This is a genomic window from Rhodococcus sp. ACPA1, assembly GCF_002300195.1.
Taxonomy (GTDB): Bacteria; Actinomycetota; Actinomycetes; order Mycobacteriales; family Mycobacteriaceae; genus Rhodococcus_F; species Rhodococcus_F opacus.
Genome location: NZ_NSDX01000001.1, coordinates 399911 through 515253 on the forward strand (window position 1 = coordinate 399911; position 115343 = coordinate 515253).

The 115343-nt window shown below is 67.2% G+C and carries 99 protein-coding genes and 2 tRNA genes (2 of these 101 running past the window's edge); 63 read left to right on the top strand and 38 right to left on the bottom strand.

Features of this window, described 5'->3' with window-relative positions; translation table 11 throughout:
• The 3 genes from egtC to CJ177_RS01770 all read left to right on the top strand — a co-directional run.
• A protein-coding gene (egtC, locus tag CJ177_RS01760) for an ergothioneine biosynthesis protein EgtC (RefSeq protein WP_005238780.1) crosses the window boundary here: on the top strand, window positions 1-159 show its 3' portion. 588 nt of this gene lie to the left of the window's left edge; only the last 159 of its 747 coding nucleotides appear in the window; its start codon lies beyond the left edge, outside the window; the stop codon is at window positions 157-159.
• Window positions 156-1130 carry an L-histidine N(alpha)-methyltransferase gene (egtD, locus tag CJ177_RS01765; RefSeq protein WP_095867160.1) on the top strand — a complete coding sequence of 325 codons (975 nt, stop codon included), beginning with the start codon at window positions 156-158 and terminating at the stop codon, window positions 1128-1130. The genes egtC and egtD overlap by 4 nt, the downstream gene beginning before the upstream one ends.
• Before the next feature lie 71 nt (window positions 1131-1201).
• Window positions 1202-1687 carry a hypothetical protein gene (locus CJ177_RS01770; protein ID WP_005238784.1) on the top strand — a complete coding sequence of 162 codons (486 nt, stop codon included), beginning with the start codon at window positions 1202-1204 and terminating at the stop codon, window positions 1685-1687.
• An 85-nt stretch (window positions 1688-1772) separates the two neighbouring features.
• Here the strand turns inward: CJ177_RS01770 and CJ177_RS01775 are convergent, their stop codons facing one another.
• Window positions 1773-3173: a flavin monoamine oxidase family protein gene (locus tag CJ177_RS01775; protein ID WP_095867161.1), complete on the bottom strand. Its 1401-nt coding sequence runs from the start codon at window positions 3171-3173 to the stop codon at window positions 1773-1775.
• Window positions 3174-3302: 129 nt separating this feature from the next.
• Between CJ177_RS01775 and CJ177_RS47250 the strand changes: the two genes are divergently transcribed.
• From CJ177_RS47250 to CJ177_RS01785, 3 genes are read left to right on the top strand one after another with little or no spacing between them, the layout of a single operon-like run.
• Entirely contained in the window at window positions 3303-3464 is a 162-nt protein-coding gene (locus CJ177_RS47250; RefSeq protein ID WP_005255533.1) for a hypothetical protein, read from the top strand.
• Window positions 3464-4948 (top strand): cytosine permease, encoded by a 1485-nt coding sequence (locus CJ177_RS01780; protein ID WP_061041548.1) that lies wholly within the window; start codon window positions 3464-3466, stop codon window positions 4946-4948. Before CJ177_RS47250 ends, CJ177_RS01780 begins: the two co-directional genes overlap by 1 nt.
• Before the next feature lie 5 nt (window positions 4949-4953).
• A complete protein-coding gene (locus CJ177_RS01785; RefSeq protein WP_095867162.1) occupies window positions 4954-6918 on the top strand; it encodes an FAD-dependent oxidoreductase in 1965 nt (654 codons plus the stop codon).
• Window positions 6919-6921: 3 nt separating this feature from the next.
• Here the strand turns inward: CJ177_RS01785 and CJ177_RS01790 are convergent, their stop codons facing one another.
• From CJ177_RS01790 to CJ177_RS01815, 6 genes are all read right to left on the bottom strand, one after another.
• On the bottom strand, window positions 6922-7557 hold the full coding sequence (locus tag CJ177_RS01790) for a TetR/AcrR family transcriptional regulator (RefSeq protein ID WP_095867163.1): 636 nt from the start codon (window positions 7555-7557) through the stop codon (window positions 6922-6924).
• Window positions 7558-7634: 77 nt separating this feature from the next.
• On the bottom strand, window positions 7635-9236 hold the full coding sequence (locus tag CJ177_RS01795) for a thiamine pyrophosphate-binding protein (RefSeq protein ID WP_095867164.1): 1602 nt from the start codon (window positions 9234-9236) through the stop codon (window positions 7635-7637).
• Between the two features lie 102 nt (window positions 9237-9338).
• Complete coding sequence (locus CJ177_RS01800) at window positions 9339-10502, bottom strand: acyl-CoA dehydrogenase family protein (protein WP_095867165.1); 1164 nt, start codon at window positions 10500-10502, stop codon at window positions 9339-9341.
• A 71-nt stretch (window positions 10503-10573) separates the two neighbouring features.
• On the bottom strand, window positions 10574-12007 hold the full coding sequence (locus CJ177_RS01805; protein ID WP_095867166.1) for an aldehyde dehydrogenase family protein: 1434 nt from the start codon (window positions 12005-12007) through the stop codon (window positions 10574-10576).
• On the bottom strand, window positions 12004-12834 hold the full coding sequence (locus tag CJ177_RS01810) for an SDR family oxidoreductase (protein WP_095867167.1): 831 nt from the start codon (window positions 12832-12834) through the stop codon (window positions 12004-12006). The genes CJ177_RS01805 and CJ177_RS01810 overlap by 4 nt, the downstream gene beginning before the upstream one ends.
• 35 nt (window positions 12835-12869) lie before the next feature.
• Complete coding sequence (locus CJ177_RS01815; protein WP_095867168.1) at window positions 12870-14933, bottom strand: acetate--CoA ligase family protein; 2064 nt, start codon at window positions 14931-14933, stop codon at window positions 12870-12872.
• 240 nt (window positions 14934-15173) lie between these two features.
• Between CJ177_RS01815 and CJ177_RS01820 the strand changes: the two genes are divergently transcribed.
• On the top strand, window positions 15174-16664 hold the full coding sequence (locus CJ177_RS01820) for an APC family permease (protein WP_095867169.1): 1491 nt from the start codon (window positions 15174-15176) through the stop codon (window positions 16662-16664).
• Window positions 16665-16686: 22 nt separating this feature from the next.
• Here CJ177_RS01820 and CJ177_RS01825 read toward each other — a convergent pair whose 3' ends face one another.
• The 8 genes from CJ177_RS01825 to CJ177_RS01860 form a co-directional block, all read right to left on the bottom strand.
• A complete protein-coding gene (locus tag CJ177_RS01825; protein WP_061700331.1) occupies window positions 16687-17265 on the bottom strand; it encodes a TetR/AcrR family transcriptional regulator in 579 nt (192 codons plus the stop codon).
• The gene (locus CJ177_RS01830; protein WP_061700330.1) at window positions 17262-18482 is read right to left on the bottom strand and encodes a cytochrome P450; all 1221 of its coding nucleotides are present in this window, start codon (window positions 18480-18482) and stop codon (window positions 17262-17264) included. The genes CJ177_RS01825 and CJ177_RS01830 overlap by 4 nt, the downstream gene beginning before the upstream one ends.
• Before the next feature lie 53 nt (window positions 18483-18535).
• A complete protein-coding gene (locus CJ177_RS01835) occupies window positions 18536-18922 on the bottom strand; it encodes a hypothetical protein (protein ID WP_005238797.1) in 387 nt (128 codons plus the stop codon).
• A 43-nt stretch (window positions 18923-18965) separates the two neighbouring features.
• On the bottom strand, window positions 18966-19529 hold the full coding sequence (locus CJ177_RS01840) for a hypothetical protein (RefSeq protein ID WP_037179295.1): 564 nt from the start codon (window positions 19527-19529) through the stop codon (window positions 18966-18968).
• Between the two features lie 264 nt (window positions 19530-19793).
• Window positions 19794-20429 (bottom strand): DUF2461 domain-containing protein, encoded by a 636-nt coding sequence (locus tag CJ177_RS01845; protein ID WP_005238799.1) that lies wholly within the window; start codon window positions 20427-20429, stop codon window positions 19794-19796.
• A gap of 70 nt (window positions 20430-20499) precedes the next feature.
• On the bottom strand, window positions 20500-21480 hold the full coding sequence (locus tag CJ177_RS01850; protein WP_005238800.1) for a ribose-phosphate diphosphokinase: 981 nt from the start codon (window positions 21478-21480) through the stop codon (window positions 20500-20502).
• Window positions 21477-22979, bottom strand: a complete 1503-nt coding sequence (gene glmU / locus CJ177_RS01855) for a bifunctional UDP-N-acetylglucosamine diphosphorylase/glucosamine-1-phosphate N-acetyltransferase GlmU (RefSeq protein ID WP_095867170.1) — start codon at window positions 22977-22979, stop codon at window positions 21477-21479. Before glmU ends, CJ177_RS01850 begins: the two co-directional genes overlap by 4 nt.
• 76 nt (window positions 22980-23055) lie before the next feature.
• Window positions 23056-23126: transfer RNA gene (locus tag CJ177_RS01860), tRNA-Gln, on the bottom strand.
• A gap of 238 nt (window positions 23127-23364) precedes the next feature.
• Between CJ177_RS01860 and CJ177_RS01865 the strand changes: the two genes are divergently transcribed.
• The 3 genes from CJ177_RS01865 (at window position 23365) to CJ177_RS01875 (ending at window position 25878) form a co-directional block, all read left to right on the top strand.
• On the top strand, window positions 23365-23979 hold the full coding sequence (locus CJ177_RS01865; RefSeq protein ID WP_206031502.1) for a TetR/AcrR family transcriptional regulator: 615 nt from the start codon (window positions 23365-23367) through the stop codon (window positions 23977-23979).
• A gap of 114 nt (window positions 23980-24093) precedes the next feature.
• Window positions 24094-24735, top strand: coding sequence for a ScbR family autoregulator-binding transcription factor (locus CJ177_RS01870; protein ID WP_005238803.1), 642 nt, complete (start codon window positions 24094-24096; stop codon window positions 24733-24735).
• 297 nt (window positions 24736-25032) lie between these two features.
• Window positions 25033-25878, top strand: a complete 846-nt coding sequence (locus tag CJ177_RS01875; RefSeq protein ID WP_082764448.1) for a polysaccharide lyase — start codon at window positions 25033-25035, stop codon at window positions 25876-25878.
• Between the two features lie 76 nt (window positions 25879-25954).
• On the opposite strand, the gene CJ177_RS01880 is transcribed toward CJ177_RS01875, so the two are convergent.
• Both CJ177_RS01880 and CJ177_RS01885 read right to left on the bottom strand, forming a co-directional pair.
• Complete coding sequence (locus CJ177_RS01880) at window positions 25955-26830, bottom strand: class I SAM-dependent methyltransferase (RefSeq protein ID WP_082764447.1); 876 nt, start codon at window positions 26828-26830, stop codon at window positions 25955-25957.
• 751 nt (window positions 26831-27581) lie between these two features.
• Complete coding sequence (locus tag CJ177_RS01885) at window positions 27582-28952, bottom strand: glutamate-1-semialdehyde 2,1-aminomutase (RefSeq protein WP_095867171.1); 1371 nt, start codon at window positions 28950-28952, stop codon at window positions 27582-27584.
• Between the two features lie 205 nt (window positions 28953-29157).
• Between CJ177_RS01885 and CJ177_RS01890 the strand changes: the two genes are divergently transcribed.
• Window positions 29158-30501 (top strand): polysaccharide pyruvyl transferase family protein, encoded by a 1344-nt coding sequence (locus tag CJ177_RS01890; protein WP_061041520.1) that lies wholly within the window; start codon window positions 29158-29160, stop codon window positions 30499-30501.
• 58 nt (window positions 30502-30559) lie between these two features.
• Here the strand turns inward: CJ177_RS01890 and CJ177_RS01895 are convergent, their stop codons facing one another.
• Window positions 30560-31270, bottom strand: coding sequence for a GNAT family N-acetyltransferase (locus CJ177_RS01895; RefSeq protein ID WP_257014339.1), 711 nt, complete (start codon window positions 31268-31270; stop codon window positions 30560-30562).
• A 228-nt stretch (window positions 31271-31498) separates the two neighbouring features.
• Between CJ177_RS01895 and CJ177_RS01900 the strand changes: the two genes are divergently transcribed.
• From CJ177_RS01900 to CJ177_RS01920, 5 genes are all read left to right on the top strand, one after another.
• Window positions 31499-32995 (top strand): hypothetical protein, encoded by a 1497-nt coding sequence (locus CJ177_RS01900; RefSeq protein ID WP_095867172.1) that lies wholly within the window; start codon window positions 31499-31501, stop codon window positions 32993-32995.
• Window positions 32996-33095: 100 nt separating this feature from the next.
• Window positions 33096-34529, top strand: a complete 1434-nt coding sequence (locus CJ177_RS01905; protein ID WP_156681886.1) for an O-antigen ligase — start codon at window positions 33096-33098, stop codon at window positions 34527-34529.
• Window positions 34526-35590 (top strand): glycosyltransferase family 4 protein, encoded by a 1065-nt coding sequence (locus CJ177_RS01910; protein ID WP_061041517.1) that lies wholly within the window; start codon window positions 34526-34528, stop codon window positions 35588-35590. Before CJ177_RS01905 ends, CJ177_RS01910 begins: the two co-directional genes overlap by 4 nt.
• Window positions 35587-37869, top strand: coding sequence for a glycosyltransferase (locus tag CJ177_RS01915; protein ID WP_061700326.1), 2283 nt, complete (start codon window positions 35587-35589; stop codon window positions 37867-37869). The genes CJ177_RS01910 and CJ177_RS01915 overlap by 4 nt, the downstream gene beginning before the upstream one ends.
• The gene (locus CJ177_RS01920; protein WP_095867173.1) at window positions 37866-39071 is read left to right on the top strand and encodes a glycosyltransferase family 4 protein; all 1206 of its coding nucleotides are present in this window, start codon (window positions 37866-37868) and stop codon (window positions 39069-39071) included. Before CJ177_RS01915 ends, CJ177_RS01920 begins: the two co-directional genes overlap by 4 nt.
• A gap of 14 nt (window positions 39072-39085) precedes the next feature.
• On the opposite strand, the gene CJ177_RS01925 is transcribed toward CJ177_RS01920, so the two are convergent.
• Window positions 39086-40459 carry a putative glycoside hydrolase gene (locus CJ177_RS01925; RefSeq protein ID WP_061041514.1) on the bottom strand — a complete coding sequence of 458 codons (1374 nt, stop codon included), beginning with the start codon at window positions 40457-40459 and terminating at the stop codon, window positions 39086-39088.
• A gap of 74 nt (window positions 40460-40533) precedes the next feature.
• On the opposite strand from CJ177_RS01925, the gene CJ177_RS01930 reads away from it, so the two are divergent.
• From CJ177_RS01930 to CJ177_RS01950, 5 genes are read left to right on the top strand one after another with little or no spacing between them, the layout of a single operon-like run.
• Complete coding sequence (locus CJ177_RS01930; RefSeq protein WP_257014340.1) at window positions 40534-42690, top strand: alginate lyase family protein; 2157 nt, start codon at window positions 40534-40536, stop codon at window positions 42688-42690.
• Window positions 42691-42726: 36 nt separating this feature from the next.
• Window positions 42727-44088, top strand: a complete 1362-nt coding sequence (locus tag CJ177_RS01935; RefSeq protein ID WP_231914293.1) for a nucleotide sugar dehydrogenase — start codon at window positions 42727-42729, stop codon at window positions 44086-44088.
• Between the two features lie 2 nt (window positions 44089-44090).
• Window positions 44091-45119 (top strand): glycosyltransferase family A protein, encoded by a 1029-nt coding sequence (locus tag CJ177_RS01940; protein ID WP_061041544.1) that lies wholly within the window; start codon window positions 44091-44093, stop codon window positions 45117-45119.
• Window positions 45120-45133: 14 nt separating this feature from the next.
• Window positions 45134-46693: an oligosaccharide flippase family protein gene (locus tag CJ177_RS01945; RefSeq protein WP_231914292.1), complete on the top strand. Its 1560-nt coding sequence runs from the start codon at window positions 45134-45136 to the stop codon at window positions 46691-46693.
• On the top strand, window positions 46694-47242 hold the full coding sequence (locus tag CJ177_RS01950) for a YdcF family protein (RefSeq protein WP_231914291.1): 549 nt from the start codon (window positions 46694-46696) through the stop codon (window positions 47240-47242).
• On the opposite strand, the gene CJ177_RS01955 is transcribed toward CJ177_RS01950, so the two are convergent.
• Entirely contained in the window at window positions 47197-48333 is a 1137-nt protein-coding gene (locus tag CJ177_RS01955) for a class I SAM-dependent methyltransferase (RefSeq protein WP_061041542.1), read from the bottom strand. The two genes, CJ177_RS01950 and CJ177_RS01955, sit on opposite strands and share 46 nt — an antisense overlap.
• A gap of 62 nt (window positions 48334-48395) precedes the next feature.
• On the opposite strand from CJ177_RS01955, the gene CJ177_RS01960 reads away from it, so the two are divergent.
• Entirely contained in the window at window positions 48396-48953 is a 558-nt protein-coding gene (locus tag CJ177_RS01960) for a dTDP-4-dehydrorhamnose 3,5-epimerase family protein (RefSeq protein ID WP_061041511.1), read from the top strand.
• 19 nt (window positions 48954-48972) lie between these two features.
• Here CJ177_RS01960 and CJ177_RS01965 read toward each other — a convergent pair whose 3' ends face one another.
• Genes CJ177_RS01965 through CJ177_RS01980 form a run of 4 tightly spaced genes read right to left on the bottom strand, consistent with a single transcriptional unit; the run spans window position 48973 to window position 52712 of the window.
• Window positions 48973-50013: an NAD(P)-dependent oxidoreductase gene (locus tag CJ177_RS01965; protein WP_061041510.1), complete on the bottom strand. Its 1041-nt coding sequence runs from the start codon at window positions 50011-50013 to the stop codon at window positions 48973-48975.
• 1 nt (window position 50014) lies between these two features.
• A complete protein-coding gene (locus tag CJ177_RS01970; RefSeq protein ID WP_061700324.1) occupies window positions 50015-50665 on the bottom strand; it encodes a PIG-L deacetylase family protein in 651 nt (216 codons plus the stop codon).
• A 2-nt stretch (window positions 50666-50667) separates the two neighbouring features.
• Window positions 50668-51456, bottom strand: a complete 789-nt coding sequence (locus CJ177_RS01975) for a hypothetical protein (protein WP_061041508.1) — start codon at window positions 51454-51456, stop codon at window positions 50668-50670.
• Window positions 51453-52712 (bottom strand): class I SAM-dependent methyltransferase, encoded by a 1260-nt coding sequence (locus CJ177_RS01980; RefSeq protein ID WP_061041507.1) that lies wholly within the window; start codon window positions 52710-52712, stop codon window positions 51453-51455. Before CJ177_RS01980 ends, CJ177_RS01975 begins: the two co-directional genes overlap by 4 nt.
• 347 nt (window positions 52713-53059) lie before the next feature.
• Here CJ177_RS01980 and CJ177_RS01985 point away from each other — a divergent pair, with 347 nt between their 5' ends.
• From CJ177_RS01985 to CJ177_RS02105, 25 genes are all read left to right on the top strand, one after another.
• Window positions 53060-53524 carry a GyrI-like domain-containing protein gene (locus CJ177_RS01985; RefSeq protein WP_054246065.1) on the top strand — a complete coding sequence of 155 codons (465 nt, stop codon included), beginning with the start codon at window positions 53060-53062 and terminating at the stop codon, window positions 53522-53524.
• Window positions 53521-53946, top strand: a complete 426-nt coding sequence (locus CJ177_RS01990; RefSeq protein ID WP_054246042.1) for a hypothetical protein — start codon at window positions 53521-53523, stop codon at window positions 53944-53946. Before CJ177_RS01985 ends, CJ177_RS01990 begins: the two co-directional genes overlap by 4 nt.
• Before the next feature lie 302 nt (window positions 53947-54248).
• Window positions 54249-54917, top strand: coding sequence for a hypothetical protein (locus CJ177_RS01995; protein ID WP_231914290.1), 669 nt, complete (start codon window positions 54249-54251; stop codon window positions 54915-54917).
• Window positions 54914-57040: an Rv1355c family protein gene (locus tag CJ177_RS02000; RefSeq protein ID WP_095867174.1), complete on the top strand. Its 2127-nt coding sequence runs from the start codon at window positions 54914-54916 to the stop codon at window positions 57038-57040. The genes CJ177_RS01995 and CJ177_RS02000 overlap by 4 nt, the downstream gene beginning before the upstream one ends.
• A 14-nt stretch (window positions 57041-57054) precedes the next feature.
• Window positions 57055-58899 carry a bifunctional diguanylate cyclase/phosphodiesterase gene (locus CJ177_RS02005; protein WP_061041504.1) on the top strand — a complete coding sequence of 615 codons (1845 nt, stop codon included), beginning with the start codon at window positions 57055-57057 and terminating at the stop codon, window positions 58897-58899.
• A gap of 374 nt (window positions 58900-59273) precedes the next feature.
• Window positions 59274-60632, top strand: coding sequence for a sugar transferase (locus CJ177_RS02010; RefSeq protein ID WP_231914289.1), 1359 nt, complete (start codon window positions 59274-59276; stop codon window positions 60630-60632).
• Between the two features lie 249 nt (window positions 60633-60881).
• A complete protein-coding gene (gene acpS / locus CJ177_RS02015; RefSeq protein WP_095867175.1) occupies window positions 60882-61319 on the top strand; it encodes a holo-ACP synthase in 438 nt (145 codons plus the stop codon).
• Window positions 61316-61558, top strand: a complete 243-nt coding sequence (locus tag CJ177_RS02020; protein WP_005238830.1) for an acyl carrier protein — start codon at window positions 61316-61318, stop codon at window positions 61556-61558. Before acpS ends, CJ177_RS02020 begins: the two co-directional genes overlap by 4 nt.
• On the top strand, window positions 61555-62763 hold the full coding sequence (locus CJ177_RS02025; RefSeq protein WP_005238831.1) for an acyl-CoA dehydrogenase family protein: 1209 nt from the start codon (window positions 61555-61557) through the stop codon (window positions 62761-62763). The genes CJ177_RS02020 and CJ177_RS02025 overlap by 4 nt, the downstream gene beginning before the upstream one ends.
• Complete coding sequence (locus CJ177_RS02030) at window positions 62760-63710, top strand: amino acid--[acyl-carrier-protein] ligase (RefSeq protein ID WP_025432139.1); 951 nt, start codon at window positions 62760-62762, stop codon at window positions 63708-63710. Before CJ177_RS02025 ends, CJ177_RS02030 begins: the two co-directional genes overlap by 4 nt.
• On the top strand, window positions 63707-64672 hold the full coding sequence (locus CJ177_RS02035; protein WP_095867176.1) for a DUF1839 family protein: 966 nt from the start codon (window positions 63707-63709) through the stop codon (window positions 64670-64672). The genes CJ177_RS02030 and CJ177_RS02035 overlap by 4 nt, the downstream gene beginning before the upstream one ends.
• Before the next feature lie 32 nt (window positions 64673-64704).
• Entirely contained in the window at window positions 64705-67140 is a 2436-nt protein-coding gene (locus CJ177_RS02040; protein WP_257014344.1) for a glycosyl hydrolase, read from the top strand.
• A 119-nt stretch (window positions 67141-67259) separates the two neighbouring features.
• Window positions 67260-70907 (top strand): transcription-repair coupling factor, encoded by a 3648-nt coding sequence (mfd, locus tag CJ177_RS02045; RefSeq protein ID WP_095867178.1) that lies wholly within the window; start codon window positions 67260-67262, stop codon window positions 70905-70907.
• A gap of 3 nt (window positions 70908-70910) precedes the next feature.
• On the top strand, window positions 70911-71777 hold the full coding sequence (locus CJ177_RS02050) for a MazG family protein (protein ID WP_061700321.1): 867 nt from the start codon (window positions 70911-70913) through the stop codon (window positions 71775-71777).
• Between the two features lie 289 nt (window positions 71778-72066).
• Window positions 72067-72912, top strand: coding sequence for a glycosyltransferase family 2 protein (locus CJ177_RS02055; RefSeq protein WP_005238836.1), 846 nt, complete (start codon window positions 72067-72069; stop codon window positions 72910-72912).
• A gap of 6 nt (window positions 72913-72918) precedes the next feature.
• Window positions 72919-73869, top strand: a complete 951-nt coding sequence (locus CJ177_RS02060; protein WP_061041497.1) for a glycosyltransferase family 2 protein — start codon at window positions 72919-72921, stop codon at window positions 73867-73869.
• Complete coding sequence (locus tag CJ177_RS02065) at window positions 73866-75176, top strand: glycosyltransferase family 2 protein (RefSeq protein ID WP_095867179.1); 1311 nt, start codon at window positions 73866-73868, stop codon at window positions 75174-75176. Before CJ177_RS02060 ends, CJ177_RS02065 begins: the two co-directional genes overlap by 4 nt.
• A complete protein-coding gene (locus CJ177_RS02070) occupies window positions 75160-76935 on the top strand; it encodes an alpha/beta fold hydrolase (RefSeq protein WP_095867180.1) in 1776 nt (591 codons plus the stop codon). The genes CJ177_RS02065 and CJ177_RS02070 overlap by 17 nt, the downstream gene beginning before the upstream one ends.
• Window positions 76936-76937: 2 nt before the next feature.
• Complete coding sequence (locus CJ177_RS02075; RefSeq protein ID WP_005238840.1) at window positions 76938-78311, top strand: lipopolysaccharide biosynthesis protein; 1374 nt, start codon at window positions 76938-76940, stop codon at window positions 78309-78311.
• A complete protein-coding gene (locus CJ177_RS02080; RefSeq protein WP_179443147.1) occupies window positions 78298-79542 on the top strand; it encodes a hypothetical protein in 1245 nt (414 codons plus the stop codon). Before CJ177_RS02075 ends, CJ177_RS02080 begins: the two co-directional genes overlap by 14 nt.
• Before the next feature lie 2 nt (window positions 79543-79544).
• A complete protein-coding gene (locus tag CJ177_RS02085; RefSeq protein WP_095867181.1) occupies window positions 79545-80216 on the top strand; it encodes a DUF998 domain-containing protein in 672 nt (223 codons plus the stop codon).
• A gap of 31 nt (window positions 80217-80247) precedes the next feature.
• Window positions 80248-81045, top strand: a complete 798-nt coding sequence (locus CJ177_RS02090; protein WP_095867182.1) for a glycoside hydrolase family 16 protein — start codon at window positions 80248-80250, stop codon at window positions 81043-81045.
• Window positions 81038-83146 carry a hypothetical protein gene (locus CJ177_RS02095; RefSeq protein WP_095867183.1) on the top strand — a complete coding sequence of 703 codons (2109 nt, stop codon included), beginning with the start codon at window positions 81038-81040 and terminating at the stop codon, window positions 83144-83146. Before CJ177_RS02090 ends, CJ177_RS02095 begins: the two co-directional genes overlap by 8 nt.
• Window positions 83147-83201: 55 nt before the next feature.
• Entirely contained in the window at window positions 83202-84041 is an 840-nt protein-coding gene (locus CJ177_RS02100; RefSeq protein ID WP_095867184.1) for a glycoside hydrolase family 16 protein, read from the top strand.
• A 393-nt stretch (window positions 84042-84434) separates the two neighbouring features.
• A complete protein-coding gene (locus tag CJ177_RS02105; protein WP_095867440.1) occupies window positions 84435-88409 on the top strand; it encodes a bifunctional diguanylate cyclase/phosphodiesterase in 3975 nt (1324 codons plus the stop codon).
• A 36-nt stretch (window positions 88410-88445) separates the two neighbouring features.
• Here the strand turns inward: CJ177_RS02105 and efeB are convergent, their stop codons facing one another.
• From efeB to efeU, 3 genes are read right to left on the bottom strand one after another with little or no spacing between them, the layout of a single operon-like run.
• A complete protein-coding gene (efeB, locus tag CJ177_RS02110) occupies window positions 88446-89726 on the bottom strand; it encodes an iron uptake transporter deferrochelatase/peroxidase subunit (RefSeq protein ID WP_061041488.1) in 1281 nt (426 codons plus the stop codon).
• A gap of 2 nt (window positions 89727-89728) precedes the next feature.
• Window positions 89729-90868 (bottom strand): iron uptake system protein EfeO, encoded by a 1140-nt coding sequence (gene efeO / locus CJ177_RS02115; protein WP_061041487.1) that lies wholly within the window; start codon window positions 90866-90868, stop codon window positions 89729-89731.
• Window positions 90869-90884: 16 nt separating this feature from the next.
• Entirely contained in the window at window positions 90885-91793 is a 909-nt protein-coding gene (gene efeU, locus CJ177_RS02120; RefSeq protein WP_061041486.1) for an iron uptake transporter permease EfeU, read from the bottom strand.
• A 245-nt stretch (window positions 91794-92038) separates the two neighbouring features.
• Here efeU and CJ177_RS02125 point away from each other — a divergent pair, with 245 nt between their 5' ends.
• The 6 genes from CJ177_RS02125 to CJ177_RS02150 all read left to right on the top strand — a co-directional run bounded on the left by CJ177_RS02125 (window position 92039) and on the right by CJ177_RS02150 (window position 96670).
• A complete protein-coding gene (locus CJ177_RS02125) occupies window positions 92039-92809 on the top strand; it encodes a lytic transglycosylase domain-containing protein (RefSeq protein WP_037179302.1) in 771 nt (256 codons plus the stop codon).
• Between the two features lie 196 nt (window positions 92810-93005).
• Window positions 93006-94292: a phosphopyruvate hydratase gene (eno, locus tag CJ177_RS02130; RefSeq protein ID WP_005238851.1), complete on the top strand. Its 1287-nt coding sequence runs from the start codon at window positions 93006-93008 to the stop codon at window positions 94290-94292.
• 33 nt (window positions 94293-94325) lie between these two features.
• Window positions 94326-95051 carry a septum formation initiator family protein gene (locus tag CJ177_RS02135; RefSeq protein ID WP_095867185.1) on the top strand — a complete coding sequence of 242 codons (726 nt, stop codon included), beginning with the start codon at window positions 94326-94328 and terminating at the stop codon, window positions 95049-95051.
• Entirely contained in the window at window positions 95048-95602 is a 555-nt protein-coding gene (locus tag CJ177_RS02140; protein WP_005238853.1) for a DUF501 domain-containing protein, read from the top strand. Before CJ177_RS02135 ends, CJ177_RS02140 begins: the two co-directional genes overlap by 4 nt.
• A complete protein-coding gene (locus CJ177_RS02145; protein ID WP_005238854.1) occupies window positions 95599-96543 on the top strand; it encodes a Ppx/GppA phosphatase family protein in 945 nt (314 codons plus the stop codon). The genes CJ177_RS02140 and CJ177_RS02145 overlap by 4 nt, the downstream gene beginning before the upstream one ends.
• A gap of 50 nt (window positions 96544-96593) precedes the next feature.
• Window positions 96594-96670: transfer RNA gene (locus CJ177_RS02150), tRNA-Leu, on the top strand.
• Window positions 96671-96696: 26 nt separating this feature from the next.
• Here the strand turns inward: CJ177_RS02150 and CJ177_RS02155 are convergent.
• The 3 genes from CJ177_RS02155 to CJ177_RS02165 form a co-directional block, all read right to left on the bottom strand.
• Entirely contained in the window at window positions 96697-97473 is a 777-nt protein-coding gene (locus CJ177_RS02155; RefSeq protein ID WP_095867186.1) for a trans-aconitate 2-methyltransferase, read from the bottom strand.
• A 21-nt stretch (window positions 97474-97494) separates the two neighbouring features.
• Window positions 97495-97866, bottom strand: a complete 372-nt coding sequence (locus tag CJ177_RS02160; RefSeq protein ID WP_061041482.1) for a hypothetical protein — start codon at window positions 97864-97866, stop codon at window positions 97495-97497.
• Between the two features lie 154 nt (window positions 97867-98020).
• Complete coding sequence (locus tag CJ177_RS02165; protein WP_005238858.1) at window positions 98021-98464, bottom strand: hypothetical protein; 444 nt, start codon at window positions 98462-98464, stop codon at window positions 98021-98023.
• Between the two features lie 168 nt (window positions 98465-98632).
• Here CJ177_RS02165 and CJ177_RS02170 point away from each other — a divergent pair, with 168 nt between their 5' ends.
• Window positions 98633-99067: a hypothetical protein gene (locus tag CJ177_RS02170; protein WP_061041481.1), complete on the top strand. Its 435-nt coding sequence runs from the start codon at window positions 98633-98635 to the stop codon at window positions 99065-99067.
• A complete protein-coding gene (locus CJ177_RS02175; protein WP_061700312.1) occupies window positions 99064-99666 on the top strand; it encodes a metallophosphoesterase in 603 nt (200 codons plus the stop codon). The genes CJ177_RS02170 and CJ177_RS02175 overlap by 4 nt, the downstream gene beginning before the upstream one ends.
• Here CJ177_RS02175 and CJ177_RS02180 read toward each other — a convergent pair.
• The 5 genes from CJ177_RS02180 to CJ177_RS02200 all read right to left on the bottom strand — a co-directional run bounded on the left by CJ177_RS02180 (window position 99638) and on the right by CJ177_RS02200 (window position 103818).
• Window positions 99638-100621 carry a helix-turn-helix domain-containing protein gene (locus tag CJ177_RS02180; RefSeq protein ID WP_061700311.1) on the bottom strand — a complete coding sequence of 328 codons (984 nt, stop codon included), beginning with the start codon at window positions 100619-100621 and terminating at the stop codon, window positions 99638-99640. The two genes, CJ177_RS02175 and CJ177_RS02180, sit on opposite strands and share 29 nt — an antisense overlap.
• Window positions 100622-100626: 5 nt before the next feature.
• Complete coding sequence (locus CJ177_RS02185) at window positions 100627-101166, bottom strand: MarR family winged helix-turn-helix transcriptional regulator (RefSeq protein ID WP_061700339.1); 540 nt, start codon at window positions 101164-101166, stop codon at window positions 100627-100629.
• Between the two features lie 90 nt (window positions 101167-101256).
• Window positions 101257-102090 (bottom strand): mycofactocin-coupled SDR family oxidoreductase, encoded by an 834-nt coding sequence (locus tag CJ177_RS02190; protein ID WP_095867188.1) that lies wholly within the window; start codon window positions 102088-102090, stop codon window positions 101257-101259.
• Window positions 102091-102113: 23 nt separating this feature from the next.
• The gene (locus tag CJ177_RS02195) at window positions 102114-102857 is read right to left on the bottom strand and encodes an SDR family NAD(P)-dependent oxidoreductase (protein WP_005238864.1); all 744 of its coding nucleotides are present in this window, start codon (window positions 102855-102857) and stop codon (window positions 102114-102116) included.
• 25 nt (window positions 102858-102882) lie between these two features.
• Window positions 102883-103818 (bottom strand): 3-oxoacyl-ACP reductase, encoded by a 936-nt coding sequence (locus CJ177_RS02200; RefSeq protein WP_061700309.1) that lies wholly within the window; start codon window positions 103816-103818, stop codon window positions 102883-102885.
• 244 nt (window positions 103819-104062) lie between these two features.
• Between CJ177_RS02200 and CJ177_RS02205 the strand changes: the two genes are divergently transcribed.
• Window positions 104063-105526: an MFS transporter gene (locus tag CJ177_RS02205; RefSeq protein ID WP_025432145.1), complete on the top strand. Its 1464-nt coding sequence runs from the start codon at window positions 104063-104065 to the stop codon at window positions 105524-105526.
• A gap of 90 nt (window positions 105527-105616) precedes the next feature.
• Here the strand turns inward: CJ177_RS02205 and CJ177_RS02210 are convergent, their stop codons facing one another.
• Both CJ177_RS02210 and CJ177_RS02215 read right to left on the bottom strand, forming a co-directional pair.
• The gene (locus tag CJ177_RS02210) at window positions 105617-106099 is read right to left on the bottom strand and encodes a nuclear transport factor 2 family protein (protein ID WP_005238867.1); all 483 of its coding nucleotides are present in this window, start codon (window positions 106097-106099) and stop codon (window positions 105617-105619) included.
• Window positions 106096-106992 (bottom strand): LLM class F420-dependent oxidoreductase, encoded by an 897-nt coding sequence (locus CJ177_RS02215; protein ID WP_005238868.1) that lies wholly within the window; start codon window positions 106990-106992, stop codon window positions 106096-106098. Before CJ177_RS02215 ends, CJ177_RS02210 begins: the two co-directional genes overlap by 4 nt.
• Before the next feature lie 203 nt (window positions 106993-107195).
• On the opposite strand from CJ177_RS02215, the gene CJ177_RS02220 reads away from it, so the two are divergent.
• Entirely contained in the window at window positions 107196-108089 is an 894-nt protein-coding gene (locus tag CJ177_RS02220; protein WP_061041474.1) for an IclR family transcriptional regulator, read from the top strand.
• 33 nt (window positions 108090-108122) lie between these two features.
• On the opposite strand, the gene CJ177_RS02225 is transcribed toward CJ177_RS02220, so the two are convergent.
• The gene (locus tag CJ177_RS02225) at window positions 108123-108659 is read right to left on the bottom strand and encodes a flavin reductase family protein (protein WP_095867189.1); all 537 of its coding nucleotides are present in this window, start codon (window positions 108657-108659) and stop codon (window positions 108123-108125) included.
• A gap of 197 nt (window positions 108660-108856) precedes the next feature.
• Between CJ177_RS02225 and CJ177_RS02230 the strand changes: the two genes are divergently transcribed.
• The 6 genes in view from CJ177_RS02230 to CJ177_RS02255 are tightly spaced (at most 40 nt apart) and all read left to right on the top strand, a layout consistent with a single transcriptional unit that may run on beyond the window.
• Entirely contained in the window at window positions 108857-109732 is an 876-nt protein-coding gene (locus CJ177_RS02230) for an alpha/beta fold hydrolase (RefSeq protein WP_061700307.1), read from the top strand.
• Window positions 109729-111441, top strand: coding sequence for an FAD-binding protein (locus tag CJ177_RS02235; RefSeq protein ID WP_095867190.1), 1713 nt, complete (start codon window positions 109729-109731; stop codon window positions 111439-111441). Before CJ177_RS02230 ends, CJ177_RS02235 begins: the two co-directional genes overlap by 4 nt.
• Window positions 111441-112226, top strand: a complete 786-nt coding sequence (locus CJ177_RS02240) for a 2-keto-4-pentenoate hydratase (RefSeq protein WP_061700305.1) — start codon at window positions 111441-111443, stop codon at window positions 112224-112226. Before CJ177_RS02235 ends, CJ177_RS02240 begins: the two co-directional genes overlap by 1 nt.
• A gap of 11 nt (window positions 112227-112237) precedes the next feature.
• Window positions 112238-113140: an acetaldehyde dehydrogenase (acetylating) gene (locus tag CJ177_RS02245; RefSeq protein WP_061700304.1), complete on the top strand. Its 903-nt coding sequence runs from the start codon at window positions 112238-112240 to the stop codon at window positions 113138-113140.
• A gap of 36 nt (window positions 113141-113176) precedes the next feature.
• Complete coding sequence (dmpG, locus tag CJ177_RS02250) at window positions 113177-114235, top strand: 4-hydroxy-2-oxovalerate aldolase (protein WP_061700303.1); 1059 nt, start codon at window positions 113177-113179, stop codon at window positions 114233-114235.
• Between the two features lie 40 nt (window positions 114236-114275).
• Window positions 114276-115343, top strand: the 5' portion of a protein-coding gene (locus CJ177_RS02255; RefSeq protein ID WP_061700302.1) for an acyl-CoA dehydrogenase family protein. The gene runs 111 nt beyond the window's last position; the window shows 1068 of its 1179 coding nt (coding positions 1-1068); the start codon lies at window positions 114276-114278; the stop codon falls past the right edge of the window.

Here is a 115343-nt window from a genome sequence, read left to right on the forward strand (position 1 = left end):
CATCACTCGCTGTCGGCGCTCGTCGACGACGAGCGGGCCATCGTGATGTCCGAACCCTACGACGACAACCCCGCATGGCAATCGATTCCGGATCGGCACTTCGTCAGCGCACGCCCCGGACACCTGATCGTCACCCCGCTCGAGATGGGAGCACGATGACCACCACACCGACACTCGAGGTGTACCTGCAGCCCGAGCAGCTGAAGGCCGCTCTGCGCAAGGACGCCACCGTCGGGCTCACGTCGAACCCGAAATGGCTGCCTCCCAAATACTTCTACGACGCCCGCGGGAGCGAGCTGTTCGAGCAGATCACGGCGTTGCCCGAATACTTCCCGACGCGTACCGAACGGGAACTGCTCAGGCGGTATTCGGGGGAGATCGCCGATGTCGCGGCGCCGGAGATCCTCGTCGAACTCGGATCCGGGTCGTCGGAGAAGACACGGCTCCTGCTGGGCGCCGGCACGCGGCACGGAAGCCTCCATACGTACGTACCTCAGGACGTGTCGGTGTCCGCGCTCGAGGGTGCGGCGGAGCAGATCGGCGTGGAGTTCCCGAATCTGACCGTGCGCGGCGTCGTCAGTGACTTCACCGAGTCGCTGCACCACCTCCCACGCGGTGGCCGCCGCACGATCGCGTTCCTCGGTGGCACCCTCGGAAACATGGTGCCCGCCGAGCGGGCCGAGTTCCTCTCCGGAATCGCCGACGTCCTCGAGCCGGGGGAGCACCTCCTCCTCGGGGTCGGACTGGTGATCGATCCCGCCGTCCTCGTGCCCGCATACGACGACGCCGCCGGGGTGACCGCCCAGTTCAACCGCAACGTGTTGCGGGTCCTCAACACCCAGCTCGACGCCGATTTCCCGGTGGACGAGTTCCGGCACGTCGCGCTGTGGGACCCCGACAACGAGTGGATCGAGATGCGCCTCGAGGCCGAGTGTGCGATGTCGGTACGCGTGGGCGAGCTGGATCTGGACGTCGAGTTCGCCGCAGGCGAGCAGCTACGGACGGAGATCTCGGCCAAGTTCACCCTCGACGGCATCCGAGGAGAGTTGGCGGAAGCGGGATTCGGCGTCGACCGTACCTGGAGCGATCCCGACGCGCGTTTCGCGCTGGTGTGCGCCGCGCGGAGCTGACCCCATGTGAGTGGCATTGTGTGCCCGCACACGCGGTGCCACTCACGTGCAGTGACCAGGAAAGGGTAAGTATGGCAACGAGGAACAGACGTCTCGGCACGATCGTCGGCACCTGCGCCGCAGCGGTGGCGCTCACCACCGCGTCCGCCGGCGTCGCCGCCGCCGTACCGGATCCCGTGTCGGTGACCACGACGGCATTCCAGGTCCCATTCACCGGGGTCATCGGTGACCCGTTCCCCTTCGCGACGGTGTCGCTCGCCGCATCCACCGGCGCGAGTCCGGGACCGGGCGTCGCGCGGTTGTCGGCGACGAGTATGTGCCCGGCGTTCACCCCGGGAGCGAACTGCACGACGTACACCTCCGCCACGACAGTGCGGTGGCTCAATCTCAGCACAGGGGCGACCGGAACGGTGACCGTTCCGTCGGGCAGATTCGGTGTGCCCGGGAAGGAACCGGTGGTCGACGTGCTCACGGGATCGGGGCACGTGACGGCGACCGTCCTCGGCGAATCCTCGGCGACGATCGTTCCGGGCCTGGGGTACTTCTTCGTCCCGTGAGCGTGTTCTCCCAGCTCCCCGCGCTGCTCCGCACCAGCATGAACGGGACGCTCGTTGCGTCAGATCGAGCGAGCGTCCCGTTCGTTCAGCGGGACAGACGCTTCCGGATCTCCTCGGCCGCACGCGCTCCGGAGGAGATTGCTCCGTCGATGTAGCCGTTCCAGATGCTCGCGGTCTCCGAACCGGCCCAATGGATGCGGTCCGCGGGAGCACGCCAGCCGTTGCGGCCGTGCGCGAACCAGGTTCCGGGGGTGGGGCTGGCCGCGTATCCTCCTCGCACCCAGGGGTCCTGGGGCCAGATCTTCTCGGTGTAGTCGATCGGGGACGCGGCGCGTTCGCCGAACAATTCGACCAGGGTGTCGACGATCGCCGCCCGGCGGTCGCTCTCGGCGAGCGCCGACCAGGACCGCTGGCGGTCACCGTAGACGAAGCACACGAGCACACCTGTTCCGGCGTCTTCGGGCGAGTTGTCGAACACGACTCCGACGTGGCGGTCACCGTAGATCGTGGCCTGGCCGGACAGTCCGTCGGCGCGCCAGAACGGGGTGTCGAAGACGGCGTGCACCTTTGCCACGTCGCCCATCGGGCTGCGTTCGACCCATCGTGTGCGCGAGACGGGCACCGGGGGAGTGAACGTGACGCGTTGGGTGGCCGACGGCGGTAGCGCCATGACGACGGAGTCGGCGAGCACCGTCCCCCGGGTGGTCTCGATCCGAACGCGGTCGGGCGTCTGCTCGACGTGGCGCACGGCGGTATCCAGGTGTACCCGATCGCCGAGATGGTCGGCGACGGCCAGCGCCGTCGACTGCGCGCCGTCCCGGAATCGGCGCTCCTGCGCGCAACCCTCGGTTTCCATCAGCTGATCGAATCCGCCGGCCGATGCGACGTAGAACAGCAGATGGAACAGCGACAGATCGCGCGGCTCGATCGACCACACCCCCTCGACGGCGAGCGCGAGTCGCCGACGGGCGTCTTCGTTTGCGACGGTCCGCTCGAAGTAGGAGTGGACGGTCTCGCTGTCCCACTTCTCGATGTCCGGAGTGGCCGTGGGGTCGTCGAGGTCGACGGTCCTCGCGAGTTCGTCGATGCGATCGGCGGCCGCCAGGTATTCGGCCATGCCGGGGCCGTCGTCGGGACCGGCGCCGGTGTAACGCCGCTGCGCACCGTCGGGCCACCGTTCGATGTGCTCGCCCGTGTTGTACGTGGGGAAGGTCGGGCAGTCGAAGCGTTCGGCGAGGGCGAGCAGATACTTCTGGGTGGGGCCGACCCATTGCCCGCCGTGGTCGACGACGACACCGTCCCTTCTCCGTTCGGAGCACACCCTCCCGCCGACTCGGTCGGATCCCTCGAGGATCACGGTGTCGATGCCGTCGTCGTGCAGCGAGAGTGCGGCGGACAGTCCTGCGTACCCCGCGCCGACCACGACGGTCCGAACGCGGGCCGGTAGGGCAGTCGGGTGATCCTTCGTGTTCGTCATGACCAGCATCCTGTTCTTGATTGGCTCGCCAGTCAATACTCAATTCTGGTTTCCTGCGCGAGGATTCGAGGGTTGACACGTTGTGACCCGTGCCACAGACTATTGATAACTGGCCCGCCAATCAGAAATGGGGATCGCGTGGACGACGCATTCGAACAGGAACTCGAGAGGCGACTGCTCCTCCTGGAATCCCCCGGCGGAGGCGGGATGATCCTGCCCGACCTTCCGTGGCGGGACGTCGCGGCGGCGATCGTCGGGATCGTCGCCACGATCACCGTCATGTTGTGGTGGGCGTACTGATGCTGGACGGGCAGCGGCAGGACCGCGCCACGGAACTGGGAAGTGCAGGCGGTACCGGTGACGACGGCACGGACGCCACGATGAACGAACTGCCGTTGTTGCCGGCGGAGCGGATCTGGGGCTTCTGGGACTACTCCGCGGTCAACATCGGCTTGGCCGTGGCCACCTGGGCGTTTCTGCAGGGCGCCGCCGTCGCGTACTACGTCGGCGCGGTACAGGCGATCGCGAGCATCGTCATCGGCTACGCGATCAGCGTCTTCCTCGTGTCGCTCGCGCCGTGCCTGCCGTCGGCGAAGTACGGCATCGAGCAGTTCGTCGGACTGCGCAGTGTGTTCGGCAGCAACGGCGCCCGAATCGTGATGGTCGTGATGTCCACGCTCTTCGCGGCGGCGTGGTCGGCAGTACTGGCCATCATGTTCGGGCACGGCCTGGTGACCGTCATCGACAACGTCTTCGGGGTCGAAATCTCCCAGACCGGTGCGGCAGTGAGTCTGTTGGGGCTGGTGGCGGTCGTACTGTCCTGGCTCGTCCTCGCCCGGGGACCGGTCTCGGTCGAGTCGGTGTGCCGGGTGATCGCACCCGTCCTCGTGCTCATCATCGTCGGGGTCCTGGTCATGGTGTTCACCAAGCGATCCTGGTCCGAACTGGCCAGTCTGCCCCCGCTCGACCCGGAGAGCGACCCGCACACCAGCTTCATGGTCGCGATCGAACTGAATATCGCCGGCGGGTTCGCGTGGTGGCCGAACGTCGGAAACCTCGCCCGGCTCACCCGTGGTCCGCGTGCGGCGTTCTGGCCGAACTGGCTCGGACTCTTCGCCGCGTCGGTTGCCGCGGCCGTCGTGGGTGTCTTCGCGGCGCTGGCGCTGAACCTCGAGGATCCCACGGAGTGGATGATCCCCCTCGCGGGAGTCGTGCTGGGCGTCCTGGCCCTGATCGTCATCGGTTTCGCCAACGTCACGGCCATCCTCTCCCAGGGATACGCCTCCATGGTGGCGCTCAAAGGCGGTGGCGGGAAGCTGCTCCGCGGCACGGCCTGGCCGGTGCTGGTGGCATTCATCCTCGGACCGGCCGCGATCCTCGTCTTCTTCCCCTCGGCCGTCTACGACAACTACGGTCGATTCCTGTCCTGGGGTGCGATCCTCGTGGCACCGCTGTGCGCCGTGCAGATCGTCGACTTCTTCCTGCTGCGCAGGGGTGTCCTGCGGATTCGCGACCTGTACCTGCCCAGTGCGCGCTCCTGCTACGGGTATTGGGGCGGTGTGAACGTCTTCGCGTTCGCCTCCGTGGCCGGCGGCGCGGCGACGTACGCTCTGCTGCTCAATCCGGTCACCTACATTCCGTCCCCGCTCTTTCCATACACCACCGCCTCGATTCCGGCATTCCTCGTCGCCGGCACGCTCCACGCCGTGTTGACCAAGACGTTCGTGCAGCCGCTCGGACTCGGCGGCTACGACCGCCGGTCCGCCGCCGACGCCGAAAGGTGAAAGATATGACGTCACAGCTCTTTCCCCACCTGTTCTCCCCGCTCCGCATCGGGAACGTGACGCTCGCGAACCGTATCGTGTCTTCCGGACACGACACCGTTCTCGTGCAGCAGGGGAAGGTGACCGACGAACTGGTCGCCTACCACGACGCCCGCGCCGCCGGTGGTGTCGGCATGATCGTGGTCCAGGTCGCAGGTGTTCACGAGACCGCCCGCTACACATCCCACGTGCTGATGGCGACGGACGACGACTGCATCGCGGGGTACCGGCGCATCGCCGACGTCTGTCACCGCCACGACTGCGTCGTCGTCGGGCAGATCTTCCATCCCGGCCGGGAGATCCTGGAGTCGCAGGACGGGTCCACTCCGGTCGCGCTGGCACCGTCCGCCGTGCCGAGCGAACGCTTCCACGTGATGCCGAGAGCGATGACGGCCGGAGAGGTAGACGCGGTCGTGCAGGGGTACGGCGACGCTGCACGGAGACTGCAGCGCGCCGGACTCGACGGCGTCGAGATCGTCGCGAGCCACGGCTATCTACCCGCGCAGTTCCTCAACCCCCGCACCAACTTCCGCACGGACGAGTACGGCGGGTCGGCGGAGAATCGCCAGCGGTTTCTCCGTGCCGCACTCGCGGCCGTCCGTGCGGCGGTCGGCCGCGACTTCGTGGTCGGGATGAGGATTTCCGGCGACGAGATGGGCAGCGACGGACTGCGGCCGGACGAATCACAGGCGGTGTGCGCGTCCCTGGACGCGGACGGACTGCTCGATTACATCAGTGTGTGCGCCGGGAGTTCGTCGAGTCTCTCGGGCGCGGTACACATCGCCGCCCCGATGACCGAGTCCGCCGCCTACACCGCTCCGCTGGCCGCAGCCGTCAAATCGGTGGTTCGGGTTCCGGTGATCGTGGCGGGCAGGATCAATCAACCGCACGAGGGAGACACGGTGATCGCGCAGGGGCACGCCGACGCGTGTGCGATGACCCGCGCCCTCATCTGCGACCCCGCGATGCCCGCGAAAGCCGAACGCAGCGAAGTCGATTCGATCCGCGCGTGCATCGGCTGCAATCAGGCGTGCATGGGGCATTTCCAGCGAGGGTGCGCGATCTCGTGCATCCAGCATCCGGAGACCGGCCGCGAAGTTCGGTTCGGAACTCTGCAGATCACGCGCCGGCCGAAGAGCGTCATGGTGATCGGCGGCGGACCGGGTGGGCTGAAAGCGGCCGCGGTAGCCGCGGAACGTGGGCACCGGGTGACCCTGTACGAGGCGGCGTCCCGGGTGGGAGGCCAGGTGCTGCTGGCCGAACTGCTGCCGGGCCGGAGCGAGTTCGGTGGCGCCGTCACCAACCTGGAGGGTGAGGCGCGCCGGGCCGGAGTCCGGTTCGTGACCGGGACGACGGTCGATCCCGGACTGGTCAGGTCGGAGCAACCCGACGAGTTGATCGTCGCGACCGGTGCGAGGCCGTTCCGTCCCGAGATCGAGATCCTCGACGAGCCGCACGTGGTGGAGGCGTGGGACGTGATCCGCGGGCGCACACTCCCCGCAGGCAGGGTTCTCGTCGCCGATTGGCGCGGCGACTGGATCGGGCTCGGTGTCGCGAACCACCTCGCCCGGCTCGGCCACCGCGTCACGCTCGCCGTCACCGGATACGCTGCGGGCGAACATCTCCAGCAGTACGTGCGGAACGCCATGGTGGCCGCGGCGGTGGAGGCGAAGGTCGAGATCCTTCCCAACGTCCGCTTGCGCGGCGCGGACGACGGCACGGCCTATCTGCAGCACACGCTCACCGAACAGCCCGTGCTGGTCGACGGTGTCAGCGCAGTCGTTCTCGCCCAGGGGCATGCGTCGGTCACCGACCTGCTGGAGGTCGACGGGTTTCCGCGGGACCGGATCCATGCCGTCGGCGACTGCTTGTCGCCGCGCACCGTGGAAGAAGCTGTGCTGGAAGGGCTCACCGTCGCATCGGCGCTCTGACGGCTACTTCGTGGTGCGTGTGCGGGCGGTCGACGCGACCCGGTGCTTGTCGACGGTGATGGCGTCGATGAAGTCGTCGCACACGGACCGCATCCGCGTCGGAGTCATCAGGGTGGAGCCGGTGAGCACCTGGATCGCGAGGCCGTCGAGAAGACCGAGGAGCATGTCGGTGGCGGCCCCGGGGTCCTTCACCCGCAGAGCGCCCTGTTCGACGCCGGCCTCGACGGTCTCCCGGACCACCCCGCGCCACTCTCCGTACACGGTGTCGTTCAGTTCCTGGAGTTCGACGTTGCCGAGTGCGGACGCCCACAGCTCCACCCACACCCGCCAGGCCGTGATCGTCTCCGGCCCGGCGGGAAGGTACGACTCCACGAGCCGGTGGAGCCGCACGAGCGGGACGTCGCTCTTCTCCATGATCCATCGCCGACGTTCCAGCGAGTGCTCGAAGTTGAACTGGAACGCCGAATGCAGCAGCGCATCCTTGGAATCGAAGTAGTAGTGGATCGTCCCGTTGCTCACCCCGGCCCGTGCCGCGACGTCGGCGATCCGGACGGCGAGGAAGCCGAGTTCGGCGATGGCTTCACACGTCGCTTGAAGGATCTGTTCTCGACGTTCCGCTTCAACGCTGGGGCGTGGCATCGCGCTCTCAACTCCTAGGATGTGACGTCTCGTCTACAGAGACCGTAGTCGAGAGTTCGGCCGAACCAGCGTAGCCGTCACCCCTGCTGCGTTGCCCTGCTGTTCTCACGGATGTGCAGGAGAGTCGGGCGATCCGCGCCGAACGCCGCCGTGATCGCGTCCGTCAGCGCCGCAGGGGACTCGACGGCTCGTCCGTGACATCCCATCGCCCGCGCCACGGCGGGGAAGTCGATGCCGCCGAGCGCGACAGAGTGGACGGTGTCGCCGCGGTCCGCCATCTCGTTGCGGATCTCGCCGTACCCGCCGTTGTCGACGACGACGACGGGCAGCGGCAATCGGAGTTGCGCGGCGGTCGCGAGCTCGGGAAGCGTGAACATCACCCCGCCGTCGCCGAGGATCGCCAGGACCCGTGCGTTCGGGTCGGCCACGGACGCGCCGATCGCCGCGGGCAACCCGTATCCCAGCGTTCCCTGTCCCGTCGGGTACAGGAATCCGCCGGGGCGGTGCACGGTGAGGTTCGACAGTGCACCGTAGTAGCAGGCCATCGTGCTGTCCCCGGCGATCACCGTGGATTCGTCGACGACCGGCGCGATGGCGGCCATCATGTCGAGCCACGGAGCGCCTTCGGCGGCGGCATCGGCCCGCAGCCCCCGTCGGAGCGACGCGGCCCGCTCGTGGGCACCGGGATCCTCGCGCGTATTCGTGGCGTCGAGCAGTTGCGACACCGCGGTCCCGGCATCACCCAGCAGGCGGATGGCGGGATCGGCGTTCGTGGTCATCGACGTCGGATCGACGTCGATGCGAATCAGCTTGTGGTCCAGTTCGACCGGGCCGTACCAGAAATCGGAGGGTGCGAATTCCGTCCCGATCGCGAGAACGCAGTCGGCGGCCTCGAGCACGGCGCGGACCGACGGATGGTGAACGCCGGCCCCCACCGACAGCGGGTGGTCCTCGTCGAGGACTCCCTTCCCGTTGGTCGTCGTGAGTACGGGCGCGGACAGCCGTTCGGCGAGGGCACGGACCTGCGGCGCCGCCGAGCGGGCCCCGCCGCCCACGACCAGCACGGGACACTGTGAGGCGGCGAGGCGCTGCGCCGCGTCGGTCACCGCGTGGAGGGGAGCGGCGAGCGGAGCGGACTCGACCGGTGCCACGATCCGGACGTCCGCTTCCGCGTCGAGGATGTCGACGGGGATCTCGATGTGCACCGGTCGCGGTCTGCCGGAGCTCATGGCGGCGAAGGCGTAGGCGATCGCGCGGGGGATCTCGGCGACGCTGGTGACCCGGTGGCTGTAGGACACGATCGCCTCGAGCGCGGCCTGCTGATTCTTCACCTCGTGGAGGTAGCCGTTTCCCCTCCCCGGGTGGGTGAGCGGCAGGGCCGGTGAGATGAAGAGAACCGGGACCGAGTCCGACCACGCCTGCGCCGCTGCGGCAGCGGCATTGAGTATCGCGGGGCCGGTGGTGGTCAGGCACACGCCGGGTTTGCCCGTCACGCGCGCGTATCCGTCGGCGGCGTAACCGGCCCCCTGCTCGTGCCGTGTCAGGACGGAGCGGATCGGCGAGTCGGCCAAGGCGGCGTAGACGGCGAGGTTGTGGGTGCCCGGAATTCCGAAGACCGTGTCGACTCCGTGTGCGGCGAGAGCCGCGACGAGTGCCTGGCCGCCGTTCTGGCTTGTCATCGATGCCCTCCCATGGGCTGTGCAGTGTTCGTGTGCGGATGGTGCGCGGGTACCCGGACGGGTGCGGGGCGAAGGCGTGTCTCCGCCCCGCAGCCGCGCGAGTCAGTCCAGGTTCCGGGAAATGACGAGCTTCATGATGTCGGACGTGCCTTCCTCGATCTCCTCCAGTTTCACGTCGCGCATCCACTGCTCGACGGGGTACTCGCGGGAATAGCCCCAACCGCCGAGCGTCTGCACCGCGGCGTGCGTGACGAACATGGCGGTTTCGGACGCCGTCAGTTTCGCCATGGCGGCGATGCCCCTGGCGTTTCCGCCGCTGTCGATGATGCGGGCGGCGTGATGGACCAGCAGCCGGGCGGATTCGATCCGCGTCGCCATGTCTGCCAGCCGGAACGCGACTGCCTGATGCTCGATGATCGGCACCCCGAACTGCTTCCGTGTCTTCGCGTAGTCGAGGGCGTACTCGTAGGCGGCGCGGGCGGCGCCGACGGCGGCGGCCCCGAGCACGACCCGCGAGATGTCGAATGTGCCCATCAGACCGTAGAAGCCCTGTCCCTCCTCGCCGAGACGATTCTCCTCGGGGACGAACACGTTGTCGAAGAAGATCTCCCGGCACACGATGGCGCGCTGTCCCATCTTCTTCATCGGCTCCCCGAAGGTCATTCCCTTGGCGCCCTTCTCGAGGAGGAACGCGGAGACGCCACCGGACCGCTGGGTGCGGTCGGTCTTCGCGAACACGACGTAGAACTGGGCGGCGCCGGCGTTGGAGATCCATGCCTTCTGCCCGCCCAGCCGGTAGCCGCCGTCGACGCGCTCGGCCGTGGTGACGATCGACGCCGCATCCGAGCCGGATCCCGGTTCGGTGGTGGCCAGCGAGGTCATCGGTGCGTTCGGTCCGGTGAGGGGGCCGAGCCACTGCTTTTTCTGCTCCTCGGTACCGAGGACCATGATCGGATCGGAGAAGAAGCCGTTGGAGCACACGAGGTTTCCGATTCCGGGGTCACCCCAGCACAGTTCCTCCTGCACCAGGCACTGGGTGAAGACGTCGCCCATGCCGCCTCCGCCGAACTCCTCGGGGATCATGAAGTCGGTGATGCCCACCGCGGCGGCCTTGGCGAAGATGTCGACGGGTGTCACGACATCCGCCTCGTCGACCTCCCGGCCGCGGGGCCGGATCTCCTTCTGCGCGAAGTCCCGGCACAGCTCGATGATCTGCTTCTGCTCGTCGGTCAGGGGCCAGGCGGGGATGTTGGTGGTGGTGGTCATGTCGCGGTTCCTTCGCTTCGAATACGGTTGTGTCGGTGCGGGACTGTGGTGTGTGTGTGTGGTGCGTCGGGTCAGCGCTGCACCGCCGTCAGCTCGGTGAACTCCTCGACGCCGAACCGGCCGAGCTCCCGGCCCAGGCCGGAGGACTTCCAGCCTCCGAACGGGGCCTCGGGGTTGAACGGGGCGCCGTTGATGTCGACCTGACCGGTGTCCATCCGGGCCGCGACGCCGAGTGCCCGTTCCGGGTCGGCCGACCACACGGCGCCGCCGAGCCCGTAGTCGCTGTCGTTGGCGAGCCGGATCGCGTCCTCGTCGCCGTCGTGCGGAAGGACGACCAGCACCGGCCCGAAGATTTCGTCGCGCACGATCGGGTCGTGCGGCCCGACCTCGGCGAGCACGGTCGGTCGCAGGTAGTGGCCCGTTTCGAGGCCGGCAGGCACGCCGGAACCTCCCGCTGCCAGGCGGGCCCCGCCGGCGACCGCCGCATCGACCGCCTCCGCGATCGATCGTCGCTGCGCAGCCGAGATCACCGGGCCGAGTTGCGTCGAGCGGTCCCGGGGATCACCCACCCGCAAGGTGTCGGCGTGATCGGCGGCGAGTTCGACCGCCTCCTCGTACCGTGCGCGCGGCACGAGCAGACGAGTCCACGCGCTGCACGTCTGACCCGAGTTGAGCATGGCGGCGTCGACGGTCGCGGCGACCGCTTCCGGCAGCGGGGCATCGTCGAGCACCACGGAGGCCGACTTGCCGCCGAGCTCGAGGCACGCCCGTTTCAGGGATTCGGCGGCGGCGTGTGCGACGCCCCTGCCGACAGCGGTTGAGCCGGTGAAGGACACCACATCGACCCCGGGGTGCGCGGCCAGCGCGGCCCCCACCGTTCGACCGCTGCCCGGAACCAGGTTCAGGACCCCGGGCGGAACTCCGGCATCGAGTGCGGCGTCGGCGAACAGGTAGGTGGACAGCGGGGTGAGCTCGGCCGGCTTGACGACAGAGGTGCATCCCGCCGCGAGAGCCGCTCCCACCTTGGCTGCGAGCTGGTAGAAGGGGTAGTTCCACGGCGTGATGCACGCGACGACCCCCGCGGGGCGCCGCAACAGCAGCGTCCGGCCCAGCCGTTCCCGGAAGGGAAGGTCCCTGGCGAGCCGCGCATACGATGCGAGGATCTCGATACCGAGGTCGATGTGCGCTTCCTCGGCCGCGGTCACCGGGGCTCCCACTTCCGCGACGGTGGTGTCGACGAGGAGCTGCCTCCGCGCGCGAAGTTGGGTGCACAAGGCGTCGAGGACCGCGGCGCGATCCTCGGGAGCACCTGCACCCCACGCTGTTCCGGCGACGCGTGCCGCCGCGACAGCGGCGTCGACTTGGACGGCACCGGCCGACGCGGACCGGCCGATCACGGACTCGGTGGCCGGGTCGTGCACCTCCGTGCAGTCGGTGACGGGAATCCAGTCCCCGCCGACGAGGATCGAGTCCCGGTCCCAGGTGGTGTGAATCGTGACGGTCATCGGGCCGCCGCTCGCGAATCCGTGTACACGGACTTGCCGAGCCACTGGCCGCCGTCGGTGACGAGGACCTCTCCGGTGACGTAGCCGGAGCGGTCGCTGAGCAGGAAGGCCGCGGATTCGGCGACTTCCTCCGGCGTCGTGAAGCGAGCAGCGGGGACGCTCGACAGCACTCGGGTGCGGTCCTGCTCGGTAGGCCACAGGGCCGCCCCGGCTCCCTCGGTTTCGGTCGGTCCCGGTGCGATGCAGTTGATTCGGACGCCGCGACCGCCCCATTCCACGGCCAGCGTGCGCGTCATCGCGACGACACCCGCCTTGGCCGCCGCACTGTGGACGGTGCCGGGATGACCGTGCCACGCGTAACTGGCGATGGTGTTGAGGATGGTGCCGCGACCGGTCGCCAGCATGTGGCGGCCCGCCGCGCGGGTGCAGTAGAACGTGCCGTTCAGGACGATGTCCACCACAGCCTTCCACCCGCCCGGCGAGAGGTCCTCGCTGGGAACCACAAAGTTGCCTGCGGCGTTGTTGACCAGCGCGTCGAGGCGGCCGTAGCGATCGACGACGCCGTCGATCGCCACGTCCACGGCGTCGGAATCCCGCACGTCGCACACCACGGCCTCGGCTTTCCCGCCGACCAGCTCGGCCGCCCGGACGGTGTCGTCGAGCGCGTTCTGCCTGCGGCCGAAGACGACGACGGTGCCGCCCGCGGCCGCCCACCGCATCGCGACGGCGCGTCCGATACCGGAGCCGCCACCCGTGACGACGGCGACGCGGTCCTGGAATTCGTCGGCGGTGTTCGGGACGAGGCCGGGGGAGTGGGTCTCGGTCATCGCATGGTTCTCCTGTGCTGTCTCGGGATGTGGACTCACGGGGCTGGGGTCGGTTCGGCGGCCACGACGAGCGCGTCGACGGTGAGCGCTCCGTCCGGGGCGACGCGGACCGGATTCAACTCGATCTCGGCGATGTCGGGCCGTTCCGCGATCAACCGGGACACCCGCGTGATCACGTCGACCAGGCCATCGACGGACACCGCGGGGCGTCCCCGCCATCCGCGGAGAAGCGGCATGCAGCGGAGGCGTTCGACCATCGCGAGGGCATCCTCGGGCCCGACCGGGGCCGATTCGAGACCGATGTCCTGGAGCACTTCGGTTTCGGTGCCGCCGGCGCCCACCACGATCACCGGACCGAGGTCGGGATCACGGCGCGCGCCGACCAGGATTTCCACCGCGCCGGCGCGGGTGTCCTGCTCCTCGAGCACGTAGTCGCCGTCGCCGAGCCGGGAATACATGTCCTGAAAGGTGCACACCAGTTGTTCGGGACCGGCGATGCCGACCGCGACCCCGCCCGCCTCACTCTTGTGCTCGAGCCAGCTCGCCTTGAGGACGAACGGGGCCCGCAGACGGCCGGCCACTGCGACCGCCTCGTCGTGGGTGCGCACGACTCCGCCGTCAGGAAAGGCGACGCCGAGTTCGGTGAGGAGTTCACGCGCGGCCCAGTATCCGGACCGGAGCCCGCCCTGCGGAACGAGCTCGGAGAGAGGGTGATTCGAGGCCTGAGGTGGACGCAGGCGGGACAGCCCGGACAGGGCGCGGACCGCGGAATCGACCGTGTCGAACACGGGGACGCCGTGCCGCCACAACGCCTGTGCGGTGCTCGATTCCGGAGCCATGGTGTGGACGACGACGGGTTTGCCCGTCTCCGCGGACGCCCGCCCGATCCGTTCGGCCACGGCCGCTTCGCGTTCGGCGAGAGTGGGAGCGTCCCGCGCGTAGCAGCCGAAATACCCGGTGAGCACCACGGCGTCCGACTCGTCGGCGCGGAGAAGGCGTTCGACGACGCTCGCGTAACTTCCCAGATCCTGCTCTCCTGCCCCGGCGAGGTCTACCGGGTTGCTGCTGGCCGCACCGGTCGGCAGTTGCAGGGCAATGGATTCGGCGAGCGCGGACGAGAAGTCGGGAACGGTCAATGCGCTCGCGCTCGTCACGTCGGCGGCGATCGCGCACTGCCCGCCGCTGTCGCCGACGATGGCGACGCGGTTGCCGTCGGGGACGGTGGTGGTGAGAAATGCCCGGGCGACGGTGATCAACTCGTCGGGGGTGCTCACGCGGAGCACGCCCGCCGCGCGGCAGGCTGCGTCGACGACGTCCAGGGCAGAGGTGAGTGAACCCGTGTGGGAGCGCGCCAGGCGCGTGCTCGCGGCGCTGGCACCGACCGTCAACAGCAGAGTCGGTCGTCCGGTGTCGCGCAGGGCGCGCAACGTCCGGAACAGGGATTCGCCGTCGCTGAAACTTTCGAGGTACAGGGCGATCACGCGCGTCGGGTCGTGGCTGCCGAGATCGGAGAGCAGTTCGGCGGCGGTGACGTCGGACTGGTTTCCGATGGAGACGAACCGGGAGACGCCCACGCCGTGCCGGACGCCGAGCGCGGCGAGTTCGGAGCCGAGTTGCCCGCTCTGCGAGATGACGGCGAGCGGCCCGGGTGTGAACCGCCCCCACGTCAGCGAGAGGTCGGTGGCGCTGTCGTAGATGCCGAGACTGTTGGTGCCGACGAGTCGTGCTCCGGCACTTCGGATCCGGTCGGCGAGTTCGGCTTCGCCGGGAACGCCTGCGGTGACCCCGAGGAATCCGCGAACGCCGAGTGCGAGTGCCTCGTCCACCACGTCCGAGACGAACGGCGCCGGCACGCAGAGGGCGACGAGGTCGGGGACCTCGGGGAGGGCCGACAGGTTCGGATGGCATGGGTGTTCGAGGAGGGTGTCGGTTCTCCTGTTGACCAGATGAACTCGGCGGCGGTGCTCACCCGTCAATGCGCCGCTCGCCAGCCAGTAACCCCACTTCGCGGGATCGGCGGAGGCGCCGACGACGGCCACCGAGGCGGGGTCGGAGAACACGCTCAGTTGTGTGACGGATTCGGCCACCACAGTGGTCATAGGGACTCTCCTCGATCTCGCGTTGCTGTCGATCGGAAAATAGATAACTGGCGCATCAGTCAATTTAGATTGTGGCGGCACTCACAGGGGCTGTCAACCCGCCTCTCGCCGTCGCTGCGGGTGCCGTTCGGGAGGTGATGCGCTCTTGACATCGAGTGTGATCGCCCTCACGATGATTCATAACTGGCCCACCAGCCAACTATTCGACACCCTCTGTCCGGCCATCCGCGAGGAGCGTTCATGAAGACTGTGCACGATGGATCGACCACGAACGACACGATGATGCCCTCGGCGGGAATCCCCGACGCCGAGGCCGGTCAGCTGCCGCGCGGAATCCTCCCGACGTGGGCAGTGTTCGGCGTTTCGCTCGGCATTCTGGCGCCCGCGTCCACGCTGGCCCTCGCGATCGGTGTCGTCGTCACGATTGCCGGCAACCTCAGCTGGATCACCTGGGCCGTGACCTCCGTGCTGGTCCTCGGGTTCGCCGGGGGCATCGGCTGGCTGGCCAAACGCTTCACCACCACCGGAGGGACATACGGACTCGCGGCTCGCGCGGCAGGCAAACCGGCCGGATTCTTCGTCATGGTCACCCACCTCGCGTCGTCACTCGTCGCGGGTCCCGCATGCGTGATCGGCTCGGCGATCTACCTCGACGCATTCCTTCAGAAGGTGGGTCTGCCCGCGAGCACGTGGACGCTCGGCATCTGCGCCGGGGCCGTCGCGGTCGCGGTGACCGCCCTGAATCTTCGTGAAGTGAAGCTGTCCGCGAAGCTGCTGCTGGTGATCGAATTCTTCACGGTGGCAGTGATCGTCGTGCTCCTGATCGTGGTCCTCGCGAATTCGGACACCGGTCCGATCGACAGCCGGCAGTTCGACTTCCACGGGTTCAGTGCCACGGCGATTCTCGCGACCGCAGGCTTCTCCGTGTTCTCCCTCGCCGGATTCGACCACGCCGCCACGCTGGGCCGGGAGGCGCGTCATCCCAAGCGGGCCATCAGCTTCGCCGTCGTCGGCTCGGTCCTGGCCTGCGGGGTGCTCTACATCGTCGCCACCTACATCATCGTCCTGGGCTTCCGCGGGTTGCCGATCGAGAACATGAACGCACCTCTCGACACCCTGGCGGAGCACAACGGCGTCGGGTGGCTCGGCTATCTGATCGACATCGGTGTCGCCATCAGCTTCTTCGGTTCCACTCTCGGGGTCATGGCAGGTACCAGCCGGACCGTGTACACACTGGCCCGCGACGGTCTGCTGCCCGCTCGACTCGGCAAGGTCAGCGCCCGCCACGGAACTCCCGTCGGCGCGGTGACGACCCTCGGCGTCATCTACCTCGTGGCCGGGCTCCTCGGCGTGGTCGTGACCGCGGCGGAGACGTCGTACGGCCTGCTCGGGACGTACGCCGGCTACATGCTGATCGCCGCCTACGGACTCACCGCACTGGCGGCCGGCTACTGCGCGATCCGGTCGCGGTCGCTGCGCCTGGGCATCGGACTGGCGACCGTCCTCGCCGCGATCGGGTCGGTGCTCGTGTACTGGTACAGCTTCAACCCCTTCCCGTCCGGAGCGCGAGGCGTGGTCGCGTGGATCTTCTTCGCGACCGTGCTCGGCTACATCGCCCTGTACTGCTACCTGCGGCTCCGCAAGCCGCTCGTCTTCGCGCGAATCGGTGAATCCGACCGGAAGACGACCCTCGAGGTCGATGCCGACGAGCAGGCGGGCGCGGCGCGCTGACGGTCCGGGCGGTGGCAGGGCGTCAGGCGCGTCCGGCGTCGTGCTCGGCGATCGCCGGCGCGACGAACTGCTCGAGCATCGTGCGTTCGTCGGTGTCGTCGACGCCCGGAACGGTGAGCAGGGAGACGATGATCCGGACGAGCCACCGTGCCTTCCTCACCGTCTCCTCTCCGGAGAACCCCGCCTGCCCCAGGAGGGCGGTGCCCAGCGACTCGATGACGTCCGACGAGTGGGCGATCTGCGCGGCGAGGCCGGAGTCGCCGAGCTGGAACCAGGCGGCCAGAGTCGGGTCGGCGCGCACCAGCCGGATCGCGGCCAGCATCGCCTCCACGATCACGTCCTTCGGGTCGCCGACCCCGGACACCTCCTCCGCGACCAGCGCGCCGATGCGCCGGGCCTCGCGGTGGACGAACGCCAGCTGCAACGACTGCCTGCCGTCGAAGTAGCGGTACAGCGTGGCGCGGGAACATCCGGCCGCCCGGGCAACCTCGGCCATTCCGACGGCGGCGATGCCGTTCTCGACGTACAGCTGGGCCGCGACGTCGAGGATTCGCTCGGCGGCGAGGCGGGGGCGTTCGTCCCGCATCCAGTCGGCGGTCACGCTCCACCCACCCGGAACGGGACGCTTGTCGGGCGGCGCACGTAATTGCCGTCCGCGTAGACGACGGCGTCGATGTCGACGGTGAAGTCGGGGCAGCGGGCCAGCAGTTCCTCGAGAGCGATCCGCGCCTGCATCCGTGCCGCTGCCGCACCCAGGCAGTGGTGGGCCCCGTGGCTGAACGTGAGGATCTGCTTCGGACTGCGACGCACGTCCAGGACCTCGGAATCCGGTCCGAACCGGCGCGGATCGCGGTTCGCGGAGCCGTACAGCAGGAGTGCCTTCCGTCCCTCGGGAACGACGGTGCCGTCGATCTCGACGTCGCGGGTCACCGTGCGGGCGAGGCCCTGGACGGGGGCCGTGAGCCGCAGCAATTCCTCGACGGCGTCGCCGACGAGCTCCGGATGTTCGATCAGATCGCGGCGCTGATCCCGGTGCTCGGTGAGCAACTGGACTGCACCTCCGAGCATCCCGGTGGTGGTGTCGTTGCCGCCGGTGACCATCGTGAACGCGAAACCGAGGATGGAGAGCAGCCCGGTGACGTCGCCGTCGGCTCCCATCCCGCCCGCGACGAGGTGCGAGATCGTGTCGTCTCCGGGGTCGGTGCGCCGCCGCTCGATCAGTCCGGCGAAGTAGCCCATCAGATCGGTGACCGCACCCGTCGCCTGCAGCGTGTCGCCCTGCGCATTGGCCGCGACGATTGCCTCGGTCCACCCGTCGAACTGCGCTCGGTCCTCGTCGGGGACACCGAGGTAGTGGGCGACGACCATGCTCGGCAACGGCTTGAACAGTTCCTTCACCACATCGCCCTCGCCTGCCTCCCGCAGTCGTTCGATGCGCTCCACCACGAATGCCCGGACCGACGGCTCGACGGCGGTGACCTGCCGCGGGGTGAATCCCTTCGAGACGAGACGCCGGAACGCGGTGTGGTCGGGCGGGTCGAGCATTACCAGCGGCGGATTGTCCTGCAGGCCGATCTTCTCCAGCTCGCCGTACGTCGTGGTGAGGCCGGCTGCGGAGGAGAACGTCTCGGCGTCCCGGGCCGCCGCGTAGACGTCGGCGTGCCGGGACAGCACCCAGTAGTCGTTCCCGGGTGCGCCCTCGGGGACGACGTGATGGACAGGGTCGTGGTCGCGCAGGTCTGCGTACATCTGCCACGGGGCCCGCCACGATTGCCCGGACCTCGGCACGAACGAGACGCTCGACACATGTGCGGTCATGTATCGATGGTGAGACACTTTGGCCAAAGTGTCAATAGTGCGAGGCGCGACCTCTAGCCGAACAGGGCGAACGCCACGACGGCGAGGATCAGGACGAGTACCGGCGTGAGGATGAGCAGCAGCCCCAGCAGTCCCGGATTCTTCACAGGCCGATGATCGATGGCGCCCTTGCTGAAACTGCTGAACGGCGACGCGTAGTACACCGGGGGAGCCGGGTGATACCGGTTGTCGACGGTGATCTGTGCCTTGCCCTGCTCCACGATCCACGGGACGGAGATCTGGATGTGATGCACACCGGGAGGTGCCGGAATGACGTTGTGGCCCCACCGCAGCGGTACGGGATAGCCGTTGATACGGGCGTTGGGCGTCACCAGCATCGGGCCCATCGGCGGCTTCTTCGCGTCGATGACGAGCGCGGTGGGTGAGGAGGCGGGCTGCATGAAGGGCGAGAGTATCACCCGGCCGCAGCCCGAAAAGTGCGGCCTACTGGCCGGCCGCGATCCGGGCCTTCTCCAGAGCCGCGAGGGTGCGGAGCACGGTGGCGCGCTGCTTCTCGAGGTCGCTGATCCGGGCACGCGCGGCGAGGCCGGCGGGCTCACCGATCAGATTCATCTGGGCGTCGATGGCCGAGAGCTGATCGAGCAGACCCGTGACGCGCGATTCGAGTGCGGCGACGTCGACGGCGTCGGTGCGCACCGGAGCCACCGGCGGCGTGGCCGACGTGCGGGATGCGCTCGGGCGGGTCGACGCGGTGGCCGACGACGTTCCCGAATGAGCGGTGCTGCGCGGCTCCGACACCACGCTGGCCGCCCGGGGGCGGAGCGCCTTGCGCACGGCGGCCGGGTCCGGGAGTTCCGCGAGCTTCATCTCGTTGAGTTCGCGACGCGCATCGCGGGCGTTGACCCGGTGCTCACGCTCTTCGTCATCGTCCGACTGCAACGTGCCGCCGAGCGGACGCAGACCGTACATGCCCAGGAAGCGGCGGGCCTCGTCGATGACCGATTCCTTCTCGCGGCAAGCGCCACAGCGAGGTTCGTTACGGAACATCTCGACCGCGTTGTCGTCTCCGCACCACACGCACGCCCCCGGCGACCAACGCCGGACGTTTCGAATTGCAGCGATATCGATAGGGCCGGAGAGAGTCTGCGCGTCGATCACGACGAGCCACAGTAGGGGAATTCGAGCGTGCGAGTCACATCGCCGTAAGTACGACCTGCGGTTCTGCGGCCAAGCGTGACGAAGATCATGCCGAGGCTCGCAAACTGCTCCGCAAACGCTGTGTGCCACACGTGTTTTCCCGACCGGTAAGTTTCATTCTCCGGCACCGATGACGGTCGTCAGCCAGTCGACGAGCGGCCGCATCGAACGCCAGGCGGTGCGCACTTCGTCAGCGGCGCGGGGAGTTTCGATCCAGTCAGGGGAGAGATAGCTCCGGCTGGCGGTGAGCGACTTGTGACGCATCAGGTCGAGTCGCGGGTGGTCCTCTGCGACGCCGCGGGGACGGGTCTTGAGTGTGTCGCCGCCGATCTCGAATCCCGACGACCGGACCTTCTTCACGAGCCGGACGAGTTCGCGGCCCTTGCGGTCGTCGTCGACGGCGTCACGGAAACGCCCGACCTGGAGCGGGGTATGCGAATAGAAGCCGCCCGCGACGAACAGTCCCGCGGCGTCGATCTGTACGTAGTAGCCCACGCCGGGGCGGGTTTCGACGAATCCGCCCTGGTGGGTCTTGTAGGGCGTCTTGTCCTTCGAGAACCGGACGTCGCGGTACGGGCGAAACACCTTGCCCGCGCCGAACTCCGATTCGAGTTCCGCGAGCAGGGCGGTCATGGGTGCGCGCACGGAGTCGTCGTAGACGGATTTGTGCGCGGTCCAGAAGCTCTTGCTGTTGTCTGCCTCGAGGTCCTCGTAGAAGTCGAGAGCAGCGGTGGGGATCCCGGTGAACACAGGGAAAGGCTACGCCTGTGAGTGGTTGACGAGTCCCTGGACTCGTCAACCACTCACAGGTGCGAAGCGCCTAGGCGTTGCCGTTGAACAGCGACGTGACCGAGCCGTTCTCGAAAACTTCCTTGATGGTGCGAGCCAGCAGCGGCGCGATGGACAGCACCGTCAGGGTCGGGAACTTCTTCGACTCGTCGATCGGGAGCGTGTTGGTGACGATGACTTCCTTGGCACCACACGCGGCGAGGCGCTCGGCCGCCGGATCGGACAGGACACCGTGGGTGGCGGCGATGATCACGTCGCCCGCGCCGGCCTCCTTGAGGATCTTCACGGCGCCGGCGATGGTTCCACCGGTGTCGATCATGTCGTCGATCAGGATGCAGGTGTGGCCTTCGACGTCACCGACGACGCGGTTGGACTTCACCTGGTTGGGCACCAGCGGGTCGCGCGTCTTGTGGATGAACGCCAGCGGCGCGCCGCCGAGGGTGTCGGCCCACTTCTCGGCGACCCGGACGCGACCGGAGTCGGGGGAGACGACAGCGATGTTCTCGGTGCCGTAGTTGCCGCGGATGTACTCGGCGAGCTGACCCTGGGCGTGCATGTGGTCGACGGGGCCGTCGAAGAAGCCTTGGATCTGGTCGGTGTGGAGGTCGACCGTGATGATGCGGTCGGCGCCGGCGGTCTTGAGGAGGTCGGCGATCAGGCGAGCCGAGATGGGCTCACGGCCGCGGTGCTTCTTGTCCTGGCGTGCGTACGGGTAGAACGGCAGGATCGCGGTGATGCGCTTGGCCGATCCACGCTTGAGCGCGTCGATCATGATCAGCTGTTCCATCACCCACGTGTTCAGCGGGGCCGGGTGGCTCTGCAGTACGAAGGCGTCGGAGCCGCGGACCGACTCCTCGAAACGGACGAAGATCTCGCCGTTCGCGAAGTCACGGGCAGTCTGCGGGGTGACCCGCACGTCGAGTTCCTTCGCCACCTGTTCGGCCAGCTCCGGATGCGCGCGACCAGAAAAAAGCATGAGGTTCTTCTGGTTGTCGATCCAATTCGCGGTCACTGCTCTATGCCATCCTTTAAATCTTGCTTCTCGGTTTCGTGCAGATCTGAACTGTGGTGCAGTCCCGCGGCGGCTGCCGCCTCGGCGGCGGCGGTACCGGGCCGATTTCGTTGCACCCAGCCGTCAATATTGCGCTGCTTTCCGCCGGAGACCGCGAGTGCCCCCGGTGGTACGTCGAAACGCAGCACCGTGCCGGCGCCGGTGTAAGCACCGTCACCGACCTGTACCGGAGCGACGAACATGGTGTCCGATCCGGTCCGGACGTGTGACCCCACCACCGTACGGCTCTTGGCGACGCCGTCGTAATTGACGAACACGCTCGACGCACCGATGTTGCTGTACTCGCCGATCGTGGCGTCGCCCACGTAGGTCAGGTGAGGAACTTTGGAGTGCGCCCCGATGTCGGCGTTCTTCGTCTCGACGAATGCGCCGAGCTTGCCGGACGCACCGAGGACGGTGCCGGGACGCAGGTAGGAGAACGGGCCGACGGTGGCGCCTGCGCCGATCGTCGATTCCGAGCCGTGGGTGCGCACCACGCTGGCGCCTTCGCCGACCGACACGTCGGTGAGCGTGGTGTCGGGACCGATCACGGCGTCCTCGCCGACGGCGGTGGTGCCGAGCAGCTGCACCCCCGGATGGATGGTGACGTCGCGAGCGAGCGTGACGCCGACGTCGATCCACGTGGTCGACGGATCGACGACGGTGACGCCGGCCCGCATCCAGTTCTCGACGGTGCGGCGGTTGAGTTCGGCAGCCAGCCTCGACAGCTGGACGCGATCGTTGGCGCCCGCGACCTTCGCGGAGTCGGACAGATGCGCGGCGAAGACGGGTGCACCGGCCTCGCGGGCGATCTTGACGACGTCGGTCAGGTACAGCTCGCCCTGCGCGTTGTTCGCGTTGAGCTGTCCGAGCGCGGAGCGGAGGAACTCGGCGTCGAACGCGTACACACCCGCATTGACCTCGGTGATGGCCGCCTGCTCTTCTGTGGCGTCGGCCTCTTCCACGATCTCGGCGATCTCACCGTCGTGGGGCAGTCTGACGATCCGCCCGTAGCCCGTGGGCTCCGGGGCGGTGAACGTCAGTACCGTGACCGCCGCGGGAGTGGGCTCGCTGCGGTGCTCGTCGACGAGAGCGTGCAGGGTGCGGCCGTCGAGCAGCGGGACGTCCGCGGCGGTGACCAGCACGGTCCCACGGAAATCGGCGGGCAGAGCGGACAGGCCGCATTCGACGGCGTGCCCGGTGCCGTTCTGCTCTTCCTGGACGGCGATTGCGATCGGGCGGCCAAGCTCGGCCTTGAGGGCAGTGACGGCGGCTCCGACGCGTTCCTTGTCGTGGCCGACGACGGTGACGAGGTGCGCCGGATCGACCTCCGAGGCGGCGTGCAGGGAATGCGCCAGCATCGTGCGTCCGCCCAGGGTGTGCAGCACCTTGGGGGTCTTCGACCGCATCCGAGTTCCCGCGCCGGCGGCGAGGACGACCACGGCGGTCTGCACTGGCATGAAGCTCCCTCTGGGTCGTTCCGCTCTTGACTGTTCTCGACAGCTCCGCCTGCAGGAATTAGCTCCGCAGGCTCCGCTCCGCCGCCAGGACTCGAACCTGAACTATCTGAACCAAAATCAGAGGTGCTGCCATTACACTACGGCGGATTGCCACACACACGGGGTGTCACGCCCGTTTGCGCGAGAGAATCCTCGCATGCCGACCCGCCGCCCGTCGAACCGCTGCGGAAATTTGTCTCGGTCGTCCCGATAGAGTGGGTGCTACCTGCAGTGTTTCGACGCTGCCCGCGGCACTTCATCGTCGCGAGTGTCAGGAAAGGATGGTGCCTCGGTGCCCCGACCCACGGACGTGGACGCGACCCCCGAGAGGGCGGTCCGCACCCGGATGACCGGTACGCAACGCCGCGAGCAGTTGATCGAGATCGGTCGCGCCCTGTTCGCCGAGCGAGGCTACGAGGCGACGTCGATCGAAGAGATCGCACAGCGGGCGCACGTCTCCAAGCCTGTCGTCTACGAACACTTCGGCGGCAAAGAGGGCCTCTATGCCGTGGTCGTGGATCGGGAGATGTCGCGGCTGCTGGAGATGGTGACGTCGTCGCTGAAGCAGAACCGCTCCCGGGTCCGCGTCGAGCGGGTGGCGCTGGCGCTGCTGACCTATGTGGAGGAGCACACCGACGGATTCCGCATCCTCGTCCGCGACTCTCCGGTGGCGGCACCGGACGGAACGTATTCGAGCCTGCTCAACGAGGCCATCGGTCAGGTCGGGCACATCCTCGCCGGCGATTTTTCGCGGCGTGGCTTCAATCCCGATTTGGCCCTGCTCTACGCGCAGGCGCTGGTCGGAATGGTGTCCACCACCGCGACGTGGTGGCTGGACGAGCGGACGCCTCCGAAGGAAGTCGTCGCCGCGCATCTGGTCAACCTGTGCTGGAACGGGTTGACCAATCTCGAAGCGGATCCCCAGCTGGGCACCGATCGGCCCCGCACGACACCTCAGTGAACGTGTTCTCTTTTTCCGACTCGCGGTTCAACTTCACTAGGGCTGCGCCTGTCGAGTGCTAGGGTTCGCTGGAGTTTGCGCGCCCCGTCGGGGGGGTTGTTCGGGAGGCAGTCGATGGCGAGACAGGTTCGAGCAGAGGTAACTCGGGCGTCGGTCCTGATGGCGGCGGCCGACGTATTCTTACGCCTCGGGTACGCCAACGCGGGTCTCAACGAGATCATCGAGCAGTCCGGTGTGACCAAAGGTGCGTTGTACTTCCACTTCAGTTCGAAGGAAGACCTCGCCCGCGGTGTCATCGACGAGGGGCAGATCCGTCTCACCTCCGGAATGACGTCCGTCAGCGACGGGCCGACGCCGGCACTGGAAGCGCTCGTCGCTCTGTCCTACGTGGCGATCGAGGCAGCGAGTTCCGATCCGATCGTCGCGGCGATGTTGCGACTGCAGCACGAGATCGGCGACTACCAGGGGACGCACGGCAACGTGGTGGCCTCGTGGCAGCAGGGTTTCGAACGACTCGTCGCACGAGCGGTCGAGGAGGGCGACATTCTCGCGGAGGACGACGTCTCCACGGGGACGCTTTCCACCTTTCTGCTCGGGTCGTTGCTGGGAGCGCATGTGGTCGCGACCGCGACCGGCGCCTTCGACGATCTTCCGCGCCGCATGGAGCGGGTCTGGTACTTCATTCTTCCCGGGCTTGTCGAGCCATCCAAGCTCGTGTACTTCCGGCAGTTCGCCTCGCGCCGCCTGCTGCGCTGAGTGCGTTTCCGGCGGTGGTGCCTCCACCGCCGGGCGCTCCTCGCGCTCCCACCCGGAGCGGGAACTGCATCTGGTCCATCACCACACGACGGCCGAAGTCCAGGGTTCGTCAACGGATGGAACCCCCGCGGCGCGCCGTTCGTCTGCGCATCGTCGAGGTTCGTCAACAACTGAGGCTCTAGCTTCTGTCGGGCCGGGTGGGTAATCTCTTCATCGAAGTGATATAGCTCTCTTGTCTGTGTTGGGGGCCAAGAGAAGGCTCTGGAGGCCGCGCTCACCCACATTGATGGAGCCACCATGTTCCACTTGCGTTCCGCGCTTGGTTCAGTTGCGGTCGCTGCGGCCGTCGTCTTTTCCATCTCGGTCACACCGCTTGGGGTGACGACAGGGGTGAGCGCCGCGCCGTTCACCACCCCCGTGGCCCGGACCTTCACCGGCGACTACAGCAGCGGCGACTTCTCGCAATGGCCGTCGGTGCAGACCAAGGACTACAACGGCTCCGGAGCGGACTATGTCCCCAGTTACTCTGCGAGCATCGTCCCGGACGGAACCTACGGCAGAGCGGCCCGCTTCGAGGTTCGCAGCGGCGACGTCCCGTCGTTCGGGGACGGTGAGCGTTCCGAGGTGGCGGCCGGGAACGAAACCGGCGGATTCGAAGGTCAGACACGCTGGTATCAATTCTCCACCAAGTTCGACCCCGGATTTCCGCAGAACCATGCCGACCTCGGCTGGGGGCTGACGAACCAGTGGCACCAGGACGTCGGTGTCGGAAGTCCCCCGGTCGCATGGTCTGTGGGCCAGCGGAACGGCTACTGGTCACTGATCGTCCAGAAGCAGTCCGTGCCCGGAGCCTATCTGGAGACACTCACCCTCTTCGAGATACCCCTGGACGTGGGTCGGTGGCATGACGTGAAGATGCAGATCAATTGGTCGGCATCGGACACCGCAGGCTGGATCAAGCTGTGGCTCAACGGCGTACCGCAGATGTTCACCAACGGCGCCGACACGTACTTCGTCCGCACGCTGATCCCCGGCACGAGCACCGTCTACTACAAAGAGGGTTACTACCGGCAACCTATGCAACCCACCGGTGTCGTGTTCCACACGGGATTCCGGTGCGCCACCGACGAGGCGGCACTGTAGGAGGTGCCCGGTGGTCGCTCCACAGATTGCGGGTCACTCCGCGCCGGCGGCCGACCGCATTGCACTGAGGCGCAAGTTATTTACGCTCGGCAATCAAGAGGACTTCACGGACCGAGAGAGGGCCGGCGAGTTTCGTGCGAACGGAGATCGGAGCCGCCTGCAACGGACGCTCGATGATCGCCTTGACTGCGACCGGCACGTACGCGTGACGCTTCGCCCTGCCGAGGTGTAACAACATCCGACTTGGCACGGCGCGACTGCGCACGCGCCGAAAGCCGGCGTCGCGCAGCATGGCGCCCAACTCCCCGTTGGTGTATTCCCGCAGGTGAAACCCCGTGGCCACAGGAGTGAAGCCGCGCGAAATGTCCCATGGACCGGTCAGTCGACTGGGTGTCTCGATGAGAAAGCGCCCCCCCGGCCGCAAAATCTTCAGAACCGCGGCGAGGTGTTCGGGAACATCGTCAGGGTGCAGGTGCTCCATGACCTGACGGCTTATCACGAAATCGGCCGAGGATGGCGGCAGCGGTGGGTCGAGCACGCTACCGACCATGAAGCGTGCGTTGGCCGGTCGCTCTTGGTTCGCAAGTTCCACCATTGCGTCCGAGGCGTCGATGCCGATGCATTCGCGCACGGCCGGCGCGAATCGCCGAATCAGACCTCCTCTCCCGCAGCCTACGTCGACCACAGTGTCAGTTGGCCGAGTCAGCGCCCCGTACTGCTGGAACCAGCCTTCTTCGAAGGCTTCCTCGGAAGCGGCGTCTGTGACGTGCGCTTTATGCCAGGGAACCTCCTCGAACAGACGGTTGTATACATCTCGAGTGACGGACTCGCGCGTGTCGGGGGTGCTGGCCAACAGTTCCTCGCGCAGTCCTCGTTCGATTTTCCAGTGAACTCTGTCTCGGTCTTCTGGCGGTGGCCAGTCCTTCGAGGGCTCGCCCGGTGGTTGAGACATGTCGATCGAGACCTCCTGGGTGAAGTGAAGTGAGGGTTCCCGGCCGAGACCTCTGACCAGGACGTATCACTCGAGGACGGAGATCCGACTTACGTTTTACAGTGTAGACATCCGCGGCGCCGCGGCTGAGACGAACGCGTCGACTCACCAACAAAGCAGGCTCACCAACACAGCATTCGGACTGCCACGCATTCGGTCGGTGCGGTCCGACCCTTCCCGGTAGCCTCGCTTGCGCTGACGGGCCGGGGGTCGGGAATGCGGTGTACCAGGCCTTCCGGCGAGCGGTTTTCCGGCGTGCGTCGAATGTCGGTACAAGAGGTTTGCCGGCGACTGTGCGGTCGGAGATCGGAGCGGTTCACGCAGATCGTACGTGCCCGCCTTGTCCCGCGGTGGCGTCCTCGAGTGCTTGTGTGGAGTAGGTCGTGTGGACGCGGTTTGGTCCGCAGACGATGGGCGATTCGGCGGAATCGAGCCGGCGCGGCGAGGATGTGTTTCGCAGCGTCGTGGATGCCGATTCTTTTTTTGCAGAGCGCTTTTCGGTATTGCGACGTCTCCGAGCGTGCCGTCGCGTGGGCTCGGGTCTCCGAGTGTCGAGCAACGGGTGAGTCTCGGCGTTCGCCGCGTGATGCGCACCGACGGGTCGAACTTGTTTCTGTCGAGTCCCTCCCGGCGGAATGCGTCAACATGGTTCAGCTGCTGTGGTATTGAGCGTTGGAGCATGGTCGTCGAAATCAATTCTGCCGCTGACGAATTAGTCTGCAACGCCGATCCTGCGGGGTGTGGCGTACCGGCGGAGGGCGGGGGCGACCGGCCGCCCGTGGAGGAATCCCGTCACACCCCCGGATTCGATCGCTCTGCTGTAGATCTTGAGTGCACCCCGGGTTGCCTCGAGGGTCTGGGTGATGTCCGTCGGGGTGTGCGCTGCGGATGTGACGAAGGATTGGCCGAGCACTCCACCCGACAGCAATTCCTGGAGGAAGAGCGTACGGAACTCTTGCGATGGTTGACGTTCGGGGTCTCGTGTGACGAAGACGAGGCAGGATGGTCGTCCGATCACTTGGACGTAGTCTGCGATGCCCAGCTCTGCCGCGGCCCTGTTGACACCCTCGGCCAAGCGTTGTCCCGAGCGCACCATGTGAGATATAGGGTCCTCGGTGGCGTAGGCGTGAACGACCGCTCGGAAGGCTGCCAGCCCGCCGCGCTCCGGGCCGTGCGTGGTCGACAGGAGGAACACGCGCTCTCGGTCCGTATTCAGGCCTCCTAGGTCCATGTACTCACGTTTACCGGCGAGGGCCGATATCGGAAAACCGTTGCCCATGGCCTTTCCCCAACACGACAGATCGGGTTCGACCGAGTAGAGCGATTGTGCGCCGCCGGCCGACCAGCGGAATCCAGTGATCATCTCGTCGAAGATCAGCAGTGCGCCGTGCCGGTCGCAGAGGGCGCGGACACCCTGGAGGAAGCCCGGTTCCGGCTCCGCCGTTGCGGTCGCAGCTTCGAGGATGACGCAGGCGATCTGACCGTCGTTCCGGTCGAAGAGTGCGGTGAGCGAAGGGAGATCGTTGAACGCGAAACCGGCGGACTTGGCGCCGGTATCGGTGGGGACGCCACTGTTCATCGCTGTGGTGCCGATGAACCAGTCGTCGACCGAGAAGAATGGTTGATTGCAGATGGCCACCATGTCGCGACCCGTCACCGCCCGGGCGAGGCGGACCGCGGCGGTGGTGACGTCCGATCCGTTCTTGGCGAACTTCACCATGTCTGCTGCGGGAACCAGTTCGAGGAAGTCCTCCGCGGCGTGCAGTTCGAGCTCGGTCGGCCGGCTGAAGTTCGTTCCGTCGGCGATCGCTGCGCAGACGGCGTCCGTGACAGGACGGTAGCCGTGCCCCAACGTCACCGACCGCAGACCCATGCCGTATTCGATGAAGTTATTTCCATCCGCATCCCACACACGGGCGCCTGAACCGCGGACGAGAACGGGCGCCATGAAGTCCGGATACTGGTCGGGACCGCGTGCGTAGGTGTGTGCGCCGCCCGGGACCAATCGGTTCAGGCGGGACTGCAGTTCGTTGGAGCGTGTGAACGACGGGCGGGCCGAGCCGTCGTCGCGTGCATTCGACATAGCCGAACTCCGGGGTGTGGAGGGGTGCAGTGCCTTCACGTTGTGCGGTACTGTCGACACGAGTCTCTCCCCGTCGGGGTGCACTCGCAAGCGGCGTCGATCGGAAATCTTTCCCCGGCTGCATCTGACGAGACTGTTGTCGGCCCAGCGTTGTCGCGCGAGACTGTAGCCATATCCGATTTCTCCGGACTCTTCAAGGACAGTAATGGCGAACTATGAAGCCGACTCGACGGGCATCGACAGTTCGGCTCTGCGCGTACTGATCGAGAACGGGGAGTACTGGCTCACCAATAGAGGTGATCTCGCCATCCTCGACGTCACCGTTCGGAGATTGAGCGAGCGATGGCCCGGTGCGCGGCTCGGCGTCCTGACCTATGCACCGTCGTTGTTGCGCGCGTTCGCTCCGAGCGCCGAGCCGGTCACCTATCGCCGTGGGAGCAGATGGTCGCGATCCGGAACATGGTGGCAATTACCCTCGTATGCCGGGCCCCAACTGGTCGGCCCGGTGTCGGAGGGCTGGTGGGCTGCCTCGGATCGTCCACGGCGTTACGCGCGCAGGGTTCGTGACTCCCTCCGCGGGTCGGTCGCCAAGCCCGACGACAGCGGGCGCATTCCTCGCATTCCGATGGCCGTCCGCGATGCCTCACTCGTGATCGCCATGGGCGGTGGCTACATGACCGACGTCGATCCCTATCAGGCCCACCGAACCCTCGATCTGCTCGAGCGCGCGGCTGACCTGCACATACCGACCGCGATGTGTGGTCAGGGCATTGGACCGCTCACGGGTGAACACCTCGTGGCCCATGCCTCGCAAGTCCTGCCCAAGGTCGATCTCATCGCGGTCCGAGAGGGAGTGCGAGGCCCGGCGCTCCTGCGGTCGCTCGGCGTGTCCTCCGAGAGGGTCGTGGTCACCGGCGACGATGCCGTGGAACTGGCCTACGACATGCGATCGGACCCGATCGGGACAGACATCGGGGTATGTCTTCGCGTTGCGGGATACTCCCAGGTCACGGGCGGTGCACAAGATGTCGTCGGACGTGTGGTCCGGCGGTTCGCTGGTAGCGTCGATGCTGGTCTCGTTCCGCTGATCGTCTCCGAGTACGAGGCCGAGGATCGTCGCTCGACGATGCCGTTGGTCGACGGGTTTCCGGTCGTGAGACCCATAATGGGGCGCTTCGCCAGTGCCCGAGATCTGGTGACCGAAGTGGCGCGGTGCCGGGTGCTCGTCACCGGCGCATACCACGTTGCCGTTTTCGCCCTTGCCCAAGGTATTCCGGTGGTGGGTTTGTCCACATCGCGCTATTACGACGACAAACTCGGTGGTCTGAGCGGGATGTTCCCTGGCGGCGTCGAGTTGGTGCAACTCGCCGAGGACGGGCTCGAGGAAAGACTCACGCGTGCGGTTCACCATATGTGGCAGGCCGCTCCGGATCTGCGTTCCGGCCTGCGTGCGGAGGCGCACGCGCAGGTGTGTGCGAGTAGGCGGGCGTTCGAGCGCGTGTACGCGCTCGTCGAGTCGGAGAACCCGCGCCGGGCAACGGAACAGTAACGCGCCATTCGTGTTCCGGTCGAACCATGCGCTGACGAATGCGGTGGTCAGGGTGTCGTCAATGTTGGATGTTGTCGGGACGTGGGTCTCCCATGTTCGAGGCCTGCGCCCACATATCCGACGTGATCGCCCACATGTCGTGATCTCTACGGCGGCCGCCGACGTCGAGGAAGCTGGCCATTGTGCCCTCACGTCTCATGCCCACGCGCTCAGCCCGCTTCGCAGCCGCAGCGTTGTCCACGCAGATGGGCGCGGTGACTCGGCGTAGTCCCAATGTGCCGAACACGTAGTCCGCGAGTAGCACGCCCAAGACTGAGCACACGCCTTTGCCGGTCACCCGTGCGTCGAGCCAGATTCCCAACTCTGCGGTCTTGGTGCGCACGTCGATGCGCTCGAGATTGCATTGTCCCGCAAAGCGCCCGTCGATCTCGACCACCATCGGCAGCGCGAGGCCGGCACGGGCGGCCTTTCGTGACTGCAGGCATTCGTCGACCCATACCGTCTCGGTGTGGCGCTCCGGCCAGTTGAGTGCAGAACTGACCCAGTACGGTTCGATCAGACGCTGATCTCGCAGCCGAATTTCCCGCCAGGCGGTTGCATCGGACAGCCGTGGCGAACGGAGCGCGACTTCGTGCCCGCCGACTACTACCGGGCCGAGGTGTAAGTCCGGGGCCCGGCGTGCAAGATGAATCCGGCGGAGCGGCCGGAGGTGGAACCTGGCGGCCGCGACGACTGCAACTCTTGTTTTCGGAAGATCCAACGATCTCACCTCTGGCGATTGATGATACTCGGCCGCGTGTGCCAGTCGTCAAATATGAAAAATCCGCCAAAACCATACCGCAGGTACTCTTCTATGGAGTAAATTAATCTCCAGGTCGGGAAAATCGCTTAGTCGACATTCCGGGTCGGCGCCGTGGGTCTAACGATGGCGTGCCGAGTCGGCCCGACATCTCAGCGGGGACGCGCGATTCTCCGCAACCTGATGGTGGAGGGGCACATGACCAGCACATTGAACGTTCAGCTCGAGCGTATCTGGCGCCGTCGTGTGTTGGTCGTCCTCATCGCGGCGCTGGCGGTCCTCGGAGGGGTCGTGGCAGCGAACGAAGCCGGGACCAGCTATACGGGCAGGGCGGCGCTGATCGTCTCCTCGCCGGGCCGGGCTCCCGAACAGGACGCAATCCTCGTGGTGGGGTATGTCGACTACTTCAACAACGGGCCCTACCAGGAACGGATCCGAACTCGAGCGGGCGTCCCCGACGACGTAGCCTTCGCAGCCAGCACGGCCGCCGCGAGTCCGATCCTCTATATCGACGCCACAGCCAAAGACCCCGAGACCGCGGCATCCGCGGCAACTGCAATGGCCGGGGCGTTCCGAGACGATGTAAACACCGTCAGGTTTGCCGGTAGGGCCGACACCCTCGAGGAGCTCAGGAAGCAACTCGACGAGCAGCGTGCCACCCCCGAAGCGGACCCCGTCGCAATGGCGCAGCTCCAGGACCGGATCACAGCGATCGAGTTGGACACGACAAACGAGCTGCAGGACCAGCAGCTCGCCGCCGGCGTCGCAGAGGAGAGCCCGTCTCTGGCGCGGAACGCGGTGCTCGGGCTGTTCGGCGGCCTGATACTCGGGTGCGTTGCAGCTCTCGCGCTGGACGCGGTGTCGAAACGCCTCACGACCGCCGACGACGTGCGTGCGAAGGTCGGCGTGGACACGCTGGTCGAGGTCCCGCGCGGCGGGAAACCTCGAGCGGAACAGCGTCGCGAGGCACAATTCCGACGTTTGGCAAACATCGTCGGCTTGGCCGATCTTCCCCGCCCGGCAACGATTGTGGTGACCGCGCCGCGGCGCACGGAGGGCGTTGCACAGGTTGCGCGGGCAATCGCCGAGCACAGGGCGATCCAGAGCGAACGGTCCTTGATCGTGCGGGCGGATCTGCACGGTTCCGAGCGCGCAACGAATGTCGATGAAGCTCCGGGCGTCGCGGATTTCCTCGCCCCGGTCACCCCACCTGCGATCGCCGGGTTCATCCAGGACGCGGTCCCCGGCGAGATGCCGGAGATGCCGAGCGGAACGGGGAACGGTGATCCCTACGTGCTGTTCACCCGTGAGCGGTTCGGCAACCTGCTCCAACAGGCCCACAGTATCGCCGACGTTGTTGTCGTCGAGGCTCCGCCGATCACGGAAGCAGCTGAAGCGCAGGTGATCTGCGCGGCAGCAGACGCGGTAATGCTGGTGGTCGAAAGGCGCAGCACGCGGGTCCCCGAAACGGTGGAGGCATGTCGGCTGCTCGGGCAGGTGGAGTCGAGGCTGCTCGGTGCCGTCATCATCGATCCTCGATGCACGCGACGCAGTGCGCCGATCCCGCCATCGGACGCGTTGGACGAGTCCACGGACTCGGACGCGTTGGACGAGTCCACGGACTCGGACGCGTTGGATACCGTCGACCTCGTGAAGGTCCGCGAGTCCACTCCGGATCAGACCGCGCGTCCGTGACCTGACGACAATGAGACGGACACCGCCCCTCGCCGACCCCACCAGTGCCTCGTCCACGGGTGGATCGACCTTCCGATGGATGGTGGGCGCAGGGTTCCCCGTGGCTGTGCTCATCGTGCTTGCAGCCGCGGCGAAGGTACCGACTCATTTCGGTGTGCTTCTCCTGCTCGGCGCCGTCGGCAGTGCACTTGTCTTCGCCGGGCTGCGCGATCCGGTGGTCGCTGTGCTTCTGCTGCTGGTCACCACGTTCCTCCGGGTCGCCCTACCCAGCATCTTGCCGGTGGATCCCTTCGTCCTGGCGTACCTCGGGGTGGTGGGCGCGTGGGCGATCTGGATCGCCCGGGGCATCGACCGCGCTCCGCGTCTGGGCGCCATCGAGTGTGCAATGGTTCTCTACGTCACCTGGAACGTGATGTCGATGTTCTCCTCACACCAATACGGCTCCGTCGTCCCCGTGTCCGGCGCAGAACTCTCCGTACCGCGATTCGTACTGACCGGCACCATCATTCCGTTCACGGTGTTTCTCGTGGGACGGTACACATTCGACCGAGTGTCTGCGGTCCGGCTACTTCTATGGACGATCCTGTCGCTCGGGGCTTACTCGGCTGCGATGTGCATTCTGCAGTTTCATGGTCCGACCGCACTCGTCTGGCCCCGCTACATAGTCGAGTCTCCGAGCTGGGAGGGGCGAGCCGTCGGCATCTTCGACCAGCCCGTGGTCAACGGCGTGGTGTTGATCCTCGGTTTCATCGTGGCGCTCCTCCTCGCCGCAACGCGCAGTGAACCCCGGTGGAGCCGGATTCTGGCCATCGCGATCGCGGTTGCGTCCGCATACGGCGTCTATCTGACCCACACGCGAGTCGTCTGGCTGGCATTCGCTGTGGTGGTGTTGGTTGGAGCAGCGTCTGCCAAGGGGTTTCGAACCGGGTTCGTCATGACCGGTGCGTTCGTGGCGGCCGCCGTGGCCATCAAATGGTCGGCCTTCACCAGCAGCGATCGTTCCGCGGGTGGTGTCGGATCACCCGACGAACTGCAGGATCGGCTCAACACTGCGGAAACGGCGATCTGGGCAGTCCAGGAGAAACCGTTGGCGGGGTGGGGGATCGGGCGCTTCACCGCGATGAACACGTACCATCACCAGCGGTGGGCGCCGGATGTGCCATGGATTCGCGGCTTCGGAATCGCGTCCCACTTCAATGAGCTCGGAATCGCGGCGGAACTGGGACTACTCGGGTTGGCTCTGTGGCTCGCCGTCCTCTTTCTCTTGGCCTGCGGTCTGACCCATGCATACCGGGTGCTGCCGGCCGACGGCCTGTGCGGGAAGCGTCTCGCGCTGGTGGCGATCATGGCCTTCGTTGTGCTCGTGATCGCGGGCCTCACGGTCGACCTGCGGTTCTTCGACTTTCCGAACGCGGTCGTGATGCTGCTCGTCGGAATCGTCATCGGCTGGGCCGATCGACTTCCCGAGGATCACTTGACACCTGATCCGCATCGACGCGCGTCTGAATCGGCCCCAGCACAGGAACGCGCATGAACCGGCAGCGGGCCCTGTGGGCGTCGACCAGTACATCCACCCGGGGCGGAGTAGCGAGTTTCGTCCGAACGATGCAAGCTACTCCGCTGTGGGAGCTGTGGAACGTTCGCCATGTCGGTACCCACCGGAACGGCACGGTCGCCACGAAGATCGTGGCGTTCGCGACGGGGCTGGGCGCGTTCGTGACTGCTCTGGTTTTCGACCGGCCGGATGTGGTTCACCTTCATACCTCCGTCGCCGGCAGCTTCATCCGAAAGGCCATCCTCGCCTGGATCTGTCGAATCTTCCGGGTGCCGATCGTGATGCACGTGCACGGTTCCGACTTCCATCTGTTCTACGGCCGATCGCCGCGCCCCATGAAGGCGCTCATCCGCGCCACGCTCACCGGTGCGGACGTCGTAGTGGCACTCGGGGACCGGTGGGCAGAGCGGCTCGAGCGGATTGCGCCGCGGGCGTACATCGTCTCTGTTCCCAATGCGGTCCGGCCTTGCCATCCGGTACGGCAGCCGTCCGGAAGTGAACCCGTGCACGTTCTGTTCCTCGGCTGCATCGGCGATCGCAAGGGGACCTTCACACTGCTCGACGCGTGGGCGAAGATGATCGGCGACGGAAACGGGCGTGCGCGACTGACGCTCGCCGGTGACGGCGAAGTGCAGCGCGCGCGGGACCGGGTCGATCAGCTGTCGGTGGGTAGCACCGTCACGGTGCTCGGGTGGCTCGCTCCGGATCGGGTACCCGAATTGTTGGCAACGTCCCAGGTACTGGCCCTGCCGTCGCGCAACGAGGGCCAGCCGATGGCGATACTCGAGGCGATGGCACACGGCCTGTGTGTGGTAGCCAGCTCGGTGGGAGGCATCCCCGAACTGATCGACGACCGTTGCGGGGTGCTGGTTCCGGTCGACGACGTCGACGCACTCGCGGCCGCCTTGCGTCGTGTGGTCTACGACGACGATGCGCGCATCAGGCTCGGATCCCAGGCGTTGCAGCGCATCCGAGCCGAGTTCGACGTCGACATCGTCTGGCGCCGTTTCGATGCCCTCTACCGCGAGGTGCGGCGATGACAGCCGATCGCCCCCTACGGGTGTTGTGTGTGGTGCCTGACCTCCGCGTCGGAGGAGCGGAGCGGCATGCTGTCACGTTGCTTCCCCGGCTGGACCGAAAGAGGTTCGACCCCAGCGTCATCTGCATCGGGAGCGAGGGCGACCTGTTCCCCGCCCTGGCGGCCGGGTATGTTCCCGCCCTGGCGTTGAAACGAACGAAGTTGCAGGCGGTCGGTGCGCTGTGCGACCTCGTGCGGGAGACGCGCAGGATCGCCCCGGACATCATGATTGTGCGCGGCTTCAATGCGGAGACTCTCGGTCGGATCGCTGCTTTCCTGGCGCGAGTTCCACGGACGGTCGTATGGGTGCACAACTGCGGTGAGACCACCACGAGGAGTGTCCTGCGGCGGATCGTCGACCGCGCGCTCGCCCCGGTCACGAGCGCGTATTTCGGTGTGGCGAAGTTGCAAGTTCCCTATCTCGTAGACGATTTGCACATCCCGCCGCGCAAGATCCGAATCATTCACAACGGGGTGGATCCCGCACAGTTCGATCCGAGGGGAGATCGTGCCGCCGCCGCGGACCTCGGGATCGGGCCGCGCGACCGAGTGGTGGGAATCCTTGCCGCGCTGCGACCCGAGAAGGACCACGCCACGCTGTTGCGCGCCGCACGGCTGGTCGTCGACGAGCTGCCGGACGCGAAGTTCCTGGTCGTCGGCGATGGGCCGACGCGAGGCGATCTGGAACGGTTGGCCGGTGAGCTGGGCATTGCCGACCGCGTGGTGTTCACCGGTTCCCGTCCGGATGTGAGGGATCTGCTCGGAGTGATGGACGTCTTCGTACTGAGCTCGTACAGCGTGGAGTGTTTCCCGATGGCGTTGCTCGAGGCGATGGCCGCAGGGCGGCCGGCGGTCTGTACCGCAGTCGGCGGCGTTCCAGAGATGATTTCGGAGGGGGTGACCGGATTTCTCGTGCCCCCGCGTGCGCCGACGGCACTGGCCGAGAAGCTGTTGCGAGTGCTGACGGACCCCGAGACGTCCAGGGAGATGGGCCTCGCAGCGCGGACGCGAGTCGAGTCCGAGTTCAGCCTGCGCGCCAGCGTAGCCGAGAGTGAACGTGCACTCGAGGAGGTGGCGGGTCGGTGCCCGCCTCGCGGGGCGAGACCCATCCGGCTCAGCCTGGTCTTGGACCTGACGTTCGTCGGGGGTGTCGAACTCCTGATGCTGGAACTGTTCCGCAATCTCGATCCGCGGGTGGTACGACCGCGCCTGATCTGTCTGCGCGAGGCTGGGCCGCTCGGCGAGGAGTTTCGGAGGGCGGGATTCGACGTCGAAGTGCTCGAGCGCTCGGGTCGCTACGACGTTCGAACCCTGCCGCGGTTGATCCGTAGCCTGCGACGTGATCGCACGGACGCGGTGCTGGTTACTCATCATCATCGAGCGGCGCTGGCGCTGGGGCGAATTGCGGCACGGATCGCGGGAGTACGTGCCAACATCGTGGCGGCCCACGACATGGACCTGACGTCGGTCGGCAAGCGCTGCCTACCGCGCTCCACCGTGGAGACGCTGTGGCTGTCCGATGCGCTGGTCCTGCTCGCCCCGCGACAGGGCGAGTACCTGCGCCGGGAAGAAGGGGTAGGACGCTTCGCGTGGCGACGCACGCGCGAGGTGGTGATTCCGAACGGGATAGTGCTGCCGCCGTTGCCGCGTGACACCGACCGTGAGCGTGCCAGGGCCGCGTTCGGTCTCGACCAGCAGGACTTCGTTGTCGGTATCGTCGGCCGGCTCAGCAGTCAGAAGGCGCACCAGGTGCTCTTCGAAGCGATTTCTGCCGTGGCGGCGTCCGGTGTCCGGGTACGGCTGGTCGTGATCGGAGGCGGCGAACGCGACGATGAGTTACGCACTCTTGCCACCGAACTCGGTATCTCGGGCCGCACGCGGTTCATGGGGGTGCGGCGGGATGTGCAACAACTCCTGCCAGGGCTCGACGTGTCCTGTCTGTCGTCCGTGCATGAGGGCGTGCCGATCATCGCGATCGAGTCCATGGCCGCGGGCGTGCCGCTCGTGGTCACCGATTGCGGTTGCCTGCGAGACATGGTCACCGATGGTGAACAGGGTTATGTGGTGCCGGTCGGAGATGCACATGCGATGGCGCAACGGCTCATTTCCTTGGCCGCGGACCCAGGACTGTGCACTCGGCAGGGACGGTCGGGGCGTGCACGGGCGGAACAGCAGTACCGGATCGAAGACACGGCGCGAGGATTCGAGCGCCTGCTCACGGAAGTGGTGGAGGTGCGATGAGTCGGCACATTCTGATTCTCGTGGAGAATCTATCGGTACCGTTCGACCGCCGGGTGTGGCAGGAGAGCAGCGCGTTGGTCGAGGCAGGCTACCGCGTCACGGTGATATGCCCGATGGGGGCCACCCAGGACTGCGAGCCGGACGCCACGCTGGACGGGGTCCGCATTCTCCGCTATCCCCTTCGTGCCGCGGAAGGTGGGCCGTTGGGCTATCTGCGGGAGTACGGTCTGGCGTTGTGGCACACCACGCGGCTCGCTCTCCGGGTGCGGCGTGATGATCCGGTCGATGCCGTCCACGCCTGCAATCCGCCGGATCTGCTGTTCCTCGTCGCTGCGCTTCTTCGCCCGGCCGGTGCCAAGTTCGTGTTCGATCACCACGATCTGGTGCCCGAACTCTTCCTGTCTCGGTTTCCCCGAGGCGGTCCGATCCTCTATTGGGCGACCAGGCTACTGGAACGGCTCACACTGGCCTCCGCCGACGCGGTGATCTCGACGAACGAGAGCTATCGGCGGGTTGCCCTCGATCGCGGGCATCTGCCGCCGGAGCGGGTTACCGTCGTTCGGAGCGCGCCCGATCTGAGTCGGTTCGTCTGCCGAGATCCCGATCCGAACCTGAAGCGCGGCAAGCGGTATCTCGCGGCGTACTTGGGTGTGATGGGCCCGCAGGACGGCGTCGACTATGCGCTACGGGCCCTGGCTCACCTGCGGGACGGCATCGGGCGGGACGACCTCCACTGCATATTCATGGGAGCGGGGGACTCTTTCGACGACATGGTGGCCCTCAGCGAGAAGCTCGGACTCACGGACATGGTCGAATTCACCGGCCGGGTCCCCGACGAGTTCGTGCAGCGATGTCTGTCGACCGCAGATGTCTGTCTCGCACCGGATCCACGCAACCCATTGAACGATGTGTCGACGATGAACAAGGTCGTCGAATACATGGCGATGGGTCGCCCACTCGTCTCGTTCGAGCTCGTCGAGTCGAGAGTGTCGGCGGGGGAGTCCGCTGTCTACGCCCCGGCCAACGACGAGGCAGCCTTCGGAGCGGGGATCGACGAGCTGCTACGGGACCCGCAGAAACGTCACAGAATGGGCCAACTGGGCCGGGCACGTGTCGAGCAGCAGTTGTCGTGGGAGACGTCGCGCCGGGCACTCACGGACTTCTACGCGCGGCTCTTCGCGGCCGAGCGCGTGAGGCGATGAACGATCGAATGCGGTCATGGGTTCTCGCTCGAGAGCACGAGACCGTCGCTCGGTTGGAGGGTCACCGACGTGACGGTGTCCCCGTTGTTGGTGCTCGGATCCCGGACGCCCTGAATTCGCCGAAAGGGCTTCTCGAGTTGCACTTCTCGCGGTTTGTCGTCGGTGTTCAGGAGGACGGTTCCGTGCTCGAAGTCGCGACGGAAGAGGCCGTGGCCCAGCGACCCGACCCCGTTCGCGTACGGATCGTTCAGGACAGCCGGCGACGGGTCGGCCACCAGTGGATGCCCGAGGTACCCCGGGCCGAGTCCGCCACCGTCCATCTCGTCGAAGTAGGCCGGCTCGTCGTAGTCGGCGCCCATCGGCGCCCAGAATCCGTTCTGGAGCAACGTCGCCGCCAGGAAGTACCGGGCACGCTGGAAATCCTGTGCCGAATGCGGTGCGGCACCCAGCTTGTCGATCGTCATCGCGAGGCCGGGCCGGCGGTGGTCGCCTTCGGCGGTCAGGCTGACATACTGCTCGATGTCGAACATGGGATTCCGGTCGGCGCGCGGGTCTGCGAATTTCTCCCACGCCCGGCCGTCCAGTTGTTGCGTCAGCAGTGTCCGGTCGCCGTTCGCGATCAGGATCGCGTCCGGAATTCGTTGCCGGATGATCTGTTCGGCCAGGTTCACGCCGCGTTCCCAGGGGTTTCCGAACCCGTAGATCGAATCGTCCGGCTCGTCGGTTCCATCGGAGTCGATGTCCCAGTGATCTCGATCCGCACTGTAGATTCGGTCGCCCCAGACGTCGAGGAAGATGCCGTCCCACACCCCCGCAGACCAGACGTCGTCCACCACCCAGTTCGCGGCATACTCGGCAAAGATCTGGCCGTTGATCCGCGGCGCCTGGTCCGTGAGGTTGGTCATCGTCGACTCCGGCCACTCGCTGACCGGCGTGCCGTCCATCGTGTGCGCCAGCCATGGTTCCGGGAACGCGCTTTCGCCGTTCTGGTCGAACTGCCACAGCGCGTATCGGTTGGCCCAGTACGCCTCCGTTCCGAGTTGATCGGGATGGTCGACCACGTTCACGTAGGCGAGCAACCGGAGGCGTGGATTGGCGTGACGGAGCTCGTCGAAGTAATCGTGCGGCTTCCGGTTCGCCCATTCGTTGTCGATGACCACCACGTCGTATCGAGCGAGCTCCTCGACAGGCGGAAGATCCTGCTGATTCAGGAAATACGTTGCGGTCCTGGGGAACGTCAGGGAGTGGGGATCGCCGGGGGTGTGCGCGGGCGCGGGACGCTCGTCCACGGGCGTAGCGCACGCGACGGTCAGTCCAACGGCCGTAACGACCGTCGTCAGGGCGAACCGGAGGCGGCCGAAACGCCGGGAGGCGAGAGTGCCGGGCACCGAGTCAGCTTGACACGTTCGAGGCCACCTTGTCACCTGCCGGACGAGGATCTCGTATCCGCATGGAGGGCGCCGTGAGTCAACTCTTGTGGCACGTGCACCGCTTGCAGTCGATGAGCCCGCGCGAGGTGGCGTGGCGTGCGAGTCGAGCGGGTCGGAGCCTGCTTTCGCACGGCGGGCGCGGTGCGACGAGTGACGCAGATCTGTTCGGGACGCCGGAGGCGGACTGGGACGCCGCGTTGGCGAGATTCCGGGAATGCGCCGGTCGGCCCATACTTCTGGACCGCGGCCGGGCCACCGTCATCGCGCGGGAACATCCGGCCGGGGTCGAGCAGGTGATCGCGGCTGCCGAGCGCGTGGCCGGTGGGCGATTCGCCTACTTCGGTTACCCGGAAGCGATGCTGCCGGAGCGGATCGACTGGCACTACGACCCGCATTCGAAAGTCGGCTGGCCAGTCGTGCCCGCATCCAGAATCGACCACCGCACCGCGGATGGTGATCCGAAGTGGATCTGGGAGCTCAATAGACTCCAACATCTGACCTGGCTCGCCGAAGCGTGGTTGTTCACCGGTGAGGAGCGATTCGGCGACGCGGCGTTTCGTCAACTCGATTCGTGGATCGAGCAGAATCCACCGGGCATCGGCATCGGATGGCGTGGTGCCTTCGAGGCGGGGGTCCGCTCGATCTCGATCGCGGTGGCACTCCAGGGTCTGCGGGATTCGCCGGCGTTGACGACCGCGCGGTTTCGGGCCGTCGTCCGCGTGCTCGCCGAGTCTGCCCGTCGCTGCTGGGACGAGCGTTCACGGTTCAGCTCGGCGAACAACCACCTGGTAGGGGAAATGGCAGGCCTGGCCACAGTGTCAATTCTTCTGCCGGACCTGGCCCGTGCCGAGTCGTGGGAGAAGGACGCGATCCGCGTATTGTCGGCCGAGGCCGGGCGGCAGATCCTGCCCGATGGTGCAGGCGCCGAGCAGGCAATGGGATACCAGATCTTCACCTCGGAACTGCTTCTCACCGTGGCGGCGTTGCTGACGCTTCGTGACGGTCGACCACCCCCGGAGTTGATCGCGGCCGTCGACCGGAGCGCGGACTTCATCGCAGCACTCGTCGGTGATCGTGATCCGGAGCCGCACTACGGCGACGACGACGAGGGCTTCGCGCTCCGGCTCGGCGCGGAGCCGGTGCGCACAGCCCGAGATCACCTCGGCACGGTGGGCGCGGTGACCCGCAACACGGCGGCACGTCGGGTGGGCCGCACGACGCTGTCGGCGGCCTGGATGAACTACGCTCGCACAGAACCGGTTTCCGGGGCGGAGTCCTTCCCCGAACCTGGTCCTCGTAGCTTCTACGCCCTGCACGGCGGTCTCGTCGTGCTGCGCGCGGGCGCGCGCCGGCTGACTGTCGACGTCGGGCCGCTCGGTTACCTCTCGCTCGCTGCACACGGGCACGCCGACGCCCTCGCAGTGACGCTGAGCATCGACGGCGACGACGTGATCGGCGACCCCGGCACCGGCAGCTACTACCGGCACCCCGACTGGCGCGCTGCTCATCGGGGTACTCGCGCTCATGCCACCGTGTGTGTCGACGGCCTGGACCAGTCGGTCGTCGGAGGGCCGTTTCTGTGGACGGAGCACGCCCGGGTTCGGGTGCGGTCGGTCGACCTCGAGCGCTGTGTCGTCGATGCCGAACACAGTGGCTACAGTCGGCTCTCGCAGCCGGTGGTGCATCGGAGGTGGCTCATCGCGCCGCCGGATCGGGGCAGCATCCTCGTCGTCGATCTCATCGCCGGCCGAGGCCGCCACGAGGTACGCACGTCGTGGCCGCTGTCGCCCTCGCTGGACGTGACGCCGCTCGAGGGGGGGCACCTTGCCAGCCGCGATGGGGAGCCGATTCTCCAGCTGGTCCACAGCGCCAGCAGTGAGTTGATCCGGTACGAGGTACGAGGTGACGCCCAGCTCGGTCTCGGGTGGTGGTCGCGTCGGCTGGAATCGAGAGAGCCGGCATGGTTGGTCGGTGGGTACTGCACGGGCGACGTACCGGTTGTGGTTGCTTCTGTGCTCAACCCACTGGACGAACGCATGGCGTGGGCTGAAGACCTCACCGTCGGGGTTCGCGATGGATGTCTCATCGCGAGTTGGCGCGAGGGGAGCGCGGAAAATCGGGTGGAAATCAACCATTCGATTGGACACGCGTCTAGAAACGGGGACGTAGTATGGAATGTGTCCTTATAGCAAACTTCGCGGACTCTACTGGTTTGGGCGGTTGTCATGAGCGCGACCGAATTGCATATGCGTCCATCCGCGCGGCGGATGGTCCTGAGCGTCTTCGGGCTGGGCTACGTCGGATGTGTTTCGGCGGCGTGCCTGGCGTCCCGGGGTTTCCCCGTGGTCGGGGTGGACGTCAATCCCTCGAAGATCGAGTTCCTGCGCCGGGGCCAGACCCCGGTGTTCGAGGAGCGGATCGGCCAACTGATCGCGGAGGTGGTGGAATCCGGCCTGCTCACCGTCAGCGACGACCCGGCCGCCGCCGTCGTCGCGAGCGACGTCACGATCGTCTGTGTCGGCACCCCGTCCGCGCCGGGGGGAGGCCTGGCCACCCGCTATCTCGAGCGTGCGACCGACGAGATCGGCGCCGCGCTGGCGACCAAGGACAGCTTCCACGTCGTCGTCTATCGCAGCACCATGGTGCCGGGTACCTGCGAGGAGATACTCATCCCGCGTCTGGAACGTGCCTCGGGCAAGCGTGTGGGTGTGGACTTCGGCGTCTGCGTCAACCCGGAGTTCCTGCGTGAAGGCAGCAGTGTGCGCGACTTCCTCAATCCGCCCAAGACGGTGGTCGGGGAAAGTGACGAGCGCAGCGGGAAGCTGGTGACAAGTCTGTACGACGGGCTCGGTGGACCGCGGTTCCGCGTGCCGATCCCCGTCGCGGAGATGGTCAAGTATGTCGACAACAGTTTCCATGCCCTGAAAGTGGGGTTCGGCAACGAAATCGGAGCCATCTGCGCATCTCTGGGGCTCGACTCGCACGCAGTGATGGACATCTTCCTCGCCGACACGAAACTGAATCTCAGTGCCGCCTATCTGCGTCCGGGATTCGCTTTCGGTGGCTCGTGTCTCCCGAAGGACGTGCGCGCGCTGATGCACACTGCTCGAATCCACGACGTCGAAGTGCCGGTGCTGGCGAACGTGCTGGTGTCGAACGAGATGCACCTGCGGCGGGCAGTGGACCAGGTGATCGCGTTGGGTAAGCGCAGGATCGGCATCTTCGGTCTGTCGTTCAAGCCCGGCACCGACGATCTGCGTGAGAGCCCGATGGTCGAGTTGGCCGAGCGACTCATCGGCAAGGGCTACGACGTCAAGATCTGCGATGCCAATGTGGCACTGTCCAGGTTGTTGGGCGCGAACCGCGACTTCATCGAGGAACTGCTGCCGCACATCGGTGAGGTTCTCACCGATGACGTCGACGCCGTCCTCGATCACGCAGAGGTGCTCATCGCGGGGTCCAGGGAGCCCGCAGTGGTGGCGGCGGTCAACCGGGCGGGCGCGCAGCACACGGTCGTCGACCTCGTCCGGCTCCCGGGCGCCGAGGAGCGGCGCCGACGCGAAGGTTATGTGGGTTTGGGGTGGTAGCGGTGAGCGAATCGTGCCCCCTCCCTGTCTTCAGCTTTCTGACCACCGCCTACCGGACCGAGCAGTATCTGGCGCAGACGATCGAGTCGGTGCGCCGCCAGACCCGTACCGACTGGGAGTTGATCGTTGTCGACAACGGATGCTCCGACGAGATCGCGTCGATAGTCGGTTCCTTCGCATCCGACAGCCGGATCAGACTGGTGAGACAGGAGAATCGCGGATACGAGGGCGGTGTCACGGCTGCTGCCGACCTGGCGCGCGGACAGTACGTCTGCGTGCTCGACAGCGACGATCTGCTGATGCCGGACTTCTGCGCGCGGACGGGGGCGGTACTCGCCGCCGACCGGGCCGTCGACGCGGTCGGCTGTGACGCCCTGCTGTTCGACGATCACGGTGGCGCACCCAAGGGATACCTACGCTCGATCGGATTCAGGGCGCGACCGCACCCGGCGCAGCCTCTGGCACTGACCGAGATGCTCGCGGGATACATCCCGTACTACACGGGCGCGGTTCGGCGCGAGGCGTGGATCGCTGTGGGTGGCTACGAGCACGCGACACAGGAAGTCGAGGCGGACGTGGTCATGTGGCTGAGGCTCGTCGATTCCGGATTCGATGTGCGCATGCTCCCTGATCGCCTCGCGCGCTGCCGTGTCCGGAAGGACTCGGTGTCCCGCGACCCCGCCGGGGTCGAGGCGTTCGATGGGCGCATCCAACGGTCGTTCCAGACGGTCGCCCACTCCACGAGCCGGGCCGAGGACCTGGACGCGTTACGGAGCAACCTACGGCGGTTGCGGTACCACCAGGCTATGCGACGGGCCCGACGGTCGCTGCTCGAAGGAAACCTGGCCGTGGCGCGTGGCGAGGCGAAAGCAGCGTTCGCGCAGCGGCACACGCTCCGCGCCGCCCTGGTGACGTGCTCGTTGTCGCTCTTTCCCGACACGCTGCGCAGGCTGCATCCGGTCAAGCATCGCGTCACCGTTGCTCTCGGACACACGATCGGTCGGCGCAGCAAGTCCGTGAGTCGGCCGTGAACGAAGGCGGCGCAGTGGGTTCGCCGACACCCGGGCGCGCACCGGAGTCCGGTGACGTGGAATCTGCGCCGGCGCCCGGGACCGCCGCGGTCGGCACACTGAGCGGCATCCTGCGCCGCGGAGCCGCGATGGCCGCGGCGGGTCTGCTGATCGTGCAGAGTGTGACGTTCGTGCAGACGTTGGTGCTGGCGCGGTTGCTGAGCCCCGAGATCGTCGGCGTGTTCGCGGCGGGCACGGTGATGACCACCTTTCTGGTGGTCGTCACCCACGGCACGTTGGCCCAGGCACTCGTTCAGCGTGAGCACGACATCGAGAATGCGGCCACCACCGTGTTCTGGGTGACCCTGGGCACCGGGCTCCTCATGAGCCTGGTCATGCTGGCGGCATCGCCGTTGATCGGACGCGTATTCGACAGCCAGGCGGTCGGGACGGTGGCCGCTGCCATGTCGGGTTCGATGTTCTTGATCGCGATCACGTGCGTCCCGGATGCCTTGATGCAACGCCGTTTCCAGTTCAAACGCCGGATCATCGTCGATCCGGCAGTGGGCATCACCTTTGCGGTGGGTTCCATTGTCTTCGCCGCGCTGGGGTATGGCGTGTGGTCCCTGGTGATCGGCTCGTATGCGTCGATGCTCGTCTGGATCGTCGCGAGTTGGTGGCTGTCCCGATGGCATCCGTTCGGTGGGCGGTTCTCGTTTCGGATCTGGCGCGAGATGGCGGTCTTCTCCTTTCCGCTACTACTGGACGGCGCAGCCGCACGGGCACAGGAGGTCGTCGAGTTGACGATCATCGGCCGCGGGCTGAGCGAGGCTGCGCTCGGCAACTATCGGTATGGCCGCAGGATCGCGTTGCTCCCCGGCATGGCGATCGTCCAGGTCTGCTCGTATGTGCTGTTTCCCGCCTTCGCCCGCATCTCCTCCGACTCGCGGCGGTTCAAGGATGCTTTCCTACGCGCTCTGAGTTGGATCTGGCGGGTGGCGATGCCGGCGGGGGCACTGATGGTCGCAGTCGGTGAGCCCGCCGTCGTGGTGCTGCTCGGCGAGCCCTGGCGTGGCGCCGGAGTGGCGGTGGCATCGATGGCGGGCATGGGACTCGGTGTGGCGATGAACTCGGTGAGCGCGGAGGCGATGAAGGGAGCCGGCCGATCCAGCCGCATGAACTGGATGACCGCAGCGGGCCTGCTGACCGGAGTTCCCTTACTGCTGCTGTTGCTACCTCTCGGTCTCGCCGGGGTCGGTCTCGCGGTTTCCGGCGCGGCGATCGTCGTGGGAATCACGGGGCTCGGACTCGCGCGCTCGGTGATCGGGGCATCGGGCGGCGAGATAGCCCGGGTGATGGTCCCACCGGTGATCGCCTCGCTGGCTGCGTTCGCGGTGATCGCGCCACTCGAACGGTACGTGGTGCACTCGGACCAGCGGTCGATCGCGGTGGGACTCGCGTCGATAACCCTGGAGTGCGTGGCGTTCCTGATCGCCTACCTCCTGTCCCTTCGGTTGATCGCACCATCCGCCTTCGCCGAGATTCGGGCGGCCGTCCACACGATCGCCGGCCGCGTCGCGGGAGGGGAACGCTAGGTGCGCAGTACAGCTCGATGGTTGCGCTGGCCGTTCATCTGCGTGGTCGCCGCGGTCCTCGGCGCGACGGCAGCAGGTGTGCCGACCTATGTCGAGCCGCAACTCGACGAACTCCACCGAGCCGATGCGATCCTGGTTCTCGGTGGTCCCGGCCACGAGCGCTATACCTACGGACTCGACCTCGCCCTCGAGGGGCTCGCCGGGCATGTGGTGTTGTCCGATCCGAGCGGTGGATCCGACGAGTGGCTCGATCGACTGTGCGGAGCGCAGTTCGCGTTTGCGGTTGTCTGCTTCGATCCCGACCCCGCGACCACCGCCGGGGAAGCGAAGGCATTTCGCGATCTCGCGACGGCCGGCGGATGGAACAGCGTCATCGTGGTCACGTTCACACCGCATGTGTCACGGGCTCGGTACATTATTCAACGCTGCTTCGGCGGGGACGTCATGATGGCGGCCAGCCCGGCGGACATCTCTGCCGCCGACTGGGTGTGGCAGAGCGGCTATCAGACGGCGGGGTATGTGCGGAGCTTGTTCCAGCCAGGCTGCTGACGTTCCCCGTCAGTGATGTCCACCACCCATTTGCCGGTCAACCCTGGAAACTGCAATTGCACCTCCGGGAGCAGGTCGGCGACCGTCAGCAGCACCACGTCGGGGTCGTCTGCGAGCAGCTGCGCGGGGGAGATGATCGGGACATCGGTGCCGGGCATCCGCCGGCCCTGTTTGGCGCGGGACGCGTCGGCCACCGCGCACAACACACGTCGGTCGACGCCCGCACGGCTGAACAGGGCAACTGCCCGCGACGCCGCACCGTATGCGTAGACGCGTTGCCCGCCACCTGCCATCGCGGCGAGCCAGATACGCAGCGAGCTGACGTGGTCGTCCGCGGTCTGCTGCAGGTGGCGGATCGATCGCGGCTTGCACACCCCCATGGCGTTTTCAGCCGCGAGGATTCTGCGGACGGTGTGCGACGTGCCCGACCGGGCGCCGTGCCGGGCGGCAACCAGGACGGTGCCACCGTACAGGTCGAACTCCCACGCGTACGAAAGGCTCATCCCCACATCCGTGAGCATCCGCCGTAGGGCGGTCAACGAGTAGTACGCACAGTGTCCGTGCCGCAGCGCGTTCCATTGCCCGTGGGTGACGATCGTGGTGAGCGAATGGAATTGGATCAGCAGTATTCCGTCGCTTGCGGTAGCGTGCGCCCGTTCCCGCAGTGACGCCCGTTGATTCGGCTCGTGCATCAGGCCGAAACAGTCCAGCACCACCGAGGCCGGGGGGCCCTCCGGCAGGGAGGTGAATCCTCGCTCGGCGAGTAACTGCAGCCAGCTGCCACCGTGCGGACTGCCGAATTCGATGACACTGTCGCCGTTGAGGAATCCCGATGCGGCGACCGCCTCGACTGCGGCGGCCGCCTGGTTTCGCAGCGCCTGCGGTTCGACGCCCCGCGGCTCCTCCGGCGTCGTGTCGTCGTGCGCCAACTGCGCGAGGCCGCACCGCCGGCACAACTCCATTGCCAACGGGTGCGAGGACTCCGCCGGATCAACGGGGGACCAGTGCGGCGGGAAATAGTCCGCGGCGGGCGTGCGCCCCAGATCGAGGACCCGCACCGTGTCGGACGAAGTGCACCCGCGGCAGATCATCGAGACCACCGGGACGCCTGGAAACGCTGAATTCGGCGGGGCTCGTGGGGCACGATGGTGGGGTGCGGGCGAAATTCACCGAACTCGAGGGCGTCGTGCTCTTCACGCCCGACCCGTTCCGGGACGGGCGGGGCTTGTTCACGCGCACTTTCGACGCGCGGCTCTTCGATGCTGCGGTCGCGGACCGGACTCCGGTTCGCGCGGCGGACTTCATCCAGGACTCCCAATCGCGGTCGCGGCGCGGGGTGATCCGCGGAATGCACGGCAGGTCCGGTCGCGGCGAGGCGAAGCTGGTGCGATGTGCGCATGGCGCGATCCACGATGTGCTCGTGGACATCCGGAGGACGTCGCCGACTTTCGGACGCACGCAGGCGTTCACCCTCGACGATGACACGTTCGCGCATCTGTTCGTGCCACCCGGATTGTTGCACGGGTTCCAGGCCCTCACCGACTGCGCCGATGTCTGTTATCGCATCGACAGGGAGCACGACCCGGCAGAAGACCTGGCGGTGGCCTACGACGACCCTGACCTCGCCATCGCCTGGCCGCTCCCGGTGTCGTCGGTGAGCGCGCGGGACGCAGCTGCCGCGAGCTGGGCAAGTCTGATGAAGTCGCTCTGAGGCGCGCGCACGACCGTCGTCAGTCACGGCCCGCACCGACCCGCTGGAATCGGAGCGACGCGTCGAGCAGACCCGCGGTTTGCAGCGTCCGCAGGTGGGCCAGGCGGGTGAAGCGCGTAGTGAAGAGCTCTTCCGTGAGCCCCCAGCGGACGTAGTTCTCGTACAGTTCGACCGCGCCGGCGACGACGGTCCACTGCGGTGCGTATCCCTCGAGTGCCGTCCGGATCGCGCTGAAGTCGACGCGATACGACCGCGGATCCGGTCCTGTCTCACCGGTGACGTCGACGGTCGAGTTCGGCACTGCCGAGGCCGCGGCCTCCGCGATCTGCGCCACGGTGACGTTGTTGTGCTCGGTCCCCACGTTGTAGGCGCGGCAGTGAATCGCGTCCACGGGCGCGACGAGTGCGGCGCAGAATGCAGCGGCGATGTCGCGGGCGTGCACCAGTGGGCGCCATGGCGTGCCGTCCGACAGCACTCGCACGGTGCCGGTCAGCATCGCGACGCCGACGAGATTGTTGAGGACGATGTCGGCGCGCAGACATGGCGAGAACCCGAACGCGGTCGCGTTTCGCAGAAAGACCGGCGAGAACCCCGAGTCGGCGATGGCGGTCACGTCCTCCTCTACGCGCACCTTGCTCTCCGCGTACGGGGTGAGAGGGCGGAGGGGTGCCGATTCGGTCACCAGATCCTCGCCCGCCGAGCCGTACACCGAGCATGTCGATGCGTACAGGAAGCGTTGCACACCGGCGTCTTTCGCGAGCCGGGCGAGGTGCAACGACGCGTGATGGTTGATGTCGAAGGTGATCTCGGGGGCCAGTGAACCCAGTGGATCGTTCGACAGCGCGGCAAGATGGATCACCGCGTCGAAGCCGACGAGATGTGACGCCGTCACGTCGCGGATGTCTGCGTGGATCGACGGAACCTCGGCACTGTCGGGTCCGAGGATGCAGCCGGCGAACAATCCCGAGTCGAGGCCGACGACGTCGTGGCCGGCGGCGAGCAGACACGGAGCCATGACCGAGCCCAGGTAGCCACGGTGTCCGGTGAGGAGCACTCGCATGTCAGGTCCTTCCGAATCGTATGTTCGCCTTCTCGAGAACGAAGGCCTCGGCGTGCAGTCGCCGGCACTGCACACCCCGCAGTCGGGTGACGCCGAGGAACGCTTCTTCGTCGAACCAATCGCGGTCGATCTGGGACGGGTAGTGCTTCAACAGAACCCGGGCCTTTTCCTCCGCGACCGCTCGTATCAGAGGATGGAAGACAGTGGGGTGGGGGGTGTCGGTCTCCCATTTGAGGATCTCGTAGCCCAGCACGAGATGGTCCCGAAACACTGTCGGTACGAGTTCGGCCAGTAGCCGGTGATCCTGGTGGGCATCCCCGCGATGCGGAGCGAACACGATGTCGGGCTCACATCGTCGCCGGAATCCCTCGAGTGCAGTCTTGATCGGCTCCCAGTATCCTGGCGCGTGGCCGTCCGGAACGTCGAGGACGTCGAGTTCGAGGTCGGCACCGGGGCACAGTGCGGTGAGCGCGTGCCGTTCCTCGATCTCTCGCCTGGAGTCGTTGCCCGACAACACCAGGGCACGCACTCGGAGTCCTGGCGAACTGGACGACAGAGTCAGCAGCGTCCCGCCGACGCCGATCGCGATGTCGTCACAGTGTGCGCCGAGAACGGCGATCTCGGCGACCTGCGGGGTATGGAGGTCGAGCATGACTATGACACCGCCTGCGGTTGCTCCCACACCATCCACGGATGGATGCCCTTTGCGTAATTCGCGTCGAGTTCCGCTCGCTCCTTGAAGGTGTCGGCAGGTTTCCAGAAGCCCTCGTGCCGGTATCCGAACAGGCGGCCTTCGCCCGCCAGGGTTTCGCAGACATCCGCCACCAGATCGCCGCCCGGTGGGAGAAGGTCGAAGATCTCGTGGCTGAGGACGAAGTAGCCACCGTTCTCCCAGATCGGTAGCCGACCGACCGGTATGATCTCCTTGACCTCGCCGTTGTCGGCCACGTTCACGCAGTGGAACGAGGACTGCGGCGGAACGACGAGCATCGACGCCGCGGCACCGGATTCGTGGAACTTCGCGACCACGTCGTCGAGGGGAGCGTCGGTCAGGACGTCTGCGTAGTTCGCGAGAAAGTATTCGTCGCCGTCGAGGTGCCGTCGCACGCGGCGCAGTCGTTCACCGATCGCCGATTCCAGACCTGTGTCGACGAACGTGATGGACCAGTCGCTGATGTCGGAATGCAGAAGCTCGATCTTGTTGGCGTGAAGGATGAAGTCGTTGGACTCCGCTTCGCGGTAGTCGAGGAAGAACTCTTTGATGGCCTCGGCGCCGTACCCGAGGCAGAGGATGAACTCCTTGTGCCCGAAGTGGGCGTAGTAGTGCATCACGTGCCACAGCAGGGGCCGGGGGCCGACCATCTGCATCGGCTTGGGGATTGCGTCGCTGCGGTCGTTACGCATGCGCATGCCGTAACCGCCGCAGAACAGGACAACTTTCATGTCGTGAGCCTCCTTGACACGGTGTCCGGCTGGAAACCGGCGCTGTGCAGGGAGGGGAGTGGAAAGACCAGTTCCCCGCCCCACTCTGTGATGTATCGCAGTTGTTCGGTCAGTTCTGCCTCGAGATTCCAGGGCAACGCGAGGACGACGTCGGGGCGATCCTTCTCGATCTGCTTCGGGTCGAGGATCGGAATCCGGGTGCCGGGCGTGAAACGACCGTGCTTGTAGGGATTCCGATCGACCGTATATTCGAGTAGGTCCGGACGAATTCCGCAGTAGTTCAACAGCGTGTTTCCCTTGCCCGGAGCGCCGTAGCCGACGACCGTCCGGTTCTCGGCCCGGCAGTCCAGGAGGAACCCGAGCAACTGCTGTCGTACAGCCCTCACCCGAGGCTCGAGTCCGAGGTAGCCGTCTACGTCGTGCAGGCCGGCCGTCTTCTCCCGGTGCAGCACCTCGGCGACGCGGCGAGTCGGCTCCCGGCCGACGGCGCTGGGACGCGCCCAGATCCGTATCGATCCCCCGTGTGTTTCCAGCAGTTCCACATCGACGACTGTGAGGCCCGCCGTCGCGAGCGCGCGGGTCGCGGACAGCACGGTGTAGTACTGGAAGTGCTCGTGATAAATCGTGTCGAATTGCGCGAGGTGGACCAGATTCAAGGCGTGGTGAACCTCGATGCTCAGCCAGCCGTCGTCTGCGACGAGGGTGCGGAGAGAGCGAGTGAATCCGAGAAGGTCCGGGACGTGCGCGTAGACGTTGTTCGCGACCACGAGTTCCGCGGGGCCGTGCTCCGCTCGAACACGGGCGGCGAGGTCCTCGTCCAGGAACGCGGTGAGAGTGGGAACCCCGCGCTCACGCGCGGCCGCACCGACGTTGTGCGACGGTTCGATTCCGAGACAGCGGATTCCGGCGGCGACGCAGTGTTGCAGCAGGTAGCCGTCGTTGCTCGCAACCTCCACGACCGACGAAGTGTCGTCGAGGCCGAGTCTGTCCGCGGCCGAGGCGACGAACCTCCGCGCGTGCTCGACCCAGGAGTCCGAGAAGGAGGAGTAGTAGGCATAGTCGGTGAAGGTGTCTTCCGGCGTGATCAGTGCAGGAATCTGCAGGAGCAAGCAGTCTTCGCACAGCCGCAGGTGCAGTGGATAGGTTACTTCCGCAGTGTCCAACGCGGCTTCGGTCAGGAAGAGTTCACAAGGCGGGGTCGCGCCCAGGTCCAGGATGCTCCGCATCCGGTCGGAGTCGCACAGTCGGCAGCGCACTGCAGTCTCCCTTCACCCCGGGGAGGTCATGACGTTCCTGTCAGGTATGTCACACCACGGGTCGTCGATCCACTCAATAAACCACACTTCATGTCACCGTTCAAGGCTCAAAACCAACTTCGGGTATGTTAAGTGCGTACAAAACCATTTTTCGGAATTTATCGAATTAGTCCAGGAGGTGGAGTAATTTGTGGCCTCGAAGAGGCGGCTGGCGGCTTCGGGGACCAATGACGCAGACGGTGGATTCCCGACGATGTATTGTGAAAATTCGACCTCCAAAATGCAGGAGGCCGAACATAAATTGTCCTTGTAGGCCATATGTTCCGATGACATCGGAGGGGTGCCCGGTGCCGTTCGTCATTGTCGAACGCGAAGAGACGTTGGTCGCTGGACTGGCTGTGCGCAGCCCCAAGCGGGCGCTGGGGGAAGCGCGCGACAAGGCTCTCGAGAAGACGTGGTCCACCCTCCTCGCGCAGAATGTGGATCGTCCGTTGGCCTCCGCCTACGTCGACCACGCTCCTGAGATCAATTCGTATTACACGCAAATCGTGGGGTACGAGTGCTCCTCGATAGATCAGGTAGGGCGCGGGCACCTGGTATCGCGGATTCCTGCGGGAACCTATGCGAAGTTCTCCTCGGTCGGCACATTCCCTGATCTCTTCGACGCCCTCTGGGGGCAGATTCGAGACGCGGAGGAGTCACAGCAGATTCAACGGTCCTTCACCGGCGATTTCGAGTTCTACCCGCATGCTTTCGGGATCGATCTTTATGTGGCGATAGTGCCACCCGCCACCAGGCAGGGGCAGCAATGAGTTTCGAAATTGTCAAGCGTGAGTCGACTGATTTCGGTGGCCTCGTTCTCCCGCGCATGGAGTTGGGTTCGTCGGCGCATGCGACCGACCTGTTGAAGTTCACCCGCGAGCGCGTCCAGCTGCGCGGCGTCGAGGAACTCACCACCGTCTACGTGGCGGTCCCGGAGCTGGGATGGACGGCCGTGATCGGGTATCGCTGCATCGACCTCGACCACCTCGAGATCGGCGACGTGCTGGTGCGCGTCCCGGCCGGGTATTTCGCCAAGTTCACACCCGACGGGCGGACGTCCGACCCCATCGAAGATGTGTGGATCCAGGCCGAGGTGGCCGAGAAGGAGGGGCGCATCGAGCGCGCTTACGCGGAAGAGGTAGAGGTCTTCCGTCCTCCGAACAACGTCGAGTTGTTCATTTCCCTGACGTAATTCAGGCGCGTTAAATACCGACCTGAAGTTTGTTTCAGTGCCTATTTTCGGCACCACAGGTGACAAATCCGGAGTAAACGCGGAAAATGAGTAGCCGCGGGGCTGTGACCGGGTGTTCGTGTGTCCAGTTCTTGGGGTCTTAACGTAACCCGTGAGTCCCCGGAATTGCCGCACCAACTCCGATGGGAAAGCCAATGCCTGTTGAACAGCTGTCACGTCCGCAGACCGACGTACGGTCGACCGAGACCATATTCGACCGAACTCTGAGTGTCTGGGATCCCCGGTCGGAGTGTCGCTTCGTCGTGGCCCGGCCCTCCGACGAGCCAGCGCTGTGGGATGCATATCTCGAGGGCGCCGTGACCGGCTATCGCAAGTACGGTGCCGAGAAGGCCCTCGAATACCGCCGGATACAGGATGGCGACACCACTGCAATGTTCGTTGTCGCGATCGAGCCGCAGGGCTCCGTCGCGGCGGGCGTCCGAATCCAGGGACCCTATCTTTCCGCAGATCAGGCGCATGCGATCACGGAATGGGGCACCCATCCCGGAGCTCCCGCCGTCCGCCGGATGATCGAGGACCGGTTGCCGTTCGGCGTGTTGGAGGCGAAGGGCGCGTGGGTGTCGGACAGCGCCGGCAGGCGGGGTGAACTCGTCGGCGCACTGGGCCGATTCGCCACCTATTCGATGGATCTGCTCGACGTCCAGTTCATGCTCGCAACCGCGGCAGCCCACGTTCTGGACACGTGGCGGTCCTCCGGCGGGGTGGTGGCCGACCATATTGCTCCTGTGCCTTACCCCGATGACCGCTACGAGACGCGGCTGATGTGGTGGGATCGGAGTAGGCGCAGGGGCCGCGCCGAATCCATGCAGTTGGCCCAACTGTTACTCACGACGTCCCGCTCGACGCCGTCGGCGGACACAGCGACGGGGACGGGAGGAAACGTCGTCCGGCCGATGCGGAGCGTCTCGTGAACGAATCCCGCGGTGACTACACCGCACTGCTGTTCGACGAGGGCCACTCCGGGGACGCGGCGGTACTCGACCGTCTCCGCCGCGACCCCGCGGTGGTCTTCGTCGATCGACTCGAACAGCAGAGGGACACGCTCCGCACTCTTGTTCCCGCGCCCGATCCCTATGTGCTGGACGAGACGCCGGTGTGGGCGTACTACTCGTGGCGACGCACCGTGGTGCGGTTGCTCGGCCCCGCAGCGTTCCGGCTGCTGCGGCTGGACCGTAATCGGAACAAAGTCACCGCACCGGAGCAGGAACGACTCCGCGACGTGACGGTCGGGATCGTCGGGCTGAGCGTCGGCCACGCGGTTGCGCTGGCCCTCACCCTGGAAGGGGCATGCGGCGGCCTGCGGCTCGCGGACTTCGACACCCTCGAACTGTCCAACCTGAACCGGGTTCCCGGCACCGTTCTGGACCTCGGCGTGAACAAGGCAGTGGTCGCCGCCCGCCGTATCGCGGAGATCGACCCCTACGTCACTGTGACGTTGTGGGAGGACGGTCTCGACGTCGAGTCGGTGGCCGAATTCCTGGACGGCACGGACGTGGTGATCGACGAGTGCGACTCGCTGGACGTCAAGGTGTCCCTGCGGAGGGAGGCCCGTCGCCGGGGTCTGCCGGTGCTGATGGCCACCAGCGACAGGGGCCTGCTGGACGTCGAGCGGTTCGACCTCGAACCGGATCGCCCAATCTTCCACGGAGTGATCGGCGACGTCGACGTGGAGTCACTCGCCGGTCTCGGCGCGCGGGACAAGATTCCGCTCGTCCTTCGGATTCTCGACGCCACACAGTTGTCGGCGACGATGGCGGCGTCGCTGGTGGAGGTGGACGAGACCATCTCGACCTGGCCGCAGCTCGGGGGCGAGGTGTTGCTCGGCGGGGCGGAGGTCGCGGCGGCGGTGCGGCGCATCGTGCTCGGACAGCCGCTCGCGTCGGGTCGGTGCCGCATGGATCTGGACGGGCATCTCGATGCCCTCACCGATCCGCCCAGATCGCACGACCTGCCGGAGGCGCCTGCGGATCGTGCGGCGGCCGCAGCCTCGTCCGATGCCGTCGACGCCGTCGTGAATGCCGCGGCTCGCGCGCCTTCCGGCGGCAACGTTCAGCCGTGGGCGATTGCGGCGGACGAGGAGGGGCTGACCATCTCCCTGGCCCCGACGCACACGACGGCCATGGACGTCGGATACCGCGGCAGTTGTGTCGCGATCGGCGCCGCCTTGCACAACGCCCGGATCGCCGCGTCGGCCGCCGGTCTGCTCGGCGCCGTGACAGTCCGCGACGGGGATCTGGGACTTCCCGTCGCCACGATGACGTTCGGCAGCGGAAACGACCGTGAACTCACCGACCGCTACGAGCACATGCTCGACCGGACCACCAACCGCAGGCCGGGCGTGCCCCGGCCGTTGGACGACACGCAGGTAGGGCTTCTCTCGGATGCTGCATCTCGCGAGGGCGCACGCCTCTGCCTGGTGACCGACCGGGACGACATCGCGACGATCGGCGCCATTCTGGCGGAGTCGGATCGCATCCGATTCCTCACTCCTACCCTGCATCGCGAAATGATCGGCGAGTTGCGGTGGCCGCTCCTTGATTCGGTCGAGACCGGCATCGACGTTCGCGCACTGGAACTCGACTCGGCGGAACTGTCGACCCTTGCGCTGTTGCGGAGACCCGACGTCATGGAACGGTTGGGCGCACAGGACGCGGGACAGGCGCTGGGCAAGTCCACTGCGGACCGCGTCGCGTCGAGCTCGGCGATCGCCGCCGTCGCGATCCCGGGCAGCACCCTGCGGGACTATGTGCGCGGCGGCCAAGCGACCGAATGCGTATGGATCTGCGCGCAGGCGCTCGGGCTCGCCGTCCAGCCGATTTCACCGGTATTTCTCTACGGTGTGGAAAGCGCAGAACTCGAACAACTCTCACCACGATATGCGGCACCATTGGAGAGGCTGCGGAAGGAACTGTTCGACGTCGTCGGAGCGAAGGGAGGTGAAGCGCTCGCCCTGGTGTTACGGCTCAGCCATGCGCCGGGCCCCTCGGTTCGGAGCGAGCGCCTCGCCGATCGGGTTCGTAGGCGGATATCGTAAGGACAGGAGGGCCCGTGAACACCGAGAAGCAAACCGAGAAGCTCGAGACCCTGGTGACAACCGTGGCGTCCCGGCTCACGCCTGTCGATGCGGTCTCGTTCAAGCCCGTGGCCACCCGCGTGTTGCAGGATCTTGTGGAGCATTTCGAGGTCGACACCAGCTTCCTCCGGTTCACCGACCACGACATCGCCGCGACGGTCCTGATCGCGGAATACCCACTCCGGCCCTTCATTCCCGACCCCGACCCGCTCGGCGTCGTCTATTTCAAGGACGCCGACTCGACGTTCGCCCAGATCGAGCACCAGAAGGAAGTGGCCATCTTCCGGCCGGAGGTGTCCGGTCCGGATTACAACGAGCGGGTCCGCGAGGCGTCCGGAGTGCCACAGGTGTCGCTCGCGGCCGTTCCGCTGCTGTCCGGTGAGACGACGACGGGCACGCTCGGATTCATCAAGTTCGGCGACCGCGACTGGACGCCGCCGGAGCTCGACGTCCTCAAGGCCATCGCCGCGCTGCTCGCCCAGGTCCAGGCGCGCATCGTCGTCGAAGAGCAGTTGCGCTACTCGGCCGACCACGATTCCCTCACCGGACTCAGTAACCGGCGCGCGCTCTACCACCACCTGGACACGCGCCTCGCCGAGTCCGAACCCGGGCCGGTCGCCATCCTGTTCCTCGACCTGGACCGGCTGAAGCCTCTCAACGACTTCTTCGGTCACGGAGCCGGCGACGGGTTCATCTCCACGATCGCGGACCGGCTCAGATCGAGCAGCGAGGCCGACGACCTCGTCTCCAGGCTGGGCGGCGACGAATTCGTGCTCGTGCTCGGCGGATCGGTCGGTTTGCAGGAGGCGGAGGCGCGGGCGCAGCGCATCCGCGACGTCGTGACCGAGCGGGTGCGTCTCGGCCGCGAGGTCGTCAGTCGCAGTGTCAGCATCGGCGTCGCGGCGGGATATCCGGGTAAGGCGACCACAAGTTCACTTCTCAGCCAGGCGGACCAGGCCGTCATGGTCGCGAAGACCAAGGGCGGTAATGCGATCAGCGTCTTCACGGACGAGATGCAGGAGGAGAGCGAGAAACGCAACATGATCGAGCTCAGTCTGCGTGCGGCCATCGCGGACGAGTCGCTGTTCCTCGAGTACCAGCCCGAGGTCGACCTGCGGACCGGCCGCATCATCGGGGTGGAGGCCCTGGTGCGGTGGAATCACCCGCTGCTCGGGTTGCTGCAGCCGGCGTCGTTCATCGACGTCGCCGAGGCGACGAATGTGGCGGGGGAGCTCGGGCGCTGGGTGATCCGGAAGGCCTGCCGGCAGTGGGCCGACTGGCGGTCGCAGGTTCCCGAATTGGATCTGGATCTCAGCGTCAACGTCTCGCCGGGGCAGTTGGCCGGTCTGGATTTTCTCGACGTCGTTGCCAGTGCGTTGACGGAATTCGACCTTCGGAAGGGCGCGCTGTGTCTGGAGATCACCGAGAACGCTGTGCTCAGTGACCTGACCTGGACGCGTGAAGCGCTCGAAGGGCTGCACGCGATGGATGTCGAGGTCGCGATCGACGACTTCGGCACCGGGTACAGCTCCCTCAGCCACCTCAAGGCGCTGCCGGTCGGGACGCTGAAGATCGACAAGGGCTTCGTGATGAACCTCGACAGCAATGCGGGGGACCGGGCGATCGTGAAGTCCATCATCGGCCTTGCCGAATCGTTCGGCCTGGAGCTCGTCGCGGAGGGCGTCGAGAACGTCGAGTCGGCCCGGCAACTTCTCGACATGGGTTGCCATCGGGCGCAGGGCTTCCTGTTCAGCCGCCCGGTCTCGGCGGAGAAGATCGGCAAGTTGCTGGTCGCGGGAGCGATCGAGGTCGGGCTGTAGGTCGCCCGTGGCATAACAACCATACCGAAAGTTTGGTTTAATTCATTTTAAATAATGCAAGTCATTTGATTGCGGCTATAACAGACTCGGAGTATGTTTTTTAGTAATCAGTTCCGGGGCTCGATCGGATCGACGCCACGGCGGGTGGGTTCCGAGCATGGGTTTGGCCAATGTGCGAATGTGGAAGCGATGTCGAAGCGCTGAGTGTGTCCGAGAGGACCCAGCTCCTCATTAGATCCGAATGTGCACGTGTCCGAACGGGGGCGGGAGTACCGACGATCCCCGGCCGTGCCCTGCCCGAGCCTCCGCCTCGACGACCGGACTGGGAGCGTTCGTACTTTCGCGCTGCGTTCTGCAGCGATCTCCTCTGTGTCTTGGCTGCGGACCTCTTCGTCACCGTCGCCTATCGCCACCTCTCTCTCGGGTCTCTTGGGGCGTGGCAGGGGGGTCTCGCAGTTGCGGTCGCGGTTCTCGTTCTCTCGATGCTCTCCCTGGCTCTGGCGCATGCATGGGATCCACGCGTTCTCGGCAGCGGTGCCGAGGAAGTGCACAGGGTCGGACGAGCGTATGTGTGGGCCATCGCAGTGATGGCTGTCGCCGGGTACGCGCTCGGCACCTCGAACGGGCACTCGTGGGTGTTCGGCGCTCTTCCGCTCGCGGCCGCACTCTCGGTGCTCGGACGCTATGTGCTGAGGCTGGAACTGCGCAGACGCCGGAGATCGGGGGGCAATCTGCGCTCCGTCCTCGTGGCCGGCGACGTCGCGGAAGTGCTCGAATTGATCAAACGAACGCCTGATATCTCCCAGGCCGGGTGGCGCGTCGACGCTATCTGCCTGGCCGATGTGAGACCGGGTGAAGAGCTTCCGCTTGCAATCGAGGGCATTCCGGTGATCGGGACGGAGAAGGACATCGTCGGAATCGCGAGGCTGCATTCCTTCCAGGCGATTGCGGTTCTCCCCTCGAGCGGCTGGACCCCCACTCGAACCGAGCGGCTCAGCTGGGAACTCGAGGGCACCGGAACCGACCTTCTGATCGCGCCCGTGCTCATGGATGTGGTCGGTCCGCGCCTGCATATAGCGCCTGTCGCGGGAGTTCCGTTGATGCAGTTGAGCGCGCCGACGTATTCGGGCCCGGCATGGGTCATCAAGAATGTTCTCGATCGGATCTTCGCTCTCGTTCTCGTCATCGGCATCGCTCCGGTTCTTCTGATGATCGCCTGTGCAATTCGCGCCAGCAGTCGTGGTCCGGCGTTGTTCAAACAGATCCGCGTCGGGCGGGACGGCGCGCTGTTCACGATGTACAAGTTCCGCAGCATGGTGGTGGGTGCCGAAGGGCGACTTCGTGAGCTCGCGGCGTTCGACGAGGGCGCCGGCGTGATGTTCAAGATTCACGACGATCCCCGGGTCACCCGTGTCGGCAAGTTCATTCGCCGCTACTCGCTCGACGAGCTGCCGCAGTTGTTCAATGTCGTGACGGGCAGCATGTCCTTGGTGGGCCCACGTCCACCGCTGGAGTGCGAGGTGGCGCGATACGGCGACGACGGTGCGCGGCGTCGGCTGTTCGTCAAACCGGGACTCACGGGTCTGTGGCAGGTGAGTGGCCGGAGCAACCTCAGCTGGGAGGAGTCGGTGCGTGCCGACCTGCATTACGTCGAGAACTGGAGCCCCACGCTGGATTTGCTGATCCTGTGGAAGACGACGCGCGCAGTGCTTCGGCCGAACGGCGCCTACTGAGGGTGCGTCGACTCCGAGTCGGCCATCGGGTCGCGGGGATGTGGAGGGCGGTCGTCCCTCCGGGACTTGGAGTCGGCCGTTCCGGCAAGACAACGTTACAGACTCAGGGTATGTTTATGCCCACACCGCAGTACCTCTTGTCTCGAATTGCCGGTGTGCGGTAACTTTTCGAAGGGTTTGCTGGAGAGTCGCTGAGTGCGGCTTCCGGTGCAGAGCGTGGGACTGGCGAAGACTGGAGCAGGGGGATCGATGTCTGGTGGTTCTGTCTTGTCGATCCCCGAGTCCCGTATCGGGTGCGACGTGATGACGGTGGGGTATGTGAGAAGCAGCGTCGAGCGGTTCGGTGACCGCTATCTGACGAGAATCTTCACGCCCCACGAATTGGAAACCTGCGAAGGACCTGCGCGGGCCCAGCGACTGGCCGCCCGGTTCGCGGCAAAGGAGGCCGTGGTCAAGGTGTTGCGACCCGGAGACGTCGCCTTGCCGTGGCAGTCCATCGAGATCCGGCGCGAGAGCTGGGGCGGATGCGGAGTGCGCTTGTCCGGCAACGCGTCGGCCCTCGCCGAGCGGCAGGGGCTCGGCGGATTCGACGTCTCGATCTCGCACGAGGCCGACGTCGCGATCGCGATGGTCACCGCGTCCCGGCTCGGCACCCCATCCCATCACCAAGGAGAACGTCACCCATGAGCGAGCAGACCATCCGCAAGGTTCTCGGCGACCACGCCCGGTTGTCCGTCGATGCCGCGAGCATCGCCGTCGGCGCCGATCTCTACGAACTGGGTTTGACGTCGCACGCGAGCGTCAACGTCATGCTGGCGCTGGAGGATTCGTTCGACATCGAGTTTCCCGACGAGCTGCTGCGCAAGAGCACGTTCGCGAGTGTGGATTCCATTCGGGGTGCACTCGTCGAACTCGGAGTGGCATGAGTATCGCCCTCGCGAGCGGCACCGGGATCGAGTCCGCGCAGTCGTGGGGACCGGCGGCGCGAGCCGAGAGGGTCGTGGCCGAGGTGGCCGCGCGCTGGGCCGTCGACGTCGATCGGGACGCACGTTTTCCGCAGGAAGCGATCGACGCGCTCCGGGACCAGCGGTTGCTCTCGTGTGCCGTTCCCGCGGAACTGGGTGGCGAAGGCGCGTCGCTGCGGGAACTGTGCACGATCGCCCGGACCCTCGGGCGTCACTGCGCCGCGACGGCGATGGTGTTCGCGATGCACCAGACCCAGATCCTCTCGCTCGTACGGCATCCGGGTGGCGACGGCGTCTCCGCTTTCCTGCGTGACGCGGTCGCCGGTCGGTACCTGCTGGCATCGGCGACGACGGAACTGGGCATCGGGGGCGACGTCCGGCGCAGCACATGCGCGGTGGAGCAGTCTGGCGGGGTGGTGTCGCTGGTCAAGAATGCCCCCGTGATCTCCTACGGCGAGTACGCCGACGCGATCCTCGCGACCGCGCGGCGCACCCCCGACAGCCCGCCGAGCGACCAGGTGCTCGTCATCTGCCGGCGTGCCGACGTGACGCTCGAGCGCACCGGTGACTGGAACACGCTGGGACTGCGCGGAACCTGCAGCCCCGGTTTCGTGTTGCGTGCCACCACCAGCCCCGACCTCGTCGTCGCCGATCCCTACGCGGAGATCTCGGCGGCGACGATGCTCCCGGTGTCGCATTCGGTGTGGTCGGCCGTGTGGCTCGGCATCGCCGACGCCGCGGTGGAGAAGGCACGCCGGTACGTGCGAGCGGCAGCGCGTAAGCAGCCGGGCGTGGCCTCGCCCGCGGCGTCGCGTCTCGCCGAGGCGGCCGCTGTGCACCAGCAGTTCTCGGACATCGTGTTCGCGGCGGCCCGCCGGTTCGACGACGCCGATGCGGCACCCGCCGGTTCGCCGGAGGCCGAAGTCGCGGGCGGAGTGGGCTATTCGCTGGCGATGAACAACTTGAAGGTGACGGCGTCGACCCTGGTTGTCGACCTCGTCGGCAGGGCCCTGCTGATCTGCGGGATCGCCGGCTACCGGGAAGACACGGAGTACTCGCTCGGCCGGCACCTGCGCGATGCGCACGGGGCGGCCGTCATGGTCAACAACGATCGAATCATGGCCAACTCGGCGCAGATGGCCACGGCATACCGGGGGACGATATGAGCACGGATACAGCAGTGGAGCGGGAAGAGACGAGCGAACTCGAGCGGGCCCGGCGTGCGTTCCGGGCGGAACTGCTGGACGCCGGGCTTCTGGTGGACACGTCGGTTGCCGGCCTCTACGGACGGTCGGGATTGTTCGAGGACATCGTCGACGGCATCGACGCGGTCGTACGGGCAGCAGGGCCGGGCGCGTCCGCGGCCCGATTCCGGTTTCCCCCGGTGTTCCCCCGCACCAGTTTCGAGCGCACCGACTACATCGCGTCGTTCCCCAATCTGACCGGGGCGATCAACACGTTCACCGGCACAAACGCCGAGCACGCCCAACTGCTCGCGGCGCGAGCCGACGGCGAGAGCTGGGACAGGTGGCTCGAACCGGCCGACACCATGCTGGTGTCGGCGGCGTGCCACCCCGCGTACCCGATGTTCACGGGGGTGTTGCCGGACGGCGGTGCGCTGCTCGACGTGTACGGCTACTGCTTCCGGCACGAGCCGGCGTTCGATCCCGCCCGCATGCAGGCGTTCCGGATGCACGAGTTCGTGCGGATCGGCACGGCGGACCAGGCCGCGACGCACCGTGATTCGTGGATCGAGCGCGGGCTCGAGGTGCTGTCCGACCTGTGGCTGGACGCCACGCCGGTGGTCGCGAACGACCCGTTCTTCGGCAGGGTCGGACGCATGCTCGCCGCCAACCAGCGCGAGGAGAACCTCAAGACCGAGCTCACGGTGCGCCTGTACGGCGATCTCGACGAGGGGACCGCCGTCGTCTCGTGCAACTGTCATCAGGACCACTTCGGTGTCACGTTCGACATCGCCACCGCAGACGGCGGCGTCGCCCACAGTGCGTGCGTGGGATTCGGAATGGAACGCATCGCGCTCGCGATGCTGCGGACCCACGGCATCGACCCGTCGCGCTGGCCGAGTGCGGTGAAATCCCGGATGTCGCTGTGACGTCCCGGTTGATCGAGATCTCGCCGGACGGATACGAACCGCACACCATCCACTCCGGCGAGCGGACGTGGACCGAGACCAACTGCTACCTCGACCTGTGGGTGGAGGTACTCCACTCGCTCGGGCTCGATCCGGTGCCCGCCGCCGCGTGCGCGTTCGGGGCCCGGTTCGACGGATCGCAGTGGACATTCCTGAAGTTCAAGCCGGAGGATCTGTTCGCGCTGTACGGGATCGACGTGGGGGAGATGAACGTCTGGCGCCGGGTCCTCGACCACGTCGAGGACAATCTCGCGGCGGGAATGCTGTCGACCGTCGAGGTGGATGCGCACTGGCTCCCGGACACCGTGGGCACCGGTTACCGCGAGGGTCACACCAAGACGACGATCGTCGCGAACTACATCGACCGGGAGGCCGGTGTGCTCGAGTATTTCCACAACAGCGGGTATCACCGGCTGGCCGGTGACGACTTTCGCGGGTTGTTCGGGCTCGACGTCGCCGGATCGGCGACCTTCACCCCCTACGTGGAGCAGGTCCGGTTCGACGGGGACCCGGGGTACCGGCCGGCGCGCTTCGAGGCGGTACTGCGCCATCATCTCGCCACCCGACCGGACGGGAATCCGGTGCGCGATCTCGGTGAGCGGGTGGTCGCCGACGTGCCCTGGATCCGCGACGCGGGCATCGACACCTTTCACCTGTGGACGTTCGGGGTGTTGCGGCAGTGCGGTGCCACCGCGGAATTGGCCGCCGACGTCTGCGAGTACCTCGAGCGCAACGGGTTCGCGGGGGCGGCGGCGTTCGCGCCGGGCTTCCGGGCGGTGGCGCAGGGCGCGAAGAGTGTGCAGTTCCAGATGGCTCGGGCCGCTCGCGGACGCAGTGTCGACCCGTCGGCTCAACTCGACGGCATGGCCGAGGCGTGGGAACGGTCGGTGGGCGGCGTGGCGCGAGTGGTCGGACGCGAGTAGTGGATCTTCTCACCGGTGCTCGGTGGCGGTGTGTGGCAACGGAACCGGGATCGGTCACCGATCCCTCGGGACTGGCTTGTGTGCCGGGTCCGTGGTACCACGCGCAGGTGCCGGGCACCGCGGCAGGCGCGATCCGGGCGATCGACGGCGCTGCGGCGGCGCGCGCGGCGAAGACCGATGCGGTGGACTGGTGGTTCGTCACCGACGTGTGCGGCGACGGACCGGGGCCGTGGCGTCTCGAGTTAGACGGCCTCGCCTCGCATGCGGAGGTGTGGGCCGGTGACGACCTCGTCCTGTCGTCGGAGTCGATGTTCGTGCCGGCCGCGGTCGAACTCGCTTCCCGCCCCGGCACGGTCACGCTGGCGATCCGTTTTCCGTCGCTCGATGCCGCGCTGCGCCGCCGACGGCCACGCGGACGCTGGCGGTCGTCGCTGGTGAGCGCGCAGGGACTGCGCTGGATTCGCACGAGCCTGCTCGGTCGCGCCCCGGTCTTCGGCGGTGTGCCGGCCCCGGTGGGTCCGTGGCGGGCGGCGCGTCTGCACGACGGCGCAGCCCCTGTCCTGTCGGACCGTCACGTGGTCACCACCGTGGAGGGCGGCGCGGGCGTACTGGACCTCGCCGTGCGCGTGCACCGCTCGGCCGGGCCGGCGCCTGTCGTGCGGCTCGGCGACCTCACCGTGGACGGGACAATCGTGGACTCCGGGCCCGGCGCGCAGGAGGTCCGCGCTCACCTGCGCGTCCCCGACGTCCGGTTGTGGTGGCCGCACACCCACGGCATCCCCGTGACGTATCCGCTGAGCGTCGTCCTGGGGGAGCACGTCGTCGACCTGGGTGCGGTCGGATTCCGCACCGTGTGCGCGGCGCGCGGTGACGGCGGATTCCGGCTGTCGGTCAACGGCGTCGACGTGTACTGCCGCGGCGCCGTCTGGACGCCGGTGGATCCGGTCGGGCTGGGCGGCCGGGATCAGACGCGGGCCACTCTCGAGCGGGTGGTCGGGGCCGGCCTGAACATGGTCCGCGTGCCGGGCACGGCGGTGTACGAGGACGCCGCATTCTGGGACGACTGTGCCGAACTCGGTGTCATGGTGTGGCAGGACGCCATGCTGTCGACGTTCGACCCGCCCGACGACCAGCCGTTCCTGGACCTGCTGACCGCGGAGGTCGAGGCGGTGCTGCGGCCGCTGTCCGGTAACCCCGCGCTCACCGTGTTCAGCGGAGGCAGCGAGACCGAACAGCAACCGGCAATGCTCGGACTCGCGGTGCCGCACATGACGGCGGTGCACGACGTGATCCCGGCGGTGGTCGGTAGGACGGCGCCGGGGGTGGTGCCGGTGTCGTCGTCACCGACCTCGCCGCCGGGCGGAGATGCGCTCGCGACCCACGTGGGGACGGGTATCGCGCACTACTTCGGTGTCGGGGGCTACCGGCTTCCGCCGTCCGACGTCCGTCAGGCCCGGGTGCGGTTCGCCGCCGAATGCCTCGCATTCTCGATCCCCCCGTCGGATGCGGCGATCGAGGCCGAGTTCGGCAGCCTCGCGGCGGCCGGCCACCATCCACGGTGGAAGGCGGCCGTGCCGCGGGACAACGGCGCGTCCTGGGACTTCGAGGACGTCCGCGATCACTACGTGCGGACGCTGTTCGGCGAGGAACCGTCGACGGTCCGCTGGAGCGACCCCGAGCGGTACCTCGCCCTCGGTCGCGCCGCCGTCTGCGAGGTGTTCGCGGCGACTCTCGGTTTCTGGCGACGGCCCGATTCGGGATGCGACGGCGCCCTGGTGCTCGCGCTCCGCGACCTCGAACCCGGCGCCGGGTGGGGGCTGCTCGACTCCGACGGCAGGCCCAAGGCGCCGTGGTTCGTGATGCGGCGGATGTCGCTGCCGGTCGCCGTCCTCCTCGCCGAGGACGGACTGGACGGACTGCGGATCGACGCGGTCAACGACTCCGACCACACGGTCGTGGGGGAGTTGCGGGTGCAAGTGCACACCCGCACGGGTGCCCGGGCGTTCGACGTCACCGAACCGGTGACCCTCGCCGGGCACGCGGCCCGCCGGTGGTCGCTCGACACGGTGCTCGGGCGTTTCACCGACGCGACACACGTCCACCGTTTCGGCCCCCGCGGGTACGAGAGCGTGACCGTCACCCTGTCGAGCGAGGACGGTGTCGTCGCCGAGTCCGTGCACCTCGTCGGCGGACCTGCCCGGGCCCTCGAACGCACCGTCGGCCTGACGGCGGTGGCGCGGCAGGCGGCGCCCGGGGACTGGGTCGTCGACGTCGGAACCGACGGCGCCGCCCAGTACGTCCACCTCGAACTCCGCGGCTTCGAACCGGCGGACTCCTGGTTCCACCTGCCGCCCGGCGGAGCGCGAATCGTGCCGGTGCGCAGGACCGGAACAGCGGACGCGGTGACCGGGCACGTGCGGGCGCTGAACTCGGTGGCCGTCACACCGGTCGTGCAGGTCTGCACCTGATACGGACCCCGGTCCGTCCGTGTGCGATATCGACTAGGCTGGCTCAGTCCGCAACTGGCCGCTCGTCCCGGCCCGAGCTGTTCGCCGGCAGTTCGTCATCACTGCTCAGGAGTGCGTCGTTGTCTTCCCCGCTCATCGCTGCCGAGCCCTCGTCCGACACCCCGCTCGCCGGTCTGGCGAAGATCGCGCTGGGCGACGCAGTCATCGCGCAGGTGACCGAGGCGCTCGGGCGGCATCACCTCGACATCGTCGCGCCCGCACCCGCCCGGCCGTTCGTGGCCGCGGCTCTCGCCGAGCGCACCCATCTGCTGCTGGTCACCGCGACCGGTCGCGAGGCCGACGACCTCACCGCCGAACTGCAGGAGATGATCGGCGACGCCGTGGCGCAGTTCCCGTCGTGGGAGACGCTGCCGCACGAACGGCTGTCGCCGAGCGCCGACACGGTCGGTCGCCGCGTGGAGGTGCTCCGCAGACTCGCGCGCCCGGACGACCGCTCGTACGGGGCCCCGCTCCAGGTCATCGTCACCACCGTCCGTTCGCTGGTGCAACCCATGGCCCCCGGTCTCGGTGAGATCGAACCCGTCACGCTGCGCGTGGGTGTCGAGCACGACTTCGACGGGCTGATCCAGCGGCTCGTCGAAATGGCGTACACGCGCGTCGACATGGTGGGCAAGCGCGGCGAGTTCGCCGTCCGCGGCGGCATCCTGGACCTGTTCTCACCCACCGCGGATCATCCCGTGCGCGTCGAATTCTGGGGCGACGAGGTCACCGAGTTGCGCGCGTTCTCCGTCGCGGATCAGAGGTCGCTGCCCGAACTCGACATCGACGCCGTCATCGCCCCGCCGTGCCGCGAACTGCTCCTCACCGAGGACGTCCGCGACCGCGCCGCGCGGCTCGCGGTCGACAACCAGGCCGACGCCGCGCTCGTCGAGATGCTCGACAAGATGTCGGCCGGCATCCCGGTGGAGGGCATGGAGGCACTGCTGCCCGTGCTGCGGCCGGGGCAACTCCAGTTGCTCACCGACGTGCTGCCCGAGAGCGCACACGTGCTGCTGTGCGATCCGGAGAAGATCCGCACGCGCGCCACCGACCTGGTGCGCACCGGTCAGGAGTTCCTCGAGGCGTCGTGGACGGCGGCCTCGATCGGCGGCGCCGTCCCGCTCGACACCTCGGTGCTGAAGGGCGACGGCATCGACCTCGGCGCCTCCGCCTACCGCTCGCTCAGTCAGGTCCGGGAATCCGCGGAGACCACGGGTCTGCCGTGGTGGACGCTGAGCCCGCTCGCGTCCGGCAACGGCGAGGAACTGGAGCTGGCGGTCACGCCGGCACCCCAGGTCCGCGGTTCCGACGACCTGCTGTCGGAACTGTTCGTGAGCCTGCGCGCCCACGTCACCACCGGCGGGCGGGCCGTCCTCGTAGTCGCGGGCGCCGGCACCGCGCATCGCGTGCTCGAGCGTCTGCGCGAGGCCGAGGTGCCCGCGGCGGAACTCGCGCCCGGTACCGAGCCCCCGCGGGGCCAGGTCGGGGTGCTGCGCGGTTCGCTCCACGACGGCCTGGTCTTCCCCGGCGACGCCTCCACCGCCGGACTCGTCATCGTCACGGAGGCCGACCTCACCGGCAACCGGGTGGCCGCGGTCGGCGACGGCAAGAGGCTGCCGGCGAAGCGCCGCAACCAGGTGGACCCACTCGCTCTGACCGCCGGGGACATGGTGGTGCACGACCAGCACGGCATCGGACGATTCGTCGAGATGGTCGAACGCACCATCGGCGGCGCGCGGCGCGAGTACCTCGTGATCGAGTACGCCGCCAGCAAGCGCGGACACCCGGGCGACCGTCTGTTCGTCCCGATGGAGTCGCTCGACCAGCTGTCGCGGTACGTGGGCGGCGAGCTGCCCGCGCTGAGCAAGCTCGGCGGTTCCGACTGGGCCAACACCAAACGCAAGGCGCGCAAGGCGGTTCGTGAGATCGCCGGTGAACTCGTCCAGCTGTACGCGGCGCGGCAGGCCGCACCCGGTCATGCGTTCGGCCCGGACACCCCGTGGCAGAAGGAGATGGAGGACGCCTTCGCGTTCACCGAGACCCACGACCAGCTGACGGTCATCAGCGAGGTCAAGGCCGACATGGAGAAGGCGGTCCCGATGGACCGCGTCGTCATCGGCGACGTCGGCTACGGCAAGACCGAGATCGCGGTGCGGGCGGCGTTCAAGGCCGTGCAGGACGGCAAGCAGGTGGCGGTCCTGGTGCCGACGACCCTCCTCGCTCAGCAGCACCTGCAGACGTTCACCGAGCGCATGGCGGCGTTCCCGGTGACGGTGCGCGGGCTCTCCCGCTTCACGGATGCGGGGGACTCCAAGGAGATCATCGCCGGCATGGCGGACGGCGAGATCGACGTCGTGGTCGGCACGCACCGGCTGCTGCAGACCGGGATCCGGTGGAAGGACCTGGGCCTCGTCATCGTCGACGAGGAACAGCGCTTCGGTGTGGAACACAAGGAGCACATCAAGGCGCTGCGCACCCACGTGGACGTTCTCACGATGTCGGCCACGCCGATCCCGCGAACGCTGGAGATGAGCATGGCGGGCATCCGCGAGATGTCCACGATCCTCACGCCGCCGGAGGAGCGGCACCCCATCCTCACCTATGTCGGCGCGTACGCCGACAAGCAGGTCGCCGCGGCCATCCGACGGGAACTGCTCCGCGACGGGCAGGTGTTCTACGTCCACAACCGGGTCAGCTCGATCGACAAGTCGGCCCAGCGTATCCGCGACCTCGTCCCCGAGGCGCGGGTCGTGGTGGCGCACGGCCAGATGAACGAGGACACGCTCGAGCGGACCGTGCAGGGCTTCTGGGAACGCGACTACGACGTGCTGGTGTGCACCACGATCATCGAGACGGGTCTCGACATCTCCAACGCCAACACGCTCATCGTCGAACGCGCCGATTCCCTCGGCCTGTCGCAGCTGCACCAGTTGCGCGGTCGTGTCGGGCGTAGCCGGGAACGCGGCTACGCGTACTTCCTGTACCCGCCGGAGAAGCCGCTCACGGAGACGGCCTACGACCGCCTCGCGACCATTTCGCAGAACTCCGATCTCGGTGCCGGCATGGCGGTCGCGATGAAGGACCTCGAGATCCGCGGCGCCGGAAACGTGCTGGGCGCCGAGCAGTCCGGTCACGTCGCGGGTGTCGGGTTCGACCTGTACGTGCGGCTGGTGGGGGAGGCGGTCGAGGCGTTCCGGGCGGCCGCCGACGGCAAGCCGATCACGACGGAGGACGCCCCGAAGGAGGTCCGTATTGACCTGCCCGTCGACGCGCACATTCCTCCCGATTACGTCACCAGCGACCGTCTCCGGCTCGAGGGATACCGCAAGCTCGCGGCGGCCACCGAACTCGACGGCATCACGGCCGTGGTCGACGAACTCGTCGACCGGTACGGACCGCTCCCCGAGGAGGTCCGCCGACTGGTTTCGGTGGCCAAGCTGCGCCTGCTGGCCCGCGAGTACGGACTCGAGGAAATCGCCGTGGTCGGGACGCAGCTGAAGATCGCGCCGATGGCCCTGCCCGACTCGAAGCAGTTGCGTCTCAAGCGGATCTACCCGAGCGCGCAGTACCGTGCCACCACCGGGATGGTGCAGCTGCCGCTGCCCCGGGCAGGTTCCGGTGGAATCGGCGCGGAGCGGGTGCGGGACGTGGAGTTGCTGCAGTACATCGCCGATTTCGTGCTCGCGCTGGACGGCAAGGCTGCCGGGTCCGTGGTGATGGAGGCCTGACCGATGACGGTGGTCCTGCTCGACCCGTTGCGGCCCACGACGATCCCGATGCAGGCGGTCGGGGTGGTCGGTGACGGAGTGGAGTTCACCGACGAGGTACCCGAAGCCGTGCGGACGTTGCTGACCGAAGCACCCGGGGCCGCCGTCCTGGTCAGTACCGATCCCGACCATCCGGCCGTGCGCGAGTGGGTCGCGTCGGGGTCCCGGGTCATCGCGGCACCGAAGGTCCCGGGCGACAACCTCGTCGAGGCAGCCGAGGTGATGGACCGATTGTGGAGTTACGGCGGCTGGGAAGTGACGCAGACGCACCGCACCCTGTCGCACTACCTCGTCGAGGAGACGTACGAGGTGCTCGACGCGATCGAGTCGTCCGAACCCGGCGATCTCCGGGAAGAACTCGGAGACCTGCTGCTGCAGGTCCTGTTCCATTCGCGCATCGCGTCGGCGTCGGGCAATTTCGACATCGACGACGTGGCCGCGACCCTGGTGGCCAAGCTCGTGCACCGCAGTCCCCACCTAGGGGAAGACGTCGTCGGGCCGATCGACATCGCGGAGCAGGAACGGGCATGGGAGATCAGGAAGGCGGCGGAGAAGGCGCGGAGTTCGTGCCTCGACGGCGTCGCGATGAGTCAGCCCGCGGCGTCCCTCGCGGCGAAGGTGATCGCCCGCGCGAGCAAGGCCGGCCTGCCGCCCGAACTCGTGCCCGTCGAGCTCGAGTCCGGTCTGGTAGCTGAGGCGGAGGCCGAGACGAGACTCCGGGCGGCGACGCACGCGTTCATCACCCGGATCCGGGTAGCCGAGAATGCGGCGCGTGCACAGGGGAAGTCCTCGCTCGGAGCAGCGGACTGGACGGGTCACTGGCCGTCGTGAGGGCGGCCGTTCCACGCGATCGTTTCGGTTTGCCGAAATGTAACTGAGTTTTAAATCACTTCGCGTTAACTGGTGCGCACGAAACAAACTTGAGATAGGTTTACCCCTGCAAAGAAGACCGATGGTCGAAAACATTGAAGTTTTCTGAACTGCGGGGGTTCGAACGGTCTCTGCTTCCTTTGCACGCTGCACGTGGTGAGGACATCACTCCAGACAAGGGGTGGTCAGTGCTCGCATGGGACGACTGTGATGCTGCCGGGCCATTCGCCCGACGAGGAAAGACGGACAAATGAGCCTGTACACGCCTGATCGCCTGGAACCCTCCGACGGTACCGACGTCGTGGGCGTCGACCAACGCAATGGCGAAGACAACGGTCGCAACGACGGGGACGGGTCGCAGCGGCCGACGGTCACGGTCGTCGTGCCTGCCATGAACGAAGCCAAGAATCTCCCGCACGTTGCCGCGCGGATGCCGGCCGACATCGACGAGATCGTCTTCGTCGACGGACATTCCGTCGACGACACGGTCGAGGTGGCCAAGAGCCTGTGGCCTGACGCCACGGTCGTGACGCAGAGCCGAAAGGGCAAGGGCAATGCCTTGGCCTGCGGTTTCCTCGCCTCCACGTCGGACATCATCGTGATGATCGACGCCGACGGATCCACCGACCCGGCCGAGATCCCGCTGTTCGTCGGGGCTCTCGTGGCAGGCGCGGACTTCGCGAAGGGAACCCGATTCGCCGCCGGCGGAGGAAGCTCGGACATCACGTTCAGCAGAAAGCTCGGCAACAAGGCGTTGAACGCCATCGTCAACCTCAAGTTCGGGGCCTCGTTCAGCGATTTGTGCTACGGCTACAACGCATTCTGGCGCCACCACGTCCCGGTGATGGCATTGCCGTCCGTCGATGCGGCCGAGGCGCAGTGGGGCGACGGCTTCGAGATCGAGACACTCATCAACGTGCGGGTCGCCAACGCGGGCCTGAAGATCACCGAGGTGCCGAGTTTCGAACAGGACCGCATCCACGGCGAGAGCAATCTCAACGCGGTACGTGACGGGCTCCGGGTGCTGCGCACCATCAGGAGCGAGCAACGCACCTCCGCACCTGACGTGTTCCCGGCCCCCGTCTCGCGAGGCTGAGCAACCATGACGGTGTCCACACTCGTGTCCTGCTCCGTCGTGATCTGCGCCTACACCACCGAACGGTGGACCGACCTGTGCGCCGCAGTCGACTCGGTGCTCACGCAGAACGTGCCCGTGCTCGAGGTCCTGGTGGTGATCGACCACTCCGAGGAACTGTTCTCGCGTGCCGAACGGCACTTCGCAGAGCAGACCCGGGTGACCGTGCTGCGTAACTCCGGGTCGAAGGGGCTCTCCGGAGCCCGCAACACGGGCGTGCGCGCGGCGCGCGGCGACATGATCGCGTTCCTCGACGACGATGCGCGCGCCGAACCCGACTGGTACCGGGTGTCCGCCGCCCACTACTCCGACCCCGACGTGCTCGGTGTGGGGGGATTCGCGAGTCCCGTCTGGCCCGCGGACCGCCCCGTGTGGATGCCCGCCGAGTTCGACTGGGTGGTCGGCTGCAGCTACGTCGGCCAGCCGACACGTATCGAGCCCGTGCGGAACTTCATCGGCTGCAACATGTCTCTGCGGCGCACGGTGTTCGACGCCGTCGACGGGTTCAGCGACGGGATCGGCCGGGTCGGGACGACGCCGGTCGGGTGCGAGGAGACCGAACTCTGCATCCGGATCCGCGCCCACCAGCCCACTGCGCAGCTGCTGTTCGACCCCGCGATGAAGGTGGCGCACCGCGTCAGCGACGACCGCACCACGTTCCGCTACTTCCTCTCGCGCTGCTTCCACGAGGGCATGTCGAAAGCGCTGGTCTCCGATCTCGTCGGGGCCGGCGACGCGCTCAGCAGCGAACGGGCGTACACCGCGCGTGTACTCCCGCGAGCCGTCGTCACGGGAATCGCCTCCCCGCGGCACGGCGGACTGGCCCGGGCCGGTGCTGTGGTCGCGGGGCTCACGGCGACCACTGCCGGCTACGTCCGGGGTCTCGTCGGTCTGCGATCGAAGCGGGTGACGGCATGACCGGAACACTCGATCGCCGGATCGACCTCGTGCCCGCTCTCGTGAGCGACGAGGCACCGACGTGGGACGGGGCCGTCTGGGTCGGCGAACTACGCGGTCCCGTCCGAGACGACACCGAATACCGGCTGGAGCGAGCCGAGGGGTATCGGCGTGCCCGGCTGCTCGTGCGAGAAGAGCGCACCCTGTTGGGATTCGTCGAGCTGGACATCGAGGACGGCGGACTCGACGCCGCCGCACTGCGGCGCGCATCGGATGGGCTCCTGCCGGGAGCGGTGGCCGAAAGCGCCGCCGCCACCGACGCATCCGGCCCTTCCATCACCGTGGTGGTGTGCACCCGGGACCGGGTAGACAGCCTGAAGGTCGCCCTGGAATCGATCCTGTCGCTCGACCATCCCGACTACGAGGTGATCGTGGTCGACAACGCATCCCGCACGGATGCCACGCAGCGGTTCGTCACCGAACTCGGCGACCCCCGTGTGCGCGTCGTGACCGAGCCCCGCCCGGGCCTGTCCCGGGCGCGCAATGCGGGCGTCCGCGCGGCGAACACGGAGATCGTCGCCTTCACCGACGACGACGTCGTCGTCGACCCGCACTGGCTCACCGAACTCGTCGCCGGATTCGGCGCCGGTAATGCGGTGGCGTGCGTGTGCGGGATCGTCCCGAGCGGGGAGATCCGCACACCCGCGCAGGCGTACTTCGATCAGCGGGTGGGGTGGGCGAGTTCCTGCGTCCCACGGTTGTTCGACCTCGCGCACCCGCCCGCCGACGTGCCGCTCTTCCCGTTCCAGGTCGGCGTCTACGGCACCGGTGCGAATTTCGCGGTCGATCGGCAGGCCGTGTTCGCGCTGGGTGGTTTCGACGAAGCGCTCGGGGCGGGAGCCCCCACCGACGGTGGCGAAGACCTCGACATGTTCTTCCGCGTACTGCACGCCGGGTGGCAGCTGGCGTACCGGCCCGGGGCTGTCGTGTGGCATCGGCACCGGGCGGACAACGAGGCGCTCGCCGTCCAGGCGCGCGGCTACGGACTCGGACTCGGTGCCTGGCTGGCCAAGATCGCCGTCGACCCCCGCACCGCCTGGCTCGCAGCGCGCATCGCCGTACGGCAGGCGCCGACGTTTCTCCGTCTGTCGCGGAAGATGTCCCGCGTGGCCACCCCTCCGGACGGTCTCGCCGACGACCTTCCCGTGGGGATCGGAACCACCGAGCTGCGGTCCATCGCGCGTGGTCCGTTCGCCTATCTGAAGGCCCGAGTGGAGGGCCGGGATCCGGCACCGCTGAGGGGGTTGACCGATGACGGCCCATCCTGATCTCGCCGGCCGCACAGACGGCACCCGGTTCGCCACCTGGTTCGGACCGGAGGACGCGCCGCTGTTCGGCGTCGTCGATCTTCCCGCGGACGGCCGCTGCCGCGGTGCCGTCGTCCTCTGCCCGCCGATCGGCAAGGAACAGGTCGACGCGTATCGCGGAATGGTGTATCTCGCCCAGCAATTGCGGGCTCGCGGTCTACTGGTGTTGCGGTTCGACTACCGCGGCACCGGTGACTCGCCGGGCGCCCAGGACGATTCCGACGCGGTCGCCGGATGGCTCGAGAGCATCCGGAGGGCCGTCGATTTCGTGCGCAGCTGCGGCATCACGGACGTCGGGCTGGTCGGCCTCCGGGTCGGCGCCCTGCTCGCCGCACAGGTCGCCGCGACGTGCGGTCCGGTGCGGGCCGTGACCTTGTGGGACCCGGTGGTGCGCGGCCGCGCCTACCTGCGCAAGCAGACCGCGCTCCACCGGATGGTGGTCGGTCCCGAGGATGCGGACGATCCGCGAATCACCCTCATCGGTGCGGTGCTCGCACCGGCCGCGGCTACAGCACTGTCGGCGATGACTCTGCGAGCAGCCACCCCGCCGCCGGGCGCGAAGGTCCTGATGGCGTTGCGGGAGAGCGAGGTCGATTCCGTCGGGATGCGTGAGGCCGTCGCGTCCTGGAACGCCGAGAACTTCTCGGTTCACGACTACGAATCGTTCCTCGAGCCGCCGGACTTCGTGGTCCGGATCCCGTTCGGCGACATCGACCGGATCGCCGACTGGATGTCCGCGTCCTTCGGCGACCAGCACACCGGTGCGGCACTCGATCTCCGCACCACCGCCGTCGTGGATCGGACCGTCGACGGCAGGCACGTCGTCGAGACGCTGGGCTTCGCGGGACCATCCGAACTCTTCACGATCCGAACGTCCGTCGCGGCGGAGCGGGGTGCGGCGCCCAACCCTGCGGCACCGACCGTGATCTTCCACGGCACCGCCAACGAGCACCGCGTCGGACCGGTCCGGCTGTGGGCCGAGACGGCGCGCGAACTCGCCGCCCACGGGATCGTCGGCGTCCGCTTCGATCGTCGCGGCACCGGCGACACCGGCACGGTGCAGCGCGGCGAATGCACCACCATCTACACGGACGAATCCCGGGACGACGCCGTCGACATCATCTCCGTCAGCGGTGCGCAGCCCGAATCGGCTGTGCTCGTGGGCATGTGTTCGGGTGCGTGGAACTCGAGCTACGCCGCCCTCCGGCGTCCCGTCCGGGCGGTGGTCCTGGTCAACATGGCGGACTGGACCATCACCCGTCAGGCGTTCGTGAAGCAGTCGACGATGGACGCCGACCGGGGTTCCCTGAAGGGTGCAGCGCTCGCGCTGCTCCACCGGCACGCGGCGACGGCGAAAAGGTACCTGCGGGTGTGGATGCCGTACCGCTGCTGGTTGTGGCTGGGCCGGGCCGGGTTGCTGCAGGTGCCGGAGGTCATGCTCGCTCCGCTGAACGAGCGTGGCGTGCACACCACCGTTCTGCTCTCGCCGATCGACTACGCCGCGTTCGTCGAGAACCAGGGCGAGCGCAGCCTTCGCCGGCTCCGGCGCGCCGGCTGGAACGGACGCCTGGTGACGTACCCGTCCGGCGATCACTCGCTGTACAGCACCGCCCTGCGGGACAGGGTCCTGCGGGACGTCCTCGCCACCACGCTCGGCGAACTGACCGTGGGCCCTGTCGACGACGCCCGTGACGATTCCCGGCCGGAGTTGGTCGGGTAGCCATGGGATCCCCGACAGCGACGCAGTCGCAACTACGCGCGAAGCACCGTGCCGAGCAGCCACCGCGCTCCGCGGGGCGGAATCTGCAGCTCAACTCGATGGCCCTGATGCTGTCGAGTGTCGTCACCGGTGTACTCGGCCTCGCCTTCTGGGGCGCGGCCGCGCGGTTGTTCCCCGCCGATCAGGTGGGCGTGGCGTCCGCTCTCATCTCGACGGCGATCATGCTGTCGACGCTGTCGAATCTCAGCCTCGGCTCGATGTTCGAGCGCTTCCTGCCCGTGGCGGGCCACCGTGCGGGACCGTTGCTGGTCAAGGGTTTCGCCGCCGTGGCCACACTGGCCTTCGTGTCGGCCGTCGGGCTCATCGTCCTCGGTCCGCGGGACACGCTGTTCGAGAACAACCTGGAAATCGCGATCTATCCGGTGTTCGTCGTCGTCCTCGCACTCTTCGCTCTTCAGGACCAGACGGTCTCAGGGCTGGGCGTGGCCCGCTGGGCGGCGTCGAAGAACGTCTTCCACGCGCTGGCCAAACTGCTCGCGGTCGTGGTGCTCGCGGCGTCGGGGTCGGCGCTCGCCATCGTCGCGTCCTGGGGGGTCACCGCGGCGATCGCCGTTGTGGTCGTGTTGACGTCGATGGGCCTGCGCATCCGGTCCGACCCTCGATACCGGCAGGTACCCGCGCTGCCCTCCAACAAGGAACTCGGAGTGTACTTCGGTTCCTCGTACGGCATTTCGGCGCTGGGGGCCATCGCCCCGCTCGTCGTCCCGCTGATCGTCGTCACCCGGGTCGGCACCGCGGCGAACGCGTACTTCGCGGTGACCTGGTCGATCGTCAGCGCCCTCTACATCATGGTGAACCTCATGGTGGGCCCGTTCGTCGCCGAGGCCGCCGCGCATCCGGACAAGATCGTCAGCCTGTCGCGCCGGTTCGTCCGCACCATTGCCGTGGTCGCGGTGGTGGGCGGATTCGGGCTGGCCTTCGTCGCGCCGCCCGCACTCGGATTCATCGGTGACGAATACCGTGCGGAAGGAACGCCTCTGCTCCATCTCGCCGCGGTGTTCGTGCCTCTCACCGTCATCGGCGCCGTCTACGACGGTCTCGCGCGGGTGTACCGCCGGCTGACCCTCGCCGTCGTCACCCAGTGCCTGGCCACGGTGGTCATCATCGTCGGCAGCCTGGTCTTCAGCGCGTCGATCGGGGTCGCGGGTGTGGGCTGGGCGTATCTCGCGGCCGAGACGCTCACCGCCGTGATCCTCGCAGGACCGCTCATCTCGTGGCTCCGCCGACTCCAGAACCGCGCCAAGTGGGAGCGGTGGCTGGCGAAGAAGAGTATGAACCAGAAACCGATGTGGCAGGTGTCCGATGTCGACGCATAGAGCGAGTACCCGCGACCTGATGCGCAGCGGGAGCCGGATGATCACCGCGATCGGTCCCGTCCGACTGCCGAGCATCGGCGAGATCCGGGACACGCTGACCCTGCTCGCGCACGCGGGTGGGCGGCACACCCCGATCGGTCTCGTCCCGGCCGCCGGGTCACGCCGGTGGGAGCACCGACCGCAGGACTTCCTCGGGCAGGTACGGGAACTCGAACCCTGTACCCGGGAGGAGGTGCCGCAGTTGCTGACCCGGCTGGCACGGTCGGGTGCGTCCGCGCACCCACTGAACGTCGCGGTCGCGGGTGATTTCCTCCTGCTCGACATCTCCCACGGACTCGGCGACGGCAGGCTCGCGCTGTCTCTCGTCCGTGCCGTCGCCGGCGGCCGCACCGGGACGCCGGTTCCGGAATGGGCGCGGACCCGAGACAGCGCACTGCCGCTCGCACGCGCCCTGACCCGGACCTTCGCGTCGACCCCCACACGTGTCGCGTCGCTTCTCGAGTCCCGGCCCGCTGCCACACACGGTTCCGGATCGGCCGGGGTGGTCGTGCCGTGGCACCGCGCGCCCACCGCGGTCATCGCGTCCACAGCGTCCGGGACCACCGCAGAACTGCGTCGCTGGCGGGACCGGGAAATGCCCCGGGCGTCGGTGTCGTCGTTGCTGTTTGCAGCCGTCGCGCGGGCAATGCGGAGTCATGGACTGGCTGTCGACGACACGGTCGACGTCCTCTTCGACTGCCGCCGGTACCTTCCCGAGGCTGCGACGGTGAACGGTAACTTCGCTGCTCTGGTGCGCTTCTCACTGTCGGACCCGGGTGATGCCGCCGAGATGAGTGCGGCGATCACGCAGGCCACGGCGTCTGGCCGACCGCTCGCCTCGCTCGCACTCAGCACCGCCACGTTCGGCAGGCGGGTGCGGGCCGGCAGTGCGCACGCGCAGGCCACCCACGTTCCTGCGGACCCCCGGGCGCGGCTCGTGTACTCCGACATGGGAGAGGCCGCACTGCTGGCCGATCTCGACTGGACCGACGAGCCCGGCCGGCGTCTCGTCACCGCACTGAGCGAACCGGCCGACCCTGCATCGATCGTCTTCAACTCGGTGCGCCACGGTTCCGAACTGGACGTGTCGGCGTCGCTGCACGACAACGTCTTCGACCCCGAACTCGTCCGCACCGCACTCGCGGACGCATTGTGCGACCCACTGTCTCTACTGTCTCGAAGGATGTTCTGACCATGCCCTCACACGTCCTCGAGACATCGAAGCGGACTCCGCTGTACCTCACCGTTGCCGTCCTGCAGTTGTTCGTCGTCGAATTCCTCGTCGCCGGCACGTGGCGCGGTCACTACAGCTACTCCGCCAACTTCATCAGTGACCTCGGCGTCCCGTTCTGCGGCACGGACGGAAACGCGCCGTGCAGCAAGACATCACTGCTGATGGACGCGTCGTTCGTGGTGACCGGACTCGCCTACATGGTTGCCGCCGTCCTCTGGCACCGCATCGAACGGGTGCTGCCGCCGGCCCCTGTCGTCTTCCTGGTGGTGGCCGGGATCGGCGGAGTAGTGGTCGGTCTCGCGCCGTCGAACACGCACTGGGAACTGCATTCACTCGGCGCCACGCTGTTCCTCATCTTCGGCAGTCTCTTCACACTGACGACGGCACTCACCGTCTGGCCTCGGATATCCGGGCCGGCAAGGTACCTCGCCCTCGCACTCGGGGTCCTCGGACTGGTGGGGTACTTCTGCTTCACCTACTCCTGGGACCTCGGACTCGGCGTGGGTGGTGTCGAACGGGTCGCGGCCTACTCGGCGATCCTGGGGTTCGTCGTGTGCGTCCACCTCGTGACACAACTGCAGCCGGTTCGACATTCGGCCGTCGTCCGGGTCGGAGACAGTGCCGGTGCATAGGCAGCTGAACCGTCCACGCAGAACCCGCGCCGTGTCTGCGGCCACGGTGTTCCTCGCGCTCGTCTGCATCGGCGCCACCGGGTGGTACGCGTCGAGCGATGTCGCGCAGGCATCGAGGAAGGGCGAGTCTGTGCTCATGTTCGACGATTTCGTCGGGCCCGCCGGAACCGCGCCCGACCCCCGCTACTGGGGACACGCAGTCGGGGGAGGAGGCTGGGGAAACGACGAGGCGCAGGTCTATACGGACGATCCCGTCAATTCCCGGCTCGACGGCGAGGGCAACCTCGTGATCGAAGCCCGTCCCGACGGGTCGGGTTACACGTCCGCCCGGCTTGTCACCCTCGACCGCTTCGCATTCCAGTACGGACGGGCCGAGGCCCGCATCAAGCTGCCGAGCGGACAGGGCCTGCACCCGGCGTTCTGGTTGATGGGCACGGACGTCAACCGTGTGGGCTGGCCGCAGTCGGGGGAGATCGACGTGATCGAGACGATCAACGACGCGGCGTTCTACCACAGTGCGCTGCACGGCCCCTCCGCGGACGGCACGCCCTGGGAAGTGAAAGCGGAAGGCAGCGGGAACATGTCGGAAGATTTTCACGACTACTGGGTGGAGCGGTCGCCGGACCGGGTCACGTTCGGTATCGACGACGCGGTGACCGGCGAGTTCTCGCGTGCCGACCTGGCCCCGGGGCAGGAGTGGGTGTTCGACAAACCGTTCTCCCTGTTGCTGAACGTCGCCGTCGGGGGACGGTGGCCGGGCGACGTCGGAGCCGACACGACGTTTCCCGCCACGATGCTCGTCGACTGGGTGAGGGTCACCGATGAGTGATCTGCTCACTGCGGAGCGCCTCGACACCAGGGCTCCGGAGCTGACCCGGTACTACGACGTCGCCGCGCTGGCCTCGGCGGTCGCGGGACTGACGTCCCTGGCGCCGCTTCCGTCGTCGGTGAGTTCGGTGCTACTGACGGTGTTCGTGTTGGTCGGACCGGGTCTCGCGATCGTGACATGGATGCGGATACCGGTCGCCGCAGCCGTCGCGGCCGTCCCCGTTCTCGGACTGTCCGTGGTGACTGCGGCCACCACCGTCGTGGCCTGGTTCTACCGATGGCCCGCGACGGGTCTGCTGCTGGTGATGGTCCTTGCCGTCGTAGTGTCGGCGCTGCGGCATCGGTGGCACGACACCGGCGCCGAGCCGGTTCGCGCGGTGACCGTGCAGCAGGTGTCGCTGCGTCTGTCGCAATGGTGGCACGTTGCCCGCCGCAACCGGCCCCTGATCCTCGTTGCCGTGGCGCTCGCCGTGTGGGTGGTGGTTCTCTTCGGGCTCGGCTCCACTGCGTACTCACAGTTCGGTCTGCTGTTCGTCGGCAGCGGGCCCGGCCTGGTGGTGTGCGCGCTGATGATGCTCGGTGCGTTCGTCTGGGCTCTTCGCAAGAGGGCTGTCGGGACCGGCGCCGTGGCCGTGCTCGGCGTGATCGTGGTGGAACGGCTCACCCCGACCCTCATCACCGACGTGCCCATCTACGGGTGGACGTACAAGCACCTCGGCGTGGTCGACTACATCCAGCAGTTCCAGACACTGCCGCCCAAGGGCGTCGACATCTACGGCGAGTGGCCGGGCTTCTTCACCGCGTTCGCGTGGTTCGGCGACATCACGTCCGCGGACATGATGTCGATCGCCCACTGGTTCGCGCCGGTGATCCACGTGCTGCTGGCGGTCGTGATCGCCGCGATCGCCCGGCTCCTCGGGTTCGGCATGCGGGTGGCACTGACGGCTGCGATGGTGGCGGAACTCGCCAACTGGGTGGGGCAGGACTACTTCTCGCCGCAGGCCATCGCCCTCGTCATGGCGCTGGGTGTGGTGGCACTGCTGGTGGTGTCGACGGAGCACCGCTCTGCGGCGTACCTGTCGATCCTCGTCTTCGCCGCTCTGGTGCCCACCCACCAGCTGACCCCGTACTGGCTGTTCGGCGTGACAGTGGCCCTGGCGGTGACGCGGAAGATCCGTCCGTGGTGGATCCCGGTTCCCTACTTCGCGATCCTCGTCGCCTATCTCGTTCCCCGGCTGGACATCGTGGCACCGTACGGGCTGCTGTCCGGTTTCAACCCGGTCGACAACGCCGCCAGCAACGTGACCGCCGTCGGCACGTTCGGGAAGATCTTCACCTCCGCCGTGTGCCGTTCCCTGTCAGCGGGCATCATCCTGCTCGCCGTGGTCTGTGCGATCGTCCTCTGGCGTCGCAAGCGTCCCGCCTGGGTCGCGACCGTCATGGCGTTCAGCTCGTTCGCGCTGCTGGCCGGTCAGAGCTACGGCGGTGAGGCGATCTTCCGGGTCTATCTCTACGCCGTGCCCGGGTGCGCGATTCTCATCGCGCCGATCCTCGTGGACGCCCTCACGATCAGGTTCCGGTCCGGATTGCTCCGTCGAGTCGTCCCGCTCGGACTCGCGAGCGGACTGGCGTACGTGACGTTCGCGGGCCTGCAAGGCTATTTCGGGCTGTGGTCGCTGGTCATCGGGTATCAGTCCCAGGTGACGTTCGCAGCGGACATCCTCGCGAACGAGAAGCCGCCGGCGACGATCATGTCGCTCTATCCCGCCGGTCTTCCCACTCGGGTCAGCGCCGACTACATCAAGTTCGCCGTCGTCGACAAGGACTTCGATCAACCTCTGCTGGCCTTGCCCCCGGCCGTGCTGGAGGGCTTCCCGCACGGCGGCCAGATCGAGATGCTCACCGCGGATGCGGCGGAACGCGCCGGCGACACGTATCTCGTGTTCAACACGCAGGGCACTGCCGCCATCCGCTACTACGGCTACCTTCCGGACGAATCCGTCGAGAACTTCGAGGACCAGATGCGGTCCAGCCCGGACTGGTCCGTGTACGCGCAGGACGACAACAGCACGATCTTCCGTTACACGGGGCCGCGCCGGTAACGGCCACGTCGCGTATTCGGTCACGACCGGTCGCGGCGACGCCTAGCATCGGCACATGCGGCGGATGCGCTCGGCCCTGGTCGAGATTGCGTTGACGTGCTCGGTGGCGCTGTGCGCGCTGTCCCTCACCCCGGCTGTTGCCGCCGCCGTGCCCGGCGGTGGAGCCGTCCGGACCGCCTACCCCGGATACACCGTGATCGGCAGCGACGAATTCGACGGACCCGCAAACGCGGCACCCAATCCACTGTTCTGGGGCTACGACCTCGGCGGCGGTGGGTGGGGCAACAACGAGAAGCAGGTGTACACCGACTCCCGGCAGAATTCGCGGCTCGACGGCAACGGTCGCCTCGTCGTCGAGGCCCGCAGAAACGGTGGCGGATTCACGTCGGCTCGACTCGTGACCCGTGGAAAGTTCGAATTCACGTACGGGGTGATCGAGGCACGGATTCAGGTACCGTCCGGTCCGGGAATCCATCCCGCGTTCTGGACGCTCGGAAGCAACATCACCAGAGTCGGGTGGCCTGCCTGCGGCGAGATCGACATCCTCGAAGTGATCGGGGACGGTTCGCGATACCACGCGGGAGTGCACGGCCCGACCGTCGGCGGCGGGCACTGGGAACGCTCGACGGACGGCTCTATCGGTGCGAACCTCAGCGCAGGTTTCCACGATTACGCCCTGATCAAAGCGCCCGGCCGCATCTCGGTGGGCATCGACGGGAACATCGTCGGCACGGTCACCACGGCGGACCTGCGACCCGAGGAGCGCTGGGTGTTCGACGCCCCGGCGTACCTGCTGCTCGATGTGGCCGTCGGCGGGAACTGGCCCGGACCGGTCACGTCGTCGACACGCTTTCCCGCCACCATGCTGGTGGACTGGGTGAGGTTCTCCCATTGACGTCCGGGACGCGCGAGTTTCGGGTGTGAATAGAATCAGCTTCATGGCCGTGTCGAACTCAGAGTGCCGCTGCGGCCACCCATTCGCCGCTCACGAGCACTACCGCAAGGGCACGTCCTGTGCACTGTGCGACTGTCCGCGGTTCCGGCGGCCGCTTCCCCGGTTGATCCGGAAGCTCGTCGGCCGCTGACCGCGATCCGCGCACGTAGTGGTGCGGATCGGGCAGCGATGTCGAACGCTCGTGCTCGCCCGTCGGCCTTACGGTGACGACGGAAACATACTACGGGTATCTTTCTGGACTATATTTCAATACGTGCGTCGTGCAAAGATGGATGTCTGGATACTTTGAATCCAATAATTCACTGACGGCAGGCGGCAGTTCGGGTGGTGACGATGGGACATCGTACAGCCGAGCGGGTGGGGACCTCGTCGAGTGCCCAGGCCGTGTGGAGAGGCGGTCTGTGGGCGATCGCGGTCGCATTCATCGTCCCGTCGCTGCTTTTCGCGGTGGGGTGGTGGTCGGGATGGGATGGAGCGTTCACGACGATCGTGATTGCCGACGTGAGTTTGCTGGTGTTCGCTGTGCTCGCCACTGCGTGTGCCGCCTGGGCTGCCTGGGTAGGGCGGGGCATGGTGCGCCACAGCTGGTCGGCGTTGGCAGGTGGGCTGGCGGCGTGGTCGGTCGGTCAAGCCATCTGGTGCTACTACGTGGTGAAGGAGGGAAGTGATCAGATACCGTTCCCCTCCGCGGCGGCTGCGGCGTATCTGTTGTTTCCGGTCGGCGCATGCGCGGCGTTGTTGCTGTTCCCGGCCGGTGACAGCGGACACTCCCGTACCCGGCTGATTCTGGACGGAATCATCGTGGCCGGTTCACTGTTCGTGGTGTCGTGGGTGAGCGTGCTCGGCCGCGTGTACCACGCGGGGAGCGACACACCGGCCAGCCTCGTGTTGTCCCTCGCCTATCCTGTCGCGGACCTGGTGATTGCGACGATGGCGATTGTGGTGCTGACCCGAGCGGTGGCCGGGCAACGCCTGACCCTGGGATTGCTGTGCATCGGGATCATCCTGATGGCACTGTCTGCCAGCGCAGTCTCCTACCTGACCGCGCTGGGCACCTATCGCAACGGCGGTGTGACCGACCTGGGCTGGGTGGCCGCCTTCGTCGCGATCGGGCTGGCGGCACTGTCGGGCACCCGCACACCGTCACCCGAACCGGTCCCGGTGCAGATTCCGTCCCGGGCACGGTTGTGGTTGCCGTACGTTCCGTTGTTGCTGGCCGTTGCCGTCGGCCTGCAGCGGGAGCTGCCCGGACTGGGCTCCGGCCCGATTCCCGCTGCGATCATGGTCCTGGTGTTCGCCTTGCTGGCACGGCAGTTCATCGTGTTGGCCGAGAACCGGCGGTTGTTGCTCACCGTCGCCCGACAGGCCTTTCGCGACCGACTGACCGGACTGGCGAACCGTGCGTTGTTTCTCGACCGTCTCGACCAGGCAGTGCAACGCCAACGGCGGGAACTGACACCGATCGTGGTGTTGTGTGTGGACCTCGACGATTTCAAAACAGTCAACGACAGCCTCGGCCATCCCGCAGGGGACGAGCTGTTGATCCGCGTTGCCGAACGGCTCACCGGGTGCATGCGGAGCACCGACACCGTAGCCCGGCTCGGAGGTGACGAGTTCGCGGCCCTGGTCGAAGGGAGCGTCGAGGATGCCCTGTCGGCCGCAGATCGGGTGCTGGAGGCATTCATCCCGCCGTTCGTCATCGACGGTGTCGCGCTCTCCATCCGTCCCAGCATCGGGCTGACCATTGCCACCTCCGAGGTCCCCGGCGCGACCACCGAGAGCCTGCTCAAACAGGCAGATTTGGCAATGTACGCGGCCAAACGCTGCGGCGGTGGCTGCCTTCGCAGTTTCACGCCGAATCCGGCCGGCTTCGAGGAGTTCGACGGGCGACCCTATGTCGACCACCACGCCTCCCGCACCATCGACACCCGGCACGGGGAGATCGAGAAACTGCCTCGAGCCGTGGAACCCGCAACAGATCAGACGCTCTCGGGGTGGGGTACCGCAACTGGATTGACGTCGGCACACAGCCGAACACGGCCATTTCGGACCGGCTGGGTGTCGCCACCCGGTCGGTCACGGCGCGGTGTGACGGCGGTGTTCGGGATTCTGCTGATTTGTGCGGTCCTGTACGGGATCTCGATCGCGGTAGGTGATCAGGCCGGCTGGATGGTGCTACACGAGGCGCTCTACGACGGATTGACGCTGTCGGTCGCCTTCGTGGTCGCCGCTCGCGCGTGGTGGGTGCCGGCCGAGCGCCAGGCGTGGTGGCTGATCGCGCTGGGGCTGACAAGCTGGTGCGTGGGCGATGTCGTGGCGATGTCGTGGGTGCCTGAGGGCCAGTCCCCATCGGTGGCCGATCCGCTGAAGTTGGCGTTCTACCCACTCGTCTACACCGGGCTGGTGTTGCTCCTCCGCGCGCGAGCGCGGCGGCTACCGGCAGAGATCTGGTTGGATGCCCTCACCGCCGGGTTGACGCTGGCGGCTCTGGCAGCGGCCCTCGCATTCGGTCCGATCGAGTCGGTGGCGAGCGGGTCACCCGCAGCGGTGATCGTCGGGTTGGCGTACCCGGTGGGAGACGTGCTGCTCCTCGCGCTTGCGGTCGGAGCGCTCGCAGTGCTGGGTTGGCGTGCCGAGCAGCGGTGGGTGCTGCTGGTTGCAGGGTTCATGCTGTTCGCGGTGGCCGACACCGTTTACCTGTTCCGTAGTGCTGACGGCTACGTCGAGGGCACGTGGATCGATGCGCTCCCGCACGCCGCGGTGGTGCTGGTGGCCTTGGCCAGTTGGCGGGCCCCCGGCCGACGGCGATCCAATCAGCTTCCCGGACTGGCTATCTGGGTCCCCCCACTGGTGTGCACCGCTGCGGCGGTGGGCCTCCTGGTGCTCGACCACGATGCGAGGCTGTCGCGGCTCGCGGTGGTTCTGGCCGCGCTCAGCCTGGTCGCGGTCGCGGCCCGATTCGCAGTGACGTTCCGTGAAGTGGTCGTCCTGACCGACAGCCACCGCGAGGCGAGGACCGACGACCTCACGAACCTGGCAAACCGGCGGGCAATCACGGCCGCGTTGACGGCCGAATACTTCGACCATGTGGCACAGCCGGCCGGGCAACCCCACCGCATGGGTCCCGGCATGCTGCTGATGGATCTGGACCGGTTCAAGGAGATCAATGATTCCTTCGGACGGTACGTGGGCGATCAATTGCTGCGCCAGGTCGCGGACCGGCTGGCGCGGTCGGTGCGACCGGGTGATCTGCCGGCCCGGATAGGTGGAGACGCGTTCGCGGTCCTACTCCCGTCAGGGATCGATCTTACGGAAGCCCGTGCGCTGGCTGGTCGTCTCCTCGACGCGTTGCGCGAGCCGTTCCACCTCGATGAGATCACCGTGCACGTCGAGGCGAGCATCGGGATCGCCCTCTGCCCGCAACATTGCGCCAACCCCCAGGACCTTCTTCAGCGCGCCGGGGTGGCGATGTATCGGGCCAAGTGCGACCGCCGCGCGCTCGAGGTGTACGACGCCGCCGAGTACCAACGCAGCATCGAGGAGAGGCAGTCCATCGAGGAGTTGCGCACAGCGATCGCCGGCGACGAGCTCACGTGCTACTACCAACCGAAGGTCAGCGCGTGCGACGGGCAGGTGCACAGCGTCGAGGCTCTCGTTCGATGGGAGCACCCTCGCCACGGCCTACTCCTGCCCGATCAATTCCTTCCTCACGCCGAACAGTCGGGCCTGATGCGCCCACTGACGACGAGAGTGCTGGAGCTTGCCCTGGGTCAAGCGCGCACCTGGCTCGATCGCGGGATATCGCTGACCGTCGCGGTGAACCTGTCGGTCACGAATCTGCTCGACGCAGACCTGGTTGCCGAGATCGACCGGCTCTTGAAGGACTTTCGATTACCCGCCGACGCACTCATCCTCGAGATCACCGAAAGTGTCCTGATGACCGACTACATGCGCGCCAGAAGGGTGGTCGAGGCGCTGCAGGGTCTGGGAATCGGATTGTCGATCGACGACTATGGCACCGGGTGGTCCTCCCTTGCCTATCTGCAGGACCTTGCCGTCGATGAGCTGAAACTCGACCGGGTCTTCGTCGCCCGCCTCGCCAGCGACCCTCGATCCGTCGCGATTGTGCGATCGACCGTGGAGCTCGCGCACAGCCTGGGCGCGTCTCTGGTCGCCGAAGGTGTCGAAGACGAGGAAACCCTGAGGGCCCTGCGTCGATACGGCTGCGACGTCACCCAGGGGCATTACCACGGCCGCCCGCTGCCCCCCGACCAGCTCGACCTTCGGTTGCTCGGCCGGCACCGTTGATGCGATACGACTGTCCGGTGCGTTGATCGGGAGGCTCTACGTGAACAGGCCCTGACCCCAGTACTGCCCCTCGGCGAGGCCGGGCGGGCAGGCGAAGAGGGCGGAACCGACGTGCTGGATGTACTCGTTCATCGCGTCGTTCCTGGACAGGTTGAGCTGCATCGGCACGAACTGTTCCTGTGGGTTGCGGCAGTAGGCGATGAAGAAGAGTCCGGCGTCGAGGTGGCCGAAACCGTCGGAGCCGTCGGTGAAGTTGTATCCGCGACGCAGGATCTGGATGCCGCCGAGTTCCTGAGCGGATGCCAGTCGCACGTGCGCGTCGACGTCGATGACGGGGTCGTGACCCTTCTTGGAATCGAAGTCGAGTTCGTCGAATTCCGCCTTGCCGCTGAGGGGGGCGCCGGTGCCCTTGGACCGTCCGATCACGCGTTCCTGCTCGCCGAGCACGGTGCGGTCCCACTGCTCGATGAGCATGCGGATCCGCCGCGCCACGAGGTACGCGCCGCCGCCCATCCACGCCTGGTCGTCGTCGGACGCCACCCACACGTGCTGGTCGAGGACGCCGGGTTCCTCGGCCTTGATGTTGTTCGTTCCGTCCTTGAACCCGAACAGGTTTCGCGGCGTGTCCTGGGTGGTCGACGTCGACGAGGTGCGGCCGAACCCCAGCTGCGACCACCGGACGGAGGCCGTCCCGAACGCGACGCGCGCCAGGTTGCGGATGGCGTGCACGGCCACCTGCGGGTCGTTGGCGCACGCCTGGATCGCGATGTCGCCGCCGCTGCGCGCCGGATCCAGGTTGTCCGCCCGGAAGTGCGGAAGCTCTTCGAGCGCCGCGGGTTTCTTGGACGCGAACCCGAAGCGGTCGTCGAACAGCGAGGGCCCGAACCCGATGGTGAGCGTCAGCTGGGACGCCGGCAGGCCGAGCGCCTCCCCGGTGTCGCTGGGCGGAACGTAGGCTCCGTCGCCGATGGCACCGTCCGGGGTGGCCTCCTCGCCCGCGGTCATCCGCTGGGCCATCTCGGTCCACTTCTTCAGCAGTGCTTCGAGTTCCTCACGGGACTTCGTGGTGACGTCGAACGCCACGAAGTGCATCCGGTCCTGCGCGGGTGTCACGATGCCCGCCTGGTGTTCACCTCGGAAGGCGACGACGTCGGCGTGCGAGAGCGGCGGTTCGGCGGCGGTGGCACGCCCGACCAGTGCGCCGGCGCCGGCGAGGGCGGCTCCCGCCCCGACGGCGCCGAACAGACGTCGTCGGGACACTCCCTTGCGCTCGTCCACCGAGGTGGTCGTGTCGGTCGTACCGGTCGGATCAGTCATGATTATGCGCCTGCTACCACGCCCTGGACCTGGCTGACCTCGGCCGAGAGGGCGTCGATCTTGCGCGACAGTTCCTGGCGCTGTTGTTCGTTGACAGTGTCGTAGAAGACGAACCCGTCACCCTGGCGGTATTGAGCGAGTTCGGCATCGAGGTCCGCGAAACGCTGGGTGATGTTCGCGGCCAGTTCGGGATTGCGTTCGTCGATGATCGGCTGCAGTGCGGCGACCGCGGCCTGCGAGCCGTCGACGTTGGCCTGGAAGTCCCACAGGTCGGTGTGCGAGAAGATGTCTTCCTCACCGGTGATCTTCGACGTCGAGATCTCGTCGAGCAGTCCCTGCGCGTCGCCGGCGATCTTGGTGGGATCGATCGTGTAGTCCTCGGCGTTCACCTGGTCGGCGAGGTACTGGACGTCGACGACGAGTTGGTCGGCGATCGCGTTGGTGTCGGGCTGGGGACCGGTGACCCACAGATCCTTCTCGAGCCGGTGGAAGCCCGTCCATTCCTGCCCGGGTTCGAGGTCGGCCTCCCGCAGGTCGAGCTTGGGGTCGAGTTCGCCGAAGCTCTCCGCCTCGGGCTCGATGCGCTCGTAGTAGGTGCGGGAGACGGGGAAGAGTGCCTTGGCCTGATCGATGTTGCCGGCCTTGACGGCGTCGACGAACTGCTGCGTGGTGTCCTGCAGGGCCACGACCTGACTGCGGATGTAGCGGCGGTAGCCGTCGGCGGCCTCGGCGAGCTGTCCGCTCTCGTCGGAGGCGCTCATCGAGTCTCCGGTGACGGTGAACTCCTGGCGGATGCCGTCGCCGACCATGCCGGGCTTGCATGCGAGCTGGTAGGTGCCGGCGTCGGGCAGCGACACGATGAGCTGGCGGGTGAGGCCGGGACCGATGTTCTCGACCTCGCCCATCGCCCGGTCGCCCTCGGCGAATACGTAGAACTCGGTGACCTTGGTGCCGTTGTTCGTGACCTGGAACGTGCTGTTCCCGGTGGTCCCGGAGTCGGCGCTGACGTCACACGTGTCGTCGCTCGCGGTGACGGTGATGTCGTCGGTGCTCGCGGTCGACTTCTCGGTGCAGCCGGCGAGCGCCAGCGGCAGTACGGCGACCGAGGCGAGGGCGAAGGTGGTTCGGCGCGTGGTCTTCATGGGCGGAAGGTGCCTTTCATGAAACGGTCTCGTCGGGGGTGGGGGAGGCGGTGCGCTCGGGTGCCGCGGGGGCCGGTGTGGGTGCGGCGACGGGCCGGAGGAACAGGAAGAGGACCACGACGACGTACACGACCCAGGCGACGGCCTGCAGGACCGTCGGGTCGGGCCGGAAGTTGAAGATGCCGGCCAGGACGGTGCCGTACCAGCTGGACGCGTCGTAGCCGTCCGAGATGTCGAAGGCGAGTGCCGAGCCGCCGGGCAGGACTCCGCCGATCTGCAGGGCATGAATGCCGTACCCGAGGATTCCGGCGGCGACGATGATCAGGAAGATGCCGGTGTACTTGAAGAACTTCGCGAAGTCGAGCCGGACGGCGCCGAAGTACAACAGGACCGTCAATATCGCGGCGGCGACGATACCGAGCAGGAGGCCGACGAGAGGCCAGGCGCTACCTGCTGTGTTCTCGGCGTACCCGACCATCAGGAGCGCCGTCTCGACGCCTTCCCGGCCGACGGCGAAGAACGCAAGGGTGAGCACCGCGATGGGCCCCGCGACCAATGCTTTCTCCATGCCCGCCTTGAGGTCGTGGGAGATGGTCCGCGCGGCCTTGCGCATCCACAGCACCATGACGGTGACGATCGCGACCGCGACGAGGGACGCGACGCCGGCGATGACCTCCGCGGTGAGTCCGGTGACGGTGGACGTTCCGTAATGGATGACGAGGAAGATCGCGGCCACCATCGCGACGGCGATACCGACGCCGAGCCAGACCCACTTGAGTGCGTCCTTGCGCTCCGCTTTCACGAGGAACGCGGCAAGGATCATGACGACGATGCCTGCCTCGAGGCCCTCGCGCAGACCGATCAATCCACTGCCGAACAGCTGTGTGGCGATCGACGGCGCGGTCCCTGCGGCGAGGACTGACATGCACACTCCTGGGCGAGGCGGGGTCGAGCCGAGTGGTCCGCAAGGTTGGGTAGGCAACCTTGCAGTAGGCAAGGCGAACCTTAGCCCTGAAGAAAAACATACACCGCGCCTGCTAATCCGAAGAAGCCCTCACCAGCACTTTTACAACCCTTTACCTTTGGTGTGTTGCCTTGCCGCGACCCGGCGCGGTGCGGGTGCCGTCCCGCGTGGCCGGGATCGACGAGTTTCGTGTGGATGATGGAGACGTGAACCGATATCCCGCGCGGCCGAAACGTCGTTCCCGATGGCCCGGACCGCTGTTCGCTCTTCTCGCGGCGACGGTGGTCGTGGTTCTCGCCTACGGCGCATGCTCGCGGGAGCAGCAACCGAGGATCGCGATTCCGGAAGGCATCCCACCCGGGCCCGGCGCGGCGACCCCGCCGATCGACATCAACGCACCCGGGCGTTCGGCGGATCAGCTGCACGGATGGTCCGCCGGGCTGGCCGACTCGATCGGCGTCGGGAGTACCGCGCTCGAGGCGTACGGCTACGCGGCGACGGTGATGGCCGAGACGAAGCCGGAATGCGGAATCGGGTGGACCACCCTCGCCGGAATCGCGAGTGTGGAGAGCCGGCACGGCACCCACGCCGGTTCGGCGGTCGGGCCCACCGGGCAGGTGACGCCCGAGATCCGGGGTATCCCCCTCGACGGGGGACCTGGTGTCGCCGAAATCCCCGACACCGACGGCGGGGCGATGGACGGTGACCCGGTGCACGACCGCGCGATGGGTCCACTGCAGTTCATTCCCGAGACCTGGAAGCGGTGGGGGGTCGACGCGAACGGTGACGGCGTGGCCGACGCCGACAACATCGACGACGCGGCGCTGACCGCCGCCCGCTACCTGTGCGAGCGTGGCGGCGACCTCACCGCTGCGGAGGGCTGGCAGTCGGCGCTGATGGCCTACAACCTGTCGGGGGAGTACCTCACGCTGGTACGCGACCGGGCGTCCGCCTACTCGGTCGGGGTTCGCCCGTAATCCTTCCACCACCACTTTGTGACGTGATCGGCGCCACATCGATGGGTGTCGTGCGGACGGCTCGCCGTCCGCGGGGCGCGCCATCCCGCGCCGGTTTCGGTGTGCCGTTACGCTGTGTGCTGGCACGATCTGGTGTCCCTGGCACGATCGGACCGGTCGATGCACAGTGCGAAGCCCATATAAGGAGAATCAGCAAGTGTCCATCATTGAGCAGGTCGGAGCCCGTGAGATCCTCGATTCCCGTGGTAACCCCACGGTGGAGGTCGAGGTGCTGCTCGACGACGGAAGTTTCGCTCGCGCCGCGGTCCCGTCGGGTGCATCGACCGGTGAGCACGAGGCCGTCGAATTGCGTGACGGTGGCGACCGGTATGGCGGCAAGGGTGTCGAGAAGGCCGTCGAGGCCGTCCTGAGCGAGATCGCTCCGGCCATCATCGGGATCGACGCCACCGAGCAGCGGACCGTCGACCAGGCCCTGCTGGACGCCGACGGCACCCCGGACAAGTCGCGTCTGGGCGCCAACGCGCTCCTGGGTGCGTCGCTGGCGGTGGCCCGCGCGGCCGCCGAGTCGTCGGGTCTGGATCTCTTCCGTTACGTCGGTGGCCCCAACGCCCACGTCCTTCCCGTCCCGATGATGAACATCCTCAACGGAGGTGCGCACGCCGACACCGGTGTCGACGTCCAGGAGTTCATGGTCGCCCCGATCGGTGCCGCCACGTTCAAGGAGTCGCTGCGCTGGGGCGCCGAGGTGTACCACGCCCTCAAGTCGGTGCTGAAGGAGAAGGGCCTGGCCACCGGTCTCGGTGACGAGGGCGGCTTCGCCCCCGACGTCGCGGGCACCAAGGAAGCACTGGACCTGATCAGCGTCGCCATCGGCAAGACGGGCCTGGTCCTGGGCACCGACGTGGCGCTGGCACTCGACGTCGCCGCCACCGAGTTCTACACCGACGGCACCGGCTACAAGTTCGAGGGCAGCAACCGGACCGCGGCCGAGATGTCGGCGTTCTACGCCGAGCTGGTCGATGCCTACCCGATCGTGTCCATCGAGGACCCGCTGGACGAGGACGACTGGGACGGCTGGGTCGCCCTGACCGATCAGATCGGCAACAAGGTCCAGCTCGTCGGTGACGACCTGTTCGTCACCAATCCGGAGCGTCTGGAAGAGGGCATCGTCAAGGGTGCCGCGAACGCTTTGCTGGTGAAGGTCAACCAGATCGGCACGCTGACCGAGACCCTCGACGCCGTCGACCTCGCGCACCGAAACGGCTACAAGACGATGATGAGCCACCGGTCCGGTGAGACCGAGGACACCACCATCGCCGACCTCGCGGTCGCCGTGGGCAGCGGTCAGATCAAGACCGGTGCCCCCGCACGCAGCGAGCGCGTCGCCAAGTACAACCAGCTGCTGCGCATCGAGGAGAACCTGGGCGACGCCGCCCGCTACGCCGGCGAGGTCGCGTTCCCGCGGTTCGCGTTCGAAGGCTGACGTTCGACAGTCGAGTAAGGGGTGTTGGGGTAGGTGGCACAGCGCGGCAGGCCGCGGTCGTCCGGAGCAAGTCCGGGCGGCCGCGGCTCCGGGCGGGGTGAACGGGTCCGCGGAAACCGGGCGGACGGCGCGCCGGGCGGAGCGCGGCGCCCCCGCACCACCAAGTCGACGACGCCGGGGCAGGCCGACGGCAAGCCGGACGCCGTCGACGGCGCCGACACAGGCAAGGTGCTTCCCGGTCGCGCCCGCCCGAGACGGGTGGGTGCGACCGGGGCCGCCCGCACAATTCGCTCCGAGCACACGATCCTCGGACTGTCGACGGGCCGGGCGCTCGTCCTCGTCATGGTCGTGCTGCTTCTCGCGCTCACCCTCGCGGTTCCGCTGCGCAACTACCTCACCCAGCGTGGGGAAGCGGATCGTATTGCGGCGGAACAGGTTCAGCTCGAAAAGGATCTGCAGGAACTGCGGATACTCGAGGAGCGCTACTCCGACCCCGCCTACATCGAGGCGCAGGCACGCGGCCGGCTCCGGTGGGTGAAGCCCGGCGACACCCCGTTCCAGGTGCAGCTGCCCGGCGACTACAAGGAGCCGGAGAAGCCGGAGGAGAAGGACGCCGAGATGGCAGGCCCCTGGTACTCCGACCTGTGGAAGACCATTTCAGAACCGCCGGCCGCGCCCGAGGTGCAGCCGGCACCGGCTCCGGCGCCCCCCGTGGTGCCGCCGCCCGTACCGCCAGAACCAGGAGAACCCACCGGGTGACCACTTCGTCCGACCCGTCCAATCCCGTGCCGCAGGAAGACCTCGACGCCGTCGCCGCCCAGCTGGGCCGCGAACCGCGTGGAGTGCTCGAGATCGCGTACCGCAGTCCCGACGGCACGCCCGGCGTCGTGAAGACCGCGCCCAAACTTCCGGACGGAACACCGTTCCCGACGCTGTACTACCTGACCGATCCGCGACTGACTGCGGAGGCCAGCCGGCAGGAGTCCGCGGGGGTGATGCGTGAGATGACCGAGCGTCTCGGGCAGGACCCGGAACTCGCGGCCGCGTACCTGCGCGCCCACCAGTCGTATCTCGCCGAGCGTGACGCCATCGAGCCGCTGGGAACGGACTTCACCGGCGGCGGAATGCCCGAGCGCGTCAAATGCCTGCACGTGCTGATGGCCCACTCGCTGGCGAAGGGACCGGGCGTCAACCCGCTGGGCGACGAATCGGTGGCCCTCGCCGCGTCCGCGGCAGGCGGAAAGCTGAGGGGCACCGCGATTCCCGCGGACTGGCCCGGCATCGACGACGTCGAAAGTCCCGAGCAGTGACCCGCGTCGCCGCCGTCGACTGCGGCACGAACTCCATCCGCCTGCTCGTCGCCGACGTCGACGAGCAGGGCACACTGCACGACGTGTGTCGCGAGATGCGCGTCGTCCGGCTGGGACAGGGCGTGGACGCCACCGGCCGCCTGGCGCCCGAGGCCATCGAACGCACCCGGGTCGCGTTGAGCGAGTACGCCGGAATGATCGCCGACGCCGGCGCCACCGCAGTCCGCATGGTCGCCACATCCGCCACCCGCGACGCGTCCAATCGGGAGGACTTCTTCTCGATGACCCGCGAGGTGCTGGGCGCCGTCATCCCCGGCGCCGGGGCCGAAGTCATCACCGGCGACGAGGAAGCACGGCTGTCGTTCAACGGCGCGGTCGGGGAACTCGATCCGTCGCAGGGACCCTTCGTGGTCGTGGACCTCGGCGGCGGTTCCACCGAAGTGGTCCTGGGCGACGAATCCGGCGTCCACGCCGCCTTCTCCACCGACATCGGATGCGTGCGCATCACGGAGCGCTGCCTCCACGACGATCCGCCGACACCCGCACAGGTCGAGGAGGCCCGCGCGTTCGCGCAGGAACGCCTGGACGAGGCGTTCGCGCATGTCCCCGTCGAACAGGCCCACACCTGGGTGGGCGTCGCCGGAACGATGACCACCATCGCCGCGCTCGCCGAAGAACTGCCCGAGTACGACGCCGAGCAGGTGCACCTGTCCCGCATCCCGATGCCCCGGCTGCGCGAGGTCTGCGACTCGCTGATCGCCATGACCCACACCGAGCGGGCCGCCCTCGGCCCGATGCACCCGGGGCGGGTCGACGTCATCGGCGGCGGCGCGATCGTGACCCTGACACTGGCCGACGCATTCGAGAAGAAGGCGGGCATCGACCAACTCGTCGTCAGCGAACACGACATCCTCGACGGAATCGCATTGTCGATCGCCTGAGCTAGTGTGATCTGCGCACGGTCGCCGAGCGACACCCTCGGCGGCCGGTGGCCCCTATAGCCCAATTGGCAGAGGCAGCGGACTTAAAATCCGCACAGTGTCGGTTCGAGTCCGACTGGGGGCACCACCATGCAGGCGTGCTTCAGCGGCGGGTCAGGACGTTCGGACGAGTTCCGCCCGCATCTGGGTGAACAGGAACAGTCCGGTGCGTCCCGAGATCTGCTCGTACGCGCGCACGACGTCGTCGATGAACTCCGGCACGGCTGCGTCGTCGAGGTGCGTGGTCCAGTCGGTGGATCCGACGGTGCACCACCGCGCGAATTCCTCCCGGGAACCGAAATCCCATTCGACGTCGCGCACGACGAGGTCGGTGGTGTCGAGTCCTGCCACCCTCGCGATGTCGCGGAACTTTTCCGGTTGGATGTGGATGAACGGCGCCGAGAAGTCGGTGAAGTACTCCGCCCATCGCGGGCGCGCCGCCACGGCCATCAAGACGTCTTCGACACTGGTCCGCGGGCCGGCGCACACGATCTGGATGATCACCCGTCCGCCGTCCACGACGCTGCGGGCGATTCCGGCCAATGCCACCTGCAGGTCGGGGACCCAGTGCAGCGCGTTGAACGACACCGCGACGTCGAACTCGCCGTCGAACGGAAGGTCGCGTGCGTCGGCGATACGGAACTCGGCGCGGGTGCCGTCCGGCACGGCTCTGGATTGGGCCTTCGCGATCATCCGCGGCGATGCGTCCACTCCGACCACCGAACCGCCGGGAAGCCGTTCCGCGATCCGGAGCGTGACGAATCCGTCGCCGCATCCCACGTCGAGCACCCGTTCATTGCCCGTGAGGGCGAGTTCCGCGATCGACTTCTCCGCGACGGCGCGCTGGAGGGCGCCGACGTCGGCGTAGCCCTCGCCGTCCCAATCGACCATGACGGCCGAGCCCGGCCTACCTCAGGCGCCCTGGTGGTGCGGGCTCGAGTGTGCGCCGCCCCCGGCCCGCGCGATGGACGCGCGGACGCGGGCCGTGGCCTGCCAGATCTGGGTGCTGTCGTGGACGCTGATGACCGGTATGCCCTGTTCGCGGGCATTCTGAACGGTCAGCGCGTCCTGGGATGAGCCGACCCCGTCGAGGACGTCCTCGGTGACGATCGCGCAGAGCGCGGGGCCGTCCATCTTCCGGACGGGCTCGAGTCCGTGGACCACCATCCACTGCTTGACCATCGCCCAGTGCGACACCTCTTTGTACCGCGTGGGGTTGCCGATGAAGAGAACCCGACGGGAGCGGCGGGCGCGAGCGATATCGATGTGCGTGACGGTAGCCATGGCGGAGGGTTCCTGTCCGTTGCGGGATTCCGTACTGTCAATCCCCGCTCGCAGCGGTTTCGTTACGCGTCGGTCCAAGAAGTTCGCCATTCCCGCGTACGTGAGTGAGAAAGAGTGCTCGAACACGCTTTGCCGCTCACGTACGCACGGTCCGTCAGCTGCCGAACGGGCTACCGGACGAGCCTCCGCCGCCCGGCCCGGATGTCTCGGTGACGGTGACGATGGTGGGTTCGACGGTGCCGTTGGTCAGCGGCGGGATGCTTCCCCACTGCTCGAACGACGGCACGCTCGAGCAAGTCCATTGCACCGTGTATTCGCCGGGGTCGAGGGTGGCCGTGAGCTCGCCGTCGTCTCCGCCCAACACGGTGGTCGGGCCCACGGTGGCGACCGAGACGGTTCCGTCGACGGACCGGACGTCCATCACGCACACCACTGCCCCGGGGGCGGCGTACCGGACGTCCATCACCACGACATTCCCATCGACGCCGATACCGACCGTGAGGTCTTCGGGTGCCGCGGACGCGGTGGGTGCGGCGAGTAGACCCGCGCCGGCGACAGCGGCGGCGATACCTACGGTTCGTGCAATCGTTACCTTCATCGGTGCATCCTTCCGGACTTCTTTGTTACCGGTTGATACGAGGCAGGAGCCACCCGGGAGTATCGCACCTCGAACCCTCATCTGCTGGGATGTGGAAGGTGGAACACTTGCTGGTCTGGGAGTTCAGCGTGTCGATCCGACACCTGGTGCATCGAAGGAGACGGCGAAGTGCTCGGACGGAAGAACTACACGAAGGACGAAATCGATCACGCCGAGGCGTCCGTCGCGGAGCAGGTCGCCGCGTACACGTCGCTGACGGGGGCGATTGCGGGCGAGGTCACGGGCGAGAAGGTTTTCGCCGCCCTCGAGGACTTCGAGCCGCTGTTCTTCGCCAACATGGTCCTGGTGCTGGACCGTTACTTCGTCCACCGGATCCGGGCGGTGACGGGCAAGGACGGGAACCCGCTCAACGAAGTCGAGATCATCGCGGACTCGTTGATGAGCAATGACGGCGTCCTGCGCGGCATCAGCGTCCTGAAGTATGTCTCCGACCAGTCCGTTCTGAAGCTGGAGATCGGCGACCGGATCCGCGTGAGCGCCGACGAATTCGAGCGGCTGTCGGCGGCGTTCTTCGCGGAACTGCGGTCACGGTTCCTGGCATGAGTGTCTGGTTCACGTCCGATCTGCACCTTCGTCACGCACGGCTGGTGGAGATCCGGGGCTTCGAAACGGAGATCGACGCGCACGACCAATCCATCCTCGACGCGCTGGGCGCCGCCGTCGGGAGCGGCGATCAACTCTGGATACTCGGCGACATCACCGTCGGAGGTAAGGCCGCCGAGGACTGGGCGCTGCGCGCACTCGACGAGTTCGCGCGGAAGCGGAACGTCGAAATGCATCTGATCCCCGGCAATCACGACTCGTGTCACCCGATGGCGAACCGCAACAGCCACATCCGGCAACGGGTGTTCCTGGAGACGTTCGCATCGGTGCAGTTGTTCGCGCGGCGCAAGATCGCGGGCGTGACGGTGCTGCTCTCCCATTTCCCGTACGTCGGCGACCACACCGCGGAGGACCGGGGCGTGACGTACCGGTTGCAGGACGAGGGAGACTGGTTGCTGCACGGGCACACTCACCAGGACGGCGTGCTCGACCCGTCCGTGCACCCGCGGCAGATCCACGTGGGCTGGGACAGTTGGCGCAGGCCCGTGCACGTCGACGAGATCGGGGAGATCATCGGATCGGACGCGTCGACCCGGTGACCGGTGTGGCGTCGGCGCGGTATCTGCCGGGCGTCGATCCGTGCGTGTTCTTGAACAGCCGGGAGAAGTGGGCGGCCTCGGCGAAACCCCAGCGGGCACCGATGGCCGAGACGGGCAGATCGCGGTAACGGGGGTCGGCGAGATCGCGTCGGCACTGCTCGAGACGGCGGCGTCGGATCCATCCGCTCACCGTGTCGCCGTCGGCCTCGAAGATCTTCTGCAGGTGCCGCACCGAGATGTGATGCGCGGTGGCGATCGAGTGGAGATCCAGCTCCCGGTCGGCGAGCCGCTCGTCGATGAAGGCGGTGACCCGAACTCGCAGTGCGTTCCCGCGCGACTGCTGGATCAGCCCGTCGGCGAGGTGGAGTTGCTCCGCGAAAGCGGCCGCGACCAGATCGAGGACGGCGTCGCCGAGGTGGACCGCGACGGTGGGGGAGGCGTCGGCGATCTGCTCGCCGAGCCCGCGCAACAGCGGGGTGACGACGGCACCGAGCCCCCGGCCGCCCGGCACCCGGCGCGCGGTGAGCTGGGCGATGCCGTCGGGCGGAACGCGGAGCAGGTGCCGGGGGAACATCACGACGAGCATCCGGAACCGGTCGTCGAACGACAGCTGATACGGCCGGGTCGTGTCGTAGATCGCGAAGTCGCCGGGGGCGAGCGCGGCTGCGCGGCCGTCCTGGCTCAGGACGCAAGACCCGCGCACCTGCAGTCCGAGTTTGAAGTAGTCGGGGTTGGCGGTGCGGATGGTCCGGGGTGTTCGGCGAATGACGTGCGGGGCGGCCGTGACCTCGCTGATCCGGATCGCACCGACCGTCGCGCCGCGCACGACGCCACGGAAGTCGTCGTGGTCTGCCGACGTCATCTCGAGGGGGACGAACGCGTCGCTCACCGACTCGCGGAACTCGTCGAACGAGACGAGGCGTTCCCCCGGACGGATGAGACTGCTCACGACCACCTACCTCAACTGCGTTTGACGGCTTCGCGTGCGGCGGTGCCCGACGCCAGCTTCTCCAGCAACCCGATCAGGACGAGCCGTTCCGACGCTGTCAGCGTCTCGGTCCACGTCTGCTCACGCTTGTTGTGCGCCGAGTACGTGCTGACGATGGCGTCGTGCCCGGCGTCGGTGAGTTCGAGGTCGACCGCCCGGCGGTCGCCTGCGGACGGTCGCCGCGTCACGAGACCGTCGCGCTCGAGCGTATTCACCAGCGCCGACACGGCAGACCTGCTCATCCCGGACAGCGAGGCCACCCGCTTGGCTTCGCACGGTCCGGCGAGCCACAACACGAACAGCACCCGGAATCCGGGCCAGCTCCACCCGCTGGGCCGGTGGACCGTCGACTCGAGGTCGTAGACGAGGGCACTGGTCACGCGGTGCAGCGCGAGAACCAGCCGCATGGACACCGGATCGACCTCGGGCAGTTCGTCGACGGTCTTGCCCACCGCGAAGTCCACGAAGGACAGGAAGTCCAGGTTGCTCTGGTCGGTCGTCTCGTCGGGCATGAGCACAGGTTAGCGGCCGAATCGGTGTAATCAAAGCCTTGACCATTGGCACCCGTGAGTACTTGTCAACCGCCCGACGTTGATAAGTACTCACAGGCCGCGTGCGGCATTGCCCGCGTCGACGGGCAGGACGATGCCGCTGATGTGTGCGCTGCCCGCGGCGGTGAGGAACAGCACGACCCGGGTGATCTCGGCGGCGTCCAGCCATGCCACGGGCTGGGCGTGCAGGCTGCGGAACACCGGTTCCACGTCCTGCGCTCCGGGCATCTCCAGGTCCGGCCGCATCATTCGGTAGAGGGCGTCGTTGTGAATCATCGGTGTCGAGATATTGCCCGGTGCAATCGCATTCACCGTGATGCCGTGCGGGGCGAGGTCGAGCGCCGCGCTCTTGGTGAGCCCGATGACACCCCACTTCGACGCCGCGTACGCGGCCATGTTGGTGTTGCCGGCCCGGCCGAGCATCGACGAGATGGTGACGATCCGGCCGTATCCCCGCCGGATCATTCCGGGCGCCACCGCTCCCACGGTGTTGAAGACGCCGGTGAGATTGGAACCGATCGCCTCCGACCACTGCTCCTGCGTGAGCGACTGCACCGGGGCGGCCACCGAGACGCCGGCATTCGCGACCGCGACGTCGATTCGCCCGAACTCGGACTCCGCCTCCGCGACCAATGCGTCCATCGCGGCCCGGTCCGCGGTGTCCGCCTTGGCGGTGATGCACCGGCGGCCGGTGGCGCGCACCAGCTCCGCGGTCTCGTCGAGATCGGCGGCAGTGGCCAGGGGATAGTTCACGGCCGGGCTGTCCTCGCAGCGGTCGCACAGAACTATGTCCGCTCCGCGTTCGGCCAGTGCGACCGCGTGGCTGCGGCCCTGACCGCGGGCGCCGCCGGTGATCAGGGCGACCCGGCCTTCGAAGTCTTCCATCGTCGTTCTCCTGTCCGGGCGGATCAGCGCAGCTTGATGCTGCCGCCGTCCGCCATCAGTGTCTGTCCGGTCATGTACCGCGAATCTTCGGACGCGAGGAACACCGCGACGGGCGCGATGTCGGTCTCGGGATCGCCGATCCGCTGGAGCGGAACCTTCGCCACGGACGCGGCGGCGCGTTCGGGGAATCGTTCCTGCCAGGCGAGGACGCCCTCGGTCGCGGCGAACGGGCAGATCACGTTGACCCGGATCTGATCGGCGGCCCACTCGTTGGCCGCCACCCGGCTGACGCCGCGGATCGCTTCCTTCGCCGCGGCGTACGACGTCTGGGTGGGCATGCCGTCGAGCCCGGACCCGGACGCGAAGTTGATCACCGAACCCTTCGCCGCCTTCAACTGCTCGTAGCAGGCCTGCATGAGGTGCACGACCGGATAGAACCCGGTCCGGAACGAGAGGTCGAACATCTCCTGGGTGTGGTCGATCAACAGTGCCTGCCGGGATGCGTGGGCGTTGTTGACCAGCACGTCCACGGATCCGAACGCGGCGACGGCGGCGTCCCGGATCTGCTCGGCGGACTCGCGCCGGGAGATGTCGGCGTTCAGGAAGCGAGCGGACGATCCCAGTTCCTGCTCGAGATCCTTGCCGCGTTCGTCGTCGATGTCGACGAACAGGACGTCGGCGCCCTCGCGGACGAACACCGTCGTCACGGCCCGGCCGATGCCTCCGGCGCCGCCGGTCACGATCGCCGTCTTTCCGTGCAGCCTCATCGTGTGCTCCTTCTGCCAGTGTGGCTCAGGCACCGGCGGTGTCGCCGGTCGCCAGCGCGAACTTCTCCAGTTCGGCGACGCTGAACGCGGCATAATTCTCATACGGTCCGCGGCCGGCGAAATAGGGTGTGAGAAGCTCCTCGAGCTCCTCGGGTGAGAACGCGGAACCCGCTGCGTCGAAGCGATTCTCGACCTTCGGTGCCGCCATCAGTGCGACCATCTTGCCGTACACGACGAACACCTGTCCGTTGACCTGGTCGGCGGCGGGGGAGGACAGGTAGTGGACGAGGGTGGCGACCCGTTCGGGGGACAGGGGGTCGAGTCCCGCGTCGGCCGTGTTCTCGCCGAACGCGTCGGCGGTCATGGCCGTCCTGGCGCGCGGGCAGATCGCGTTGGCGCGCACCCCGTAGCGGGACAGGCCCTGTGCCGTCGACAGTGTGAGTGCAGTGATCCCGGCCTTCGCGGCCGAGTAGTTGGGCTGGCCCGCCGATCCGAACAGGAATGCCTCGGACGACGTGTTGACGACCCGCCCGTATACGGGGCCTCCGGCGGCCTTGCTCGCCTCGCGCCAGTGCACTGCCGCGGCCCGCAACGTGGCGGCGTGCCCCTTGAGGTGGACGCGGATGACGTCGTCCCAGTCGGACTCGGAGAGGTTGAAAATCATCTTGTCGCGCAGGATTCCGGCGTTGTTGACGAGGATGTCCATCGATCCGAACGTGCTGACGGCCTCGTGCACGAGGCGTTCGCCCAGCGACCAGTCGGAGACGTCGCCGGTCACGGCGGTGGCGCGGCCGCCGGCCGCCGCGATCTCCGCGGCCACTGCGTGTGCGCCGTCGCCCATGTCGTTGACGACGACTGCCGCCCCGGCGGCGGCGAGTGCGAGGGCTTCGGCCCGGCCGAGGCCTGCGCCCGCGCCGGTGACGACGGCAGTGCGTCCGGCGAGGCTGAGTGATTCCGTCATGGGAACTCCTGATTGCGAGAAGAATTAGATTTCATTCTAGTTGTATCGCATAAACTACTGATCAGTCACCAAAGAAGCGCAATCTGATAGAGGAATGTTTTCTACTTTCCCTGCCGATTCGGCATCGATGACACCGGCTGCGGGCAGGTCTCGGTGAGTGGGAACTGTGGTCGACGTCACTGGGCGGCATGCCAGGTTGGGCGTGCTGATCCTCTCGAATCCCCCGGAGCCACATATGCATAACATGCCCCTGTCCCCAGGTGAGGCGGAGCGCGCACCGCTCTCACGCGGGAAGTCGTTCGCTCTCCTGGCCTTGATCATCCTTCTGGTCGAAGTCATCCCGCTCGCCTACAACTTCGTCACCCCGGCGCTACCGGAGATCGCGAAACACTTCGGCACCGCGAACGTCGGCTGGGTGATCACGATCGTCACGCTCGTCCTCGCCGCCTCGACTCCGCTCGTCGGCAAACTCGGCGACATCTACGGCAAGAAGCGGATGATGCTCGTGTCCGCCGCGGTGTTCGGCGCCGGTTCACTACTCGGCGCGCTGGCCCCCAACTTCGAACTCTTCCTCGTGGGCCGCGGACTCCAGGGTGCGGGGATGGCGATACTCGTGCTCGCCTACGGGTTGATCCGAGACATACTGCCCCCGTCGATCATTCCCGTGGCCGTGGGCTTCGTCGCCACCGGAATGGGCGCCAGCACCATCCTCGGCCCGATCATCGGCGGCTACCTCATCGACCACTTCGGCTACACCGGCGTGTTCTGGGCGCAACTCCTCCACGTGGCGGTCGTCGGAATCGCGGTCGCGATCTTCGTTCCCGAGACCACACTGCGGACGCGGTCGAAGCTCGACGTGCTCGGCGCGGCCATCCTCGGCCTCGGCGCATTCGTGCTGCTGTTCGGCATCGGCAAAGCCACCGCGTGGGGTTACACGGCCCCGCAGACGCTTCTGTGTGTGGGCGGCGGGCTCGCCATTCTCGCCGGCTGGCTGCTCTACGAACGCACGCCGAAGGAACCGCTCATCGACCTGCAGATGCTGAAGCAGGGACCCGTCGCGAAGACATTGGCCGCCAGCGGTTTCGTCCAGTTCGTCCTGGTCAGTCATTCGATGCTCATCCCGATGTTCGTGATGACCGATCCCGACCTCGGTCTCGGTTACGGATTCGGAGTGACCGCCCTTGCCGTCGCCGTCTACACCGTCCCCACGGGCGTCGTGTCGATGATCGCGGGCCCGGTCGGCGGATACTTCACCCGTCGTATCGGCCCGGCGCCGGTTCTGGTGTTCGGCGGCGCGTCCCTCGCTCTCGGATCGTTCCTGCTCGCTACGCTGCACGACTCGACGGTCCAGATGATGTTCGGGCAGTTGGTGATCGGACTCGGGCTCGGTTCCGCGTCGGCGACGCTGCCGAACCTCATCATGCGCACCGTGCCCGCGCAGACGCAGGGGATTGCCGGCGGGATGCTGAACCTGTCCGGCTCGCTGGGCAGTGCGATCGGCAGTCAGGTGATGATCGCCATCGTCGCGATCCCCGGTGTCGTGCTGGTGGGCCGCGCCGCGCAGTATTCGGAGAAGGGCTTCGTCTACGCCTTCTTCACACTCGCCGTCGCGGGACTGCTGGCCGCGGTGATGGGACTTCTCCTCACTCGCAACAAGATCGAGCGTCCAGTGGACGCGACGGCGCCCAAGTCGGAGATGGTCGCCTGATCTTTCCTCCGCGCACATCGTTCCTCCGCGCGCACCGACACGAGGCCCGTATCATCTGCGGGCCTCGTGTCGGTGTGGCAGAGCCGGTGCTCAGGCGCGCACACCAGCCGCCAGCAGGGTGCGCGCCTCCTCCCGACCGTCGAGCAACCGATTGACGCGCCGGGTCACCTTCCACGCGCCGTCGATCTTGGCGAGCTCCCACCGGTTGGCGGTGATCCGGTGGACGCGGAACCCGTCGTCGTCGTGAATGATCAACTGCGACTTGCACGTGGCCACCGCGGTGTCACCGTCGACGCGCACGTGCCCGGGCTCGAGCATGTGCGCGCAGCCACCACCGATCCAGCCCTGATGCGCCTGCGACTGCACCATCGCCGTGATGGCCGCATGCCCGCGCATCACCCCGGTGTCGACGTCGTACACGCCGTCCTCGGTCCACAGCCGCGCGACCGCGTCGGCCGAACCGCTGTCGATGGCGGGACCGTAGGCGGTCATCAATTCGAGGATGGCGAGCTTGTCTTCGAGTGCGGTGACGCGTTCGGCGAGTGCGCGGACGAGTTCGTCGGTGCCGGTCATGGACGGATCCTGTCTTCGGTTGCGGTGCGGAAGGAGAGGCCGAGTTCGTCGCCCAACTGCCGGAGGGCCTCCAGTTGCTCGCAGTAGTGGGCTGCGCTCGTGGACGCGAGGGTGACGCTGACGACGGTCGTCCCGGCGTCGCGTCGTCGTTCGAGGGCGCGGGTCACGGTGTCGCGGGAGCCGATCGGGTCCAGGGGCGCGCCCGCGCTGAGGACCACGTCGAATCCGTCGGGGACGTCGACCCTGGCGAGCAGCGCGCACAACTCGTCGAGAGAGAGGCCGAACGGCACCCACCCGTCGCCGAGCGTCGCAGCGCGGCGCAGGGACCGCAGTGTCCGTCCCCCGATCCACAGCGGGACCCGCGGCTGGACGGCGTGCGGTTCGACGACGACGCCGTCGAAGTCGTAGAACGTGCCGTGGTACTCGGGTCGAGATTGCGACAGCGACGCACGGAGCGCCGCGAGTGCGTCGTCGGCGCGGGCGCCCCGGTCGTCGAAGTGGGCGCCGAGCAGGTCGAATTCCTCGCGCAGGCTGCCCACGCCGAGGCCCAGGACGAGCCGGCCGCCGCTGACGACGTCGAGCGTGCCGTAGCGCTTCGCGATCTCGAGGGGGTGGTGATACCCGAGTACGAGAACCTGGGTAGCGAGGCGGATGCCGGTGGTCTGGGCGGCGAGGAACCCGAGTGTCGCGAGCGGGTCCCAGTAGGTGCCGCCGCGCTCGACCGCGACGTCGGTGGGTACGGCGACGTGCTCGCTGCAGGTGAGGTGGTGGTAGCCGAGGCGGTCGGCAGTGCGGGCGATCGCGGTCAACTCCGCGATGCCGGCGCCGAGCTCCCAGTCTGCGCGGACGGCGGGGTGCGCGATGACGATGGGCGGCGCGATTCCTATGTGCATCAGTTCGTTACTCCGCTGTCGGGGGGGTCGGTCTGTCGTCACCGTTGTAGTGGAGGTGCCCGGGTGCCGCGCGGGCATTCCCGGTGACCGGACGCGGCGGTTGTCCGAATTCTTCCCCGCGGCGGGCACGACTGGTACATTTTAAGAATTCATTTCAATTTTTGTCGGGCGTATGCGTGTGACCAGGATATTTGGAGGCGTCGATGACTGTCGTCGATTCGGATGATGCACTGTCGGTACCCGCTGCGAAGAAGGATCTGCCCCCGTCGATGGTCGAGCGGATGACGCTGATCCTCGACGCGTTCGACGGCCGCACGTCGCGCCTGACCCTCGAGGAGGTCGCGTGCCGCACCCGGCTGCCGCGGTCCACGGTGCACCGCATCCTCGACCAGTTGGTCCGCCTCGACTGGGTCGACCACGCGAGCTTCGGCTATTGCCTCGGACGGCGCGCGATGGGGCTCGGCGGCGGCGACAACGGGCACAGCCAGGTGCGGGCCGCGGCGGCCCCGCTGCTGCACGAACTGCACATGCAGACCGGAATGGTGGTGCACCTGGCCGTGCTGGACGGCGCGGAGAGCGTGTATCTGGACAAGGTGGGCGGGCGAATGGCCGCGAGCCTGCCGTCGCGGGTGGGTGGGCGCGTTCCCGCCTACACGACGGCGGGCGGCAAGGCGATGCTGGCGTGGGTCGACCCGGAGCAGGTCGACAGCATGTACGGGCCGCGGCTCAACCGGAGCACGGACCGCACGATCACCGAACTGTCCACACTGCACCAGGAGCTCAACCGGATCCGGCAGCGCCGCGGTCTCGCGTTCGAGCGGGGGGAGGCGGTGCGCGGAATCGGTTGCGTCGGTGTCGCGGTCCGCAGCGCCGACGGGCCGGTGGCCGGCATCTCGCTGTGCGGCGACGCGCGCACCGTCCAACTCGAACGCGTCGCCCCGCTCGTCGTCGACGCCGCGAGGGAAGTCACCCGGACCCTCCACCCCGAGCTGGGAACACCGCGTCGCGGCCGCCGGACCCCGGAAATGCCGGACAGCTCCTGGTCGACCGAGACCCTGGACCAGCTCCTCGCGGTGCAGTCCGGGCAATGGCTGTAGCGCCCGTGCGCGCGTGACGAGTCTCCGGACTCGCTACGCGCGCACGGGTCGCGGAGCGGCGTCGAGGCCGAAACCGCCCCGGAAGAACACCATCGGACGCTCCTCGCACACCGATTCGAGTTCCAGGACGCGTCCGATCACCACGTCGTGGTCGCCGGCGGTATGCACCGACTGCACGTCCGCGTGCACGCGCACGAGAACCCCCGACAGCGACGGCGTCGACCACCGCGACGGCTCCCAGGACAGACCGTCGAACTTGGTGCCCCGGCTCGAGCCGAACCGGAAACAGAGGTCCGTCTGGTCCTCGCGCAGCACGTTGATCGTGAAGCGCCCCGACCGCCGGATGCGCGGCCATGCCCGCCCGCGGTGATCGGCGCAGAACAGGATCAGCGGCGGCTCCAGGGACACCGACGCGAACGACTGACATGTGAATCCCACCGGACCTTCCGTGTCGAGCCCGGTCACCACTGTCACTCCGCTGGCGAATTGGCCGAGGGCACGGCGCATCTCGTCCGGTGACGGTGCGTCCGAGCGTGTCCCGGGCTGGGTGCCGGCCGGTTCCGTTGCCATCAGACCGCCTCCGATTGCTCTTCCGTCGCCGACCCGTTCGACGATCGTCCCCGAGGCTAAGGACGGCCCGGAACCGTCACGAGATGCCGTCTCGGTCAGTGGAAATCCCCGGCCGATGCCTGCGCGAGCAGGGCGATGTCTCGCTGACCGGGATCGCTTCTGTCCGAGCCGGGAGCGCGCTGGCAACGTGACCGACCATGACGACTGACTCGAGTTACGAGGGCACCCTGAAGGAGCTGAAGACCGACCTCGGCGTGCTTCGCTACCACGAGGCCGGCGACGGCCCGCCTCTTCTGCTGCTGCACGGCTCCGGCCCCGGCGTGACGGGGTGGCGCAACTTCCGCGGCAACCTCGGCGTCTTCGCCGAGCACTTCCGCACCTTCGTCCTGGAGTTCCCGGGATTCGGGGTCAGCGACGACTTCGGCGGTCATCCGATGCTCACCGCAGGCGACGCGGTACTCCGCTTCCTCGACGGGCTCGGACTCGACGAGGTGGCGATGCTCGGAAACTCGATGGGCGGCATCGTCGCCACCCAGTTCGCCATCGCACACCCCGACCGGGTCGGCAAGCTGATCACCATCGGTGGCATCGGCAGGAACCTCTTCAGCCCCGGCCCCGGTGAGGGCATCAACCTCCTGATGGAGTTCACGGACGACCCCACCCGGGAACGACTGATCGCGTGGCTGCACTCGATGGTGTTCGACCCCGCGATGGTCACCGAGGAACTGATCGAGGAACGCTGGACGCAGGCAACCGACCCCGAGACCCTCGCCAGTGCCCGCAAGATGTACAGCAAGGCGGCGTTCGAGGCCGGCGCCAAGGCGGCACTCGAGTCCGATGCGACGCCGTACTGGGCTCAGCTGCACAAGGTGAAGGCGCCGACGCTGCTCACGTGGGGTCGCGACGACCGGGTCAGCCCGCTGGACATGGCGATCATCCCGATGCGGTCGATTCCGCGGGCGGAACTGCACGTGTTCCCGAACTGCGGGCACTGGGCGATGATCGAGCAGAAGACGGCGTTCGAGAGTGCCGTCCTCGCCTTCCTGCTCCGCAAGGACGGCACCGGACGATGAGCGGCACCGAAGAAAACTTCGACACCACGGTCGATTTCCTCGTCGTCGGCAGCGGTGGCGGCGGCATGGCCGCGGCGATCACCGCGGCCGACCGGGGAATCGACACTCTCGTCATCGACAAGGGCGCCACGTTCGGCGGATCCACCGCCATCTCCGGGGGCGGCATCTGGATTCCCAACGCCCCGACACTGCGGGAGAAGGGGGTGGTCGACTCGCGGGAATCGATCCGCCGCTACCTCGACATCATCACCGAGGGCACGGTTCCCGCCGACCGTCTCGACGCGTTCGTCGACAAGGGCCCCGAGCTGATGGACCTGCTCGACCGCAGCCCGCACATGAAGCTCTACTGGGTGAAGGGCTACTCCGACTACCACCCGGAGTACGACGGCGGCCGTCCGCTCGGACGCACCATCGAATGCAAGCCGTTCGACACCCGGGCGCTGAAGGAGGACGAGCAGTACCAGCGGCCGAACAGCATGAAGGGTCCGCTGGGACTGTGGGTCACGTCCAAGGACTACCACGACCTCGCGATGGTCAAGCGCACCTGGAAGGGCCGCAAGGCATCACTGGTCGCGGCGTGGCGGGTGGCGTCCAACGTGATCCGCCGCCGCCACATGGCCACCGGCGGCCGCGCACTCGTGGCGCGGATGCGGATGGTCCTCCAGGATGCCGGGGTGCCGCTGTGGCTGAAGACGTCGATGACGGAACTGATCGTCGACGGAACCGGTGCCGTCGTGGGCGTGCTCGCCGAGCGTGACGGGCAGACGATCCGTATCGGCGCGCGTCGCGGTGTGCTGCTCGCGACCGGCGGCTTCGACCACAACCAGGACATGCGCGCGAAGTACCTGCCCAAGCACGGCGTCCCGGACGTCAGCGCCGGCGCCCGGGAGAACACCGGCGACGGCATCGTCGCGGGCCAGAAGCTCGGCGCGGCAGTCGACCTCATGGACGATGCCTGGTGGATGCCGTCGGTGTTCCACCCGATGGGCGCCGTGATCCCGCTCGTGTCGGAGCGGTGTATTCCGCCGTCGGTGATCGTCAACGGCCGCGGCGAACGCTTCACCAACGAGTCGTCGCCGTACGTGAATTTCGTCCACGACCAACTCGACGGCGGTCACGTCCCGGCGTGGTTCGTGATGGACGGCAAGGCGAAGTCGCGGTACCCGTTCGCGCAGGTGCTGCCGGGTGTGCCGTTCCCGCAGGGGTTCTACGACTCCGGGGTCGTGCACAAGGCGGACACGCTGCGCGATCTCGCCGACGCGATCGGCGTCAAGGCCGACACCCTGGTCGCGACGATCGACCGGTTCAACGGTTTCGCCCGCACCGGCAAGGACGAGGACTTCGGCCGCGGCGACAGCGCATACGACCGGTACTACGGCGACCCGACGATGAAGAACCCGTGCCTCGACGAGATCGTCGAGGGACCGTTCTACGCGATCCGGTGCGAGGCCGGCGACCTGGGCACCAAGGGCGGCCTCGTCACCGACGCCGACGCGCGGGTGCTCCGCGAGGATGGTTCCGTCATCGACGGCCTGTACGCCACCGGCAACACGTCGGCGTCGGTGATGGGCAACGAATACGCCGGTGCGGGCGCGACCATCGGTCCCGCCATGGTGTTCGGCTACATCGCCGCGCTGCACGTCGCCGACGTGAGTGGCAAAGCGTCCCCGGACACACGACAGCACTCACGTGCGGGAGAGGTGGCGTGATGCTGAGCGATTCGCAACGACTGTCCGCCGCCCACCTCCTGCGGAACGCCGAACACGGCCGTGCGCCGATCGACCCGTTGACCACCGTGTTCCCGGGCATCGACGTCGTCGACGCCTACGAGATCGCGCTGATCAACATCCGGGCGCGGCGGGAAGCGGGGGAGACGGTGTACGGCCACAAGGTCGGGCTGTCGTCCGAGGTCATGCAGAAGATGATGGGCGTCGACGAACCCGACTACGGGCATCTGCTGTCGAGCATGGTGTACGCCGAGGGGACGCCGATCGACACCGCCCGATTCTGCTACCCGCGCATCGAGGTGGAGATCGGGTACGTCCTCGGCGAGACCCTGCCGGGGGAGGGATGCACCGAGGCGGACGTGCTGGCGGCCACCGAATACATCGTTCCCAGCATCGAACTGATCGACTCCCGCATCACCGACTGGAAGATCGGACTCGCCGACACGATCGCCGACAACGCGTCCTCGGCCGGGGTGATCCTCGGTGCCGGACGGGTGGAACCGGCGAACGTCGACATCGGCGGGATCTCCGCCGTGCTGTTCCAAGGTGAGGAGGAGATCGCGCGGGGCGAGGCGTCGGCGGTGCTCGGCAATCCCACGAAGGCCGTGGCGTGGCTGGCCCGGAAGGTCGCGAGCTTCGGAGTGCGACTGGAGGCCGGGCACGTGATCCTGCCCGGCTCGTGCACCCGCGCGATCGACGCCCGGCCCGGCGACGTGTTCCGCGCCGATTTCAGTGACATCGGTTCCGTATCAGTAGAATTCAAGTAAAGGCGACAACTGTGACCAAGGCTCTCGCCGCGATCGTCGGATCCGGCAACATCGGCACCGACCTCCTGTACAAGCTCCTCCGCTCGGAGATCATCGAGCCCCGCTGGATGATCGGCGTCGACCCGGACAGCGAGGGACTGGAGCGCGCCGCGGACCGGGGTGTGATCGCCAGTGCCGAGGGCGTCGACTGGCTGCTCGCCCAGGACGAGCGTCCCGACATCGTCTTCGAGGCCACGTCCGCCTACGTGCACCGGGTGAACGCGCCCCGTTACCGGGAACTCGGCATCCAGGCCGTCGACCTCACCCCCGCCGCGCTCGGACCTGCCGTCGTGCCCGCCGTGAACATGGGCGAGCACCGGACCGCGTCGAACGTCAACCTCATCACGTGCGGCGGCCAGGCGACCATCCCGATGGTCCACGCCGTCTCCCGGATCACCGAGGTGGCGTACGCCGAGATCGTCGCCAGCGTGGCGTCGCCGTCCGCAGGCCCGGGTACCCGCGCGAACATCGACGAGTTCACGATCACCACGAGCCGGGGCATCGAGACGATCGGCGGGGCGAAGAAGGGCAAGGCCATCATCATCCTGAACCCGGCCGAACCGCCGATGTTCATGAAGGACACCGTGTTCTGCTCCATTCCCGCCGACGCCGACCGGGACGCGATCACCGCGTCCATCCACGACGTCGCGGCATCCGTGCAGGCGTACGTCCCCGGCTACCGCCTGCGCGCCGAACCGCAGTTCGACGACCCGACGCCGATCAGCGGTGGCCTCGCCCGGGTCGGCATCTTCCTCGAGGTCGAGGGAGCGGGCGACTTTCTGCCGCCCTATTCCGGCAACCTCGACATCATGACCGCCGCCGCCACCAAGGTCGGCGAGAGCTTCGCGACGCAGATCCTCGGCGCGAGCGTCTGAGCGCGTCCGCCCCATTCACTCTTCGAAGGAATACCGATGCCTTACAGTGCTGATCTCGACATCCGGGTGACGGACTCGTCGCTGCGCGACGGCTCCCACGCCAAGCGACACCAGTTCACCGTCGAACACGTCCGCTCGATCGTCGGGGCGCTCGACGCCGCCGGGGTTCCGGTCATCGAGGTCACCCACGGCGACGGACTCGGCGGTTCCTCGTTCAACTACGGCTTCAGCCACACCCCGGAGCAGGAGCTGATCAAGGCCGCCGTGGAGACCGCGGAACGGGCGAAGATCGCCTTCCTCATGCTCCCCGGGCTGGGCGTGCAATCCGACATCCGGGAGGCGGCGGACAACGGCGCGAGCATCTGCCGCATCGCCACGCACTGCACCGAAGCCGACATCTCCGTGCAGCATTTCGGGCTCGCCCGCGACCTCGGGCTGGAGACGGTCGGGTTCCTCATGATGTCGCACAGCCAACCCCCCGAGGTGCTCGCGCAGCAGGCCCGGATCATGGCCGACGCCGGATGCCAGTGCGTGTACGTGGTCGATTCGGCCGGGGCACTGATCATGAACGCCGTCAGCGACCGCGTGTCCGCACTGGTGACCGAACTCGGCGACGACGCACAGGTCGGCTTCCACGGTCACGAGAACCTCGGCCTCGGCGTCGCCAACTCGGTGCTCGCCGTCGAGGCCGGCGCCCTGCAGATCGACGGCTCCACCCGGCGTTTCGGTGCGGGTGCGGGCAACACTCCGGTCGAGGCGTTCGCCGCCGTCACCGAGAAGCTCGGAATCCGCACGGGCATTGACACTCTGAAGATCATCGACGCCGCCGAGGACGTTGTCCGGCCGATCATGGACGGCGACTGCCTGCTCGACCGGCTGTCGCTGACCATGGGCTACGCGGGTGTCTACTCCAGCTTCCTCAAGCACGCCGATTCCCACGCCCGCCGGTACGGCGTGTCCGGTGCGGAGATCCTCATCGAGGCCGGCCGACGCAAGCTGGTCGGCGGTCAGGAGGACCAGCTGATCGAGATCGCCCTCGGTCTCGCAGACCGGGACTCCGCGGGTTCCACAGTCGCCGAGAAGAAGTCCGCCTAGGCGTTTCGCCGGGTACCGACACCAGAAAGCCGAGATCATCATGGGCCAGGTTCTTGACAGGATCGAACAGTACGCGGACGAGATCCGTGCGGAAGGCGTCGAGGGCGACAAGCTGATGCGCCTGTCCGACACCTCCGCGAAAAGGTTACGCGACTCCGGCGTGATGCGGATGCTGCAGCCCAAGGAGTACGGCGGCTACGAATCCCACCCGCGCGAGTTCGCGGAGACCGCGATGGGCATCGGCGCCATCGACGGGGCCGCGGGCTGGGTCAGCGGCATCGTCGGCGTCCACCCGTGGGAACTCGCATTCTTCGACCGCACCGCCCAGGACGAGGTGTGGGGCGAGGACTCCGACATGTGGATGGCCTCGCCGTACGCGCCGATGGGGGTCGCGACTCCCGTCGACGGCGGGTACGTCCTCAACGGACGGTGGTCGTTCTCCTCGGGCACCGACCACTGCGGGTGGATCATGATCGGCGCCGCGGTCGGCGACCGGGACGGCAACCGGGTGATGCCCCCGAAGATCCTGCACGTGCTGCTGCCACGCTCCGACTACGACATCGACCAGGACAGCTGGAACGTCGTCGGACTGCGCGGCACCGGGTCCAAGGACCTGATCGTCAAGGACGCGTTCATCCCGCAGCACCGGACCCTGCAGGCCGACAAGGTGTTCGACGGGTCCGCGCCGAAGGAGTTCGGCCGCACCCAGACGCTCTACAACTTCCCGTTCTCGTGCATCTTCCCGCTCGGCATCACGTCCTCGCTCATCGGCATCGCCGAGGGTGCGCTGGCCTGCCACCTGAATGCGCAGCGTGAACGTGTCACCGTGTCGGGCACCGCGATCAAGGAAGACCCGTACGTACTGTTCGCGATCGGCGAGGCGGCGGCGGAGATCGCGGCGTCGCGCGCGGCGATCCTCGAGACGGTCGACCGGTTCTGGGACATGACCGAGAAGGGGCAGGACGTCTCGTTCGAACTCCGCTCCATCGGCCGGCGCACGCAGACGGCCGCCGCGTGGCGGGCGGTGCGCGCCGTGGACGAGATCTTCGCACGCTCCGGTGGCGGTGCGCTCCAACTGAAGACACCCCTGCAGCGCTTCTGGCGGGAC

What these genes read in the sequence shown, in the direction of transcription:
- egtD (WP_095867160.1), top strand. Translation starts at nt 156, where the DNA reads ATGACCACCACACCGACACTCGAGGTGTACCTGCAGCCCGAGCAGCTG.
- CJ177_RS01770 (WP_005238784.1), top strand. Translation starts at nt 1,202, where the DNA reads ATGGCAACGAGGAACAGACGTCTCGGCACGATCGTCGGCACCTGCGCC.
- CJ177_RS01775 (WP_095867161.1), bottom strand. Translation starts at nt 3,173, where the DNA reads ATGCTGGTCATGACGAACACGAAGGATCACCCGACTGCCCTACCGGCC.
- CJ177_RS01780 (WP_061041548.1), top strand. Translation starts at nt 3,464, where the DNA reads ATGCTGGACGGGCAGCGGCAGGACCGCGCCACGGAACTGGGAAGTGCA.
- CJ177_RS01785 (WP_095867162.1), top strand. Translation starts at nt 4,954, where the DNA reads ATGACGTCACAGCTCTTTCCCCACCTGTTCTCCCCGCTCCGCATCGGG.
- CJ177_RS01790 (WP_095867163.1), bottom strand. Translation starts at nt 7,557, where the DNA reads ATGCCACGCCCCAGCGTTGAAGCGGAACGTCGAGAACAGATCCTTCAA.
- CJ177_RS01795 (WP_095867164.1), bottom strand. Translation starts at nt 9,236, where the DNA reads ATGACAAGCCAGAACGGCGGCCAGGCACTCGTCGCGGCTCTCGCCGCA.
- CJ177_RS01800 (WP_095867165.1), bottom strand. Translation starts at nt 10,502, where the DNA reads ATGACCACCACCACCAACATCCCCGCCTGGCCCCTGACCGACGAGCAG.
- CJ177_RS01805 (WP_095867166.1), bottom strand. Translation starts at nt 12,007, where the DNA reads ATGACCGTCACGATTCACACCACCTGGGACCGGGACTCGATCCTCGTC.
- CJ177_RS01810 (WP_095867167.1), bottom strand. Translation starts at nt 12,834, where the DNA reads ATGACCGAGACCCACTCCCCCGGCCTCGTCCCGAACACCGCCGACGAA.
- CJ177_RS01815 (WP_095867168.1), bottom strand. Translation starts at nt 14,933, where the DNA reads ATGACCACTGTGGTGGCCGAATCCGTCACACAACTGAGCGTGTTCTCC.
- CJ177_RS01820 (WP_095867169.1), top strand. Translation starts at nt 15,174, where the DNA reads ATGAAGACTGTGCACGATGGATCGACCACGAACGACACGATGATGCCC.
- CJ177_RS01830 (WP_061700330.1), bottom strand. Translation starts at nt 18,482, where the DNA reads ATGACCGCACATGTGTCGAGCGTCTCGTTCGTGCCGAGGTCCGGGCAA.
- CJ177_RS01835 (WP_005238797.1), bottom strand. Translation starts at nt 18,922, where the DNA reads ATGCAGCCCGCCTCCTCACCCACCGCGCTCGTCATCGACGCGAAGAAG.
- CJ177_RS01840 (WP_037179295.1), bottom strand. Translation starts at nt 19,529, where the DNA reads ATGTTCCGTAACGAACCTCGCTGTGGCGCTTGCCGCGAGAAGGAATCG.
- glmU (WP_095867170.1), bottom strand. Translation starts at nt 22,979, where the DNA reads ATGCCAGTGCAGACCGCCGTGGTCGTCCTCGCCGCCGGCGCGGGAACT.
- CJ177_RS01865 (WP_206031502.1), top strand. Translation starts at nt 23,365, where the DNA reads ATGACCGGTACGCAACGCCGCGAGCAGTTGATCGAGATCGGTCGCGCC.
- CJ177_RS01870 (WP_005238803.1), top strand. Translation starts at nt 24,094, where the DNA reads ATGGCGAGACAGGTTCGAGCAGAGGTAACTCGGGCGTCGGTCCTGATG.
- CJ177_RS01875 (WP_082764448.1), top strand. Translation starts at nt 25,033, where the DNA reads ATGTTCCACTTGCGTTCCGCGCTTGGTTCAGTTGCGGTCGCTGCGGCC.
- CJ177_RS01880 (WP_082764447.1), bottom strand. Translation starts at nt 26,830, where the DNA reads ATGTCTCAACCACCGGGCGAGCCCTCGAAGGACTGGCCACCGCCAGAA.
- CJ177_RS01885 (WP_095867171.1), bottom strand. Translation starts at nt 28,952, where the DNA reads ATGTCGAATGCACGCGACGACGGCTCGGCCCGCCCGTCGTTCACACGC.
- CJ177_RS01890 (WP_061041520.1), top strand. Translation starts at nt 29,158, where the DNA reads ATGGCGAACTATGAAGCCGACTCGACGGGCATCGACAGTTCGGCTCTG.
- CJ177_RS01900 (WP_095867172.1), top strand. Translation starts at nt 31,499, where the DNA reads ATGACCAGCACATTGAACGTTCAGCTCGAGCGTATCTGGCGCCGTCGT.
- CJ177_RS01910 (WP_061041517.1), top strand. Translation starts at nt 34,526, where the DNA reads ATGAACCGGCAGCGGGCCCTGTGGGCGTCGACCAGTACATCCACCCGG.
- CJ177_RS01915 (WP_061700326.1), top strand. Translation starts at nt 35,587, where the DNA reads ATGACAGCCGATCGCCCCCTACGGGTGTTGTGTGTGGTGCCTGACCTC.
- CJ177_RS01920 (WP_095867173.1), top strand. Translation starts at nt 37,866, where the DNA reads ATGAGTCGGCACATTCTGATTCTCGTGGAGAATCTATCGGTACCGTTC.
- CJ177_RS01935 (WP_231914293.1), top strand. Translation starts at nt 42,727, where the DNA reads ATGAGCGCGACCGAATTGCATATGCGTCCATCCGCGCGGCGGATGGTC.
- CJ177_RS01955 (WP_061041542.1), bottom strand. Translation starts at nt 48,333, where the DNA reads ATGATCTGCCGCGGGTGCACTTCGTCCGACACGGTGCGGGTCCTCGAT.
- CJ177_RS01965 (WP_061041510.1), bottom strand. Translation starts at nt 50,013, where the DNA reads ATGCGAGTGCTCCTCACCGGACACCGTGGCTACCTGGGCTCGGTCATG.
- CJ177_RS01970 (WP_061700324.1), bottom strand. Translation starts at nt 50,665, where the DNA reads ATGCTCGACCTCCATACCCCGCAGGTCGCCGAGATCGCCGTTCTCGGC.
- CJ177_RS01975 (WP_061041508.1), bottom strand. Translation starts at nt 51,456, where the DNA reads ATGAAAGTTGTCCTGTTCTGCGGCGGTTACGGCATGCGCATGCGTAAC.
- CJ177_RS01990 (WP_054246042.1), top strand. Translation starts at nt 53,521, where the DNA reads ATGAGTTTCGAAATTGTCAAGCGTGAGTCGACTGATTTCGGTGGCCTC.
- acpS (WP_095867175.1), top strand. Translation starts at nt 60,882, where the DNA reads ATGTCTGGTGGTTCTGTCTTGTCGATCCCCGAGTCCCGTATCGGGTGC.
- CJ177_RS02020 (WP_005238830.1), top strand. Translation starts at nt 61,316, where the DNA reads ATGAGCGAGCAGACCATCCGCAAGGTTCTCGGCGACCACGCCCGGTTG.
- CJ177_RS02025 (WP_005238831.1), top strand. Translation starts at nt 61,555, where the DNA reads ATGAGTATCGCCCTCGCGAGCGGCACCGGGATCGAGTCCGCGCAGTCG.
- CJ177_RS02030 (WP_025432139.1), top strand. Translation starts at nt 62,760, where the DNA reads ATGAGCACGGATACAGCAGTGGAGCGGGAAGAGACGAGCGAACTCGAG.
- CJ177_RS02050 (WP_061700321.1), top strand. Translation starts at nt 70,911, where the DNA reads ATGACGGTGGTCCTGCTCGACCCGTTGCGGCCCACGACGATCCCGATG.
- CJ177_RS02055 (WP_005238836.1), top strand. Translation starts at nt 72,067, where the DNA reads ATGAGCCTGTACACGCCTGATCGCCTGGAACCCTCCGACGGTACCGAC.
- CJ177_RS02060 (WP_061041497.1), top strand. Translation starts at nt 72,919, where the DNA reads ATGACGGTGTCCACACTCGTGTCCTGCTCCGTCGTGATCTGCGCCTAC.
- CJ177_RS02065 (WP_095867179.1), top strand. Translation starts at nt 73,866, where the DNA reads ATGACCGGAACACTCGATCGCCGGATCGACCTCGTGCCCGCTCTCGTG.
- CJ177_RS02070 (WP_095867180.1), top strand. Translation starts at nt 75,160, where the DNA reads ATGACGGCCCATCCTGATCTCGCCGGCCGCACAGACGGCACCCGGTTC.
- CJ177_RS02075 (WP_005238840.1), top strand. Translation starts at nt 76,938, where the DNA reads ATGGGATCCCCGACAGCGACGCAGTCGCAACTACGCGCGAAGCACCGT.
- CJ177_RS02080 (WP_179443147.1), top strand. Translation starts at nt 78,298, where the DNA reads ATGTCGACGCATAGAGCGAGTACCCGCGACCTGATGCGCAGCGGGAGC.
- CJ177_RS02085 (WP_095867181.1), top strand. Translation starts at nt 79,545, where the DNA reads ATGCCCTCACACGTCCTCGAGACATCGAAGCGGACTCCGCTGTACCTC.
- CJ177_RS02095 (WP_095867183.1), top strand. Translation starts at nt 81,038, where the DNA reads ATGAGTGATCTGCTCACTGCGGAGCGCCTCGACACCAGGGCTCCGGAG.
- CJ177_RS02100 (WP_095867184.1), top strand. Translation starts at nt 83,202, where the DNA reads ATGCGGCGGATGCGCTCGGCCCTGGTCGAGATTGCGTTGACGTGCTCG.
- CJ177_RS02105 (WP_095867440.1), top strand. Translation starts at nt 84,435, where the DNA reads ATGGGACATCGTACAGCCGAGCGGGTGGGGACCTCGTCGAGTGCCCAG.
- efeB (WP_061041488.1), bottom strand. Translation starts at nt 89,726, where the DNA reads ATGACTGATCCGACCGGTACGACCGACACGACCACCTCGGTGGACGAG.
- efeO (WP_061041487.1), bottom strand. Translation starts at nt 90,868, where the DNA reads ATGAAGACCACGCGCCGAACCACCTTCGCCCTCGCCTCGGTCGCCGTA.
- efeU (WP_061041486.1), bottom strand. Translation starts at nt 91,793, where the DNA reads ATGTCAGTCCTCGCCGCAGGGACCGCGCCGTCGATCGCCACACAGCTG.
- CJ177_RS02155 (WP_095867186.1), bottom strand. Translation starts at nt 97,473, where the DNA reads ATGGTCGATTGGGACGGCGAGGGCTACGCCGACGTCGGCGCCCTCCAG.
- CJ177_RS02160 (WP_061041482.1), bottom strand. Translation starts at nt 97,866, where the DNA reads ATGGCTACCGTCACGCACATCGATATCGCTCGCGCCCGCCGCTCCCGT.
- CJ177_RS02165 (WP_005238858.1), bottom strand. Translation starts at nt 98,464, where the DNA reads ATGAAGGTAACGATTGCACGAACCGTAGGTATCGCCGCCGCTGTCGCC.
- CJ177_RS02175 (WP_061700312.1), top strand. Translation starts at nt 99,064, where the DNA reads ATGAGTGTCTGGTTCACGTCCGATCTGCACCTTCGTCACGCACGGCTG.
- CJ177_RS02185 (WP_061700339.1), bottom strand. Translation starts at nt 101,166, where the DNA reads ATGCCCGACGAGACGACCGACCAGAGCAACCTGGACTTCCTGTCCTTC.
- CJ177_RS02190 (WP_095867188.1), bottom strand. Translation starts at nt 102,090, where the DNA reads ATGGAAGACTTCGAAGGCCGGGTCGCCCTGATCACCGGCGGCGCCCGC.
- CJ177_RS02195 (WP_005238864.1), bottom strand. Translation starts at nt 102,857, where the DNA reads ATGAGGCTGCACGGAAAGACGGCGATCGTGACCGGCGGCGCCGGAGGC.
- CJ177_RS02200 (WP_061700309.1), bottom strand. Translation starts at nt 103,818, where the DNA reads ATGACGGAATCACTCAGCCTCGCCGGACGCACTGCCGTCGTCACCGGC.
- CJ177_RS02205 (WP_025432145.1), top strand. Translation starts at nt 104,063, where the DNA reads ATGCCCCTGTCCCCAGGTGAGGCGGAGCGCGCACCGCTCTCACGCGGG.
- CJ177_RS02210 (WP_005238867.1), bottom strand. Translation starts at nt 106,099, where the DNA reads ATGACCGGCACCGACGAACTCGTCCGCGCACTCGCCGAACGCGTCACC.
- CJ177_RS02215 (WP_005238868.1), bottom strand. Translation starts at nt 106,992, where the DNA reads ATGCACATAGGAATCGCGCCGCCCATCGTCATCGCGCACCCCGCCGTC.
- CJ177_RS02220 (WP_061041474.1), top strand. Translation starts at nt 107,196, where the DNA reads ATGACTGTCGTCGATTCGGATGATGCACTGTCGGTACCCGCTGCGAAG.
- CJ177_RS02225 (WP_095867189.1), bottom strand. Translation starts at nt 108,659, where the DNA reads ATGGCAACGGAACCGGCCGGCACCCAGCCCGGGACACGCTCGGACGCA.
- CJ177_RS02230 (WP_061700307.1), top strand. Translation starts at nt 108,857, where the DNA reads ATGACGACTGACTCGAGTTACGAGGGCACCCTGAAGGAGCTGAAGACC.
- CJ177_RS02235 (WP_095867190.1), top strand. Translation starts at nt 109,729, where the DNA reads ATGAGCGGCACCGAAGAAAACTTCGACACCACGGTCGATTTCCTCGTC.
- CJ177_RS02240 (WP_061700305.1), top strand. Translation starts at nt 111,441, where the DNA reads ATGCTGAGCGATTCGCAACGACTGTCCGCCGCCCACCTCCTGCGGAAC.
- dmpG (WP_061700303.1), top strand. Translation starts at nt 113,177, where the DNA reads ATGCCTTACAGTGCTGATCTCGACATCCGGGTGACGGACTCGTCGCTG.